Raw genomic sequence first — 112,701 nt, forward strand, 5'->3', positions numbered from 1 at the left:
GCAAGGCCGGTATCGGCGCTGCCTTTCGCGGTTCCTCGCGCCGCGCGACTCTGGTGATCGGTGCGGCGATCCTGCTCAACTGGGCAGCCATTCAGGTGTTCAGTGTGCTGGGCACGACGGTGATCGTCAGCGTCCACCACATCTCGTTCGAGAACTCGCTGATCATTCTGGTGCTGTCCAACCTGGTGGGCTATTGCGGCTACCTGTGTCACGGCTGGATGGGTGACCGGATCGGTCGCCGCAATGTTATCGGCCTTGGCTGGATGCTCGGCGGCCTGGCGTTTGCCGGCATGCTTTACGGGCCGAGCAACATGGTGACGGTGGTCGGCTTGTACAGCCTGGGGCTGTTCTTCCTGATCGGCCCGTACTCGGCGGCATTGTTCTTCATCAGCGAAAGCTTCCCGACCAGCATTCGTGCCACGGGCGGCGCAATCATCCATGCCATGGGCCCGCTCGGTGCCGTGGTCGCAGGCTTCGGTGCCACATCGGTACTGAGCGCAGGCGGCGACTGGCAGACCTCGGCGTTGTACTTCGGCGCAGTGCCTTGCTTCCTGTCGGGTGCGCTGATGTTCGCCGCTAAACACGTGCGACCTGAAACGGTGAAATGAGGAGCAGCACATGACGCGTAAAGTTGCAGTGATAACCGGTGCCGCCAGCGGCATCGGTCAGGCCCTGGCAGTGGCTTTTGCCCGCCAGGGGGTGGCGGTGGCAGGCGGGTTCTATCCGGCTGACCCGCATGATCCGGACGAAACCCGCACGCTGGTGGCGGAGGCGGGCGGCGAATGCCTGATGCTGCCACTGGACGTGACCTTCACCGAGTCGGTCAATGACCTTGCCGCGCAGGCGGTCAAGGCGTTCGGCCGCATCGACTACGCGGTCGCCAATGCCGGATTGTTGCGCCGCGCGCCCTTGCTGGAAATGACTGACGAGCGCTGGAACGAGATGCTCGACGTCGACCTGACTGGCGTGATGCGCACCTTCCGCGCCGCCGTCCGGCACATGGGTGAGGGCGGGGCGCTGGTGGCGATTTCCTCGATTGCCGGGGGGGTGTATGGCTGGCAGGACCATTCCCATTACGCAGCGGCCAAGGCCGGCGTACCAGGGCTGTGTCGGTCACTGGCGGTGGAGCTCGCCCCGAAGGGCATCCGTTGCAACGCGGTGATTCCCGGCCTGATCGAGACGCCGCAATCGCTGGACAGCAAGAACTCGCTGGGACCGGAAGGTCTGGCGCAGGCGGCCAAAGCCATCCCCCTGGGCCGGGTCGGCCGAGCGGATGAAGTCGCTGCGCTGGTGCGTTTTCTGTGCAGCGATGAAGCCAGTTACCTGACCGGGCAAAGCATCGTGATCGACGGCGGCCTGACCGTGCGCTGGCCCGAGTAGATCGATTCGGATCGGCAGCGAGCTTGCTCGTGAAGCGTTCAGTACAGACGCGTGCCAGTAACTGAGCGTTCGCGAGCCATACGCCGTCATCCCCCAATCAACCAAGGAATCCGACCCATGCAGCAACTCAAACAAAAGCGCGCAGTGATCACCGGAGCAGGCAGCGGCATCGGCGCAGCCATCGCCCGCGCCTATGCGGCTGAAGGCGCGCGTCTGGTGCTGGGCGACCGAGACGCCGACAGCCTGGCGAAGATCGCTGCAGAGTGCCGCCAACTGGGCGCGCAGGTTCAGGAGTGCGTGGCCGATGTCGGCAGTGTCGACGGCGCGCAAGCCAGCGTCGATGCCTGTGTCGAGCAGTTCGGAGGTATCGACATTCTGGTCAACAACGCAGGCATGCTGACCCAGGCACGTTGCGTCGACCTGACCCTCGATATGTGGAACGACATGCTGCGCATTGATCTGACCAGCGTGTTCGTGGCCAGTCAGCGGGCATTGCCGCACATGATTGCCCAGCGCTGGGGGCGCATCATCAATGTCGCTTCGCAACTGGGTATCAAGGGCGGTGCCGAACTGACCCATTACGCCGCCGCCAAGGCCGGGGTGATCGGTTTCAGCAAGTCTCTGGCGCTGGAAGTCGCCAAGGACAACGTGCTGGTCAACGCCATTGCGCCCGGTCCTATCGAAACCCCATTGGTCGCCGGGATCAGCAGCGCCTGGAAAACCGCCAAGGCCGCCGAGTTGCCACTGGGCCGCTTCGGTCTGGCCGAGGAGGTTGCCCCGGTGGCGGTGCTACTGGCCAGCGAGCCGGGTGGCAACCTGTTCGTCGGTCAGACACTGGGCCCCAATTCCGGCGACGTCATGCCATGAGCAAACAGCTGGAGAACGCCTGATGTGTGGATTGTGCGGGCTGCTGGGAGAAGACGTGCACTGGAGCGATCCGCTGGCTGCAGAACTGCCCCGGAGGCGTGAGCGCTTGCGGCGTATTGCTGCAATCAACAAGGTGGTCGCGCCGTTTCGTCTGAAGGTCGAAGATTTTCAAGGCGTGTCTTATCTCCTGCTCGGGGCCACCGGCAAGCAGGAGCTGGCGACCGGGCTGGAGCAGCTCTGGCAGAAAGCCGAGTTGCTGATCGGCCGGCCGCTGGACCCGCTTGATTCAGGTCTGCTCGATCATCTGCAGAGGTCATCATGAGTATTGCCCTGAACGTTATTACCGGCTTCCTCGGCAGCGGCAAGACCACGCTGCTCAAACGCCTGCTGGCCGATGAAAACATGGGCGACACCGCGCTGCTGATCAACGAATTCGGCGACGTAGGTATCGATCATCTGCTGGTTGAAGAGGTCGCACCGGATACCGTGCTGCTGCCCAGCGGTTGTGTCTGTTGCACCGTCCGCGGTGAATTGAAAGACGCGCTGCTCGGCCTTCTGGAGCGGCGTAATCGAGGTGAAATTCCTGCGTTTCGGCGGGTCATTCTGGAGACCACCGGCCTGGCCGATCCGGCACCGATTCTCACCACGCTGAGCAATGACCCGCAACTTCGTGGGCGTTTTCATATCGGTCTGATCGTCACGCTGGTGGATGCCTGTCACGCGACGCTGCAGGAGCGTCTGCATCCGGAGTGGCTGGCACAGGTCGCGGCGGCGGACCGGCTGCTGTTGAGCAAGACCGATCTGTTCGACGAGCCGGTGCTGGATGGCCTGCGCGAGCATCTGCAAGCGCTGAATTTTTCTGCGCCACTGCTGGATACGGCGGATGTCCACAGCGGCGATCAGTTGCTGCTGGGCGAGGGCATGCGCAGCGACGAACCGGCCGCTGAAGTAACGCGCTGGCAACTGCATCGGGTGCTGTCGACTTCCGCGCGGCATGGTGATGCGCAGGTCTGTTGCCTGACGTTCGAGCGGCCTCTGGACTGGGTCGGCTTCGGGGTGTGGCTGTCGATGCTGTTAAGATGCCACGGTGAACGAATCCTCCGCGTCAAAGGGCTGCTCAACGTGAACGACAATCAGGCTCCCATCGTGATTCATGGTGTGCAGCATTGCCTGCATGCGCCGGTGCACCTTGCCGCCTGGCCGGGCGAGGATCGCACCTCGCGGCTGGTGTTCATCCTGCGCGGTCTCGATCCCGATCTGCTGCGTCGTTCGTTCGAAGTCTTCTCCAGCAGTTTCGCGCCGCCGCTCAACGAGTCGGCAGCATGACCATCACCTTGCGCGTGCTGGGTACCTCGGTGACCCTGCTGGAGTCTTTGCGTGAGCGGGCCGAGCAAGAACTGGGGATCAAACTGGTCTATCAGATTCACGACCTGCAAACCGCGCAACGTATCGCGGTCATGCAACCAGACAGCTACGACCTCTACGACCAATGGTTTCATAACGTCGATTTCGTCTGGCCAGCCCGGGCGATTCAACCCATCGACACGCGGCGCATTGCGCTGTGGCACGAAATCAACGACTTGCCCAAGCAGGGCCGGCTGCGGCCTACCGACCAGCTTGGCAGCGGCAGTGTGCCCAGCGAGCGTTTGTTCGTGCAACACGACGGCAGCCTGGGCAGCGCGGTGACCGAGCGCATCAGCATGCTGCCGCTGACCCATAACGCCGACAGCTTCGCCTATCGCCCCGAGCGCTTGCCGGAGGGCTTGAGCTCTGCGGACGAAAGCTGGGGCTGGTTGCTCGACCCTGTGTGGGGCGGGCGCATCGCCTTGCAGAGCGACGCGGCCATCGGCGCACTGGATGCCGCGCTTGCGGTGCAGGGGGCAGGGCTGGCGAGCTTCAAGGACATCGGCAACATGAGCATCGAAGAGATCGATCGGCTCGCTGATGTGCTGGTGCGCAAACAGCAGCAGGGGCATTTTGCTGCGTTCTGGTCAGGCGACGAAGAAGCCGCCGAACTGATGCTCAGCCCGAACATCGACATTCAGAGCCTCTGGTCACCGACCCTGGTCAGGCTGCACCGTGCCGGTGTGAAGTACCGCGTCGCGGTGCCCAAAGAGGGGTATCGGGGCTGGTTTGGCGGGCTGTCCTTGTCACGTCACGCCAAGGGGCCGGTGCTGGATGCCGCCTATGCGTACCTGAACTGGTGGCTGTCGGGCTGGCCCGGCGCAGTGATGGCACGGCAGGGCTATTACATCGGTAACCCGGCACGCAGCCGCGATCACCTCAGCGCTGCCGAATGGGATTACTGGTACGCCGGCCTGCCTGCCCGCGAACAACTGCTCGGCAGCGACGGCTTGCCGCTGATCGACGCCGGAGAAGTCCGCGATGGCGGCTCCTACGAAGAACGCATGGGCCATATCGCCGTGTGGAACTCGGTCATGAACGAGCACAACTACCTGGTCCGCCGCTGGAACGACATCCTGCGCGCCAGTGACAAAAGCAGCGCCAAGGCGCGCTAGTCAGTCGCACTGATAGAAGCCCTCAAGAGAGGACGCAGAGCGTCCAGAACGGCATTCCCACGCTGGAGCGTGCGGAACGATAATTGTGTGAACACTATCGTGCCAATGCTCCGCGTTGGCATGCATTTCGTGACGCTCCGCGTCACAGATCCGCAGCCCTGCCCGGTAGCTGGCGCCACTGAAATCAAGTTTCAGCGGCGACAAAAAAAGCGGCTACCTCTCGGTAGCCGCTTTTCATTGACCTCAGCAACGCATTACTTCGGCAGTTTGAACGCCATCACGTAGTCACCCTGTTTGGTGCCCAGTGAGCCGTGACCGCCTGCAACGACCAGCACGTATTGCTGACCGTCCTTGCCGGTGTAGGTCATCGGGGTGGTTTGCGCGCCTGCTGGCAGGCGGGCTTCCCACAACTGCTTGCCGTTACGCACGTCATAGGCACGCAGGTACTGGTCAAGCGTAGCGCTCATGAACGCCAGGCCGCTGGCGGTGGTGAACGTACCACCCAGGCTTGGAACACCCATGGTCAGCGGGAGCGGGATCGGCGAGCTGTCGCGCACGGTGCCGTTCTTGTGCATCCAGATGGTTTTTTGCGTGGTCAGGTCGACCGCCGCCACGTAACCCCATGCTGGCGCCTGGCAAGGCAGGCCCATCGGCGACAGCAGTGCTTCCAGGATCACACCATAAGGCGCGCCCTTGTTCGGCTGTACGCCTTCGGTTTCACTCTTGCGACCCGGGCCGCCTTCAACTTCGGCAGACGGTACCAGCTTCGAACGGAAAGCCATGTAGTTAGGATTGACGAAGGCGATCTGACGCACCGGGTCGACGGAAATACCGCCCCAGTCGAACACACCGAAGTTACCCGGATAAACGATCGAACCTTGCAGCGAGGGTGGCGTGAACGGACCATCGTAGCGCAGCGACTTGAAGTCGATCCGGCACATCATCTGGTCAAACGGCGTCACGCCCCACATGTCGCGCTCCTTGAGCGGCGGCGGCATGAAGTTCAGGTCGGACTTGGGCTGGGTTGGCGAGGTGTGATCACCAGCGACAGCACCTTGCGGAACCGGTACTTCATTGATCGGCACGATCGGTTTGCCGGTGCTACGGTCCAGCACGTAGATGCTGCCCTGCTTGGTCGATGCCAATACCGCAGGCTTGACGCCGTCAGCGGTTTTCATGTCCAGCAGGGTCGGCTGACCACCGACGTCCATGTCCCACAGGTCATGGTGAGTGAACTGGTAGTCCCAGCGCACGCGGCCGGTCGCGATGTCCAGTGCAACCAGGCCCGCGCTGTACTTCTCGGACTCTGGCGTACGGTCGCCGCCCCACTGGTCAGGGGTCTGGTTACCCATCGGCAGGTAGATCATGCCGAGCTTTTCATCGACGCTGAACATGGACCACATGTTCGGCGAGTTGCGCGTGTAGATCTTGCCTTCGGCAATCGGCGCAGTTTCTTCCGGATTGCCGCTGTCCCAGTTCCACACCAGACGGCCGGTGTGCACGTCATAGGCACGGATCACGCCGGACGGCTCGTCCATGGAGACGTTGTCAGTGACGTGGCCACCGATAATCACCAGGTCCTTGGTGACCGCGGGTGGCGACGTGGAGTAGTAGCCGCCCGGAGCGAAGGTGCCCATGTTGGCGGTCAGGTCCACCGAACCCTTGTTGCCGAAATCTTCACACATCTTGCCAGTATCGGCGTTCAGCGCGATCAGACGGGTGTCGGCAGTCGGCAGGAAGATTCTGCGCGGGCAGGCAGCACTGGCAGTGGCCGTGCCGTCAGCAGCCGGGACCGTCGGGCTTTGCGCCGGGGTGCTTGCGGCATAGGCAGCGTCGTCATGATAAGTGACGCCACGGCAGGTCATGTGCGCCCAACCCTTGAAGTTGGCAGCGTTCTGAGTGCTGAGCTTCGGATCGAAGCGCCAGATTTCCTTGCCCGAATCCGGGTCGAGCGCAATCACCTGACTGTGCGGCGTGCACACGTAGAGCATGCCGTTGACCTTGAGCGGGGTGTTCTCGGCAGTGGTTTCACCCGGGTCATTCGGCCCCGGAATGTCACCGGTGCGATAGGTCCAGGCCGGCTCCAGCTTGTTGACGTTTTTCGGTGTGATCTGCGCCAGTGGCGAGTAGCGGTCACCGAAGGCGGTGCGGCCGTAGGACTGCCAGTCGCCGTCAGGCATGGCCGGGGCGGTGTTGGTCGTGCCAGCCGTCTCGCGGTCCAGCTGGCCTTCGATACGACCCGGATTGGTGAACTGGCTTGCCAGCGCGGTCAGGCCGGCCAGCACCACGGCGATGCTCAATGCACCGGTGCCCATGCGTGCCGGACCGTTGCGCAGCAGCGGCTTGCGGAACCATGGCAGCAGCAACACGATACCCAGGGCGAACCACAGCGCCAGGCGTGGCACCAATTGCCACCAGTCGAGGCCGACTTCCCACAACGACCACACGGTGCTCGCGAACAGCAGCAGTGCATAAAGGCCCAGCGCAGCCGCACGACCCGTGATCAGCAGCACGCCAGTCACGGCGAAGCCGATACCGGCCAGCAGGTAATACAACGAGCCATCCAGTTGCAGCAGTCGGGCACCACCGACCAGCAAGGCCAGCCCCATCAACAGGATCACCAGCCCGAGCAGGGTCGGTAACAGGCGATTTCTATTTGAAGCACCGTCAGTGCTCATAATGCGAATCTCCGCGAGAAGTAAGTAATTGACATCTTGTTTTAAGCATCGCCTGCCTTGGCGCCATTCCTTGAAGCTGCTTGTTGAGACGAATCGCCGACGGTGGAATTAAACCGTCGGGCAGAGCGCGGCTGCACGTTTGGTCGGCGCGGTCATTGAGTCGTAGACCATCACCGCCCGAATTCGTGCATAGGCTTTTGTCCGAAGGAACATCTGCAGAAGGGGAAATCTTCAATCCTTAACCCGGCAATGATAGGGCGCTAACGATTTTTCTAAAAGCGAAAAACCTGACATGGATCATTGCGAAGCCGGCAACAGTGCTGCAGGTCGACGGTGTTTTATCAAGGCGTGGCGCTTACAATGGCAGACTTTCGGGAAGCACCTGCGTACTCCAGAGATCCGTTCAGGTTCGTCTCCTCTTCATCGGTTGCAAGGCTCATCATGACAACACCCAACTCCGACCCATTGCACGGCGTCACGCTGGAGCAGATCCTCAGGGCGCTGGTCGAACATTACGAATGGTCCGGCCTTGCCGAGCGCATCGATATTCGCTGCTTCAAAAGCGATCCGAGCATCAAGTCCAGTCTGACCTTCCTGCGCAAGACCCCCTGGGCGCGGGAGAAGGTCGAAGCGCTGTATGTGAAATCGCATCGCAGCAAGGGCTGGTAACAGGCCCGCCAGAATAGCTTGGCACGGAAGCCGGCACTCAAGGATACCGATTGATGCTCAGCGAACATCCACAACCTGCGCAGGGACAGCGCTATTACGCCCTCGTGGCCGCTTGCCTCGGCTGGTCGGGACTGGTGATTCAGCTTTACCTGATCCTGATTGGTCGTTATGCCGATCACGCCAGTCTGCTGGGTGGGCTGGTACGCTTTTCAAGTTTCTTCACCGTACTGACCAACATGCTTGTAGCGGTCGCACTGAGTTGCGCGCTGACGACACAGCAGTCGGCAGGCCACCGGTTCTTCCGCCATCCAGTGGTGTGTGGCGGCATTGCGGTGAGCATTGCGCTGGTGGGCATCGCCTACAACATCCTGTTGCGCCACTTGTGGCACCCGGAAGGCTGGCAGTGGGTGGCCGATGAACTGCTGCACGACATAATGCCGCTGGCGTTCGTGCTCTATTGGTGGCTGTACGTGCCCAAGGGCGCGCTGCGTCTGAGGCATATACCGCTCTGGGCGATCTATCCGCTCGTCTACTTCGCCTACGTCCTGCTGCGTGGCCACATGTTCGGTGATTACCTGTATCCGTTCATCGATGTCGGCACGCTCGGTTTCTCGGCTGCATTCATCAACGCGCTGGGCGTGCTGCTGGGTTTCGTACTGATCGCATTGGTGCTGCTGGGCGTCGATAAACGGGCGTCTCGTCGTACGCGGTGAGTCGCCCGGTCCTGCTCATTCTGCAGTGCTGTCCAGCTTCCAGTAACCGGCGGCCTTGACGAAGTCCTCTTCCAGGCCGAACTCGTCGAGCAGCACACGACGTAGCTTGCGTGACAGCGCGGATTCAGTCGCGACCCAGGCGTACAGCTTGCCCTCGGGCATCTCCAGGCGACGCGTGACGTCCAGCAGATTCTGTTCGCCGCGTACGAGCCAGATCACGTCGACCTGTGCGGCACTGTCGAACACCTGCTGTTCCTGCGGGTTGGCCACTTCGACCACCACCAGCGCAGCGCGGTTGGCGGGCAGCGATTCCAAGCGTCGGGCGATGGCGGGAATGGCTGTTTCGTCACCGATCAGCAGATAGCTGTCGAACATGTCCGGCACCACCATCGAACCCTTTGGCCCTGCGATGTGCAGAAATTGCCCGGGCGCTGCCTGAGCGGCCCAAGTGGTCGCCGGGCCTTCGCCATGCAGCACGAAATCGATATCCAGTTCCCCGGTTTTTTCGTCGTAGCGACGCGGCGTGTAATCGCGCATCGCCGGGCGCGGCGTGTCCTTGTCACCGGCAGGGTTGAGGTTTTCCAGCGCTGCCTGTTCTTCTGCCGTTTGCGGGAAGAACAGTTTGACGTGGTCATCGGTGCCCAGGCTGATGAAGCCCGCCAGCTCCGGCCCCTGCAAGGTAATGCGGCGCATCAGGGGCGTCAGTTCCGTGACCCTCACCACCTGTAGCTTGCGTCGCTTGATTTCATGCATGACGCGATGGATTGACTGGGGCGAATTCATGCCGACTCCTCCGAGGCAGGTTGAGGCCCATCGACGACAGCCTTGGCCGTGCTGTTGAGCAGTTCGCTGACGCGCAGAATCTCTTCCGGGCTCCAGCGGCCATGGTGCATCTGCAGCGCGTGGCGCAGGTTATGCACCGCTTCATGGATTTCCGGCGGACGATCATGGCCGCGCAATGAGCGCTTGCTGACATCGATTCGCATGCGCACACCTTCCAGCGCTACGGCCTGATCTTCCAGGGATTGGCGACCCGCATCGGTGACGGTGTAGAGCTTCTTGCCGGCCTGTGCATCGCCGACCACCATTTCGCTTTCTTCAAGGAACGTCAGGGTGGGGTAAATAACGCCGGGGCTGGGGCAGTACGCGCCCTCGAACAGGCCTTCGATCTTGCGGATCAGGTCGTAACCGTGGGCAGGCTGTTCGGCGATCAACGCCAGCAACAGCAGTTTCAGATCGCCAGGGGCGAAAACCCGAGGGCCACGTCCACCGCGTTCGCGGCCTGGGCGTTTTTCAAAACCGTCGCGATCTTCACCTGCTTCACGAAGATGCGGCGGACGGTGGTGGGGTGGGTGTTTATCTTCACGCATGTTTTTGCTCTCTGGTTACAAGTTAGATATACCTTAAGATATATCTTATTGTAATCACAGAGCTGGCAGACGAGCGGTCATTGCCGGTCAGACACCCTTGGGCGGATCCGCAAGCGGGGCGTTGCACATCGCCTGTCCGTGGTTTTCCAGGTACGGCGTCAGAATCGGCGCCATGCCTTTGAGCACCTGCACCGGCAACGCCGAGGTGAAGCGAAAGCCCTCGGCAGCGCGTCCCGGCACGAACGCCGTCAGCGCGCCAAAGTGGTTGTCGCCGATATAAAACACAAAAGTCGCCGTGCGGTTGATCGCCCTTGAGCTGAGAATTCGCCCGCCCGCACCGACGCTTTCGATCCTGTTGTCGCCGGTGCCGGTCTTGCCGCCCATCGCCAGCACACTGCCGTCCTGCATCTTGAACGTGCCTTGCACGCGTTTGGCCGTGCCGCCGTCCACCACTTGCGACAAGGCCTCGCGCATTGCCGCTGCGACTTCCGATGGCAACACACGCTTGCCCAGCTCCGGGTTGATACTCAGCTGGGTGTCATAAGGCGTATCGGCAGCAAAGTGCAGACTGTCGATGCGCACCGCAGGCAGGCGGATCCCATCGTTCTGGATGATGCCGATCAGCTCGGCAAGCGCCGCCGGACGGTCTCCCGAACTGCCGATAGCCGTCGCCAGCGAAGGCACCAGGTGGTCGAACGGATAACCCACACGCTGCCAGCGTTGCTCGATGTCCAGAAACGCTTCGACCTCCATCATGGTCCGCACCCGGCTGTCGCGAGCGCCTTTGTGGCGACTCTTGAACAGCCAGCCATAGACTTCCTGACGCTCGAAACGACTGGCGGCCACCGCGTCCTTGAACTGTGCTTCCGGGTGCTTGAGCAGGTAGCCCACCAGCCACAGCTCCAGCGGGTGAACGCGGGCGATGTAGCCTTGATCGGGCAGGTCATAAGTGCCCGGACCGTAACTTTGGTACAGATCGGCAAGACGTTTGTCGGTGAGTTTCGAGCTTGCCCTGGGGTCGTCGAGGTGGGCGCGGATGAACGCGTTGAATGTGCCCTGATCAGCGCCCGGCAGCAGATAACGGTGTACCGCAGCCAGGCGAATAGCCGTCGGGTGAATGCCGTCCAGGAAGGTGTCGAGCCGTTCCTGTGTGGTCTTTTCCTTGTAGCGTTTCCAGAAGCGCAGCAGGAATACCATGCCTTCGCGGTCGGCAAACTGCGCCAGGTATTCCTGACGGCGCGGGTTGTCGTCATCCTTGAGCAGCTCGGCGCTGTTGTTGGGCGCCTGATAGGTGCTGTAGCGCACGACATCGCGCATCAGGCGAATGAACGGCAGGTTGATCGACTCACGCAGCGACTCGCGCAGGGTCGGAATCCGCTCGTTGTCTTCGCGCCGGAAATTATTGAAACGGTGCATGCCGCCACCGGTGAAGAACGCTTCTGCTGGGCTGGCCGAGTAGGTGCGGTCGAGTGCGGCCGAGAGCATCTTCGCCAGATCACGGTCCTTGTTCATCAGCAGGTAATCCACCGCCCAGCGGGTCAGCCGATCCGGTTCCTCGACCGGGACTTTGCGCAATTGCGCAGGGCTCAAGCCCGAATAGCGCCCGTGCAGCTCGGCGATGATCTCCAGATACGTCGTCAGCACGCGCATCTTTGCCGTCGAGCCCAGCTCCAGCTTGCTGCCTTCGTTGATGTCGAACGGCTGATCGGTGCTGTCGGTCTGCACCCTGACCCGCGAGCCATCCACGCCGCGTTCGAACAACGTGAAGCTATAGCGTACCTGGGTGGTACTGGCCGGGGTCAGCAGCCGCTCGCCCATCAAGCCGGTTTTTGCGGCAAACTCAGGGTTGGCCAGGTCACGCAGGTACTGGCTGACGCTGCGCTGCAACTCGCCATGCAGGGTGCTGGTGGCGGACAGGTCGAGACGGTCGAGGTCGTAAAGCGGGCGATTGAGCAGATTCGACAGGCGAGTGCGCGCGACACTGATGCCCTTGTTGGTTTCGATGGGCTGCAGGGTCGGTTGCTGTGCCCAGTCGCGGTAGGTGACCTGGGCTGCCAGCGCGGCCTCGGCCAGCGGTCGGTCGATGACGTTGGCCTGGGCCAGCAAGCGAATGTGGCTGTCGGTCAACTCGGCGAGTTCAGAGCGGCCCTTGGCCAGATAGTGCGACGGGCGACGTTGGGCGATTACCAGTGAGAGCACCTCACGCAGCGCCAGCGCCTTGTCGGCCAGCGCCTGTTTATTGCCTGGATTCGACGCCAGTATCTCGTTGGTTTTGCCGAAGTCTGCGCCGAACCATACCCTCAGCCCTTCAGCCAGACCATGCACCTCGCCATGCCCCGGCACCGCAGACAGCGGCACGCTGTTCAGGTAGTCACGCACCACCCGTTGGCGCACGGCAAGTGTCTCGGTCCCCGGCTGATAGGCGCGAACGCTGGCGGAAATCATTTGCCGCAGCTTTTCAGAACCCGACAGCGTCAGCCCGTCTGGGGAGTGACGGTATTTTTCCAACTGAGTGGCCAGCGTGCTGCCCCCAGCCGACTGGCCGGGGAGGGCAAACATCTTCGCCAGTTGCGACCAGGCGGCTTTGACAAAACGTGGCCAGTCCACCGCAGGGTTGGCCATGGGCTGCTGCGGATCGAGCAGGTCGCGGTTTTCGATAAACAGCAGGCTGTTCACCAGCATCGGCGGAATGGCGGCAAAGGTCGGGTAAAACTGCTGTGGGTATCTGAACTCGTACAGTGGCTCGTTCCGGCAATCGGTGATCGACAGCCCGGCCTGGGTTTTTTCCTCGTAAGGCACGAAAAAACCATGCCGGACGTAACGCAGCAGTTCCGGGGAAAACCGGGTCTGGCGCGTAATCACATAATCGCGCTTGAGCAGGCGCGAGAGGAATTCATCCATGGATGAATAGCCCAGGCGCCTGTCGAACGGCCCGTCACCGGGATACACCACGTCATGACTCGGCCCAGGCTGCATCGAATAACCCAGGCTCGCGGCAAAACGGCTGAATTCGCGCGCCTGAAGCCTGGAGGTTCTGCTCTCCACGGCCACCGCCACGCCCAATGCAACCCCGGCCAACACCACCACGACCCAGAACACCCGCCATCCGTATCGCTTGCGACGAGGATATTTGGGCGTACGAGGATCATCCTCACGATCAGCGGATAGCGTCTCTTGCTTGCTATCGGAATGCCGAAATGCGCCCATAGTCGATTGTCCGGTCATCCTGTCAAAGCACCTGACCCAAGCTTAGACGCTGGATGGGATTGTGGGAGGGAATTGTCTGGTGGTTTTTGAGCCGCTCGGAGGCGCTGCTTAGACGAGCCTTGCCTGGGAGTTGCTTCTTCAGGCGCCAAGCCTGATTGAAAGGGGATCGGTCATGGACAGGCGTTCTAGAAGCAGTTTTCAAACTGGCTTTTAGTTTTTAAAGACTGATCAGTTATTTGTAAGACCTTTCCGATAATTGTTTCAAACGCTTGATCTTGGAGGTAACAGTTGATTACGTCCGATTTTGTCAGTGGCAATGATGCCCTGGGTAATCAATCACTACTATCGAGATCAATAAAATGAAATACAAGAAGAGCAAAGCGGGTCGTACGTTTGTTTGCGGGCTACTATTGACAATGTCTTGCCATGCGATGGCGCAAGTAGAGGTGGCACCAGTTGTCACTGAACCGCCCATGCCGTCGGAGCAGACTGCACGAAACCAAAATCATTCGATTCCTGTGGTGCTGTCGGACAAGATTCATCAGATCAGTAATATTCTGGAAAGCACAACGGCGGTCCATCAGTATGGATTCACTGCAGTACGCGGCCAGAATGTTTTGATTACGACGCCGGACAGAGACTATAACCAGAAATGGCGGCTTGAGTATCAGGTGGACGGCGGGGAATGGCAGTCCAAGCGTCACTCATCGGCAGAGAGAATCAAAGCGCTCAACCCTGGTTCGCAAGTCAATATACGTATTGTTGCAACTGACGGTGCCAGGTTTGATACGGCTGACTATAAAGTAGTATTTGGCTCTTTTCCTCATATGCAGTATGACTTGCACCATGAGAAAGGCTTCAGATTGATTCCGTATGGTTTTACCGATCCTCCTTTTTTGGCGACTCAAGCACTTACAAATGCCATGCTGGAAGCTACCTTTACAGACAGCAAAGCTTTTCCATTGGAGGGTGGGGTGCTAGATTTTTTTCTAGGTGTAGAAAGCGACGCTGGTGTGACGTATACCTCGGACAGTTCTGGGAAGATCATGCAGTTGATAACGTTCGGCCGATGTGAAGGCGGAAAGCTTGCTGATAACTTTACTCATTACAGCGAAAACGGAAGAGAAACCTGGAGTACACGCTATCAATCAAAATACTACTGGGCTAAAAATGTGCTGCCGGAACAATTGGCTGACAAGCCGCACAAATATAATTTTGGCCATATTTGCAAGCGGTGGTTAACTAATTGGTCCAGGAATTGATATAAGCTTAAATATTTTGCCTGGAAACATCCAGGCAGAGTGTTTTCTATTTCTGCAAGCAAGGCTGCCGCGCCTAACAAAAAATGCTTTTTCCTGTTGCTGAAAGATTAGGACTCTGTAGAGTCCTAATCTTGTATAAATCAAGCATGAATGTCAATTATGGACCTGTGCTCATCCTCACGCTTCGGCGCATTACGCTCCACTTGATAAAGAATCGTGTTGATGAAATTGCCGATGTGGTTGCGGCTGAATATCTGTCCGTAGTCAACGATCTTGCTGTAGTTCTCCAGGTTAAGCGTGTGGCGGTTGTCGAGTTTTTCTGTGTATTGATCGACGAGTTCCATGACGCTTTTGGCGTTCTTGCGTAGATCGTCTTTCAGTGACTGACGCTCGTTCAACTTCTCGGTCAGATAGCTGAATTCTGCGGGGGTGAGTACGCCATCAGGATCTGTAACCTGAATCTCCTGATTGAAGCCCAGTGTGAAGCCAAAGTGCTTGTTTGACAGCTCCAGATTTAAATAAGGAAGCTGTTGTTTGAATTCGTGGTAATTGTCGAACATGCGGCACATTTCTGCGTTCGATGTTTTGATTAGCTCCTTCAGATATTTGTCTCTAAGGTCATCAAGATCTTCTTTGGGAAGCATCTTGTAGAATGATGCAATTTCACCTCTTGAGTTTTTTGTTAGCCAAGGAGAGTCCTCATAGCGGTAGAACTCTTCATTAGGGTTGCGTTGTTTTATGGCCGGCTTTGCAGTTTCATTATTTGCGTTTTCAGGCGGCGCGGATGTACGACTGCTCAGTGTACCGAGCTGGCTCTGTAACGTTAGGATTGAAGAATTTATGTTCATGCCAAGGACTCGCCGGTAGTAAGTTAAATTGCTAACGGCAGTCCTCAGCAAAACTTGGCCTGACAAACCTGTAGGAAATCTCCGAGAGGGCATGCAAACGTGACGCTGTTCTCAAGTTGGCAATAGGTGCGGCGATGTCCCCAGTCGTTTATTCAACTCCAACCCATTGGCCATCAACATCATCAATCCCAAGCCGACAATCGCCGTGGTCACTTGCATGGGCCATGTATCGCCTGCCAGTGCATTGGCCATGTCTGCCAGTGGCGCGAGCAGGACGCCCAGGCAGAAGACTTCCAGTGAATAACGCCCCATGCGGGAGGTCTGGCGCGCAGGCCAGTTTTCCAGCCACGTGCTTGAGGCTGGCAGCAGTCGGGCGACGACGTACACCAGGGCAAGAAAGTGCAGTAACCGGACGGGCGCAAGGTCGGTCTTGCTGATTGGGTAAAGGCTTTCAAGGTGCAGGCTGGAGACCAGCGCGGCGTGCAGGCCGGGCCATTTTTCGCTGAAGGTCAGGATGCCTGCGACCAGCACGTAGACGGCAGCCACCATGAACAAGGGCTGTTGGCGCAACGGAGGGCGCTCAGTTGTTGTAGCTGTTTCGCTGCGCAACGCGCACGCACCGCCGAGCACGAACAGCAGCTGCCAGGCGACCGGGTTGAAGTACCAGACACCGCCGCCTTCGTAGGCGCGCAGGTTCCAGCCGAATAGCGGCACCATCAGGTACAGGGCAATCGACAGGCCGACGGCCACTTCGAGTTTGCGCAGCATCACTGGCAAGGTCAGCGGCAAGGTCAGCAACAGCACGATATACAGCGGCAACGGGTCGGTGAGGTTCGGTTTGAAGCGCAGCAGCAGTTCATCGGCCAATGCCTGTTGCGGGTTGCCGACGAAGTATTCAAGGCCCATCTGCTGGACCATGTCGCGCGTCTCGACGTGATTGTTGGCGACGAAGACGATGCCCATCAGCAGGGTCAGCAGAAAGATATGCACCACATACAGCACCCAGGTCCGGCGCAGGATACGCACGCCAGCCACCAGCATGCCGTCACGTCGGGCGATGCGCCCGTAGGCCAGGATCGAGGCGTAACCGGCGAGGAAAACGAAGATTTCCGCTGCGTCGCTGAAGCCGAAGTTGCGTATGGTCAGTTGCGCCATGGGATTGTCCGGCACGTGATCCCAGAAGATGAAGATCAGTGCCAGGCCGCGAAAGAAGTCGATTCGATGATCGCGTCCGTTAGTCATAACGGTGGACTCTTGAAAGTGCTAATGAGTAAAGATAGGCCACAGAGGCTCAGGTTCCAGGCCAGCGACCAGTGACGTTCGGCGGCGCGGCAGGGTGCCGCTAATCGAGGGCAATTGCAAAGGCGCGCTATTACAGAATGTCTCCGGCTCAGGCGTTCCGGTGGCTTCACGCCGACAGCGGCGCCGTGTGCGTGTTCGATCAACCTCACCAATGATGGCAATCAACAGCAGTCATTCTCATCTCCCGTTACGTTACTGTATAACTATTTCAGTCAACTCACCGGAGAGATCACGATGAAACCCGATATCCATCCTCAATACCGCACCGTGCTGTTCCACGACACTGCTGCCGATGCTTACTTTCTGATCGGCTCCACTGTAGACACAGACCGCACGCAACAGCACACCGACGGCACTGCCTATCCTTATGTTGCGCTCGATGTTTCCAGTGCTTCGCACCCGATGTACACCGGGCAGCAGCGCAAAACCACCACCGAAGGCCGGATCGCGGGTTTCAACAAGCGTTTCGCCGCCTTTGGCTCCGCTGGCAAGAAAGAAACCGCAGCCGCTCAATGAGCGGTCTGACCTCCCGGTCGTGGGCACTTCGCATGGATTGCCCACGACCGGGATTTTTTTGTCTGAATTTCAGGCCTGCGGCCAATCATCTACTGGACTAACAGCCGACATTGCTTTTATCTTCGCGGCCTGAAAAACAGGAGTAACCGCTTTGAAAAAGTCAGTCGCCATCGTTTTCGGTGGGCAATCCAGCGAGCATGAGGTTTCGTTGCAGTCGGCACGCAACGTGATCAATGCGATTGATCGTGAACGCTATGCGCTGACCCTGATCGGCGTCGACAAGCTGGGCCGCTGGCTGCATTTCGACGAAGCCGATTACCTGCTCAATGCCACTGATCCTGCACGGATCAAACTGAGCGCATCAGGCAAGCCATTGTCCTTGCTGCCGGGCAGCATCGGTGGGCAGTTCGTTGACGTCGAGTCATGCCAGCCTCTGGCAGCTATCGATGTAGTATTCCCGCTGATCCACGGCGCTTTTGGTGAAGACGGTGCGTTGCAGGGTGTGCTGCGCATGCTGGCCGTGCCCTTTGTCGGCGCCGATGTGCTGTCCTCTGCGGCCTGTATGGACAAGGACGTGACCAAGCGTCTGCTGCGCGATGCGGGCATTGCCGTCGCGCCGTTCAGGGTCCTGTCGCGTGGGGAGAGCCTTTCTTTCACGGAGGCTGCCGAACAGTTGGGGCTGCCGATGTTCGTCAAGCCGGCCAACCAGGGTTCATCGGTGGGCGTGAGCAAGGTGTCCGACGAGGCTGGTTTCGCGGCGGCACTGGCGCTGGGTTTCGAGTTCGATCACAAGCTGCTGATCGAGCAGGGCATCGTCGGCCGTGAAGTGGAGTGCGCCGTACTGGGCAACTTCGACGCGCAGGTCAGTGTCTGTGGCGAAGTGATTGCCAACGATGAATTCTATGCCTACGACACCAAGTACCTGAACGGCGATCAGGCACGCATCGCGATTCCCGCCGAGCTGCCGGCCGATCTGAGTGATCAGGTGCGTGACGTCGCGTTGCAAGCGTACAAGGTGCTGGGCTGCGCGGGGCTTTCGCGGGTCGATTTCTTCGTCACCGAAGGGCGCGACATCATCATCAACGAAGTCAACACGCTGCCGGGTTTCACCTCCATCAGTATGTACCCCAAACTCTGGCAGGCCAGCGGTCTGTCGTATGCCGAACTGATCCATCGCCTGATCGTTCTGGCCCTGGAACGGGCTGATCAGGCGCGGCTGCTGAAAACGGAGATCTTCGCATGAAGATCATCCGCATCGCGGCGGCGCTGCTGATCGGCGCAGACGGCCGGACCCTGCTGGTGCGCAAGTGCGGTACTCAGGCTTTCATGCAGCCGGGCGGCAAGATCGAGCCCGGTGAACCGGCACCGCAGGCGCTGGCCAGGGAGCTTGAAGAAGAACTCGGGCTGATCATCGATCCGCAGCAGGCGCTGTTTCTCGGCGAGTTCGCTGCACCGGCTGCCAACGAGCCGGGCTTTGAGGTGTGTTGTCAGCTTTACGAGGTCAGAACTGATGCCCAGGTTCTGCCCGCCGCCGAGATCGAAGAAGTGCTGTGGGTCGGCGCAGACAGTCTTGCGCATATGCATCTGGCTCCGCTGACACGCGACCTGATCCTGCCGTTGTACCGCGAGCGGCAGACTCCAGCGAACTGAACCCGTGTCGTCCTGTGCCTTGGCGCAGGACGATACTGTCAGCGAACCACACTCACTCCGTCCAGCGTCGAAAACGAAGTGTCCTTGGCGGTCAGCAGGAAGTCACGCATGTACGGTGCGTCGAGCATGTCGGCGCGGATACCGGCGTAGAGCGTCGCGAACAGTCCTTTCTCGCCCAGGCGCTTGGCTTTTACATAGCCGCGTGAGCTGTATTCATGCAGCGCCCAGTGCGGCATGCCGCAGACCCCGCGCCCGCTGGCCACCAGCTGCATCATCATCACCGTCAACTCTGATGTTCGTACCTGTGCCGGTTCGATGTCGGCGGGTTCCAGGAAGCGCGTGAAGATATCCAGCCGGTCGCGTTCCACCGGGTAAGTGATCAGCGTTTCAGTCAGCAAGTCTTCCGGGACGATGTAGGGCCTGGTTGCCAATGCATGTTGATTGGCCACCGCCAGCATCGCTTCATAGGTGAACAGCGGCACGTAGGTGATGCCCGGCAATTCCAGCGGGTCGGAGGTCACCACCAGGTCCAGATCGCCACGCGCCAGGGCAGGCAAGGGCGCGAACGAGAAACCGGAAGACAGGTCCAGTTCGACCTCGGGCCAGGCATCGCGGAACTGGTCGATGGTCGGCATCAGCCACTGAAAACAGCTGTGGCACTCGATTGCCATGTGCAGCCGTCCCGCCGTACCTCCCGCCAGTCGGGCGATGTCGCGCTCGGCACTGCGCAGTTGCGGCAGCATGGAGTCGGCCAGTTGCAGCAGGCGCAAACCGGCGCTGGTAAAGCGCACCGGTTTGGTCTTGCGCACAAACAGCGGCATGCCCATGCGCTCTTCCAGCTCCTTGAACTGATGAGACAGCGCCGACTGCGTCAAATGCAGGCGCTCGGCTGCCTCCACAAGGCTGTCAGCCTCGCGCAGGGCATGCAGGGTTTTGAGGTGGCGTATTTCAAGCACGGTCAGTGCTCCATGAGCAGTATTTGTGATCAACACGAAAAAAATGAGTTTGTCTCATGTTGTATCAGCTGTCGACAATAGCCCCATCTTTTATGGAGGACGCATCGTGGCCCTGACTCAACACCCTGACTATTTTCACATTGGCGCGGACCGTGAATTGCAGCACGCTCTGCAGGCTTTCTGGAAACAGGATCAGGGTGTTGCGACCACTGGCGCCGAATTGCGCACCTGGTTGATGGCGCGTTACCCGCAGCAGGTGCCACACCTGAAACGCGACCAGCGTTTTCAGCCCGATTGGGCGCCGCTGCTGGCGAGCGTCGCTGAAACCTGCGAGCAAGGTCGCAAACCTGCGTTGATAGGTCCGCTGACACTGCTCTGGCTAAGTGACGTTCAGGGTGACGAAGTGGATCGCCTCGACCTGCTGGAGCATCTGCTGCCGGTGTATGGCGAGATCTTCGGGCGGCTGGCCGCGCGCGGTGTCGAGTGGATTCAGATCGACGAACCGATCCTCGCGCTTGATCTGCCGCTGGCATGGAGCAACGCCTTCGAGCGTGCCTATCACATTCTTCAATATTCGCCGTTGAAGAAGCTTATCGGCCTCTATCACGGTGACCTGCGGCCCAACCTGGGTGTCGCGGCCCTGCTGCCAGTTGCAGGGTTGCACCTGGACAGCGTGACCGAACCGGAGCTGCTGGCTCCGGTGTTTGATCGTCTCCCGGTTTACAAGGTTCTGTCCCTGGGCGAGTGCGATACGCATTCGAACTGGCATCAGGAATCGTTGCTCGAAGCGCGCGCCCGTTTTGGGGAAAACCTGATGGTGGCGGATCAGGTCGCGGCCTAACGCAACATCCGATTAACGACCGCTCAGCGCCATTCATCAAACTGTCACGCAAGTGTGGCAGCGCGCTTGGAAAAACATCATCAGACTCGCGGCCTACTGGGGTTCTGTTTTTTGGTGTTTTTCATGCGGGTTTTAATTTTTCTGGCCGCGCTTCTGTGCGGCTTGCCGTCTTTTGCGGCCGATCGTTGTGATACCGATGTTCCTGTACAGATGGCTGACCTCAAGGAAGTGCGGATTGCCTACCAGAGTATTGGTAGCGAGTCCGACCCTGCCTTGCTGTTGGTGATGGGGCTGGGTGGGCAGCTGATTCACTGGCCGGACGAGGTCGTGGTTGCGTTGTGTCAGCAGGGCTATCGGGTCATTCGCTATGACAATCGCGATGTGGGTCTGTCTTCGTGGGTGCAGCAGCCAGCGGATGCCAATCTGACATTCGAAGTACTGCGTTACAAACTGGGTCTGCCTGTCTCGGCACCCTATTCGTTGACTGATATGGCCGATGATGCACTGGGGTTGATGGATGCATTGCAGATTCGCCAGTTTCACGTGTTGGGCGCGAGCATGGGCGGCATGATTGCCCAGCACCTGGCCGATCTGGCGCCGTCGCGGGTCGAAAGCCTTACGCTGATCATGACCAGTTCCGGTGCGCAGGGTTTGCCTATGCCCAGTACCGCGCTCATGCAACTGTTGGCGCGTCGCGGCGCGCCCAATCGGGAAGTGGCGATCGAGCAGCAGGCCGATTTGCTTGCGGCGCTGGGCAGCCCGCAGGTCAAGGACGATCGCCAGCAGCTGCTGCATCAGGCGGCTGTTTCCTATGACCGGGCGTTCAATCCCGAAGGTGTGAAACGCCAGATCATGGCGATTCTGGCCGAGCCCAGCCGCGTGGAACTACTGAACCGTCTGCGTCTGCCGGTACTGGTGGTTCATGGCACGGCTGACCCCTTGTTGCCGGTCATGCACGGTGTACATGTGGCCGCGCACATTCAGGGCAGCCAGCTGCGCCTGATTCCGGGGTTGGCGCATCGTTTTCAGGAAGCCTTCAAGGCGCCGTTGCTCGGTGCAGTGTTGCCCTACCTGAAAGCCCAGCATGAAGACGGTCGCAACCTGGCTCAGTTGTAAGCTGGCCTGGTTGTCAGGCATGGACAGAGGTGTATCGTGTGACCTTTGCTTCCAAACTGTGTAAAAACTACTACGCTTGGCAATACTGCGTTAAAAACAGGCGAAAAATGCTCATTTAGAACACCTAGACTCCGCTTTTTCGCCTGTTTTTGCCTTGTCTTGCCTTCGCTCGTGACGTTTTTACACACTCTGTACCGAAAAGGGCCGACATGACAACTGCACTGAAGATCGACTTCATCTCCGATGTTTCCTGCCCCTGGTGCGTCATTGGTCTGCGCGCGCTGGATCAGGCGCTGGAGGCATTGGGTGATGAGGTGCAAGCGCATATTCACTTCCAGCCTTTCGAGCTGAACCCGAACATGCCTGGCGAAGGGCAGGACATCAAGGAGCACATCGCCGAAAAGTACGGCTCCACGCCGGAGCAGATCGAAGGTATTCACCAGACCATCCGTGAACGCGGTGCTGAACTCGGCTTCACCTTTGCCAGCGGCGAGCGGCGTATCTACAACACGTTCGATGCCCATCGCCTGCTGCACTGGGCCGAACAGCAAGGCAAGCAGCACGCGTTGAAGCAGGCGCTGTTCGAGGCGTATTTCAGTGACCTGAAAGACCCGTCCAGTCACCAGACTCTGGCAGATGTGGCGCAGAAGGTCGGCCTGGACCGTCTGCGTGCTCGGGCCATTCTGGAAGGCGACGAGTACACCACCGAGGTTCGCGAGGCCGAGCAGCTCTGGACGTCTCGCGGTATCACGTCCGTGCCGACCATGGTCTTCAACGACCAGTACGCCGTCTCGGGCGGTCAGCCGGTCGAGGTATTCGTCAGCGCAATCCGCCAGATTGTCGCTGAATCGCAGTAACGCACTGCCTGTGCAGGATAGGACGAAGAGCATGGGCACGATAGGTGTCTTGAAGACGCCTATCGTTCCTCACGCTCCAGCGTGGGAATGCAGTGGGTGACGCTCTGCGTCACAGATCTGCGCTACACCGCACGCTCAAGATCGGGCGCAGTGTTCAAAGCCCGTATTTCTTGACCTTGTCAAACAGTGTGGTCTTGGCCATGCCCAGTTCCTGGCTGGCCTGGCTGAGGTTGCCGCCGCTGCGTTGCAAGGCGTCGCCGAGCAATGAGCGTTCAAAGGCTTCAACCGCTTCGGCAAACCCCAGACTCTGGTTTTCACTGACCGTGCCCGACTGCTTGAACGCTGGCAGACCCAGCGCAAAGCGTTCTGCCACGTTGCGCAGTTCGCGTACATTGCCCGGCCAGTCGTGGCTCATCAGGTTCGAGCTGGTCTGTTGATCCAGCGCAGGCGGTTCGCGGTCGAAGCGTAACGACGACAACTGCAGGAAGTGTTCGAACAGCTGCAGAATGTCTTCGCGGCGTTCACGCAGGGGTGGCAGTTCAAGCGTGACGACGTTCAGGCGGTAATACAGGTCGCTGCGAAACTGATTGGTCTTGCCCAAGGCATTCAGGTCGGACTTGGTCGCCGCTATGACCCGGCAATCCACGGCGACGCTCTGGTTGGAACCCAGCCGTTCGAGGGTTCGCTCCTGCAGGACGCGCAGCAGCTTGATCTGCAGATTGACCGGCATGCTTTCCACTTCATCGAGAAACAGCGTGCCGTTGTGCGCGTGTTCGATCTTGCCGATGCGCCGTTTGCCCGCGCCGGTAAAGGCGTTGGCTTCATGGCCGAAAATTTCCGATTCGAACAGGCTTTCCGCCAGCCCGCCACAGTTGAGCGCCACGAACTGGCTGTCCTTGCGCCGACTGAAATCGTGCAGGCAACGCGCGACCAGTTCCTTGCCCGTGCCGGTTTCGCCTTCGATCAGTACGTTGGCCGAGGTGTCGGCGACGTTGGCAATCAACGCACGCAGGTTTTGCATGGCCGGGGAGCGACCGATGATCCGGCCCTCCAGCGAATCGCGCTCGGCCAGTTGCTTGCGCAAGGCCCACACTTCACGGGCCAGGCCGCGTTGCTCCAGTGCGCGCCGGGTGACGTCCACCAGACGCTCTGGAGAAAAGGGTTTCTCCATGAAATCGTAAGCGCCATCGCGCATTGCGTTGACGGCCATGGTGATGTCGCCATGGCCGGTGATGAGCACCACCGGCAGGCTGCTGTCACGTGCCTTGAGACGGCTCAGCAACTCCAGTCCGTCGATACCCGGCAGGCGAATATCGCTGATGACGATACCGGCGAAGTTGTCATCAATGCGCTTCAAGGCCTCTTCGGCGCTGGAAACGCCCTCGCTGGCAATGTCTTCCAGCGCGAGGGCCTGCTGACAGCCGAGCAATACATGCGGATCGTCTTCGACGATCAGGACAGTCAGGTCGCTGTTTATGCTCATGGGTGTCGTCTCATGTCGGGCTGTCCGGGTGGCGGGCATCGGGGATAAACGGCAGGCTCAGGACAAACGTCGTACCGCCGTCCTGCGGATGCTCTGCGCTCAGGCTGCCTCCGGCTGCGGCGGCAAGGCTCGCCGACAGCGTCAGGCCCAGCCCCAGGCCTTGTTCGCCCGGTTTGGTGGTGAAGAAAGGTTCAAACAGATGCTTGCGCGCCTCGGCATCGACGCCGTGCCCGTTATCACGTACCCGCAGACGGTATCGGCCGTCGACAACCGATCCGGTGAGCCATAACTCCGGTTGCAGCAGGTCGAACATGGCGTCCAGGGCGTTGCCGATCAGGTTGACCAGAATCTGTTCCAGGCGGGTCTGGTCGATGGTCAGGGTGGCGTCGACGAAGTCTCGATGCACTATCAGGCCTGACTGCTCCAGACGCACGCCCAGCAACTGCGCCGCCGCATCGACAGCCTTGCTCAGTTGCGCCTGGCCCTGATCGTCGCCGCGTCTGGCGAATGCGCGCAGGCTGGCGGTGATGCGGCCCATGCGGTCGACCAGATCATTGATGGTACGCAGGTTGGTACTCGCGGTGTCCAGCGCGCCTCGTTCCAGAAAACGCACAGTGTTGCCGGACAAGGTGCGCAGTGCGGCCAGAGGCTGGTTCAGCTCATGCGCGATGCTGGTCGACATCTGGCCGATGGCTGCCAGCTTGCCGGCCTGTACCAGCTCGTCCTGGGCTTTGCGCAAGGTGTCTTCGGCCTGCCTTCGTTCACGAATCTGTGCCTTGAGGCGTTCGTTGCTGGCGCGCAGGTGTTCGGTGCGTTCGGTGATCTTGCGTTCCAGCTCGTTGTTGGCCGCCTGCAGCGCTTCCCTGGCAGCAAGCCGGGTCGAGATCACCTTGCGCCGCTCGTTCCAGGCAATCAGCAGAAAGGTCACCAGCGCGCAGGCCACGGCGACCAGCATGCCCTGATTGGCCGCTTCACGGCGCAGATCCTCCAGCGGGGTAAGCAGCGTCAGGTGCCAGGCGGTGTCACTCAGCGGGCGGCTCTGGGCCAGATAGCTGACCTTTTTGTGTTCGCGGTCGACACTGATGTTGGCGGGGAAAACCAGTGTTTCGACGCCTTCAGACAAGGTTTCCCGTTCCAGTGGCACCAGTTCGTTGAGCGGCCACCAGTAATATTGCAGGCTGCGAGCCAGACGTTCCTTGACCTCGGCCGTGAGCGGCCGCACTGATTTCAGCCGCCGGGCCGGGTCGCTGGAGAGGATGATGATGCCATTCTCGTCGCTGACAAATGCCTCCAGCCGTGCCCGCTGCCAGCGTTCTTCAAGTGCTTCGAGGCGTACCTTGATCACCGCAACGCCGATGATGCGGCCTTTGTCTTCCAGCCCATGGGCCAGGTAATAGCCCGACTCACCGGTGGTAGTGCCGATGCCGTAAAAGCGCCCGGGCAGGCCGCGCACGGCGTCCTGAAAGTAGGCACGGAAAGACAGGTCTTCACCCTGATAGCTGTCGGAGTCGCGCCAGTTGCTGGTGGCCAGCACGCGTCCGGTGGTGTCCATCACGTAAATGGCACGGCTGCGGCTGCGTCGATTCAGCCCTTCGAGGTAGCGGTTGACCTGTTGCTGAAGCTCCGGTCCCGGTTCGTTCAGCAACTGCGACACACTGGATTCCAGCTCCAGCACGCTGGGCAGGTAGGTGTATTTGCTGATTTCACTCTCGACCGTGCGCGCGTGCAGCTCGAGCTGGCGTTCGCCGGTTTCGCGCAGGCCCTTGATGGCGCTGTGTTCACTGACCAGATAGGCGACATAGCCCAGCCCGATCATCAGCATGAGGATCAGTGGTGGCAGAAACAGTTGACGGATCAGACGGGGTTTCACGGCGAGTGATGGCGGGGCGGCGCGATAAAGAGTGGGGTCGCATTTCATCACAGTCGTCCTGGACCGAACAGCTGCCCGCTGATAGGCGGACAGCCGTCAAGCTATTGCCTAGTGCTGAAGGATCTTGGCGAGGAATTGCTGGGCGCGTTCCGAGCGTGCGCTGACGTCACCGAAAAACTCTTCCTTGGCGCAATCTTCGACGATCTGTCCCTTGTCCATGAAAATCACCCGGTTGGCGACTTTGCGGGCGAAACCCATTTCGTGGGTCACGCACATCATGGTCATGCCTTCATGGGCCAGTTGCACCATCACATCGAGCACTTCATTGACCATTTCCGGGTCGAGCGCGGACGTGGGTTCATCGAACAGCATGACCACCGGGTCCATCGCCAGCGCGCGCGCGATGGCGACACGCTGTTGCTGCCCACCGGAAAGCTGCCCGGGATGCTTGTGCGCATGCTCGGAAAGCCCGACGCGGTCCAGCAGCTTCAGACCCTTCTCGGTGGCTTCGGCCTTGCTGCGGCCCAGCACCTTGATCTGCGCGATGGTCAGGTTTTCGACAATGCTCAGGTGCGGGAACAGTTCGAAGTGCTGAAACACCATGCCCACCCGCGAGCGCAGCTTGGGCAGGTTGGTCTTCGAATCGGAGATCGATGTGCCGTCGACGACGATATCGCCTTTCTGAAACGGCTCCAGCGCGTTCACGCATTTGATCAGGGTCGATTTGCCGGAGCCGGACGGGCCGCACACCACAACTACTTCGCCCTTGCTGACCTCGGTGCTGCAATCGGTCAGTACCTGGAAGTCCCCATACCACTTGTTGACGTTTTTGATGGAAATCATACGGCAAACCTTTTTTGCAGACGCTTCACCAGCAGCGAGGCGGCAAAGCTGATCGTGAAATACACCAGACCGGCAATGATCAGGAACTCGTTGGCGCGCCCGATGATGTCGCCACTGGCGCGCGATGCGTTGAGAAAATCGACGAGGCCGACGGTGTACACCAGAGAGGTGTCCTGAAACAGAATGATGCTCTGTTGCAGCAGCAACGGGGTCATCTTGCGAAACGCCTGGGGCAGGATGATCAGTCGCATCATCTGCGAGTAATTCATACCCAGCGCCTGAGCGGCGCCCATTTGTCCCTTGGAGATCGACTGCACGCCGGCACGGACGATTTCGCAGAAGTACGCGGCTTCGAACATCATGAAGGCCACGACGCAGGAGGCGAACGCACCGATGGGCGTGTCTTCACCGGTAATCCAGCGCAGCACGAACGGTACGGCCAGATAGAACCAGGTGATCACCAGCAGCAGCGGGATCGAACGAAAGTAGTTCACGTAGGCACCGGCCACATTGGCCAGCAGTTTGTTCGATGACAGGCGCATCAATGCCAGCAGCGTACCAAGCACCAGGCCGCCGCCGACACCCATCGCCATCAGCTTGAGGGTCATGACCATGCCGTTCCACAGGCCGGGAATGGCCGGAACGATTCCAGTGAAGTCCATTTATTTGCCCCCCAGTGAGATGAGTCCCGGTACGGCGACTTTCTTCTCGATCGCACGCATCAGCAGCATCAGGCTCATGTTCAGCGTGAAGTAGATGAGCGTCGCGAGGGTGAAGGCCTCGAACAGGTTGGCGGAGAACTCGGCGGTTTGTTTGGTCTGCGCGAGCAGCTCCATCAGGCCGATCAGCGACGCGACCGACGAGTTCTTGAACACGTTCAGGAATTCGGAGGTGAGCGGCGGAATGATGATCCGGTAAGCCTGCGGCAACAGCACGTTCCAGTAGATCTGTGGCAGCTTGAAGCCCATGGCGCGTGCGGCCGATTCCTGGCCCTTGGGCAGTGCTTCAATGCCGGTACGCACCTGTTCGCAGACCCGTGCAGCGGTGAACAGGCCAAGGCAGACCACGACGCTGAGGAACGCGGAGGTGGTCGGGTTCAGGTCTTGCTTGTACCACTCCTGCAGGTTTTCCGGCAGCAGGTCGGGCACCAGGAAGTACCAGATGAACAGCTGCACCAGCAGTGGCACGTTACGGAAGATTTCCACGTATACCGTGGCGATGCCCGACACCAGACGGTTTGGCACGGTGCGCATGACGCCCAGCACCGAACCCAGTATCAGGGCAATGATCCAGGCAATGACAGCAATGGCGATGGTCCAGCCCAGACCGGAGATGAACCAGTCCAGATAGGTCTCGCTGCCGACGCCGGTGGACTTGAAGAATACGCCCCAGTCCCAGTTGTAATTCATCAGGGTCTCCCCCTCTTTTTATTGCTATCGAAATGCACGCACTGTCGTCAGTCAGGAGTGACGAGGCTATCCCGGGCAGGCAGTGCTCGCCCGGGATACCGTCAGTTCGGACTGGCTGAACCGGTATCTCAGGCTTTCTTGTCGTCAGCCGCTTTGTCGGTCGGGTTCTGAATCAGCTCCTTGAGCTTGTCGCTCATCGGGAAATTCAGATTCAGACCTTTCGGAGGAACAGGGGACATGAACCACTTGCTGTAGATAGCGTTGATGTCGCCCGACTTGTAGGTAGCGACAATGGCGTCATCGACAGCCTTCTTGAACGGGGCATCGCCCTTGCGAACCATGCAGCCGTAGATCTCGTAGGATTGTGCAGTCCCGGTCACTGCCCAGTCGTCCGGCTTCTTGGCCTTGGCCATTTCGCCTGCCAGCAGCGCGTCGTCCATCATGAAGGCGACTGCACGGCCGGACTCGAGCATCTGGAAGGATTCACCGTGGTCTTTGGCGGAGATCACGTTCATGCCCATCTGCTTGTCAGCGTTCATCGCCTTGAGGATGCGCTCGGAAGTGGTGCCAGCCGTGGTGACGACGTTTTTGCCTTTCAGGTCGTCGAAATCCTTGTAGCTGGAATCCTTTTTCGACAGCAGGCGCGTGCCGACTTCAAAGATGCCGATGGAGAAATCGACCTGCTGCTGGCGCTCGGCGTTGTTGGTGGTCGAGCCACATTCCACATCGACGGTGCCGTTCTGAACCAGCGGGATACGGGTCTGCGAAGTCACCAGGTTGTACTTGACCTTGAGGTCAGGCATGTCGAGGTCTTTCTTGATGGCTTCGACGATTTTCAGCTGGATATCGTGGGAGTAGCCCATCGGCACGCCAGAGGCATCAGCGATGTAGGAAAACGGGATAGAGGCGTCACGATGGCCCAGCGTGATGGTGCCGGATTCCTTGATCTTCTTCAGAGTGCCAGTGAGTTCGGCGGCGAAAACCGGCGTGCTGATCAGAGCGGCAGCGATAGCTGCGCCCAACAGGTGGGGAACGATGCGCATGGTTGAGTCCTTGATTTCATTTTTATTGATGGGGCCGTAATCAGAGTCGGCCCGCTTCTTGGCGAATGCTTCAACGGCGTCCACATCCAGACACACGCTCTTGTCGAAACGCTCGGTTCAGAATATAGAGCATGAGTCGTGCCAAGCAGTTTTAAGAATTCAACATGCTGATTTAAAAGGGATTTTTTGAGGTTGGCTGTAGTGCCGCGGACCAAGGCGTCCGGGAAGCCGAATAAGGCGGGGCCGATTGTTCGGAAAACCGAATGGAATGGGTTGTGCAGGAGTACGGCTGCAAGGAGGGAGACCTGTTCACCGCACGATGGGTGAACAGGTTGCAGGCGTATTATCAGGCAGCTTCGAAAGAAGCTTTATTGCGCACGACTGTTTCCAGGTAGCTGCTCACGGCGGCCTGTTCCTCAGGCGTCGTGAACAGGCCGAGCTTGGTGCGGCGCCACAGGATGTCTTCGATGCTGGTCGCCCATTCCTGGTCGCACAGGTAGTCGACCTCGCGGGTATACAGGCCTGCACCCAAATGCTGACCAAGGTCTTCCAGGCTTTGCGCGCCCTCCAGCAAGCGCCAACTGCGGCTGCCGTAGGTAATCGACCAGCGCTTGGCGATAGGCGCGGGCAGCCAGCTGCAGCGACGGGTCATTTCTGTTGCCAGCGCTTCGGCGGTGGTCATGTCTTCGCCACCCGGCAGGGCAGCCTTGGCCGTCCAGCTTGGCTTCATCTGTTTGAAGAACGGTGCCAACTGCGCCATCGCCGACTCGGCCAGTTTGCGGTAGGTGGTCAACTTGCCGCCGAACACCGACAGAATCGGCGCTTCGTCTGCACCGCCTGACAACGAAAGCGTGTAGTCACGGGTGATGGCAGACGGATTATCGGACTCGTCGTTGCACAGTGGGCGCACGCCCGAGAACGTGTGGAGCACGTCTGCGCGACTCAACTGTTTCTTGAAGTGGTCGTTGGCCACTTTCAGCACGTAATCCATCTCGCCTTCAGTGATATCCACCTTGTTCGGATCGCCCTGATACTCACGGTCGGTGGTGCCGACGATGGTGAAGTGCTCCAGGTACGGAATCGTGAACACGATGCGCTTGTCTTCGTTCTGCAGAATGAACGCGTGCTCACCCTCGTACAGTTTCGGCACGATCAGGTGGCTGCCTTGAATCAGGCGGATGCCGTAAGCCGAGTCGAGCTTGAGGTCTTCACGAATGAACTTGGCCACCCATGGGCCTGCCGCATTGACCAATGCCTTGGCATGGATCGAGAACAGGCTGCCGTCGCTGCGCTCCAGATGCAGATGCCACATGCCCTTGATACGACGGGCGCTGACACAGCGGGTCTGAGTATGAATGTGCGCACCGTTTTCACGAGCGGACATGGCGTTGAGCACGACCAGACGCGCGTCGTCGACCCAGCAGTCGGAATATTCGAAACCGCGGGTGATGCTCGAGTTGAGCGGGCTGTCTGCACCGAAATGGATGGTTCGGGATGCGGGAAGTTTTTCGCGCTTGCCGAGGTTGTCATAAAGGAACATCCCGGCACGAATCATCCAGGCCGGACGCAGGTGCGGACGATGAGGCAGCACAAAGCGCATTGGCTTGACGATGTGCGGCGCTTTGGCAAGCAGCACTTCGCGTTCTGCCAGGGCTTCACGCACCAGACGGAACTCGTAGTGCTCCAGATAGCGCAGGCCACCATGGATCAGCTTGCTGCTGGCCGAGGACGTGTGGCTGGCCAGATCGTCCTTTTCGCACAGAAAAACCGAAAGGCCGCGACCGGAGGCATCCGCTGCGATACCGACACCGTTGATGCCACCGCCAATAACGGCAATGTCGTAGACCTCTGAGAGGGGCGGGGTTGGCACGTTGGTGTGGGGCATTGGTGGCCTCCTGGACAATTCGTGAGCAGTGCTCGAAAGGCGAATCTGAACATTAATGTTCACTTTCGAAAATAATAGCTCAATAAAATGACCCTTGCTAGCGCGTATCGATTGAAAATACTGATGACTGGGTCAGGAAAAGAACAAATATGAACATTGTAGGGCGGGAATTGTTACCGGGAGGATGGATGCACAGCCTGCCCGGAATTGCTCTGGCTCACAGGTCTGCGCTGCATCGCAGAAGCAGGAGAGGACGCAGAGCGTCCAGAACGGCATACCCACGCGGAGCATGGGTACGATGGTGTTCTTGCGTACACCTAGCGTTTCTCACGCTCCAGCGTGGGAATGCCCTGGGTGACGCTCTGCGTCACAGATGCATGCCGCGCCATACATCCACGAGTCTTGTGGGAGCGAGCTTGCTCGCGAAGAGGCCGGTACAGACTCCAGAAAATAGGGCGCTCGATGCACCGTCTTCATGAGCAATGCGGACCGCCGCGCGAACACAACCCGCGCCTGACAATCACACCACTTCCAGACGAATCTTGTGCTGGTTCAGCAACTGCTGCAGGGCGGGGACGGGGGGCTGGTCGGTGACCAGGCAATCGATGAGGGTGATCGGCCCCAGGCGGACCATGGCGTTGCGTCCGAACTTGCTGGAGTCAGCTGCCAGCAGCACTTTGCGTGCGTTGGCGATGATCGCCTGGGACACCCGCACTTCCTGGTAATCGAAGTCCAGCAGGCTGCCGTCTTCGTCGATGCCACTGATGCCCACCAGGGCAAAGTCCACTTTGAACTGGGTGATGAAGTCGATGCTGCCCTGGCCCACAACGCCACCGTCACGTCGCACATTACCGCCTGCTATCAGCACCTCGAAATCATCCTTGGTGCTCAGGATCGACGCCACATGCAGGTTATTGGTAATGATCTTCAGGTTGTTGTGGTTGAGCAACGCACGTGCGATGGATTCGGTGGTGGTACCGATATTGATGAACAACGAGGCGTTGTCCGGGATCTGCGCGGCGATGGCCTCGGCGATCCGTTGTTTTTCGTCGCGCATCTGGTCCGCACGCATGGCGTAGGCGGTATTTTCGATGCTGGAGTCATAGGCCGCGCCGCCGTGGTAGCGGCGCAACAGGTTCATTTCCGCCAATTGATTGATATCACGGCGAATGGTTTGTGGGGTCACGACGAACAGCGTCGCCATCTCCTCGATGCTGACATAACCACGGTCACGGACCAGTTCGAGGATCTGTTGTTGGCGGGGAGGCAGGTTCATTGTTTTTCCTTGGGCGCCCTCTACAAATGGCGCCCATCATGCCGCAGGAAAGTGCAACCTGTCAGCCGGAATCCTGCTCCCCTCCTTACAACAGCACTGTCACTCTTCGTTTTCGTGCGGTTCCCAGTCACGAGTGCGCGCGACTGCTTTCTGCCAGCCTGCGTAAAGTTTTTCACGATGCGCTTCTTCACAGGACGGCTCGAACACACGCTCTATCACGGCCTTGTTACGCAACTCGTCCAGGCTGCTCCAGAAACCAATCGCCAGACCGGCCAGGAAGGCTGCACCCAGTGCCGTGGTTTCACGCATTTGCGGGCGCTCAACGTGGGTGCCGAGAATGTCTGCCTGGAACTGCATCAGGAAGTTGTTGGCCACTGCACCACCGTCCACACGAAGCGACTTGAGGCGTTCGCCGGAGTCCTGTTGCATGGCGTCGAGCACGTCGCGGGTCTGATAGGCGATGGATTCCAGCGCTGCACGAATGATGTGATCGACTTTCACGCCACGGGTCAGGCCGAACAATGCGCCTCGTGCGTAGGGGTCCCAGTAAGGTGCGCCCAGGCCCGTGAACGCCGGCACCAGATACACGCCGTTGCTGTCCTTGACCTTGCCGGCGAAGTATTCGGTGTCCAGCGCGTCGTTGATGAGCTTGAGTTCGTCGCGCAGCCACTGCACGGTCGAGCCACCGTTGAAGACCGCGCCTTCCAGCGCATAGGCCACTTCACCGCGCGGGCCGCAACCGATGGTGGTGAGCATGCCGTGCGCCGATTTCACGGCTTTCTTGCCGGTGTTCATCAGCAGGAAGCAGCCAGTGCCATAGGTGTTCTTGGCCTGGCCGGGTTCGACGCACATCTGGCCGAACAACGCTGCCTGCTGGTCGCCTGCGATACCGGCGATCGGGATGCCGCTCTTGCTGTGGCCGTAAACTTCGGAGGAGGCTTTGACCTCTGGGAGCATCTCGCGCGGGATGTCCAGCACGTCGAGCATGCGCTGATCCCATTCCAGCGTATGGATGTTGAACAGCATGGTCCGCGAGGCGTTGGTGTAGTCGGTGACGTGAACCTTGCCGCCGGTGAATTTCCAGATCAGCCAGGTATCGATGGTGCCGAACATCAGCTCGCCTTTGCGTGCGCGCTCGCGGCTGCCCTCAACGTTGTCCAGGATCCACTTGACCTTGGAGCCGGAGAAGTACGGGTCAATCACCAGCCCTGTGGTGTCCTTGATGTACTCCTCAAGACCGTCGCGCTTGAGTTGCTGGCAGATCTCGGTGCTGCGGCGGCACTGCCAGACGATTGCGTTGTAGATCGGGCGGCCGGTGTCGCGTTCCCAGATGACCGTCGTTTCACGCTGGTTGGTGATACCGATGGCGGCGATCTGGTTGTGGTGCAGATCGGCTTGTGCCAGTGCCTTGGTCATGCACGCCGTCTGGGTAGCGAAGATTTCCATCGGGTCGTGTTCGACCCAGCCTGCCTGCGGGTAATGCTGGACGAATTCGCTTTGGGCAGTGCTCACCACGTTGGCGTCGCGGTCGAAGATGATGGCGCGCGAGCTGGTGGTGCCCTGGTCAAGAGCAATGATGTAGTTCTTGTTCTGTGTGTCAGTCATGTCGATTGCCTTGCATTATTGGGTGGGATTCAGTTGTGTGAGATTCAAATTGAGTGACATTCAAGATGAAACCTGAACTTTGCCGCGAACCACAGGAGCCTCTTTTTCATTTTCAACAGGAGCGGCGCTGGGCAGATGACGCGCAATCAATGCGCGGTAGCCAGCAGCACCAAGGCAGGCACCCAGAATGGGCGCAAAAATCGGAACCAGGAAATAAGGAATGTCGCGACCGCCGGTGAAGGCCATTTCACCCCAGCCAGCGAAGAACGTCATCAGCTTCGGACCGAAGTCGCGCGCCGGGTTCATGGCGAAACCGGTCAGCGGGCCCATCGAACTGCCGATCACGGCTACCAGCAGGCCGATCAGCAAGGGTGCCAGCGGGCCGCGCGGCAAACCATTGCTGTCATCGCCCAAGGCCATGATCACACCCATCAGAATGGTGGTGATGACCACTTCGACCAGAAAGGCCTGACCGACCGAAATGGCCGGGTTGGGATACGTCGAGAACACCGACGCCAGCTCAAGACTCTGCTCGCTGCCGCGAATGATGTGGTGAGCATGTTCGAAGTCGAAAAAAAGGCTGATGTACAGTAGGTACACCAGACCCGCTCCGCAGAACGCGCCTGCGATTTGCGCCGAGATGTAAAAGGGCAATTTACGTTTTTCAAAACCGGCGAACAGACTCAGCGCGATGCTGACGGCCGGGTTGAGGTGGGCACCCGAAATGCCGGCGCTGAGGTAGATCCCCATGCTGACGGCAATGCCCCAGATGATGCTGATTTCCCAAAGGCCGAAGGTGGCTCCCGCGACCTTGAGCGCTGCAACGCATCCAGTGCCGAAAAAAATCATCAGGGCGGTGCCAAGAAATTCAGCCACACATTGCCCGGTGAGCGTCGGTTGTTTTAGTGCGATGGACATGGATACCTCATTTTTTGTTTTTGTCTCGGCACCCTGAGACAGGTGTGGGTGCTCGTTATTCGTGCGTCTCAGAAAAAACCCCATTTCTGATCGCCGTTGCGAGTTATACCGAAAAATCGCTTTCGATAATATTCGTAAACGAAAAAATATAGACAAGAAACAACGCTGTCAAAGGTCGGAACCGAACGGTCAGTAAATCGCCAGGACCCCGCAAGGACCCGGCAAGACCGCTTTATACCGGGGAATTCAGGCTGTTGCCAAAAGGCCATCAGTGTCGCAGGTGGCGTGAATCAAGGCATGTTCACTTTACTTCGCTTAAAGTGACGGGCATTCGGAACCTTTTGGAGCGCTGCATGACACCCGCACTGGATTTGCTGAAAAAAAATCGCGCCGAGCATCGCATTCACAGTTATGAACATGATCCGAAAGCGCCGTCATATGGACTGGAAGCAGCGGAAAAGCTGGGTCTGGAGCCTGCACAGGTTTTCAAGACGCTGCTCGCCAGTACCGAAAAAGGTGAGTTACTGGTCGCCGTCGTGCCGGTCGTCGGAACACTCGATCTAAAGGCGCTGGCGCAGGCTGCCGGGGCGAAAAAAACCGAAATGGCTGACCCTGCGGCGGCGCAACGTTCGACGGGTTACCTGTTGGGTGGCATCAGTCCCTTGGGCCAGAAAAAGCGTCTGCGCACCTTTATCGACGAAACTGCCCAGCGCTTTGACAGCATTTATGTCAGTGCCGGGAGGAGGGGGCTTGAGGTCGAGCTGTCGCCAGCGGTGCTGGCTGAACATACCCAGGCCAGGTTCGCCCCGATCGGCAGGGAATGACCTGCGTCTCAGTGGTTGAGCGTATGCACGGCCACGCTGCCGGGTGCCGGGAACAGCACCAGATGGTCTGCTGCCACACGAATACCGACTTCCTCACCCTGGCCGTGGTCGGCGTGGCTGGGGAAAATGGCTTCCAGCTGACTGCCGGTCGACAATTGCAGACGATACAGCGTCGAGGCGCCCTGAAAGGTTCGACCGATGACCCGTGCTTTCAGGTCGCTGTGCGGCGCGTAGACGATATCGTCAGGACGTAGCAAGACATCCACAGCGGAGCCACTGACGCCCGGGTATGCCCGGTTGCCGCGCAGTACGCCGAGTTCGGTATGCACCGATTGCGGGTCCATCATCTGCCCGCGAATGAAATAGCCCTGGCCGATGAAGCTGGCAACGAATGGCGTGCGCGGCTCGTGGTAGAGATTGTAAGGGGTGTCCCACTGTTCCAGGCGTCCCTCCTTGAATACGCCTACTTGATCGCTGACGGCAAAAGCCTCTTCCTGATCATGAGTCACCAGAATCGCGCTGGTGCCACGCGCCTTGAGAATATCGCGCACCTCATGGCTCAGGCGCCGACGCAACTCGCCGTCCAGGTTGGAGAAAGGCTCGTCGAGCAGCAGGAGTTGCGGCTCGGGCGCCAGTGCTCTGGCCAGCGCCACTCGCTGTTGCTGCCCACCGGACAGCTCGTGAGGATAGCGCTTGCCCAGCGCGCCGAGGTTGACCAGTTCAAGCAACTCGGCGATCACCTGATCCAGGCGCGGGTGGTTGCGAATGCCGAATGCGATGTTTTCAGCGACACTCAGGTGCGGGAACAGCGCGTAATCCTGAAACACCATGCCGATGCGGCGTTTCTCTGGAGGCAGGGTCCAGCCCGGACGGGAGATCACTTCGCCCGCCAGGGTGATCTCGCCCGCATGGATCGGTTCGAAGCCGGCAATGGCGCGCAGTGTGGTGGTCTTGCCGCAGCCCGACGAGCCCAGCAGGCAGCCGATATCACCCGCGTTGAGGTGCAGGTTCAAATCCTGCACCACGCGCTGGTTCTGATAGCCGCAACCGAGGTTGCGCAGGTTCAGCAGCAACGGGTTCATGCGGGCTTGCAGGCCGGCGCGACGAGAAACTCCAGCAACGCTTTCTGCGCGTGCAGGCGATTTTCTGCCTGATCCCAGGCGACCGAGCGTGAATCATCCAGCAGGTCGACACTGATTTCTTCGCCGCGATGAGCAGGCAGGCAGTGCATGAACAGCACGTCCTTGTCAGCCAGGTCGAGCAGGGCGCGCGTGACCTGAAAGGGCGCGAACAACTTCTTGCGCCGGGCGGTTTCCTCTTCCTGTCCCATGGAAGTCCACACATCGGTGCTGACCAGATGGGCGCCGGCAACTGCGGCTTTCGGATCGCGGACCACAGTGACACGCTCGCCAGCCAATGCCAGAAACTCGGCGTTCGGCTCGTAGCCGGCAGGGCAGGCCACACGCAACTGGAAGTCGAATTGAATCGCCGCTTCTATATAGCTGTTGCACATATTGTTGCCATCGCCGATCCAGGCGACGGTCTTGCCCTTGATCGAGCCGCGATGCTCCAGGAAGGTCTGCATGTCGGCGAGCAACTGGCACGGGTGCAGATCATCGGACAGGCCGTTGATGACCGGCACGCGTGAATTGGCGGCGAATTCGGTCAGATTGCTGTGCGCATAAGTACGGATCATGACCGCATCCAGCATGCGCGACATCACTTTTGCACTGTCGGCAATCGGCTCTCCACGTCCCAACTGGGTGTCTCGATGCGACAAAAAGATGGCCTGGCCACCGAGCTGAATCATCCCTGCTTCAAAAGAAAGACGGGTACGTGTCGAGGATTTCTCGAAAATCATCCCCAATACCCGGTTCTTCAGCGGTTCAAAAAGTACACCGCGATTTCGCAGGTCTTTAAGCTCTACGCCACGACGGATCAAGCCCAAGAGTTCATCCGGGGTGTAATCCATCATCGAGAGAAAGTGCCTGGCGTTCATGATTAACTACCTTTTCTGCAACAGACCGCAGGTTATCAAAGCCGGTTTTTATCGATAAAACGGGCGAGACCTGCGGCGGAAGCCGCACGGGGCGACGAATAAGAAAGGCGCGATAGTATAAAAAAATGTCGCGTCTTACCAATAGCATGCGTTTTTCTGAAACATGAGTACGACTGCGTCCCGGATAGAGGGGACGCCGTTATTCTGTGTTGACGGGGCAAAAACTGGCTACGCTGAGAAGGTTGATAGCCATCTGCACGTTTTCCGAAGGCAGCATTTGTACACTGCCCAAATAGCGCTTGGCAATTAGTACCAATCCTGTAACAGTCCACGTTTGCGCGGGCGTTGCCTGATGGGATGCGCTTCACGGGCTTGAAACAAGGACCGTTTCTTTAATCCCGGACGTGGGTTATAAATCGTTGCCGATACATTACTGATCGAGGGGTGGGGGAATGGACTCAAAAGAGCATCAATTAACGGAGTTGCTCGGGCTCACCGCCCGCACGCTTACCCATCTGACAGCTTCGATGACCTCGATGTCTTTCGAGCTGCTGCGCAGCGAGGACGAAGTCACGCGTACGGCGGGGCGGCGCATGATCGATCGCATGGCCACCATCAGCTCAGGCCTCGACGAGCACTGGCGCCTGATCGGCGATCTGACCGGCGTCCACTTGGCGCAGGAACAGATCGAAACCGTGGCTGAAATCCAGCAAAAGCGCAAGGTCGTCACGCCTATCGGCGGTTGATTCGGCCAACTCATCCGCGCGCCTGATGCCCCTCGATTCACGGGCCGAACATCAGTGGTGCGGGGCATGGCAAGGCAGCATAGTGAGTGTTCGGCAATCAACCGGATTGCCATGACAAGATCTGAGGCTGTGATGACCCGGACTGAACACTACCGAGCCTGCCACCTGTGCGAGGCCATTTGTGGTCTTGTGATCGAGACCGTCGTGGAGGCGGATTCTGCGCCGCGCATTGCCTCGATCAAGGGCGACCCGCTGGACACGTTCAGCCGCGGCCATATCTGCCCCAAGGCGGTTGCGCTGCAGGACATCCAGAACGACCCTGATCGTTTGCGCCAGCCGATGCTGCGCAGCGGTGATCAGTGGCAGCCGATTGCCTGGCAGCAGGCGTTCGATCTGGTGGCGGAGCGACTTTACGCCATTCAGCAGCGCCATGGGCAAAACGCGGTAGCGGTCTATCAGGGCAACCCCAGCGTGCATAACTACGGGTTGATGACGCACAGCAATTACTTTCTCGGCCTGCTCAAGACCCGCAATCGTTTTTCGGCCACGTCGGTCGATCAGTTGCCGCACCACCTCAGCAGTTTCCTGATGTATGGCCACGGCATGCTGTTGCCGATTCCGGATATCGATCACACCGATTTCATGCTGATTCTCGGCGGTAATCCGTTGGCCTCCAATGGCAGCATCATGACGGTACCGGATGTCGAAAAACGTCTGAAAGCAATCCAGCAGCGCGGCGGCAAACTGGTGGTCATCGACCCGCGCCGCAGTGAGACGGCTGCCATCGCTGACCAGCATCTGTTCGTACGTCCGGGCGGTGATGCGGCGTTGCTGTTCGGGCTGCTCAATACGCTGTTCGAGGAGGGGCTGACCCGCGAGAGCCATTTGCCTGTCGACGGCCTGGAGCAGGTTCGCCACGCCATTGCCGGTTTCACTGCAGAGGCGATAAGCCCGCGCTGCGGTATTGCTGCCGAGCAGATCCGGCAACTGGCGCGGGACTTCGCGGCCGCTGACAAGGCGGTGTGTTATGGGCGAATGGGCGTGTCGACTCAGACCTTCGGCACGCTGTGCCATTGGCTGGCACAACTGATCAATCTGGTGACTGGCAACCTGGACCGTGTGGGTGGCGCACTCTGTACAGAGCCCGCCGTCGACCTCGTCAGCTCGACATCCGGCGGTCATTTCAATCTGTGGCAAAGCAGGGTGTCGGGCCTGCCGGAGTATGGCGGGGAGTTGCCGGTCTCGGCGCTGGCCGAGGAAATGCTCGTGGAGGGGGAGGGGCAGGTTCGCGCGCTGGTGACCGTTGCGGGTAACCCGGTTCTGTCGACGCCCAACGGCCGTCAGCTGGAGCAGGCGCTCGAAGGGCTTGAGTTCATGCTCAGCATCGATCTTTACATCAACGAGACCACTCGCCACGCCGACTTGATCCTGCCGTCCACCTCGGCACTGGAAAATGATCACTACGACACCACCTTCAACACCTTGGCAGTGCGCAACGTCACGCGCTTCAATCGGGCCATTTTCGACAAGCCCGAAGGTGCGCTGCACGACTGGGAGATTTTCGTCGGGCTGGCCAGCGCCTTTGCCGACAAGGCCGAGCGGGCGCTGAAACCCACGTTGCCGCCTGCGCAGATGATCGATCGCGGGCTGCGTGCAGGCCTCTATGGCGACGCATCACCCCATAAGCTGTCACTGGAGACCCTGGACAGTCATCCGCACGGTCTTGATCTTGGGGCGTTGAAGGCCAACCTTGCAGAGCGCCTCAAGACCGCCAATGGTCGCATTCAGGCCGCGCCTGAGGTGATCATGGCCGACCTGGCGCGCTTTGCAGCCGAGCCAGCTCCCCAGGCCGGTGAGTTGCTGCTGATTGGCCGTCGGCATGTGCGCAGTAACAATTCCTGGATGCACAACTACCATCGGCTGGTGAAGGGCAAACCCCGGCATCAACTGTTGATGCATCCTGACGATCTCGCGTGCCGTGGTCTGAGTGACGGCCAGCAGGTTCGGGTCAGCTCCCGGGTCGGGATGATCGAGGTTCAGGTGCTGGGCAGTCTGGACATGATGCCCGGGGTGGTCAGCCTGCCGCACGGTTGGGGGCATTCACGTGCGGGGGTAAAGATGGCGATCGCGCAGAGCCTGCCTGGCGTCAGTGCCAATGACCTGACCGACGAACGGCAACTCGACGCGCTGTCCGGCAACGCGGCGTTGAACGGCGTACCGGTGCAGGTCGTGGCGTGTTAAGCCTCAAGACAGAGCGTCATGCTCGGGATTTCGTTACAATGCGCCACCGTGCCGACAACTGAGTCGGATATTTCAGCCGAGGTGCTCCATGGATATCATCGAAACGATCAAAGAGCAGATTGCCAACAACACCATTCTGCTTTACATGAAAGGCGCTCCGAATGCTCCGCAATGCGGCTTTTCGGCCAAGGCTTCCCAGGCATTGATGGCGTGTGGCGAAAAGTTTGCCTACGTCGACATTCTGCAAAACCCTGAAATCCGCGCCAACCTGCCAAAGTACGCCAACTGGCCGACTTTCCCGCAACTGTGGGTTGCCGGTGAGCTGGTCGGTGGTAGCGACATCATCACCGAGATGATGGCTGACGGTTCGTTGCAGACGTTGGTCAAGGAAGCATCCGCCGCTAAGGCCGAGTAAAGCCTCGCGCAGAGCGTCGCACGATAGTCGCGATTATCGCCTCCTACGCTCCAGCAAGGTTTTACGCACAAGAAAAAGCCCGCTCTCGATTGAGGCGGGCTTTTTCATTGCGGCGCGATGGGGAATCAGTCACCCATCTGCGACTGCAGGTAGTTCTCGATACCGACTTTGACGATCAGACCCAACTGAGTCTCCAGCCAGTCGATTTGCTCTTCCTTGGGCTCAAGGATGTCTTCCAGCAGCTCACGGCTGCCGAAGTCACCGACTGTCTCAAAGTGAGCGATCGCGGCTTTCAGATCGGCCAGACCTTTTTGCTCGATCTTCAGGTCGCACTCCAGCATTTCCTTGGTGTGCTCACCGATGAGGATCTTGCCCAGGTCCTGCAGGTTGGGCAGCCCTTCCAGAAACAGCGTGCGCTTGATCAGCTTGTCAGCGTACTTCATCGCATGGATGGACTCTTTATATTCGTGGCCACCCAGCTTTTTCAGACCCCAGTCTTCGTACATGCGCGCATGCAGGAAATACTGATTGATAGCGACCAGCTCGTTCCCGAGGATCTTGTTGAGATGCTGGATGACGGTAATGTCGCCTTTCATGTTCGAGGTCCTGCCAGTGGCTTGTGTATATAAGTGCCGAGTGTGAGCTGCGCTTAAACGCCTGTCAAACCTAAGTTGTTGAATAATAAGTGAAATTAAATAGGAATAAGAATGTTTGAGTTCCGCATCTTGACGCTAAGCGCTTGAATTACAGGCATAAAAAAACCGGACGTGGTGTCCGGTTCTTTAAAAAAGGGGGTTCAGGCAGCTGAAAATTTTGCCGGATAGGCCAGCAAGGCATGGCTGGTTTGTAGCTCGGTCAGCGTATCACGCACCACTTCCTTAGCAAGGCAGGCGCATTTTCCACATTTACTCGCAACACCCAGTGTTTCACGGACTTCACGATAACTGCAGCAGCCTTCCAGAATTGCATCCCGGATTTGACCGTCGGTGACACCTTGGCAGAGGCAAACATACATAAGCTATGGACCGTCGCTGGTTTATTGCTTGGTGCCGAGGAGCTTAATGTTAATGAGAATGCTTGTCAAAACTGTTTTGGGTTGTATTCAGGTCGAGCGATGAGCGGTTGTTTTCGCAGGAATCGCATCATGGGTCGGCCCTCTGAATGGTCGAGTTCCAGGCATGAAAAAACCGGCACAAGGCCGGTCCATTCACAGACGTAACGACCTCAGTCGTCGAAATCTTGCCAACCGCCCATTTCTTTCCAGCGATTGACGATGCCGCAGAACAGCTCGGCCGTCTTCTCGGTGTCGTAACGGGCCGAGTGTGCCTCGCGTCCGTCGAAGTCGATGCCGGCAGCCTGACAGGCCTTGGCCAGCACGGTCTGACCATAGGCCAGCCCGGCGAGGGTGGCGGTGTCGAAGCTGGAGAACGGGTGGAACGGGTTGCGCTTCATGTCCATCCGCGCGACGGCGGCATTTACGAAGCCGAGGTCGAAGCTGGCGTTGTGGCCGACCAGCACCGCGCGTTTGCAGCCATTGGCCTTGAGGGCCTTGCGCACTCCGCGGAAGATGTCGTTCATCGCGGTTTCTTCGCTGACGGCCATGCGCAGCGGGTGATCGAGCTTGATGCCGGTGAACTCCAGCGCCGCCGCTTCGATGTTGGCACCCTCGAACGGTTCTACGCGGAAGAAATAGGTGTGTTCCGGGAACACGAAGCCTTTTTCATCCATGCCGATAGTCACCGCAGCGATTTCCAGCAAGGCATCGGTGGCTGAATTGAAACCGCCGGTTTCTACGTCGACGACTACTGGCAGGTAGCCGCGAAAGCGCGCCGCCATCGGGTGACGGGAACCGCCGCCACCGCCGTGGCCTTCGTGTTCGTCGTCAAAATGATCTTCACTCACGCGTGTTCCTCCAGACGCCAGCGCAGCTTTTCACCAGCGCGCAGCGGGATAACAGTCAACTCGCCAAATGGCAGGCTGGCAGGGGCGGTCCACTCGTCACGCACCAGCGTGATGGTGTCCTGATTGGCGGGCAAGCCGTAGAACGCCGGACCGTGAAGGCTGGCGAAGCCTTCCAGCTTGTCCAGAGCGTTACGCTGCTCGAAAGCTTCGGCATACAGCTCGATGGCTGCGTAGGCGGTGTAGCACCCGGCGCAACCGCAAGCGTTTTCCTTGGCATGCTGGGCATGCGGCGCCGAGTCGGTGCCCAGGAAGAACTTGCCGCTGCCGCTGGTGGCTGCGTCGAGCAGGGCCGTCTGATGCGTATTGCGCTTGAGGATCGGCAGGCAGTAGAAGTGCGGACGAATCCCGCCGACCAGCATGTGGTTACGGTTGTACAGCAGGTGATGCGCGGTGATGGTCGCCGCGACATTGGCTGACGCTTCATTGACGAACTGCACCGCTTCACCGGTGGTGATGTGTTCGAACACCACCTTCAGGGCCGGGAAGCGCTCGACTACACGACGCAGGTGCTCATCGATGAAGACCTTTTCGCGATCGAATACGTCGATTTCGCCACGTGTCACTTCCCCGTGCACCAGCAACAGCATGCCGACTTCGGCCATGGCTTCGAGGGCAGGGAAGATCTTGTCGATGCTGGTGACACCGGAATCGGAGTTGGTGGTCGCGCCGGCCGGATACAGCTTGGCCGCGTACACGAAGCCACTGGCCTTGGCGGTGCGGATGTCGTCGGGCGTGGTCTGGTCGGTGAGGTACAGCACCATCAACGGCTCGAAGCGGCTGCTGGCCGGGCGTGCAGCCAGAATGCGCTGGCGATAGGCATCGGCTTGCTGCGCGTTGCGTACCGGAGGCACGAGGTTGGGCATGATGATTGCGCGGCCAAAAGTTCGCGCTACGTCAGCAACGGTATGAGGCAAGACAGCTCCGTCACGGAGGTGAATATGCCAGTCGTCGGGACGCAGGAGGGTCAGGCGGTCAGACATTGGGGATTCCAGGCGGGTCAAACTCGCTGGGAATGCTACCGGAAAAGACTCTCTCAGGCATCCGCTATCAAGTTTTGCATGAAGTTACCGATAGCTCCCTTGTCAGTCGGTAATTTTCTGTTTCGCGTTCATTTCCAGTGGAGCCTCCCGTGCGCCAGCGATATTTAGCCCTGCTCAGCATGTTTGCCAGCCTCCCGGCGATGGCTATCAGTTTCCAGACGCGTCTGGAGAGCATTGAGTGGAAGGTCGAAGGCGATCAGTTCGAGTGCCGCCTGACTCAGCCGATCACCGACTTCGGTGCCGGTGAGTTCGTGCGCCGCGCGGGCGAGCAGGCGACGTTTCGCCTCAAGGCTTCATACAACATGCTCGGTAATGGCTCTGCGACGCTGCTGGCCGCTGCGGCGCCCTGGCAGCCGGGACGTGGCGATATCAACCTGGGATCGGTGCGCGTCAGCAATGGCGATATTCCTTTCAATACCTCTCAGGCTCAGGCCGGACGTCTGATCAGTGGTCTGATGGACGGGCGCAGTCCGCTGATCCGCCACTACACCCGCGACGGCGGCCAGATGGAAGTGCGTTTGCTGCCGGTCAAGTTCAGCAAGGCATTCAGCGATTACCAGGCATGCACTGCCAAGCTGCTGCCGATGAACTTCGATCAGATCAAACAGGCTGAAGTGGGTTTCCCTGGCGGCGGTATCGAGCTGGATGCGCGTGCCAAGGCGCGTCTGGACAATATGGTCGCCTATTTGAAGGCCGACCCGACCGTGAACCGTATCGAGCTGGACGGTCATTCGGATAACAGCGGCAATCGCCTGACCAACCGTGACCTGTCCCGCCGTCGCGCGCTGGCGGTCATGGATTATTTCAAGGCTCAAGGCATACCCGAGCAGCAAATCACCCTGCGCTTTCATGGCGAGCGCTACCCGCTGGCGCCTAACACCAATGAAGCGAACCGTGCGCGCAACCGTCGGGTGAACGTGCACCTCGAGCGCGTTGCGCCCGATGAGCGCCCGGTACCGGTTGCGTCTGCCAGCGCAGCACACACCTCTTAAAGCCTGTAAAAAGCATCTGTCAGACGTCGCCTTGTCGTCACAAGCTGTCGCGCCCCTGTAAATTTGCTGGTTTGAACGGTAGAATCAGCGGTTTTCCGTACAACCCGGTGGAGTGATGGCATGGCGGACGTAAACAAGGTAGTGCTCGCGTATTCCGGTGGCCTGGATACTTCGGTAATCCTCAAGTGGCTGCAAGATACGTACAACTGCGAAGTGGTGACCTTTACCGCTGACCTGGGTCAGGGTGAAGAAGTCGAGCCGGCACGCGCCAAGGCGCAGGCCATGGGCGTGAAAGAAATCTACATCGATGACCTGCGCGAAGAGTTCGTGCGCGATTTCGTCTTCCCGATGTTCCGTGCCAACACCGTCTATGAAGGCGAGTACCTGCTGGGCACCTCCATCGCCCGTCCGTTGATCGCCAAGCGTCTGATCGAGATCGCCAACGAAACCGGCGCTGACGCCATTTCCCACGGAGCAACCGGCAAGGGTAACGACCAGGTGCGTTTCGAGCTGGGTGCCTACGCGCTCAAGCCAGGCGTCAAGGTCATCGCTCCGTGGCGCGAATGGGATCTGCTGTCGCGTGAAAAACTGATGGACTACGCCGAGAAGCACAACATTCCGATCGAGCGCCACGGCAAGAAGAAATCCCCGTACTCCATGGACGCCAACCTGCTGCACATCTCTTATGAAGGCGGCGTGCTGGAAGACACCTGGACCGAGCACGAAGAAGACATGTGGCGCTGGACCAAGTCCCCTGAGGACGCGCCAAACGTTGCGACTTACCTTGAGCTGACCTATCGCAATGGCGACATCGTTGCGCTGGATGGCGTCGAAATGACCCCGGCCACTGTGCTGGCGACGCTGAACCGCATCGGCGGCGAAAACGGTATCGGCCGTCTGGATATCGTTGAAAACCGTTATGTGGGCATGAAGTCCCGTGGCTGCTACGAGACGCCGGGTGGCACCATCATGCTGCGCGCTCACCGCGCCATCGAATCGATCACTCTGGACCGCGAAGTCGCCCACCTCAAGGACGAACTCATGGCCAAATATGCCAGCCTGATCTACACCGGTTACTGGTGGAGCCCTGAGCGTCTGATGCTGCAGCAGATGATCGACGCGTCCCAGGCTCACGTGAACGGCGTTGTGCGCCTGAAGTTGTACAAGGGCAATGTGATCGTCACCGGTCGCAAGTCGGATGATTCGCTGTTCGACGCCAACATTGCCACGTTCGAAGATGACGCAGGTGCCTACGATCAGGCCGATGCAGCGGGCTTCATCAAGCTCAACGCATTGCGCATGCGGATTGCAGCCAACAAGGGCCGCAAGCTGTTCTGATACCGCAAGTTGTTCGACAAGTGCAGCCCATTCAGGGCTGCACTTCAAATACGATCGACAGAGTCATTCCTTCCAGGCGTCATGTAAAAAGACGTTGAACCAGTGAAGTCAGTGGTTGATAGATGGGGTACATGTGCTATGCAAGATAGCAGCGTGTAGCCGACGGCAGAAATATCATGTGTCACAGGTATTCAGCCGTTGAGTATCTTCTTACCGTTAGCGTCGAAAAAGTGCTTATTTGTTTTAGTGTTTTCCTACAACAGCTGTAGAAGTTCAGGGCAGGGAATAACAGAGTTTCCCGTCGGCTCCCTGAAACGTATCGCGCTGTTTGTTTTTTGCGTCGTTATTCAGAGCGTGTCGCTCTCCTGTCGTTGCCTGAACTCAAACCGGTACGCCTTGCCAATGCCGAGTACCTGGCGAAGGCTCAGATCGAGTATCCGGGCAATCTCGGACGCGGTGTAACCCAATGCCGAGTAATGCATGGCGTGACCTGCAACCACGTCATCGATGTCCGTAACGTCATCAAGGGCCTCCCTGCTGGGGGTACGCAGGGGCTGGCTGAGGTTAATGGTCACGCCATTTTCTGTGGCCAGCCGGCGAACATCCCTTTTATTCATCCGCAATGAATACTGTAGCGCGGTGAAACCGGCGCCCTTGGCCGCCAGGTACTTCAGTTGCTGTACTTTGCCCGCGAGTTCAAGTCTGTGTTCCTCGGCAGGTTGTGTACGCACTGATGAAGGGGTGGCTAATCCTGCGGTCTCTCCTTCGGGTATGACTGCAATAACACCACCGCTGGCAACAAAGGCTTCCACTGCGGTGGTGAGATCAGACGCGGTGGGCGTTGATGACCGCGTACGAGCGTATTTAGTGTTCATGGTACATCCCTTTTTGAACATGGTTATACACAGCGCCCAACTCAAAAGAGTTGCCAGGCGCCCTGAAAGTTTCCAGAAAACAGCGATGCCGGATCGGCTATATACCCAGTGCCCGAATTCATAAGCCGCGCACTACATGAAGCCTGCTTGAACGCAGCGCTGATGAAGTGCGCAGGTGCAGTACACAGCGAAAGGAATTCATATAGCTGCGCGTGTTCAAGGGCGGTAAGTAATAAGATTGCTGTTAAAAAAGTAACGACTGGTAATAAATTTTGCAAGGGGAAAATGGCGGGTTACAGGAATTGATTGAGCGGTTTTTATAGTGTCTTACGAGTTGTAAAGTTGCGTCCACTAATCGTGTAGTCCGTTTCCTATTCGAAAGAACGTGTCTGGCTTTGAAATGAAAAATGGTATTTGCTACTTGTCGAAAGAGCTACTTATGGTCTTGAATGATGTAGGTTTATGCTAGGGTGTCTGTAAGATTTTGCGACACTAAGGCGGTGGAGCTTGCTGGATAACGCCATGTCAATGAGCGGTTCGTAGAGGTGTGGAACTTTGAGTCTTTGCGCTTGTTTGTAGGATTTTTCTTGATGTCTTGTGAGGTTTTTCCTTAAATAAATATTTGTACGAATTTCTGTAAATAATGTGTAATTTTTAAACCTTGTTTACGTATGTAGCGTGTGGGATGTATCCAATGGTTTTCGATCATCGGTGTACAGGGTAGGGCATCCGCATGCAGAGACTTTTTCAGTCGCTCTGCCATAGGGGCGTTATGTGCAGGTATCGCTTTCCATGCGGCAGACCGATAGCCATGGGCTGTGACAGCGGGCGTGCGCTACCCGGATGCGCAAGGGGCAACCTGTTTTTAAATGATTCAGCTAAAGGGAATTGGTTTTAAGTTGCTGGCGATAAGCCATGTATTGGGTCGGTTTGTGACACTGATGCAGGAATGCGCTGGCAATACTGTTAACAGGTGCAGCAGGGTCTCGTTTTGAATGCAAGTGTTCGGCGGTCGCCTGTTGTACGCATTTATCCACTGATGCTGCGATGCTTGTGCTGCGGCGATCAACAACAATATTCACCAGGTTCCGAAAAGGAAGGCTCTGTGAGAATTAATAAAAAATGTACGTTTCTGCCAAGTATTGTAGGAAGTTTCTGCTGTAATTGTAGGAATGGTCTTTGGCTGTCAGTCCACAAGGGTGAGCGCCATGCAAAGCAGTAAACGACTAAGTTATTGTGCTGGCTCTGAAAATTCGAATAGCGAAAAATGGACTGCCCATGAATAAAGTGCTGATCGTGGATGATCACCCCGTCATTCGCCTTGCTGTACGCATGCTGATGGAGCGTCATGGCTATGAGGTCATCGCGGAGACTGACAACGGTGTGGATGCGCTGCAACTGGCGCGTGAGCACCTCCCGGATATCGTCATTCTTGATATCGGTATCCCCAAGCTCGACGGGCTGGAGGTAATCGCCCGTCTGTCAGCCATGACGTTGCCATTCAAGGTTCTGATCCTCACCTCCCAGGCGCCGGGCCACTTCTCCATGCGCTGCATGCAGGCCGGAGCCGCCGGCTACGTCTGCAAGCAGCAGGATCTGACCGAGCTTCTCAGTGCCATCAAGGCGGTGCTGTCAGGGTACAGCTACTTTCCCAACCAGGCGTTGCACACTGTTCGCTCCAGTATGGGCAACGCGAGTGAGTCGGACATGGTTGACCGACTTTCCGGCAGGGAGATGATGGTTCTGCAGCAGTTGGCCCGAGGCAAGACCAACAAGGAAATTGCAGACGGCATGTTTCTGAGCAACAAGACCGTCAGCACGTATAAAACGCGTTTATTGCTCAAGCTCAACGCGCATTCGCTGGTCGATCTGATCGAGCTCGCGCAGCGTAACGGGCTTGTCTGAGTAAGGGATTGTCTGGAAAGAGTCGTGGCTGATGCCCGGTCGTGCAGGTCAGCTATCGAGCCTTCATTTTCCGTATTGATCACGTATTGAAGCCTCTTTTGCGAGAGGCTTCAGAGGCCTTGATCGAGCAAGTCAGTGCGAGGTTTCAGGGCTGCCTAGAAATCGAAGTCGTAATCAGCCAACTGCTTCTGCAAACGCCGCTCTTCAAGCAGGTTGTCGATGGTGCGTCGTTTGCTCAGGTTGGTCTTCGCCGGCTCGACAGTCACTGGTTCTGTGTCGTCCGTGTCGACGGAGACGAGGTCGTCGTCCACGTCCAGTTGTTCGTTGTCAGTGCTCATGAAGTCGACTCCAGGGCTGGGGCTCTCTGGCGCTTCTTATATCGACAATCCACAAGTCGGTAAAAAAGATTTTTTCAATCGACAAGACAGCAATGAGCTGTCTGGCTCAATCGTCGGACGTTTTTGTCTTGTAATCGCACAGATCTTCTATACGGCAACTGCCGCACCGCGGTTTACGGGCCTGGCAAACGTAGCGCCCGTGCAGAATCAGCCAGTGATGAGCGTCGAGCAGGTAGTTTTTAGGCACAAATTTCATCAGTTGCCTTTCCACCTCCACCACATTTTTTCCTGGCGCGATGCCTGTGCGGTTGCTGACGCGGAAGATATGCGTGTCTACCGCCATCGCGATCTGGCGGAAAGCGGTGTTGAGCACCACGTTAGCGGTTTTGCGTCCGACGCCCGGCAGCGCCTCGAGTGCTTCTCGGGTTTGCGGTACTTCACCGTTGTGTAAATCCACCAGCATGCGGCAGGTTTCGATCACGTTTTTGGCTTTGCTGTTGTAAAGGCCGATTGTCTTGATGTACCCGGAAAGCCCCTCTACCCCCAGTTCGTGGATGGCCTGTGGCGTATTGGCTACCGGGTAAAGCCTGGCAGTTGCCTTGTTGACGCTTACGTCGGTGGCCTGGGCGGAAAGGATGACGGCTATCAACAGTTCAAAAGGCGTGGTGTAGGCCAATTCGGTTTTTGGGTCCGGATTGTCCTCATGCAGCCTGCGAAAGATTTCCTGGCGTTTTGCGGCATTCATGGGCGGCGCTTTTCCTCGGAGTTAGCCTGTTCGGGAGGCGGCAGAAGTGCTGCGAGTGTCTGCTCGGCAGCTTCGTATTCGCGCTGCAATTCCACAAGCCTGGCGGCCTGCTCCGCAATGGGAGGATGACCAAACGCCTTGAGCGACTTGTTGAGTTGCGCGCGGCTCATGGCCAGCGCAATTCGGGCTTTTTTCAAGGCTTCATCCGGTCCGGCAGGCTTGTCGTTCCGGGCGAGTGCCACAGCGGATCGAGGCAGCACGTCACGAGCGGATTCAACGCGCTGCGACCGCGCCAGGCGCTCTGCCAGGCGCTTTTGCTGTTCACGGTGCAAGCGTGCATTTCGTGCTTCGAAACGCATCCGGGCATGGCTACGCTTGCGCTGCCGCGCCTCCTGCAGCTCGGGGGTAGGGGCCAGACCGCCGACGATGGGCGTGACCGTTGCCAGTGGCAGCGGGTGCATTTCAATGCAATCCACCGGGCACGGCGCAACGCACAGATCACAGCCTGTGCATTCATCGATGATCACGGTGTGCATCAGCTTGGCTGCGCCGAGAATGGCATCCACGGGGCAGGCCTGAATGCATTTGGTACAACCGATGCACTCTGCTTCGCGAATGAAGGCAACCTGTGCAGGTGCAGTGCCGCGTTGCATATCCAGTGTCAGCACCGGAACAGACAGCAGTTCGGCCAGCTGGACTATCGTTTCGTCGCCGCCCGGTGGGCATTTGTTGATGGCTTCACCGCCAGCGATACCTTCGGCGTAAGGCTTGCAGCCGGGATGGCCGCACTTGCCGCACTGAGTCTGCGGCAGAAGGGCGTCGATACTGCGGATGAGGTCCACGTCGGGAAGCAGGCGAATCAATTCAGTCATGGTCTTGCCAGGTGACCAACAGGTGTCTGTCTATCCGGAGAGCAGCATTATCGGACAGATCAGGGGGCTTGCGAATGCGCAAGGCCCGGTATCCGCCTGATGGCAGGATACCGGGCCTCGCGTCGTTTACTTGATGCGCTGGCCTGGCTTGGCGCCGCTGTCGGGGCTGAGCAGATAGATCTCCTCGCCGCCGGGGCCTGCTGCCATCACCATGCCTTGCGAAGTGCCGAAGCGCATTTTTCGCGGCTTGAGGTTGGCGATCATCATGGTCAGACGGCCTTCGAGTTCGGACGGGTTCGGGTAGGCGCTCTTGATGCCGGAAAAGACAATACGCTGCTCGTCGCCGATGTCCAGGGTCAGACGCAGCAGCTTGTCGGCACCCTCTACCTGTTCGGCCTTGAGAATCAGCGCGACGCGCAGGTCGATGGCGGCAAAGGCGTCAAAGTCGATTTCCGCTGACAGCGGGTCTTTGGCGAGTTCGCCATTACCGGCAGGCGCGGTGTCCGCCGACGAGTCGGTAGCGGTCAGGTCTTCTTTGGAGGCAGTGGCCATGGCCTCGACCTTGACCGGGTCGATACGGGTCATCAGTGCCGAGAACGGATTGAGCTGATGATTGGCCAGCAAGGTCTTGTGGTCTTCCCAGGTCAGTGGTTCGACGTTGAGGAACTTTTCTGCATCGGCGGCCAGATTCGGCAGGACCGGCTTGAGGAAAATCACCAGCTGGCGGAACAGGTTGATGCCCAGCGCGCATACGGCCTGGACTTCATCCTGCTTGCCTTCCTGTTTGGCCAGCGCCCATGGCGCCTTTTCCGCGATGTAGGCATTGGCACGGTCCGCCAGGGCCATGGTCTCGCGCATGGCGCGGGCGAAGTCGCGGGCTTCGTAGGCGTCGGCAATGCTGGGTGCAGCCGCCAGAAACGCGTCGGTCAGCTCGGGCGCGGCATTGGCTTCGACCATCACACCGGCGTTGCCCTTGTGAATGAACCCGGCGCAACGGCTGGCAATGTTAACAACCTTGCCGATCAGGTCGGAGTTGACCTTTTGCACGAAGTCTTCGAGGTTCAGGTCCAGGTCGTCGACGCCACGGCCCAGCTTCGACGCGTAGTAATAGCGCAGGTACTCGGGCGGCAGGTGGTCGAGGTAGGTGCGCGCCTTGATAAAGGTGCCACGCGATTTCGACATCTTCTGGCCATTGACGGTCAGGTAGCCGTGGACGTTGATGCCGGTCGGTGTGCGCAAGTCAGCGCCTTCCAGCATGGCAGGCCAGAACAGCGCATGGAAGTTGACGATGTCCTTGCCGATGAAGTGATAGAGCTCGGTGGTCGCTCCCTTTCCCCAGTACGCATCGAAGTCCAGGTCCGGACGACGCGCACACAGGTTCTTGAAGCTGGCCATGTAACCGATCGGCGCATCGAGCCACACGTAGAAGTACTTGCCGGGCTCGTCGGGAATTTCAAAGCCGAAATAGGGCGCATCGCGGGAGATGTCCCACTGCTGCAGGCCGCTGTCCAGCCATTCGGCGATCTTGTTGGCAACCGCATCCTGCAGGGTGCCGCTGCGTGTCCAGCGCTTGAGCATGGCGTCGAATGCAGGAAGGTCGAAGAAGAAGTGCTTCGAGTCCTTGAGCACCGGCGTGGCACCGGAAATCGCCGACTTGGGGTCTTTCAGGTCTGTCGGGGCATAGGTGGCGCCGCACTTTTCACAGTTGTCGCCGTACTGGTCCTCGGCCGCGCATTTCGGGCAGGTGCCCTTGATGAAGCGGTCGGCCAGGAACATTTTCTTTTCCGGGTCGAAGTACTGGGTAACCGAGCGCGTCGCGATATGACCTGCATCGCGAAGGCGCTTGTAGATCATGCTCGACAGCTCGCGGTTCTCGTCCGAGTGCGTCGAGTGGAAATTATCGAAATCCACCAGGAAGTCGGCAAAGTCGGCGCTGTGTTCGGCCTTGACGTTGGCGATCAGTTGCTCTGGCGTAATGCCTTCCTTTTCGGCACGCAGCATGATTGCCGAGCCATGGGCGTCGTCCGCGCAGACATAGATGCATTGATTGCCGCGGTGCTTCTGAAAACGCACCCACATGTCGGTCTGGATGTACTCGAGCATGTGGCCAAGGTGGATGGAACCATTGGCATAGGGCAGGGCGCTGGTAACGAGAATCTTGCGTGGCTCGGACATGGGGCTCGGCTACTTGAAGTGAAACGGAGACCGGCCACTATAAAGGTCTGAACGATTTTTTTCACCCGTGCGGTTGTGGGAATGCTCCTGAAAGGTTGGGCGCGGTTCAGTGAAATCATGTGGGCTGCTGGCAGAACAGGTACGATAGTCGGCTGTTCCAGTCAGTCTTTTTACGGAGTAAGCCCATGAGCGCAGTCAATCGCGCAGCGGTGGAGACGATTCTTCGCCAGTACACCGACCCCTATCTGAATCAGGATCCGGTCACTGCCGGTTGCATCCGGTCCATCGATATTCAGGGGGCACAGGTCAGCGTGCAACTCGAATTGGGCTATGCCGCCGACCTGTTCAGGAACGGCTGGGCGCAAGTGTTGAAAACGGCCATCGAGAATCTGGACGGCGTCAGTTCGGCCACCGTTGCCATCAGCAGCGTGATCAGCGCGCACAAGGCCCAGAGCCAGATTCCGGGGCTTGCCAATGTGAAAAACATTGTCGCCGTCGCGTCCGGCAAGGGCGGTGTCGGCAAGTCCACGACCGCCGCCAACCTGGCCTTGGCGCTGTCCCGCGAGGGCGCTCGCGTCGGTATCCTCGATGCCGATATCTATGGGCCGAGCCAAGGGGTGATGTTCGGTATTCCCGAAGGCACGCGGCCGAAAATCAAGGACCAGAAGTGGTTCGTGCCGGTCGAGGCGCATGGTATCGAGGTGATGTCGATGGCCTTTTTGACCGACGACAACACGCCGATGGTCTGGCGCGGACCGATGGTGTCGGGGGCGTTGCTGCAGCTGGTCACGCAGACTGCCTGGAATGATCTGGATTATCTGGTTATCGACATGCCGCCCGGCACCGGCGATATCCAGTTGACGCTCGCGCAGAAAGTCCCGGTGGCGGGTGCCGTGATTGTCACCACGCCACAGGATCTGGCTTTGCTGGATGCGAAAAAGGGTGTCGAGATGTTCCGCAAGGTCAACATTCCGGTGCTGGGTGTGGTGGAAAACATGGCGGTGCACATCTGCTCCAACTGCGGCCATGCCGAGCATCTGTTCGGTGAGGGTGGCGGCGAGAAGCTGGCGACGCAGTACGATGTCGAGCTGCTGGCGTCACTGCCGCTGTCGATGCTGATTCGCGAGCAGGCAGATGGCGGCAAGCCTACGGCGATTGCCGAGCCGGAGAGTCAGATTGCTATGGTGTATCAGGAACTGGCACGTCACGTCGGTGCGCGGATCGTATTGCAGGAAGCTGCAAGTCCAGCCATGCCGACGATTTCGGTAAGCGACGACTGATTGCATAGCGATGATCGGGCGGGGGAGGTGCTTTGCTTCTCTCGTTCTGGTCAGGTGTTCAGTCAGTGAGAGGTCAAAAGGCGGGCAATAAAAAACCCCGCTTTTGAGGGCGGGGTTTTTAAGCGAATCAGTACAAGTTAGATAACTTGAACTTCTTCAGCTTGCATGCCTTTCTGACCGCGGGTAGCGATGAAAGAAACCTGTTGGCCTTCTTTCAGGCTTTTGAAGCCGTCGGATTGGATAGCTTTGAAGTGCACGAACAGGTCGTCACCGGATTGTGGAGTGATGAAGCCGAAGCCTTTTTCATCGTTGAACCACTTAACGGTACCAGTTTGGCGATTGGACATAGTATATCTCCTTGGACAAAGTTAACTGCGGCGTAGGAAGAGCCCTGGCCGAGACTGAGTGCAAAGAGCTGGAAAATTCATGGAGATGGTTGGATCGAAATTCAACATCGTGTAGAGATTCTCAGTGACACAAGCAACACAGTGACGCCACCTTAACCCTTTTTTCCGAACGTGCCAATGGTCTGTTGATGATTATTTCCATTCACAGCGAAACAGCCCGGCCGGTCACGCAAACTCGCGATCTGTTGCCTTTGAACCCTCGGCCTCAGCCCGGTAAGATGCCGGATATCTTTTTCACCTCGCTATTCAGGACACCGCCATGAGCATCAAATCGGACAAGTGGATTCGCCGCATGGCGCAGGAACACGGGATGATCGAGCCCTTCGTAGAGCGCCAGGTACGTGGCGAAGGCGCTGATCGGGTGATCTCTTTCGGGGTGTCCAGTTATGGCTACGACGTGCGTTGTGCCGACGAATTCAAGGTCTTCACCAACATCAATTCGGCCACGGTTGACCCGAAAAACTTTGATGAAAAAAGCTTCGTCGATATCAAGAGCGACGTGTGCATCATCCCGCCCAACTCGTTTGCACTGGCGCGCACCGTCGAATATTTCCGCATTCCGCGTAACGTTCTGACTATCTGCCTGGGCAAGAGCACTTACGCGCGCTGCGGCATCATCGTCAATGTCACGCCGCTCGAGCCTGAGTGGGAAGGCCATGTAACGCTGGAGTTTTCCAACACCACGACACTGCCGGCCAAGATCTACGCCAACGAAGGTGTGGCGCAGATGCTGTTCCTGGAGTCCGATGAGGAGTGTGAAGTGTCCTACAAGGATCGGGGTGGCAAGTACCAGGGCCAGCGTGGCGTCACCCTGCCACGCACCTGATTTGCGCTTCAGGTGACTAGTGGAATTGAATTAATACTCTATTTCGCACTCTATCTGCTCACATGCTTTCGCATAATTCATTACGTGCGAAGGCCTTTGATCTGGAGTGCCCTATGAAGACTACTTTCAAAATCTCTGAACAGGTTCAATCTCCGCTTAATGAGATCGGGCTGCTCGCCTGGTCATTGATGGCTCATTCCGATCTCAGCCCGGAGCTGAACATGGTCGGTGGCGGGATCCCGGGTGATCCAGGCCCCGATACTCCGTTTCAGCCTACCGAGCCAGGCGGGCCTACTGTTCCTGACGAGCCGCCACCTGCACCTGTGGCCTGAATATTACAAGACTGCCTGCTGCTCTCGCGAGCAGCGGGCAGTTTTGTATAGGGCGACCGGCGACGCTATGTCACTCGCCACACCGCATCACCGCCGGTCACGTAGATCGTACTGTCTGGTGCGGGGCGAATCTGAAAACCGCCCGTGAATTCGCCGAACGCTGGCAGCAGACTGACTTGCCGGCCGAGGTAAAAGCACGCCAGCCGCAAGCTTTGCCGGCCGCGCCCGTGTAGTCGATACACAGGATGAACGTGCCCGGCCAGTACGTGCAGTTCAGGGTGCGGATCGGGCTCGTGCTGCAGGGCAAACGGCCCGAGTGCCAAGGGCTCGGGGACCACATCGATGCCCAGATAGGCGGGCGGATCGCCAGCCCGTTTGTCGTGGTTGCCGCGGATCAGCGTGATGCGCAGCGTCGAGTGCTCTGCCCGCCACTGCTCCAGCGCCGCCAGCGTGCCGACCGCGTGAGATTCCGGTGCGTGCAGGAAATCGCCCAGAAAGATCAGATGATCGCAGGGATAGGCATTCAAAAGGCTGTCCAGGCGGCGCAGATTCGCCTGTGTAGTGCCGTGTGGCACCGGCTGGCCGAGCTTGCGATAGGCGGCCGCCTTGCCAAAGTGCGCATCGGCAATTAGCAAGGATCGTTCGGCGGGGTAGTAAATGGCCTTGTCGGCCAGCAGCCACAGCTCTTCTCCTGCCAGCGTGACAGCCAGATACGGGTTCATTGTTCAGGCTCCGGGCCAGCGGCTTTCTCCAGGTCGCGGACCATGCGCGCGATGCGGTCGGCAAGTTTCTCCGAACTGAGGCTTTCGCGAAAGCGCTCGACCAGCAACGGAAAGGCCAGCGGGGTCGCGCGCTTTATCGCGTGCAGGTCCAGCGTGCGGCTGTTGATCTGGCGCAACGTCAGTTCCAGACGCTGCAGGTCCAGTTCCTGACGCAGGACTTCCTGTTCGGCCTGGGTCAGCAGCATGTTGTCAGCGTCATACTGCTTGAACACCTCGAAGAACAGCCCGCTGGATGCCTGAAGCTGACGATTGCTCTTGGCCGCGCCAGGGTAGCCGGAAAAGACCAGACCAGAGATACGCGCGATTTCCCTAAAGCGCCGCAGGGCCAGTTCGCCAGCGTTCAGGCTGGCAATAATATCGGGTAAAAGATCCGTTTCGCTGAACAGGTCAGCCTGCAACGTCTGCGCCCAGTCAATCTCGCTGGCGCTGAGCAGCTCCAGCCCGTAGTCGTTGACGGCGATGGAAAAGGTCAGCGGCTGATGCCGGCTCAGGCGCCAGGCCAGCAGGCTGCCCAGCCCCAGGTGCACATGACGACCGGCGAACGGGTAGAGGAACAGATGCCAGCCTTCGCGGGATTTGAGTGTCTCAGCCAATAATGTGTCGCGTCGTGGCAGCCCTGACCAGTGCTGCTGCACTTCCAGCAGGGGTTTGATGGCGCGCATTTCCGGGCTGTTGAATTCGCCCCGCGCAGCAGCATCGAACTTCTCCACCACGGCATCCGCCAGTTCGCTGGACAGGGGCATTCGACCACCATTCCAGCGTGGTACGGCGGCTTTCTTGCCGGTCGCGCGCTTGACGTAGGCCGTCATGTTTTCCACTCGAACCAACTCCAATAAGCGTCCGCCGAACAGAAAACCATCACCGGGTTTGAGTCTGGCGATGAAGCCTTCTTCGACGCTGCCCAGCGAGCCACCGCCGCCGCCTTTTTTCCAGTATTTCAGGTTGACGGTGGCCTCGCTGACGATGGTCCCCACGCTCATGCGGTGGCGTCTGGCAAGACGCGCATCGGGGACCCGCCAGACGCCGTCTTCGTCAGGTTCGGCGCGGCGGTAATCGGGATAGGCGGTCAGCGAGTGGCCACCGTTGCGAACAAACGCCAGCGCCCATTGCCATTGCTCGTCGCTGAGGTCGTGGTAAGCCCAGGCGCTGCGTACTTCGTCCAGCAGTTCATCGGGCAGGAAGCCACCACCCAAGGCGATGCTGACCAAGTGCTGGACCAGCACGTCCAGCGGCTGGTGTGGGGATTCGCGGGGCTCGATCAGCCGAGCTTCGACGGCGTCATGGGCAGCAGCGGCTTCGACCAGCTCCAGGCTGTGGGTCGGCACCAGTGTCACGCGCGAAGGACGACCCGGCGCGTGGCCCGAGCGCCCGGCGCGCTGCATCAGGCGCGCGACACCTTTGGGCGAGCCGATTTGTAACACGCGCTCGACCGGCAGAAAGTCCACGCCCAGGTCCAGGCTGGAGGTACACACCACGGCCTTGAGTGCGCCTTCTTTCAACGCGCGCTCGACCCAGTCGCGGACCTCTCGGGCCAGCGACCCATGGTGCAGGGCAATCAACCCGGCCCAGTCGGGGCGGGCTTCCAGTAACGCCTGATACCAGATTTCCGACTGCGCCCGGGTGTTGGTGAACACCAGACAGCTCGCGCTGCTTTCCACCTCGGCGACGACCTGCGGCAACATGCGCAAGCCCATGTGCCCGGCCCACGGAAAGCGTTCGATGGACGGCGGCAACAGCGTATCGACCTGCAAGTCCTTGACGATTTTGCCTTGCACGGTCACGCCGCCGTCGCCGATCAGTACCTGCTGCGCGTGTTGCTGATTACCCAGCGTCGCGGAAATGCCCCACACGATCAGTTGCGGATTCCAGCGCCTCAGGCGGGCAAGGGCCAGTTGCAACTGCACGCCGCGCTTGTTGCCGATCAGCTCGTGCCATTCGTCCACCACCACCATCTTCAGTGTCGACAAGGCGACCTGAGCGTCGGCACGGGTCAGCAGCAGCGTCAGGCTTTCAGGGGTGGTGATCAAGGCCGAGGGCAGCCGCCGACTCTGCCGGGCGCGCTCGCTGCCGCTGGTATCGCCGGTGCGCAAGCCGACCGACCACGGAATGTCCAGTTCTGCCAGTGGCGCCTCAAGGGCCCGGGCGGTATCGGCGGCCAGGGCGCGCATGGGCGTGATCCACAGCACACTCAGCGGTTCGGCAGGCGGTTTGCGTTTGCGGGGTTTGTTGTCAGCGGTGAGCGTATTGGCTTTGGCGAAGCGGTTGAGCGCGGCGAACCATACGGCGTAGGTCTTGCCCGAGCCGGTGCTGGCATGCAGCAAACCGGACTCGCCATTCTTCACTGCCGCCCAGACCTCTTTCTGAAACGCAAAGGGCTTCCAGCCCCGGGCGAGAAACCATCGTCGAGCGAAATCGGTGGGTCTGCTCATCCGTTTGAGTGTGCTCTGAGTGGCGTTAAGTCAGAGACAGCAGAGAAAGGGTAATAGTTTTAAATGGTTATGTGACTGATCGTTCCTGGATTGCCTATCGTGCCGATACCAGGGATACCACCATGACTATAGTGCCGATGCTCCGCGTCGGCATGCCGTTCTGGACGCTCTGCGTCCTCTTGATGACGCGCAGCGTCTCCCACGCTGGAGCGTGGGAACGAGATTTGAGGGGGATCGAGACGTGTGTACGCAGCAATCCGTGCTACTTCAGATTGCCGCTCAAGAACTGCTGCAAACGCTCGCTTTTCGGGTTGTTGAGGACTTCGTCCGGGTGGCCGGATTCTTCGATCTGGCCCTGGTGCAGGAACACCACCTGGCTCGCCACCTTGCGCGCGAAACCCATTTCGTGGGTGACCAGAATCATCGTCCGGCCTTCTTCAGCCAGGCCTTGAATGACCTTCAGCACTTCACCGACCAGCTCCGGGTCCAGCGCGGATGTCGGTTCGTCGAAGAGCATGATTTCCGGCTCCATCGCCAGCGCACGGGCGATGGCCACGCGCTGCTGCTGACCGCCGGAAAGAAACGCGGGGTACTGATCGGCGACACGCTCCGGCAGACCGACCTTTTCCAGGTATTTGCGCGCGCGCGCCTCGGCTTCGGCCTTGGGCACGCCCAATACCCGGCGCGGCGCCATGGTGATGTTTTCCAGCACGGTCATGTGCGCCCACAGGTTGAAGTGCTGAAACACCATCGCCAGCCGCGTGCGGATACGCTGCAGCTCATCCGGGTCGGCAACGCGCATGCCGTCCTTGTCGCTGACCATGCGCACTTGCTTGCCATCCAGGCTCATCGCCCCGTCACTGGGCTGTTCGAGAAAGTTGATGCAGCGTAAAAAGGTGCTCTTGCCGGAGCCACTGGCGCCGATCAGACAGATGACGTCACCGCTGCTGGCCTTGAGCGATACGCCTTTGAGCACGTGGTTGTCGCCATAGCTTTTGTGCAGGCCATCGATGGTCAGTTTGTACATGACAGGTCCTCAAGGAGAAAGTAGATAGCCGCTGCGATAGGCGTGGGTGCCGGCGATATGCGCAATGACCATGCCGGCAGTCGCCATGCGGCGCAGGGAACGCGCATACAGCAGGCCTGCGTTGAGGGCATGGATGCAGGTCACGGTGTCGCTGATCGGGTCGATGACCTCGGCAATCAGTTGGCCGGCCTCGACGTGTTCGCCGGGCATCGCGCAGAACACCAGCAGGCCGCCGACCGGCGTAGCCACCGGTTCGACCGCTGCCAGTGGCGTAGCGGGGTAGAGCAGTTCGGGCAGTGGCTGCAGATCGCCGTCAATGATGCCGGCATCGATCAGGTAATGAATGATCGCCTGACAGTCGCGACTGGCCAGCGCATGGTTGACATCGCCTTGCCCGCGAAGCTCCAGGGTCACCGAAAAGCTGCCCATGGGAATCGGAAAGCGCTCGCCAAAGCGTTGCTGCAATTGCCACCAGACCAGCGTGAAGCACTCATCGAACGACTGCCCGCCTGAGTCGGTCGCCAGCAGGCTGGCTTGCGCGCCCAGGTAGCGGGATAACGGTTCGACTTTCGGCCAGGCCTCGGGCGTGGTGTACAGGTGCTCGACCGACTCGAAATCACAGTGCAGGTCCAGCACCATGTCGGCATCGCAGGCCAGGCGCTGCAGGGTCAGGCGCAACGAATGCAGCTGGGTGGTCGCCGGTACGGCATTCAGCGCCGCCAGCAGGCTGTCCCTGACCAGCGCGCAGTTGTGCTCTGCGTCGTTAGTCAGTCGGGCTTCGATGTCATCACCAACCTGAGTGCAGAGGTCGCTGAACCCGCGATTGAAGTTCTGGCCGCTTTCCAGCTCGTAGCGGCCCAGCGGGGTGTCCATCAGCACCTGTTCCAGACCGATCGGGTTGGCGACGGGCACCACAACGATTTCGCCCAACAGACGACCGGCGTTTTCCAGTTCGGCCAGACGCTGCTTCAGGTACCAGGCCACCAGCATGCCCGGTAGCTCGTCGGCATGCAGCGACGCCTGAATATAGACTTTGCCGGCGCCGTTTTGCGGCCCGTAATGGAAGCTGTGGATTTGCCGACCAGTGCCGGGCACTGGCGACAGCAAGTCATGGGTATGATGGCGCATGTTCAGTCCTGATTAATGGGCTGGGCCGAGAAAGGCCAGCCAGCGGCGTTCGGCAAGGCGGAACAGCCCGACCAGAATGAACGTCACGGTCAGGTACATGACGGCGGCGATACCGAAGGACTGGAACGTCATGAAAGTGGCAGAGTTGGCATCCCGCGCCACTTTCAGGATGTCCGGCACCGTGGCGGTAAAGGCCACGGTGGTCGAGTGCAGCATCAGGATCACTTCGTTGCTGTAATACGGCAGAGAGCGGCGCAGCACCGACGGCATGATCACGTAGGCATAAAGCTTCCAGCCGGTCAGGCCGTAGGCCTTGGCCGCTTCGACTTCGCCGTGGGCCATGCTGCGGATCGCCCCGGCAAAGATCTCGGTGGTGTAGGCGCAGGTGTTCAGGGTGAAAGCCAGGATCGTGCAGTTCATCGCATCGCGAAAGAATGCATCGAGCATCGGCTGTTCACGCACCGCGGCAAGGCTGTAAATGCCGGTGTAGCAGATCAGCAGCTGTATATAGAGGGGCGTACCGCGAAACAGGTAGGTGTAGAACTGCACCGGCCAGCGCACCCAGCGGTTTCTCGACACCCGCGCAATGGACAGCGGGATCGACACGCAAAAGCCGATGACGATGGAGGCGCTGAGCAGCCACATGGTCATCGCCAGGCCGGTCACGTTGACGCCATCCGTATAAAGGAAGGGTTTCCAGTATTCCTGCAGCAATTCGATCATCGCTGTGCCTCCCGGCTGCCTGCGGCGTAATACCGCTCAGCCCAACGCAGGGCGAAGTTCGAGGCACTGGTGATCAGCAGGTAAATCAATGCTGCCAGCACCAGAAAGTAGAACAACTGATAGGTGCTCTTGCCCGCATCCTGTGACGCCTTGACCAGATCGGCCAGGCCGATGATCGATACCAGCGCAGTCGCCTTGAGCAGCACCTGCCAGTTGTTACCAATCCCCGGCAGCGCGTAACGCATCATCTGCGGGAACACGACGTAACGAAAGCGCTGGCCGCGTTTCAGTCCATAGGCCGTCGCTGCCTCCACCTGACCGCGAGGCACGGACAGAATCGCGCCGCGAAAGGTCTCGGTGAAGTACGCACCATAGATGAAGCCCAGGGTGATGACGCCTGCGCCGAACGGGTTGATCTCGATGTATTCCCATTCCATCGCGTCGGTCAGCATGGTGAGCCAGGTTTGCAGGCTGTAGAAAATCAGCAGCATCAACACCAGGTCCGGAACACCACGGATCAGTGTCGTGTAAATTTGCGCCGGCACGCGCAGCAGCGCGGAACTCGACAGTTTGGCGCTGGCCCCGATCAGTCCGAGCAGAATGCTCAGAGCAAGCGACAGCACAGCCAGTTTGACGGTCATCCAGGTGCCTTCCAGCAACAGCGGGCCAAAGCCCTTCAGGCTGAATGCCGAGAGTCCCAGGTTTTGCATGAGTGCATCGAGCATGGATAGGCCTTGTTACCAACAAAAACGCCCACCGATCGGGCGACGAATGATCGCCGAAATCGATGGGCGTCGGGGTGTTATTTACCGCTGTAGAGGTTCAGGTCGCCAAAGTGTTTTTTCTGGATTTCAGCGTAGGTGCCGTCTTTATGCATCGCCTCGATGCCTTTATCCAGCAGCGCCTTGAGTTCCTTGTTGCCCTGGGCAATGCCGATGGCGGTTTTGGCTGGCAGCAGTTCGCTGTCGATAGGCTTGCTGACTTCGTAGTCAGCACCGGCTGGCGATTTCAGGAAGCCCAGTTCGGCCTGCAGCATGTCCTGGATCGAGGCGTCGAGACGACCCGAAGTCAGGTCGGAGTAAACCTGATCCTGGTTGGCATAGGCCTTGGTGGAAATACCTGCCTTGTCCAGTACGGCCTTGGCGTAGGCTTCCTGGATGGTGCCTTGCTCATAACCCACGGTCTTGCCTTTCAGGCTGGCCGGGTCGGCGGTAAAGCCTGCACCCTTCTTGAACACCAGCGAGGTCGGGCCGGAGAACAGTTCGTTGGAGAAATCGATGACTTTTTCGCGAGCAGGGGTCACGGTCATCGAGGAAATGACGCCGTCGAATTTGCGTGCCTTGAGACCGGGGATCATGCCGTCGAAGTCGCTTTCGACCCATTTGCATTTGACTTTCAGCTCTTTGCAGATCGCGTTGCCCAGATCGATATCGAAGCCGACCAGGCTGCCGTCGGCCGCTTTGGATTCGAACGGTGCGTAAGATGGATCGACGCCAAAGCGCAGTTCCTTGTATTCCTTGGCCATGGTGTTACCGGCGGCGATGCACAGAGCCAGTGCAGAAAGAGTCAGCCATGCTTTTTTCATTGTTCAGTCCTTAAAACCTTAAATGGGGCGTTGGGAATACGCGAAGCGTGCTACCGGCAAGTGCCAGACAGGCATTGGTTAGCAATTTCCGAACCAGAGGAACGAACGTGCGTTTGAAATGTAAGGGGTTGTCGCTATTTCATATAAACGGCTGGCAATTGGCCGCCCATGCGCGCTTACAGGGCTGGTGTTCATCGCCCGGTCCTACGCACGATGCTTTTCCAAGTAAGAAAGAGCGGAAGATTGGTAACGAATCAGGAAGTTTCCTACAAGCGAGCGGGATGATTTGTCTGGTGGTGTTTCAAAAAGGTGCACGCTATTTGGCGTGCGCCTTTTTGGTGCCCTAGTTCAGCAGGTCCTGCAGCGTCGCCAGACTGTCGGCTTCGGCGACCGGCTTGTCCTGCCGCCAGCGCAGCATGCGCGGGAAACGCACCGCGATGCCGCTCTTGTGGCGCTTCGACAGGGCGATCCCTTCAAAGCCCAGCTCGAACACCAGCGTCGGCGTTACGCTGCTGACCGGCCCGAACTTCTCCACTGTCGTCTTGCGAACGATGGCGTCGACCTTGCGCATTTCTTCATCGGTCAGCCCCGAGTAAGCCTTGGCGAACGGCACCAGTGTGCGCTCAGTGGCGTCGGGCGGGCCGTCCCAGACTGCAAAGGTGTAGTCGCTGTACAGGCTGGCACGTCGTCCGTGACCGCGTTGCGCGTAAATCAGCACGGCATCGACACTGAACGGGTCGATTTTCCATTTCCACCACACCCCCATGTCCTTGGTGCGGCCGACGCCATACAGCGAGTCGCGAGCCTTGAGCATCATGCCCTCGACGCCCAGGCTGCGCGAGGCTTCGCGCTGGGTGGCCAGGTCCAGCCAATCCTTGCCGGTGAGCACCGGGGAGGGCATCAGCACCTCGCTCTGGCAGGTTTCGATCAGGGCTTCCAGTCGCGAGCGGCGCTCATGTTGCGGGCGACTGCGCCAGTCATCGCCTTGCCACTCCAGCAGGTCATAGGCGAGCACCACGACCGGAACGTCGGCAAGAATCTTTTTGCCCAGCGTCTTTCGGCCTATGCGCTGTTGCAGCAGGGCGAACGGTTGAACCGAGGGCGCAGCCGCAGGCGCATCGCTGTTCAAGGCAAACTCCGCATCGGCATCGGGGTTCGCATCGGGGGCTTTCCAGACCACGATTTCGCCGTCGATCACCGTGCCGTCCGGCAGGCACTGCACCAGGCTATGCAGCTCCGGAAAACGGTCGGTCACCAGTTCCTCGCCACGCGACCAGATCCACAATCGCCCGTCACGTTTGACCAGTTGCGCGCGAATACCGTCCCACTTCCATTCCACCTGCCAGTTCTGCGCCGGACCAAGCAACGCCTCGAACTGATCGGCGGGCTGTTGCAGCGAGTGGGCGAGAAAAAACGGGTAGGGCTGGCCGCCGCGTTGGGCGTGCTCGTCTTCGGATTCAGGCGCGATCAGCTTCAAATAGCGTTCGGCGCTGGGCCGGTGCGACAGGTCGGTGTAGCCCACCAATCGTTGTGCGACACGTTTGCTGTCGATGTCTGCCAGCGCCGCCAGCGCACGGGTGACCAGCAGCTTGGACACGCCGACGCGGAAGCTGCCGGTGATCAGCTTGATGCAGACCATCAGGCTGCTGCGGTCCAGCTGCGACCAGAACAGCGGCAGCCGCTCGGCGAGTTCTTCAGGCGGCAGACCGCGCAATGGCAACAGCTTGTCTTCCATCCAGGTGGCCAGACCTTCGTCATTACTGTGGTCGGCCTGGGGCAGCAACAGCGACAGGGTTTCCGCCAGGTCGCCGACTGCCTGATAGCTTTCTTCGAACAGCCATTCCGGCAGATTTCCCAGGGTCATCGCCTGTTCGCGCAGCACCCGGGTAGGCACCAGTTGCCGTGGGCGGCCGCCTGACAGGAAGTAAACCGCCCAGGCGGCGTCCTCTGCTGCCGCCTTTTCGAAGTAGTCGCGCATTGCGGCGAGTTTGGCGTTGCTTGACGTGGTCGCGTCCAGCTGTGCGTAGAGTTCAGCGAAGGCTTTCATGACTGAGCCTCACCCGTGCCCGCAGCCTCGGGTTCGCCGGCTGCCGGGTTGCTGTCTTCCTCATCGCCGTATTCGGTGCTGAAGCCCTGTGCATCCAGGCCCAGTTCACGCAGGTAGCGCACCAGTATGCCGACCGAACCGTGGGTCACCATGACGCGTTCAGCGCCGGTCTGTTCCACAGCCCACAGCAGGCCTGGCCAGTCGGCGTGATCGGACAGCACAAAACCGCGATCCACACCGCGCCGGCGTCGTGTGCCGCGCAGCATCATCCAGCCGCTGGCAAACGCATCGCTGTATTCGCCAAAGCGCTTCATCCAGCTGCTGCCACCTGCCGAAGGCGGTGCCAGAATCAACGCCTGACGCAGCGCGGGATCGGTCTTTTTGAAATCGCCGGCGTATTGGGTTTCCGGGATGTAGATGCCGCCTTCACGATACACGCGGTTCAGCGGCTCGACGGCACCGTGGACCAGAATCGGTCCGATCTGCGCGTCGATGCCGTGCAAAATGCGCTGGGCTTTGCCGAACGAGTAAGCGAACAACACGCTGGCCTTGCCCTGGGCTGCATTGGCACGCCACCACTGGTTGATGCCTTCGAAGATCTGCGCCTGCGGCGCCCAGCGATAGATCGGCAGGCCGAAGGTCGATTCGGTGATAAAGGTATGGCAGCGCACCGGCTCGAAGGCCGCACAAGTCCCGTCCGGCTCGACCTTGTAATCGCCGGAAGCAACCCAGACCTCGCCTTGGTACTCCAGCCGCACCTGCGCCGACCCCAACACATGTCCGGCCGGATGCAGGCTCAGTTTCACGCCGTGATGAGTGATGGTTTCGCCGTATTCCAGGGTCTGCAGATTGATGTCCTGCCCCAGGCGCGAACGCAAAATACCCTCGCCACTGGCCGCCGACAGGTAATGCTCATTGCCGGTACGGGCATGGTCGCCATGCGCATGGGTGATGACGGCGCGTTCGACAGGACGCCATGGATCGATATAGAAATCACCAGGTGGGCAGTACAAACCTTCGGGGCGAGCAACGACAAGATCCATGGGGCAACCGTATGGATGGGCTTGTTAGCTATGAGCCGGGAAGGATCTGGAAGTTCGGGGAGTTTGCGTGAGCGCTGCGGAGCGTGAGGCGCGATAAATGTCCAGAAGAACACTATCGTGCATAAAAGCGCTTTTTTGTCGCGATGGCACAGACGACGCCAAGGGGCGGAAAGGTGACCTGAGCCGAACTCCAATCTACCTGACAAAGAAACACTGCCATGTGACGCGGAGCGTCACGAACTGCATTACCACGCTGGAGCGTGGGAACGACAGGCGCCCTGAAGAACGCTATCGTGCCCATGCTCTGCGTGGGTATGCCGTTCTGGACGCTCTGCGTCCGGTTTTCGGTGCTTACTTGCCCGGTGTCAGCGTCAGGCGCTGTTTGCCGTAGCCCTTTTCGTAGTTCTGTTGTTGCACCGGAATCGACTGGTACTGGCCTTTCTGCCACGGCTCGATGCTGTTGGCGTAATACGGGCTGGCCGGGTTGCCGGATTGGCCGGTGCTGATCAGGCCGGTCATCGGCTCGACCAGGCTGAAGTCGACGATCATGCGCAGACCGGGGGCCATGCGGGCGTCGAAGCCCTTGCCCCACTCGAAGCCGGACACGTTCAGCGTCGTGTGATCACCACCTGCTGGTGTGGCGCTACGGTTGAACTCGCCGCCACCCAACTGCTTGGCCAGCGGGCTGGTCGAGGCCCAGTTGTCGCGGTGCAGCTTGCCCCATTGCCAGGCTTTGTGATCGCTGCCCAACAGGCTGTCGCCGCTGGTGATGGCGGCCGCCAGACTGCGCGCGAGGATGGCCGGTTTGTCTTCCTTCTGCGGGGTTTTGACGTCATCCCAATACGGACTGTCATCGCGCCCCAGCAGGTGGTCGGCCTGTGGTGAGTAGGATGAGCTGGCGTTGGCCACCAGTGCCTGCCAGGCAGGGCTGGTTTCCGGACCCAATTCATCAAGGAAAATCTGCTTGGCGCTTTCCTGCAGAAACAGCTCGTACAGCGCCGCATCGGCCGAGGTAGCACTGAGCTTGCCATCGAACGCCATCAGGTGCGTGAACGCTTCGCGGGCTTTGTTGCGTTCGGCTTCAGGCAGCGCATCGATGGCCTGCTTGAGCGGCTTGCTCATGCCGGGCGCCTGGAACATGGTCTTGAGCTTGGCGGCGAACGTGGTGGTCTGGTCGTATTGCATGGCGATGGTGCTGCGCAGGTCCTGCTTGCCACCGTTGGCCAGCTCGGCAATCCGCTCGGCGCGCTCCGGGTAGCCCCACGAGTTGGAGAGCTGCATGCCGTAGCCTTTCGGGATCGTGCGCTGGTTGGCCGCTGCAAGCCAGCCCTGGCGCGGGTCCTGATCATAGGGGTGGAGCATCGAGTCGGCGAAACCGTCCCAGTCGTACTTGCCCTCCCAACCCGGCGAAGGCAGCAGGCCCTGGCCTTCACGCCGGTTCGGGAAGCGACCGGTGACCTGCCAGCCAATGTTCGAGGCGTCGGCAAAGATCATGTTCAGGGTGATCGCCCGAATCTCGCGGCTGGTATCGAAGGCTTTCTCGACGTTGGGCGCACGGGACAGATCGAAGAATGCATCCAGGCTCTTGTCGTCCTTGAAGTTCGGAACTTGCAGCGCCAGGCTCAAACCGTTGCCGGGCGGGGTTGCAGAGGCGTTGAGCAGCGCGCCGTGGCGGGTTTCATACACGGTTTCACGCAGCGGGCTGCCACCCTTGACCAGAAAGGTTTCCTGATGCGCCGCCGCTGGCAGCCATTTGCCGTCAGCCATGTAAGAGACGCGGTTGCCTTCGCGCTTGATCTTCTCCAGAAACAGGTCCTGGTTGTCGCCCTTGACGTTGCTCATGCTCCACGCCAGCTTGCCGTTGAAACCGCTGAGCACCAGCGGCATACCGGCGATGGTGACGCCGGACACCTGGTATTTCGGTGCGCGGATCTGCACGAAGCTCCAGGCAGAATTGAGCCCGGCAGGCAGCTGCATGTCACTGGCCAGCAGACTCTTGCCGTTGCGACTGCGTTGTGGCGCGATGGCCCAGTTGCTGGAGGCCGCGACGCCGAGCATGTTCAGGTCCGAGAGCTGCAGGGCGATCCTGTTCAGATCGCTCAGGCCGGTGACCTGATTGTTCAGGTTCAGGCCCTTGAGCTTGTCGGCTTCGGCAAATGGCAGCTCTTCGTCAGGGTAGGTCGGCAGTAGCCAGGCGAGCTTGTCCGCGCTGACTTTCTGCGCCAGAACCAGCGCCGACAGCTCTTCCTGCAGGTTTACCGACAGGCTGAAGTTGAGCAGGCTGAAGATCAGCGCCGAGTCTTCCGGCTTCCAGTATTCCGGCTTGTAGCCTGAACTGGCGATATCGGCAGGCAGCTTGTCGCGATAACGGAACAGGTAGGCGTTCACGCCGCGCGCATAGACATCGAAGAAACGTTTCAAGCGTGGCGACGCGGCGTTGTACAGGTCGCTGGCGTTCTGCTTGAGGTTCACCGAGCGCATCAGGCGGTCGACGTCCAGCGCATCCGCGCCGGCCATTTCCGACAAACGGCCCTGCGCCAGTAGGCGCATGCCGAGCATCTGACTGATTCGATCACCGGCATGAACGTAGCCCAGCGTGAACAGCGCATCGTGGTAGCTGCTGCTTTCTATCAGCGGCATGCCCATCGTGTTGCGGCGCACCGAAACATTTTGCGCCAGCCCTTTGAGCGGGAACGTCCCGGAAACAGGCAGCACGGTCTCGGGATCGCCGCTGCCCAACTGGCAGCCGGCAAGGCTCAGGAAGCTCGCCGCAGCGGCGGCAGCGCCGAATCGGGGTAGAAAATGACGAAGGGCTGGCGAGGCCATGGGCAAGCTCCTGGAGGGGTAACGTACAAAAGTCGCTACGTTAGAGAGCAGGCAAGCCGCACGCAAGCGGCACGGACTAGTTTATTTCAGGATTTTGCAGAGGCTGGCCAGACGCCTTTAGTTCGCAACGCTCTGCGCTACATTGCAGCCAGTGGCTACATGCCTTAGGTCACTGATTGAAGGCATGCAGCACACTCAAATGAAAACGGCCTGCAATGCAGGCCGTCGTCAGAATGCTCCGCGTCTTACGCGCCGTGGCATTTCTTGAATTTCTTGTCGCTGCCGCACGGGCAGGGATCGTTACGACCGACATCCTTAAGGGTATTACGCACCGGCTCCTGGTGGGCATGACCGCAGTTCGGACCGTGTACATGGCCGTGCTGGTGGTCGTGGTGATCGTGGTCATGGTTGCAATCGGGGCCATGCACATGGTCTTGCTGGTTCATCGGTTTTACTCCGCAATTAAATCTGGCGCGCATTATCCCGCAAATCATGGCCAAGCAGTATCGGCATATTGCGATTCGCACAGCGCCGTTTTTTAAGTATGCTTAGTACCAGTTGAGCGTTTTTCAGTATTCTTTATTACCATGTGCGGAGCCGATTCATGACCCGACAGGAACGTATCGCCAGGGCAATCGCCGCCAGCGGCCTGAAGAAAGGTGAGATTGCCGCCCAGTGCGGTGTGGCCAACTCTGCCGTTACCCAATGGATCAGCGGGGAAAGCAAAAGTCTGCGGCCGGAAAATCTTTACGCACTGGCCCGGGCCACAGGCTTTCGTGCTGAATGGCTGGCGATTGGCGAAGGGCCGGAAAAGGCGCCTGCCTTCGACGCCAACGTTGCGCTGATCGATCAGCCGAAAATGTCCTTCCGCTATCCGGTGATCAGCTGGGTGTCGGCAGGCTCCTGGGAAGAGGCGGTTCAGCCTTATCCCGACGGCTTTTCCGACCGCTATGAAATCTCCGACTACGACTCCAAGGGGCCGGCGTTCTGGCTGGAGGTCAAGGGCGATTCGATGACCGCGCCCACCGGCGTCAGCGTGCCGGAAGGAATGATGATTCTGGTGGATACGGAGGCCGATGTGCAGCCCGGCAAGCTGGTGATCGCCAAGCTGCCCGCCAGCAACGAGGCGACGTTCAAGAAGCTGGTCGAGGACGGTGGCACACGCTACCTGAAGCCTCTGAACCCGGCGTACAAAATGATCGAATGCGGTGCCGACTGTCGCATTATCGGCGTAGCGGTGAGGATGACTGGCAAGCTGTAAGCCTCGCGTGAAAAGGCTTGCAGGCTTTTTCGCCAAAGATGCTCGGCAGGAAACGTCCTACGAAATGCTTGCGACGTTCATACAGCTGGAATACTGTATTTATATACAGTTATGCCTCGGAGGCTATCATGGCTGGCAATGATACTGGATCGACAGGCAGGTCTTCCTACGAACAGATCGGCAAGCGCATTCAACGGCTGGTCTCCGCGCCGAATGTTCAAAAGACCCAGTGGGTCATCGTCGCCCGTCGTGATGATGAGCCCGTGGACAGCTGGAACGTGGTGCTGCAGGAAATCGAAGAAACCGAAGGCATCGAGATTGACCGTCAGCCAGACGGTTCGGTAAGGATTGGCTGGCAGCGCTACATCGATAACTGACCTTAAGCCTCTGATGCTCGCCCGGTGGCGCGGCGGGTTGGTGGCATACGTTTGCTTGTGGTTTTAAGCATGCTTAATTTTTCCGGTTTTCTAACGGTGCCGACGCCGCAGCAGTCCGCGGCACGCCCCCCAGTGTCTGAATTTTTCTGTGTTCGTGAACGGCTGTATTTCTTGAACGGAGTCAGAACCGATGGATATCTTGAATGGTTTGGCAGACCGAGGCGAATGGCTGGTAGCCGGTCTGGTGGGTGCGATCATTTCTGGCTGGTGGTATAAGGCAGGTCTGCTGGACTGGCGTGCCTGGCTGGTTTTTCTGGTGACCGGCGTGGCCTGTGCAGTGTTCCTCACCGGCATCGCCAGTGATTACCTTGGCGTCGCAGATCCGCGCAACACCACGGGCGTGGGGTTTTTGCTGGGATCGTTCGGTGGTGCGCTGATCAGTGCCGTCAACCGGGCATTGTGGGCTGCGGACATCTGGAAGTTTCTTCTGGAACTGATCAAGGGCAAGCTGGGCGGATAGCCGGAATGATCATCGGCGCTGGATCAGGTCTTCCGGCAGCACATCTCCTGATGTGCCGATGCGCACGTTGTGCCTGAACACGATGCCGGTCTTGAGCTTGCCCTCCAGCTGATAATGAACCAGCTCATCAGGCTTTTTCAGCAGTTGAGCGATGTACCGCGCGTAGCGCCAGAGGTTGGTGCGAATCGGCACCACGAAGGTTTTGCGGCTATTACCGTCGACGACAAACCAGTCACTGAACGTATCATCGACAAGGATCATGTCATTGAGGGTGATCTTGTACTTCAGGCCACGCACCAGCAAGCTGTCTTCGTTGGGGTTATCGACTTCGAAGTACAGCTTGAAATCCTGCTGTGTCAGCCTCGCCTTGACCACCTGGACCTTCAGCAAATGCACTTCCGGCTCCTGAGCGCGGTCAAAACTCAGGAGCGAGCATCCGCTGAGCCCGAACAGGATCAACGCAAGGCTTATGATTCTTGTAATGTGCGCCTGAAAAAACATGGATGTGCTCCCTTTGACGCCTGAGTCTACCAACTCGACGTTCAACGGCAACGCGCTTATTGCGCTGTCTGACGCTTCGCCATACTTTTACTGACGTGCATATCGGTGTCTTCTTCCATGAATCTCTACGAAATTGTCTTCAGCGCCGAACTGGTCGCCGGAGCACAACCCGAGAAGGTAAGGGCTAACCTTGGCAAGCTGTTCAATGCAGATGCCGAACGTCTGGACCTCCTGTTCTCGGGACGCCGGCTGGTTCTGAAAAACAATCTCGACGCCGCAACGGCAGAGAAATATCGCGCCACCCTCGAGCGTGCGGGTGCTCTGGTGCGTGTGCTGGAAATGAACACGCCATTGCCCATGGAAGAGGTCGAACTGGCGCCGCCGCCCGACGCACCGAACTGGTTGCGCAAGACCCCGATCAGTCCGGGGCGTTTGCAGATCAAACCGCGCGACGCCTACATGGCAGCTTTTGTGGACGTCGATGCGCCGGATTACTCAGTCGCAGAAGCGGGCGTCGAATTGCTGCCTGGCAAGCCCCAGCCGGTTGCGCCGCTGCTGGATCTCTCGCGTTTGAGCTTGGCCCCGGTGGGCAGCGACATGGGACAGGTCGAAAAACCCGAGTCGCAGGAGGCGCCCGATACGTCGCACCTGAAGATCATCCCGGAGTGACGCTACGAGTCTGCTGAATCCTGAAACGGAATTATTTTCAATCAGCCCTGTTACTTTCGCGCGCTCGTCCGGCTAACAGGCATTGAGAAGTATTCCATCAGGAGTTGCCCGATGTCCCGTTCGTTAGACACCCTTCTGCGTCCCAGTCTGTTGGCCGTGGCGATCGCCCTGTGCACGCCTCTGACCAGCCCGCTGTCGATGGCGGCGCAGCAGGCCAGCGTGGTTGCCTATGATCTGCCCGCAGGCCCGATGGCGAGCACGCTGAATCGGATCTCCAGCCAGGGTGGTCTGGCACTGAGTCTTGACCCGGCGCTGGTTGCCGGCAAAACCAGCTCGGCGGTGAAAGGCAATTTCGACGCGGCGAAGGCATTGCGCGAGGCCCTGCGTGGCAGCGGCCTGCAACTGGTGCAGAGCAGCGCCGGGACCTATACGCTGATGGTCATGGAACAGAACGCCTTGAACCTGTCGGACGTGAACATCAACGCCAACAGCACGCCCCTCGAAGGTTCGGAAGCAGCAGGTTATCGCAGCGAGAACGTCAGCAGCGTCGGCGCGCTGGGTGGCATGCGGCTGCAGGATGCGCCTTATTCCATCAGCGTTACGCCTCAGGCATTGCTGAAAAACATCCAGGCCACTTCGCTTGACGATGTCATCAAGCACAACCCGTTCACCCAGATGTACTCGCCGACCAGCGCCGGTTACGCCAGTGCCGTCAATATTCGTGGTTTCAGCAGCGCGGGCAGCCTGAACATCGCCAATGATGGCCTGCGTTTCACCAACGGTGCCGACGGCAGCAACTACATGGAGGAGATGGAGCAGCTGGAAGTCATCACCGGTCTGACCGGCTTCCTGTACGGCCCCGCTTCGCCGGGCGGGCTGGTCAACTACGTGCTCAAGCGCCCGACCTATCAACGCTACAACAGCGTCACCCTGGGCAATGCCGGGGGGGAGAATTACTACCTGCATGGAGACTTCGGCGGGCCGATCGACAGCGAGGGCAAGTTCGCCTATCGCCTCAATGTGCTGACCCAGGATGGTGAAACGGCCGTCGATCTGAACAAGCGCCGTCGCGAGATGATTTCTCTGGCGCTGGACTGGAACGTGTCCGACGACCTGCTGGTGCAGTTCGACGCTTCGCACAAGAAGACCGAAATTCGCGGCCTGACCAGTTACTGGTATTTCGGTGACCAGTCCCTGCGCCCCAGCGCGGCATCGCTGGACAACGACAAGCTCTACAGCCAGAAGTGGTCGTTTTCCGACTACGAGTCCGACAAGGCCGGCGTGCGCGCCAAATGGCGTTTGAACGACACCTTCACCTTGCGCGCGGCCTTCGCGGCCCAGCAGTACACCTCGGAGAACACCTACACCGGGCCAACGGTCTACAGCGCGGGCCTTTACTCGCAGCCGCTGTATGCCTTCGCCCCGATTGAAACCGAGGAAAAGACCGGCTCGCTGTTTCTCGATGCGGCGTTCGATACCGGCTTCATCGGTCACAAGGTCACCGTGGGCTATCAGGGCAATACCTCGCGCCAGAAGCAGTACGAGGATCACATTCCCTACACGCCCGATCAGCCAGGCCCGCAATACACCTCGCCGGTGGGCACGATACCGCTGGACCAGACGCCTCAGATTGGCAAGCCTGCGTACTCCATCGGGCATGGCGACCAGCGCCTGGCCAACAGCTCGGAAAGCAATAACGTCCTGATCGGTGACGTCATTACTTTCAATGAGCAGTGGTCGGCGATCCTGGGTGTGACCAACACCCAGATCAAAACCTACGCCAACGAGTTCGTCTACGCCAAGGCGTTCGGTTCCGCGGAAACCGAGACCACCTACAACGAGAGCAAGACCTCGCCGAACATCTCGCTTGTCTATAAACCGCTGCCGTGGCTGACCACCTACGCCACGTATATAGAAGGCCTGCAATCGGGCGGCGTCGCGCCTAGCGGGACCGCCAACGCCGGCCAGGCGTTTGCGCCGGAAATCAGCGAGCAGTACGAAATCGGTGCCAAGGCGACGCTGGGCGAAACCCTGCTGACCCTGGCGCTGTTCAACATCGAGAAGCCCAACGTTTACACCACTGCCTCGAACATCTACGTCGTGGACGGACGTCAGGAGAACAACGGCCTGGAATTCAGCGTCACCGGCAAGGTCATCCCGGAACTGACCGTGGTTGGCGGCTTTACCTTGCTCGACCCGAAAATCAAGAAAACCGGCGTCGCAGCGGATGAAGGCAACGTACCCACCAACGTCGCCAAGCAACTGGCCAAGGTCTATGCCGAATACGACATCAACCCTGTACCAGGCCTGGCCATGACCGGCGGGGCGTTCTACACCGGCAAGCAATACACCGACCAAAGCAACGAAAACGACCTGCCGTCCTTCACCACCTTCGACGCCGGAGCCCGCTACCGCCTGCGCCTTGCAGAAAACGACCTGACCCTGCGCGTCAACGTCAGCAACCTGACCAACAAAGAATACTGGCTCAACAGCAGCTACCTGGGCGACCCACGCACCGTCGCGTTCTCGGCGCAATTGGAGTTTTAAGGCGAACGAGACCGCTGTGTGACGCAGAGCGTCACGAACTGTATTCCCACGCAGAGCGTGAGGAACGATAGTCAGGGCTGACGCACAGCGCCAAGAGTAAAAGTGCTTTTCTACCCCGATGGCACAGACGACGCAGAGTGCGACGTAAGTGACGGCTGAGTCCTGGCGCTGATCCGGGGGTAGCCTGGCAGTACGCCAGGCTAGCCGCACCGGACCATGGATGGTCCGTTGCGGCGACCCCCGGATCAGTGACAGGGCGAAGGAACCCGACGAAGTCGGGCCGGAAACGGAGCTAAGGGGTTTGCTTACTTTGGCCCCATCAAAGTAAGTCGCCGAGGGGCGAAAAGGTGACCTGAGATCGAACCCAAATCTACCTGACAAAGAAAAACCGCCGTGTGACGCAGAGCGTCACGAACTGCATTCCCACGCGGAGCATGGGAATGATAGTCAACCGCGGAGTTCTCGACGCTCAGGCAAAGAGCCGCAACTCAGTCCACATAAGCCGAACAGCATTTCTTGAACTTCTGCTCACTGCCACACGGACACGCATCATTACGCCCAGCCTTCAACGGCACGGTTGAATCGATAAAATACCAGCGCGCCTGATTCTGCACGAACGACGAACGCTCCTTATGACTGTGCTCACCATTGCCATCATGCCAGCGAGCGGTAAAAGTCACGAACGCATGCTCCGGCTTGCCGCCGAACACCTCCGAGCTTTCCACCTCCAGCCCCAGCCAGGTGCTCTGCGCACTCCACTGAGCGATAGCCTCACGGTCCAGCCCGCCTTGCTGCACCGGCAGAGTGGTCTGGACCAGATAATCAGTCAGCCCCAGCACATAGGCGCTGTAACGCGAGCGCATCAGCGTTTCCGCGCCGGGGGCAGGCTGACCTGCGTGATAGCGACCGCAGCAGGCCAGCAACAGATCGCCGCTGCCGCAGGGGCAAATGGCACTACTCATAGGTCACCACCAATACTTTCCAAAATTCTCCGGGTTGGCCCAGTACTTCGCGTTCAGCCAGTCGGGCACCTGTTTGTACTCACGCAAGTCGTACGTAAACAGGTTCAGCACCTGCTCGTCGCGGGCGAAGCGTTCGCTGGACTGTAGCGCCAGCGAGAAAAAATCCGTCTCCTGCCAACCGCAGGCCTGCAAGTCGGCGAGCACCGCGATGCGGCTGGCGTTGAGGTTGCGGATGCCACCCAACAATTCCAGGCCGGTGCGCTTGGGGATGTGTTCCAGACAATCGACCACCAGCGCCAGATCGAAACGTTGTGCGGCCAGATGAGCAGGCAGCGCACCGGGTTCGGCCAGCGCGACCTCGGTCTGCGGGTGGGCCTCCTGAAAGGCTTGCAACGCCGGAAACGCCTGAGCGCCGATCAACAGCAGGCGCTGCGGCGCGTAGCGATCGAGCAGGGCAGCCAGCGCTTGTTGGGGCGTACGGTTCGAGTAGCCGACGGTCATTGAAAGTCCTCTGGTTAGCTGACAAGACTAGCCTGCCCGGCGAGGTCTGGAAAGCGTCGTTCACGGGCTTTCAGCTGCAACGACCGGGTTATTAAGCCATTTGGCAGATACTTAGATTATAAAGTTACTTGCAAGCTGTTTTCAGACGCATTAGGATCCGCAACACAAATTGGATCCCAAGAGTGACTGCATGGACGCGACGTATAAACACCTACTATGTAACTCAATTGTAATCTCTGCGATGCCTTGATAAAGGCGTGGTAGGTGCTGTGTGTCCGGCGGGCACGCAGAATATTCTGGCCATGGGCTATTAGACGTGCAACGTTCATTATTATGGACCGTCTTTCTGTGCGCCTTGAATACGTAAAGCGATGATATTGCCCGGGCCATTCGGGGGCGTGTCAGTGACGGCTGTTAAAAAACACCGGTTGTTTAGCTGCCGCCTCTGGCAATAGGCAAGGGCACTGGTTTGACGTCATTTTTTTATTTTACGCAATCGTTGTTTGACCTATCGATCAGCTTTCGCTCGCGGTTCTGGCCGTCGGTCATTTGTTTTGTTGTGCTACGGATAACACGATTCAGCAGGGCGCTGAATATTAAATATCATTAAGCCATTAATGATTAACATGGAGAGAAGCAACCGATGATATCCACCGCTGAGATGCTAAAGACGCTTGAAAGCACCGTTGATGCCTGCCTGGAAGCAGAATTCAAAAAAGACACCGTCATGGGCGAGTTCCATAAAGGCGACTGGTTCAATGAGTCTTACTACAAGCGTCATATCCTGGAGTGCGTGATCCGCATTCACATGAACAACGAACTGGACGCACGTGCTGTACAGGTTGCGGCAGTCGACAACATTTCCGCCGCCAAACAATTGTCTTACTACTTGTATGATGAGTTCGGTCACGACGAAATGTTCGGTCAGGACCTCATCACGTACGGCTATTCTCCTTCCGATGTTCAGGCGCAGTTCGCCTTTCCGGAAACCTGGAAACTCATGGGTTACCTGAACTTCTGCGTCAGCAAGTTCGGGCCTTTGTCCTCGATTACCTGGGACTGGTTCCTCGAATACTACGGCGACAAGTACAGCTCGTTCATCACCCAGAAGGCCAGTGCCAGCATGGGCCAGCCAGCGGTCAGCGGGGCGGCTTCGCACGTGGCTTTCGACGAAGCCGAGGACCACAGCGGCATGATGAACAACATGCTGGCGTCGGTTATCAAGGACGAGAAGGATCTGCAAAAGGCTGTCGTTCATATCAAGGCATTCATACCGATGGTCGGTGAGTACTTCCAGGCCCTGCGTGCAGCAACGCTTTAATACACCTTACTCAAGGTCGGTGTAATGGCAATCTACAGTGTGCGTATTGGAGACCAGACTTACACCGCCGAGAGTCAGCAACCCCTTACCGATGCCCTTCCTCATGAAGCGTTGGTAAGGGGGTGTCTCAAAGGGGTGTGCAGAGTGTGCAAGTGCACACTGGTTTCGGGGCGCGTTCTGGAACAGGGAAAGGTCGTTGCCTTGAATGAAGCCTTTCTGCCATGCGTCAGTCGTGCTGAAACGGATATTGATATTCGTGTTGCGATCAGCACCTTTCATAAGGCCAGGCTGAAAAGCAAACGGATGCTGTCCGGGCAAATAATGGAAGTCGTGCTTGAGGTCAAAAAGGTTTTCTATAACGCCAAGTCGGTCATCAGCTTGAAATACCCCGAGGGTTCAGCGGTGCGCAGTTATTCTGTGGTGACCTTGGGTGGCAAGGATTACGACAGCCTGACCTGCCATGTGAAATTGCGTGAGGGTGGCCTGTTCTCGGGGTTATTGTTGCAGTGGCCAGTGGGCGAACCGCTGGAATATTCAATTGCAAGTCCTGCCTTACCGGTCTATGAACAGTCCCTGAGTCGTTTGAATGTCGTGAGTGGTGGAAGTGGAATGGGCGCGGCATTGAGTCGTGCGCAGGAACTGGTGGCGAAGTACGGTATTCGTGAAGTTGCCATTTATGCCGTCAACCGTGCAGACCTCAGCGATTATCACGCAGGGTGTATAGAGGTCTTCCGCAAGACGGTTGAATGCGACGTTCATGTGACCAACTTTCCCTTTTCCGAATGGACCCACCCTGACTTCGCCATTAGCGAACATTTGATGCACGACACGCTCACCATCGGCGTCGGGTCGGATGGGGTGATTGGCAAGTTAAAGAACCTTCCCTTGTGTGAACTTGAAAGTTTTGGATAGTCGGAGACTGAGCCATGTCCATCGTTGTCATTGATCCTGTTTCATCCGGCATTAACTATATCAATGCGGCGCAGCAACTGGGCGTCGGTGTCTATGTGTTTTCCTGTGACGGTGGCGAGCAGGAGCTCAACGCTGAGTTGCGGGCCAAGGTACGTCAGGTCATCAAAATCGACACCGGTGATTTTGATACACAGCTGAAGAAAATCAATGAGTTGGGAGACATCCGCGCCGTTCTTCCCGGTGTGGAGTACGCCGTGCCCATGGCCGCGCGCCTGGGGGCTGCGTCAGGCACAACGCATCTGCACGACAGTGCAGTAGAGAAAGTGCGCAACAAATTCAATTTCCGCAGCCGGCTGACTGAGGCGGGGCTGAGCACGATCGGCTTTTTCCTTCTGGATGCCCACGCGCCGGTAGCTGTACCGGAGGGTTTCAGCTTTCCGGCGGTGGTCAAGCCGATCGATATGGCGGGCAGCATCGGTGTGCGCAAGCTCTACAGCCATGAAGAATTGATCGAAGCGGTGGAGACGTTTCGTCAATCACTGCCCGACGACATCGGCTTTACTGCCAGTGGCCAGCTGATTGTCGAAGCGTACATTCCCGGCACTGAATACAGTGTCGAAGGCATCGTGCGCAGCGATGGCAGCGTCACCCTTGCGTCGATAACGGAAAAACTGCTCGGCTCGGAGCCGTACTTCGTCGAAGTCGGTCACATCGTGGGCCAGGGCTATGACGAAGGGTTTCGCAGGGTGCTGACCGACTATTCGCTGGCGGTGCTTGAGGCCATAAAGCTGAACGTCGGGCCCTTCCATCTGGAGTTGCGCGTCACGCCACAAGGCCATCCGGTAGCGGTTGAACTGGCGGCTCGTCTTCCAGGCGACAATATCGTCGAGTTGATCAGGCGTGCCAGCGGCATTGACCTTGCCAAAGAGACACTGTGTGAGTACCTGGACATCGACAGTCGGGCCGTGCCATGTGCGAACGGCGTCAGTGCCATCGCCTTCATCCCCCGAGGCGACAAGAGCGAATTTACCGAGCTGCAGGGGCTCTCCGACATTTTCGACAGTCCTTATTACCTTTCGCACCAAGTCTATTACCGATCCGGCGACGCTCTGGGCTCCGATCAGGACTGGACCTCAAGAATCGGCTACGTCATGTTCGGTGGTACCGACGAGGCGCTTGTAAGAAGCCTCGTCGGGCGAGTACACGCAGAGGTTGGAATCGTATGAAGCATGTCCTGATCATCAACCGCTATGACGACGAGCTTTCGGACTACCGCAACTACATCGATCACTCGCAGGTCGATGTCTCCTACATATCACTGGCAGAGCACTCGCGGCTGATTGATCCGCAGGTCAGCGCCAACGTGGTCGAAGTCAGCGCACTGGACGCCGATCTGATACTTCAGGAAGCGCGGGCCATTCATCGTCGTCAGCCTGTCGATTTCGTGATCGCCTTTTCGGAATACGATCTGGACGCCGCTGCGCTGGTGCGTACCGAATTCAACATACCCGGTGCCAAGGTCGCCGATAACCTGCTGTGCCGTAACAAGGCGAGCATGAAGGAAGCATTGACCGGTTCTTCGGTTCGCTATCCTCAGTACCGGAATGTAGCGTCGCGTGGCGGCGTCGAAGCCTTCTGTCACGAGCACGGCTTTCCGGTCATCCTCAAGCCTCAGGTTGGCGCGGCCTCGGACGGCGTGGTGAAGATCGAGCGCCTGGAAGACATACCCGACCTGCCGGATTTCAATGGCTACGAAGTCGAAGAGTACATAGAAGGCGATATCTATCATGTCGACGCGATACTGGCGGCCGACAGCATGCCGTACTTCAAGGTGTCGAAGTACCTGAACACCTGCCTGGACTTTCGCAACGGCCTGCCGCTCGGCTCGGTCACAGTCGATGACCGGGCGTTCATCGCGCGAGTGCGCGCGTTCACCGAAGAAGTCTGCCTGCGTCTCAACCTGCACAACCAGGCCATTCACCTGGAAATCATCGAACGTCGTGGCGAGCTGGTGTTTCTGGAGATCGGCGGTCGAGTCGGTGGCGGCGAGATTCCGTTTGTCGCGTTGCGCAGCGAGGGGATCGACCTGTATGAGCTCTGGACCCGCGCCGCGCTGGAAGTGGCTATCGCTCCGGTAGACACCCGAATCACCGGTTTTCTGATGATGCCCAATCCGTTCCCCGGCGGGTTCACCTTCGATCCGCAGATGGAGCTCTCCCATCCGCTGCTGACCTATAGCAGCGTGCAGTCCCGGGGCGATTCGAATGCGTTCAGCTACGAGGATATCCCCGCCAGACTGCACTTCGCCGCCGACAGTCAGGCAGCGATAGAGCAGGCCATTGTGCAGTGCATGAATATTTTGCAGACGTCGATTCGCGCAACCTGATTTCTGGAACCCTGAATGAAAGTGCTCCTGCAGCTTCCCTCTGTCGTGCAGCCTGTTTCCATGTCGGTCTTCATGGAATCGCAGCAGCCGTATTCGCTTCGGCAGGCAGATGCCGATGTCATGGCTCTGGCCAGCTCTTTCAATGCAGCGGGTTTCCCGACCGTTTTCCTCTCCGATGCGCTGTTCAGCGAAGACGGTCCGCATGTGGGCATCGAGGATATGCGGCGCTTGGCAAGGCGGGCGTTGCGCTTTGCCGACAATGTCGAACACGGGCGCCAGCAGCTTGCTCACCAGCAATTGCTCCGCTGCAGTCGGCAGGAGTTGGCCGAGATCATCATCAACCAGCCCGAGCTACGGCTGCATTACGATGACGAGTTGGGCCGGATCAGTCCGGACGCTACCTACGAGAGCTACCGCATTGAACCGCTGTACGGGCTTCTGTTTCCGCGGGACCACTTCATGAACGTCGGCGGGCAGCCGGTTTTCGGGCGCCTGAAGCGTCAGGACAGGGCGCGCGAGGTGGACGTGGTGAAGCAGGTGGTCGCTGCTCATGGTCACGTTCCTGTCGAACTCGATCAAGTGCTCGAGGGCGGTGATTATCTGGAAAACGAACACGTATCCGTGATCAACACCGGCTTTCGTACCGAGGCCCCGGTGCTCGAGTTCTTGCTGGCTTCAAACCTGCTCAAGGGCGAGGTTGTGCTGGCGGTGCAGGACATATGGCGTAATCCCGAACAGTTTCACCTGGATCACTACGCCTGCCTGCTGCGCGACGCCCTGCTGATCGACGCGACAAGAGCGGACGCAGCCGACCGCTCCCTGGTCAGCGTTTATCGGCGCATGTCATCGGGCTGGCAACTGACTGGCAAGGACCTGACGTTTCGCCAGGCAGCACAGGTAGCGGGTATCGGGCTGATACCGCTGGACGACGAAATGATGGCGGCATGGTGCGCGAATGCATTTTCATTGGGCAATCATGTCTGGATCGATCAAAACGCACCGGTACGCCTGCTTGATCAGCTGGCTGAGCTTGACTGTCATGTTCATCTGATCGCCTGCACAGAACATCAAAAGCAGTTCGGCGGCATTCATTGCGCCACTCAACTCCTATAATTTCGAGGGATCGTCATGAAAGTGGGCAATAAGGCGTTTCTGCCTGTTCTGGCACTGGTCATAAGTACCATCGGTGTGGCCTCCGCCATTGCGTTCGTCAAGCTCAGTGAAGTGGATGCCACGTCTACCCTGATGCTGCGAATGTTCATGGCGGGCGGCATGGCCTCTGCGCTGGCCGCCTGGCCAGCAGGTAAAAACACTGAGACCGGGACTGTCGGTACGGCGCGCAGCCGGCGGGCGATGCTCTGGCTGCTGGTATTGTCGGGCGTGGTGTCGTGTGTGGATCTGCTGTCCAATCACTGGGCGGTCAAGCTGACCAGCATGGCCAACACCTCGGTCCTGATGAACCTGTCCCCGGTGTTCGTGGCGCTGCTGTCCTATCTGTTCATGAAAGAAAAAATCGGTGTCTATCAAGTGTTGGCGCTGGCCCTGAGTATCGGCGGGGCGTGTCTGCTGGTGTTTGACGGCAGTGCCAGCGTGGCGTTTTCCAGCCAGAGCGTGACTGGCGACCTGCTGGCCCTGAACTCCGCGCTTTTCTATGCGATCTACCTGATCCTGATCAAGTCGCTGCGCGACTGCTTCACATCTCGCAAGATCATTATCTGGAACAGCTTTACCTGTGCAGTGCTGTTACTGCCCATCGCTTTGCTCACCAGTCCGAAGATTCTCCCGGACACCATGCAGGGCTGGGTGGTCATTGCGTTGCTCGCGCTGATCAGCCAGCTTCTGGGCCATGGCCTGATGGCGTATGCACTCAGGCACGTCGATGTGGTGCTGGCCTCTGTTTCGGCACTGGCCCGTCCGGTGGTGGCGATTCTGATCGGGTTCTTCTTTTTCGATGAGCAGCTCACGTTCGTGCAGTGGGTTGGCGTTGCTGCGGTATTGGTAGGTGTCTGGTGGTACAAGCGTCCGGTGCCGGTGGTGCGTCCAGTCGTCCAGGCCAAGACTCCCAGCGAGGCCTGACAGGCTCGATACACCAGAGGTCCTGCAAAAAGCCCTGCATCCTTTGTGACAGGGCTTTTTGGTGTCCGCTATCCTTGATTGCGGTACTGCCGCACACAAACATTGCCTTGCGTCGAGATCATTCCGGATCTTTTTCAACACACCGCTGGCATATTCGGCGTACAGCACGTCTACTGTGCGGCGACGAAAAGCATGCGAAGACTGCAATTTCGTAACGGATCATGACAAGGGGTGGGCGGGCAATGAAGGTGTTTTGGGGGCTGGGAAAGATATTGATGCTGGGCTTCTGGCTGGTGGTGCTGGTCAACGCGGCGATCGAGGCGCCCAGCCCGTTTGGCGTGATGATCGATATGGCCGGCGCGGTGCTGCTGTTGACGCATTTGCTGGAGCTGATTCTGTTCAACGGCAGCCTGCGCGGTCGCCGGCATCCGTGGCGCGACCGGGGCAAAATCATCCTGTTCGGCATCTTTCACGTTCAATCCATCGGCCGTCCGGTCAGGGGGCACACTCATGCGTAAGCTCGTTCTGTTGGCAGCATTGTTCAGCCCTCTGGCCATGGCCCAGGCAATTATCGTTGCTCCGCACTCGCTGATGCGTCTGCCTGGTAACAGCAGCGTTCTGCAGGTCGAGCGCCTTGAAGTGGCCGACTACGGCACTCTGCTGATTCCGGCCGGTATCGATGATGTGAAGATTGGCGAGCTGGTGCTGGGGCATGAAGCGCGAATTGCCATCGTCCCTGGTGTGCAGGCGTTCAACATGGTCGTGCTGCACGGTGAGTTCGGCACCGGCAGCCAGATCACCGCACGCGGCGCACCGGGTACTTTCGAGAAACCGGCACGGCCAGGGCGCAACCTGACCCTGCGCCTGCAGAGCCTGAATGCCGAAGAACTGTCGATTGACGCCCGCGGTGGTGCAGGCAGCCCAGGCTATGCCGGGCTGGACGGCGGCACGGGCGAAGACCCTGGTTGCACCTGGGGCCAGGCCGGGCGTGGTTATAACGGCGACAGCGGCGGTAATGGGCATGACGGCGCTGCGGGCGCGCAGGTTCGTCTTGAACTGCCACAGAGCTATCCGGCCGAACGCATCAAGGTGAATGTCGCAGGTGGCGCAGCGGGCAAGGCTGGCGAAGGCGGCAAGGCAGGCAAGGGCGGTGCGTCCAAAGGCTGCATCGTCTACCGCGCTGAGGGCGGCAAGGCTGGCAGACAGGGTGAGCCCGGTCTGCCAGGTGCTCCGGGACCGGCAGGCGCGTTGATCCTGCAACGTCTGTAATCTGCGAGATGTCCGGATCAGGCGTAAGGCCATGATCTGGACAGTCGCGAATCGCTTCACATCACGTTATTGCGGTACGCCTTTTTCCCAATTCTTCCAGTCGCCGACAATTGCCTGCACCAGCGGGTTACCGGTGCGGTAGAGGTTTTCCAGCGCCGGGACGAAGGCACCCTGATCGGCGTACTTGAGCAGGTTGTCCACTTCGCTGTAACCCGGATACGGACGATCGAAGTCGGAGCCCGCGCGCACGACAGCCAGGCGATTGACATCGACCTTGCCGGCCTTGCTCGCTCGCAACAGAGCCTCGTAGGTGGAGTTATCCTCCTGCTGGGTGGTGCAATACTCGCCTTTACCGTCGGTCAGGAGCTTGGTCCAGACTTCCGCACGCTCGCTCAGACGCGTCCCGGAGAACCAGGTATTGCCTGCCAGCGTGTCGCACTGCGTGACCTGCGGCGGCTGGTTGGCAGGCGCATAAGGGTATTTGACGCGCCAGGCGGCTGATTCCTTGCTCTCGCTGAGCGTCACCTTGTGCGACAGGGCAAACGCCTTGGCCTGCAGCTTGGGGTTGAGCTCGAAGACTTCGGTCTTGTAGTCCAGCGGCGGTTTCTCGTTCGGGCCTTTGGTGTTGATGCCCAGATAACCGGTCGGCCAGTCCTTGGGCACATCGCGGGAATCGATTTCCCACTGCGTGCCGAACTCCACCAGATAATGCGCCCAGGCAGTGGTGCCGAGTGTGCCGCGGTGCGGGTTGATGCCGGCAATGCCCGCGACAATGAAGTAAGTCTTGCGCAGGTCGAATTGCGGCGACAGGGCCAGCGCCAGGGTCGATGCCGCAGCGTTGGTCTGGCCCATGCCGGTGACCAGCAGGCAGACGTCCTGATCATTACAGCGGATGGCCGGGTACTCGGCGGCAAGACCGGGCACCTGGATTTCCTTGGTCAAGTGCAGCCGGTCGATCCAGTTCTGTGCTTCGGGCGCAAACATGGCGACCAGCATGACCTTGGGCGTGACCGGTGCCACCGGTGCGGTAGCCGCCCAGACAGCCGGGCTGAGCAGTGCCAGCGTGGCGCAGAGCGTGTTGCGAGTGGTGTGTTTCATGAAAACTCCTGTCGTCATAATAAGGTTCAGAACTGGTAACCCACGCCTGCGTAGTAGCCCCAGCCATCAGAGCGCGCGCGGAAGTTGCCATCGCCGAAGTTCAGCTCGCTGCCGTCCTGCCAGTTGCCGCCATTGTGGAAGTAGCGGCCAACCAGGGTGAAGCGCAGATGCGTGAAGGCGTAAAGCAGCACATTGGTAGCGACCGTGGAGTTGCCGGTGCGTGCCAGATCGTTCTTGAGGTCCGAGCCGAAATCGAAGTTGGTGAAGCCGATGTAGGTCAGCGAGGCGCCGTTGTCGAACGTGCTGATCGGTACGATGTATTTGAGCTGGGCGCGATAGCCGTCCCACGAATACTCGTTGCTGGCGCCGTAGTTCTCCCACTGGTAGCGGCCATAGAAGTTGGCCGACAGATTGACCCGCGAGTGGGTATCGATGTCGGTGCCCAGGCCGCTGTACAAGGTGTTGGCCCGGTTGGCCGTATTGCTGCCGTGGTCATAGATCCAGTCGAAGGCGACGTACCATTCTTTGAATGGGCCGATGGCCAGGCTGCGTCCGGCGAGGTAGTCGATCGAGACGCGTGGCTCGTGCTCCATGAACAGCGGCGAGCCATGGTCCCAGACGCCTTTGTCATTATCATTGCCGATGCCGAGTATCTTCGGTACGTCGACATAGCCATACAGCTCGAACGGCCCTTTGCGGCCGAAGTATTCGTACTCCAGGTAGATGTCATCGTTGGGCTTGGGGCCGAAGCTGATGTCCTTGCTGCCGATCAGCGTCAGGTCCTGGTTGAACCAGTCTGAAAAATACGCGCCTTTACCTTCCTTGGGCGAGGCGGGCGGGCTGAGTGCTTCGCCCTGCGCCGAGTCTTCGGCAGCGGCGGGCGCTGCCAGGACGCTGGTACAGGGCAGCGCCGCGGCGGCGGCGAACAGCAGGGGCATAAAGAATCTTGAGGGCGTTGCGGGTGGAGTGAACGGCGGCTGTGGCATTGAAGCTCCTTTTCGTGGGCGCGTACTGCTGATCGCAAGCGTTTGCACAGCCCATGCCAAACTGTTTCAAGATGTTGAATGCCTTGGATATCAGGCACAGAAGATGACCGATCGGGCAGGAAAACGCCCGCAAGCTGTGCGCGGTGTCACCGCCAGTGCCCCGCGATGTTCCGTTTTGCCTCAAAGGCCCGGACGCGCCGCCGCCAGCATGACCACGGCCAGACCGATAATCAGATTGATGCCGACCAGGCGGCGGATATTGCCCAATACCGCCGCGCCCTCGGCCCACTGCTCGGCTTCCACGGCACGACGCAGCTCCGGCAGTTGCAATGACTGGATACGCAAGAACAGCGCAACCATGACGACGTACAGGCCCATCATGATCTGCACATAACGCGGCGCGGTTTCAAAGCCGGTGAAGTTGAGCTGAATCATGCCGATGCCGGTTATCGGCAGCAGCACCACCGCAGCCCAGACCCAAGCGAAGAAGCGCGGAAACACCTGGACCCACACTTTCAGGCGAGAAGGGCCTTCAAGTGCTGCAATGACTGCTGGGCGCAACACCATCCAGGCGAAAAACATGCCGCCAACCCACACCAGGGCAGCCAGCAGATGCAATGTATAGACAGTAGAAAAAGCGGTCATCGGACACTCCGTTCTGCGCGGATGGATTTAGCGCGCTATGATAGCGCCCACTCAGAACTACTGAAAATTTATCCAGCCTTTTTAGCCGTGCCCCCGAACCGAAGCCAATGATCAGTACCGAACTCAAAACCCAGATCCAGGGCGCTTACTCGCGTTTCCTCGAAGCCAAGAGCCTCAAGCCACGCTATGGCCAGCGATTGATGATCGCTGAAGTCGCCAAGGTGCTGGGGGACATTGACACCGATGAAGAGGGCCGTCGTTCGGGCGATCCTGCGGTAGTGGCGGTCGAGGCCGGAACGGGTACCGGCAAGACCGTGGCCTACGCCATCGCCTCGATTCCCACCGCCAAGGCGGCCGGCAAGCGGCTGGTGATCGCCACCGCGACCGTCGCCCTGCAGGAGCAGATCGTCTACAAGGACCTGCCGGACCTGATGCGCAACAGCGGTCTGAATTTTACCTTCGCCCTGGCCAAGGGGCGCGGGCGTTACATGTGCCTGTCCAAGCTCGACGCATTGCTGCAGGAAAGTGACGCGACCAACGCGACCGCGCAGCTGTTCGAAGAAGAAGGCTTCAAGATCGAGGTCGATGAGGCCAGTCAGAAGCTTTTCACCAGCATGTTGCAGAAGCTGGCGGGCAACAAGTGGGACGGCGATCGCGACAGCTGGCCGCAGGAACTCGCCGATCAGGACTGGGCGCGTCTGACCACCGATCACAGCCAGTGCACCAACCGGCACTGCCCCAACTTTCAGCAGTGCGCCTTCTATAAGGCGCGTGAAGGCATGGGCAAGGTCGATGTGATCGTCACCAACCACGACATGGTGCTGGCCGACCTGGCACTGGGCGGCGGTGCGGTGCTGCCGGACCCGCGTGACACCCTGTATGTATTCGACGAGGGTCATCACCTGCCGGACAAGGCCATCGGCCACTTTGCCCATTACACCCGTTTGAAATCGACCGCCGACTGGCTGGAACAGACCGCCAAGAACCTCGCCAAGCTGCTGGCCCAGCATCCGCTGCCCGGCGATCTGGGCAAGCTGATCGAGCAGGTGCCGGAGCTGGCCCGCGAGATCAAGGGCCATCAGCAGTTCATGTTCGGTGCCTGCGAGCAACTGGCGGATTTCCGCGCCGGTGAAGACATGCAGGGCCGCGAGCGTCCACGTCACCGCTTTGTCGGCGGCGTGATTCCCGAGCACATCCGCGAGATGGGTATCGAGCTCAAGAAGGGCTTCGCGCGCCTCGACGACCTGTTCACGCGCCTGACCGAGCTGCTCAAGGAAGGCATGGACGGTGAAGTCAACATCGGCATCGCCAGCCATCAGGCCGAAGAATGGTATCCGCTGTTCGGCAGCCTGCTGGCCCGCGCGCATGGCAACTGGGAGTTATGGACAGCCTTCACCGCCGAAGACCCGGAAGACAGCCCGCCAATGGCGCGCTGGCTGACCCTGGCCGACAGCGGTGCAATGTTCGATATCGAGGTCAATGCCAGCCCGATCCTGGCGGCGGAAATGCTGCGTCGCAACTTGTGGAACATCGCCTACGGGGCGCTGGTCACTTCTGCGACGCTGACCGCGCTGGGCAAGTTCGACCGCTATCGCATGCGTGCCGGCCTGCCCAAGGGGGCGGTGACCGCCGTGGTGCCAAGCCCGTTCCATCACGCCGATGCCGGGGTGCTGCGCGTGCCGGACCTCAAGGCCGATCCGCGTGACTCGGTGGCGCATACCGCAGCGATCATTCGCGACCTGCCCGGTCTGGTGGAGGGTTCGCGAGGTACGCTGGTGCTGTATTCGTCGCGCAAGCAGATGCAGGATGTCTTCGACGGCCTGGACCGTGACTGGCGCAAGCAGGTGTTCATTCAGGGCAACCTGTCCAAACAGGAAACCCTCAACAAGCACAAGGCACGCGTCGACAGCGGCGAGTCCAGCGTACTGTTCGGGCTGGCCAGCTTCGCCGAGGGTGTGGATTTGCCCGGCGCCTACTGCGAACACGTGGTCATCGCCAAGATCCCGTTCGCGGTGCCGGATGACCCGGTCGAGGCTGCGCTGGCCGAGTGGATCGAAGCGCGTGGCGGCAACCCGTTCATGGAGATCGCCGTGCCGGATGCCTCGTTGCGTCTGGTGCAGGCCTGTGGTCGCTTGCTGCGTACCGAAGAGGACCGCGGCACCATCACGCTGCTGGACCGCCGCGTGGTCACCCAGCGCTATGGCAAGGCGATTCTCAATGCGCTGCCACCGTTCCGTCGGGAAATAACCTGAGCCAAAGATGAAGAGCGTTTCACATCTGTTCCCAAAGCGCTCGATCGCTGAAACAATACGCGCCATTTAGCCTGTCGTCGGGCTCATGTTGCCAGTCAGGAGTCAGCCGTTGCAGATCCAGGGTCATTACGAACTTCAATTCGAAGCAGTACGTGAAGCCTTTGCGGCGCTCTTTGACGACCCTCAGGAGCGCGGCGCTGCCTTGTGCATTCAGGTTGGTGGCCAGACCGTCATCGATCTGTGGGCGGGCACTGCCGACAAGGACGGTGCCGAGGCGTGGCACACCGACACTATTCTCAACCTGTTCTCCTGCACCAAGACCTTCACCAGCGTGGCGGTTCTGCAACTGGTCGAAGAGGGCAAGTTGAAGCTGGACGAACCCGTGGCCAGGCTTTGGCCCGAATTCGCCGCTGCGGGCAAGGCCTCCATCACGCTTCGCCAATTGCTCTGCCATCAGGCCGGGCTGCCCGCGTTGCGTGAGCCATTGCCTGCCGAAGCGCTTTACCAGTGGGACACCATGACCGCCGCCCTGGCAGCCGAAGAACCCTGGTGGACACCGGGTCAGGGGCATGGTTATGCGGCGATCACCTATGGCTGGCTGGTGGGCGAGATGCTGCGCCGCGCCGATGGTCGAGGCCCGGGGGAATCCATTGCTGCGCGTATCGCCCGCCCGCTGGGGCTGGATTTTCATGTGGGCCTGGCGGATGACCAGTTTCATCGCGTGGCCCACATCGCACGCGGCAAAGGCAATGCCGGTGACGACGCTGCCCAGCGCGTGCTGCAGGCGACGATGCGTGAGCCGGCTTCGATTACTGCCAAGGCGTTCACCAACCCGCCGTCGATCATGACCAGCACCAACAAGCCGGAGTGGCGCCGCATGCAGCAACCGGCGGCCAACGGCCACGGCAATGCGCGCAGTCTTGCCGGTTTCTATAACGGTCTGCTCGATGGCAGCCTGCTTGAAGCAGACATGCTCAATGAGCTGACCCGTGAACACAGCCTCGGTCAGGACAAGACATTACTGACCTCGACCCGTCTGGGACTGGGCTGCATGCTCGATCAGCCGGGCGTCGCCAACGCGACCTACGGCCTGGGGCCCAAAGCCTTTGGCCATCCGGGGGCGGGCGGTTCGGTAGGTTTTGCCGATCCTGATCACGAGGTTGCCTTTGGCTTCGTTACCAATACGTTGGGGCCCTACATTCTGATGGACCCACGTGCTCAGAAACTGGTCGGGGTTCTGCGTGAGTGTTTGCAGTAAGTATCGGCTATAAGTGCTTGTTTCATACCGACTGTCAGTTAAATGGCTGTAACAGGAACCGTACGACGGTTTCTTTTTCCAACTGCATCTTTATGCATGTTATACCGGCGTAGTTACGTCCTTCTGTCTGATCAAAACCGTTGCGGGTTACCCATGTCGTCTAATAAAAGCCTCGTTCTCGCCCTGTGCATCGCCGTGACCGGCTGTGCCCAAACCCCACAATCCGACTCTGCTGCAACCGGAGGCCATTGGTGGCAGTTCGGTTCCGGCAGCGAGTCCGCTGACGCAGGCACCGCTGCCAAGGCTCCGGCACCGAGCCCGGCACCCGCTCCGGTTGCCAAGGCTGCTGCAACGCCGGCACCTGCGGCAGGTGCGGCAGGTGCGGAAAACAGCGCGCCGTGGTACTGGCCGTTCGGTTCGAACGATAATGCGCAGGCCAAACCTGATGCCGTGGCCGACAAGCCGGCAGCCAAGCCCGCTGCGCCGGCGATGGTTGCCAAATCGGAGACCGACACCAAGTGGTGGTGGCCGTTTGGCAACGATTCCGCCAAGGACGAGCCGAAAGCGCTGCCGATGCCTGATCCGAAAGTGACCCAGGCCTGGCTGGACGAGTACGAGCCGCGCCTGCGCGCTGCAATCAAGGACAGCCCGTTCCAGCTGGAGCGTCGCGAAGACCTGCTGGCAATCACCGCGCCAGTCGACAGCTCGTTCAACCCTGACCGTCCGGCCATGCTGCTGCCGAACACGCTGGGTCCGATCACCCGTCTGGCCAAGGTGGTCGAAGGCGATCAGAAAACTGCCGTGCTGATCCTCGGTCATGCCGACACTTCGGGTCCTATCGAAGCCAACCAGAAGATCAGCCAGGAGCGCGCCCAATCGGTTGCCGCGATTTTCCGTCTCAGTGGCCTGGAGCGTAACCGCCTGAGCCAGCGTGGCATGGGTGCGGTGATGCCGCGTGCCGCCAACGACAGCCTGCAGGGCCGTGCGCTCAACCGTCGGGTCGAGATCCTCATGACGCCGCAGGACACCATGCGCGCGCTGATGGCCCGTTATGCGCTGCCGCCGGTTGCTCCGGTCATGGTTGCCACCCAGGACGTCAAGCCAGTAGCGCCAGCACCTGCTGCCGCGCCTGCCAAGAAAGCCGCCGTGGCGAAGAAAGATACTGCCAAGAAAGCGCCGGCCAAGGCCAGCACTGCCAAAAAGGCAGCGCCTGCCAAGAGCACCGCAGCGGCCAAGAAACCGGCAGCGACCAAGGCCAAGGCGCCCGCCAAGAAAGATGACAGCCAGGCCAGTAACTGAGGCCTGGTTACCTCACGACTTTCGTCTCCACGCTCCGCGCTTTGCGTTGTGCACAAGTCCTGAATAGCCTGAAAAACAAGGCTTTCAGGCTTCTGCCCGGAGGGCGTGGGAGCGAACTTGTTCGCGAAAAGGCCGGTACAGTCTGCGAAACGTATCGTCTGAATCACCGTCTTCGCGAACAAGTTCGCTCCCACGGCCTTCGGCCAGAATCAAAAACGAATGTGTGATAACGGCGAGCGCCGAGCCTCGTAACGAGAGTTAGCTAACGTTCATGATATCTGCGCAGGAATGAAACCATGACTCAGACCCTGGCCGACATGCGCCGTGATTACACGCGCGACGGGTTGACCGAAGCGCAATCACCGGACGAGCCCTTTGCACTCTTTCATGCATGGTTTGCCGACGCGGTGAACACCGAGCAGCCGCCTGTCGAGGCTAACGCCATGACACTGGCGACGGTTGATGAGCAAGGACGTCCACATTGCCGCGTCTTGCTGCTCAAGGGCCTGGACACTCAGGGCTTCACGTTTTTCACTAACTACGAGAGCGCCAAGGGCCAGCAGATCGCTGCACGTCCATTTGCCGCGATGACCTTCTTCTGGCCGACACTGGAGCGCCAGGTGCGTATCGAGGGCCGGGTGGAGAAAGTCTCAGCGCAAGAATCCGACGCTTATTACCAGGTGCGCCCTCTGGGCAGCCGTCTGGGTGCATGGGCCTCGCCACAGAGTCGCGTGATCGCGGATCGCGACGAACTTGAAGGCCTGATCAGACAGACGGAACAACGCTTCGCAGACACCCAGCCACACTGCCCGGAGCACTGGGGGGGCTATCGTCTTTTGCCCGAGCGGATCGAGTTCTGGCAGGGTCGCTCCAGTCGACTTCACGACCGTTTGAACTATCGTTTGATAGACGACAGATGGACACGCGAGCGCCTTGCACCCTGATTGAATTATTCGTTTGGTCAATCGTCTGAGCGTTATACGGGCTGTGGCTGTATGAGGCCTGAATCAATTTAATTTGCAGGCTCGGGGCCGTGACAGCACCTTTGTCGGGTAGTCTAATGGCCACTGATTCCTCTGGAGATTCCTTTTATGCGCAAGTCTGCTCTTCTGGTTGCTTCGTTCACTGCCATGGCCCTGACGCTGGGCGGCTGTACCTCGAATCTGACCGGTGATTCCTATTCCCGTGACGAGGCCAGGACCGTACAGACAGTTCGCATGGGGACGATCGAATCCTTGCGTCCGGTCAAGATCGAGGGCACCAAGACCCCGATCGGCGGCGCGGCGGGTGCAGTCGTTGGTGGTGTGGGCGGCAGCGCTATCGGTGGCGGTCGCGGCAGTATCGTGGCAGCGGTGATCGGTGCAGTGGCCGGTGGTCTGTTGGGTTCGGCGACCGAGGAAGGCCTGACCCGTACGCAAGGTGTCGAAATCACCGTGCGTGAGGATGACGGCAGCATGCGTGCCTACGTGCAGCAGGTTCAGGAAAACGAAATTTTCCGGGTCGGCGAGCGCGTGCGCATCATGAGCGTCAACGGCACCAGCCGCGTTACCCATTGATCTGCAACACCGCACAGCAAAACCCCGAGCCGCAATGCTCGGGGTTTTTTATTGCCAGGCGTGAATGCTCCCACAAGGCTTATGTATAACGACAGTCAGACCGGGGTCAGCCCTCGATACCCAGCATGTCGCGCACCAGCGCTTCGGCCACCCGAATGCCGTCTACGCCAGCCGAGAGAATCCCGCCCGCATAGCCAGCGCCTTCACCGGCCGGGTAAAGGCCTTTGGTGTTCAGGCTTTGCAGAGTCGGCCCGCGGGTAATGCGCAGCGGTGCCGAGGTGCGGGTTTCGATGCCGGTCAGCACAGCGTCGTGCAGCGAGAAGCCTTTGATCTGCTTGTCGAACGCAGGCAACGCTTCACGAATCGCTTCGATGGCAAAGGCGGGCAGGGCCTCGGCAAGGTCCACCAGCTTCACACCCGGCTTGTAGGACGGTTCAACGCTGCCCAGAGCGGTCGAGGCCCGGCCTGCAATGAAGTCGCCGACCAGTTGCGCAGGAGCCTCGTAGTTGCTGCCGCCGAGCAGATAGGCGTGGGATTCCAGACGCTCCTGCAACTCGATACCGGCCAGCGGGCTGCCAGGGTAGTCCTGTTCCGGCGAGATACCGACCACGATGCCCGAGTTGGCATTGCGTTCGTTGCGTGAGTATTGGCTCATGCCGTTGGTGACCACTCGACCGGGCTCTGACGTGGCTGCCACGACCGTGCCGCCAGGGCACATGCAGAAGCTGTAGACCGAGCGACCGTTGCTGGCGTGATGCACCAGCTTGTAATCGGCTGCGCCGAGCTTCGGGTGACCGGCGTACTTGCCCAGTCGCGCGCGGTCGATCAACGATTGCGGGTGTTCGATGCGGAAGCCCACCGAGAACGGCTTGGCTTCCATGAACACGCCACGGCCGTGCAGCATGCGGAAGGTGTCACGGGCACTGTGGCCCAGCGCCAGAATCACGTGCCGGGACTCGAGCTGTTCGCCGCTGTCCAGTTGCACACCCAGCAATTGGCCGTCCTCGATCATCACGTCGGTCACGCGCTGCTGAAAGCGCACTTCGCCGCCCAGCGCTTCGATCTGATGGCGCATGTTCTCGACCACGCCCGTCAGGCGGAACGTGCCGATATGCGGCTTGCTGACATAGAGGATTTCATCCGGCGCGCCGGCCTTCACGAACTCGTGCAGCACCTTGCGGCCGATGAATTTCGGGTCCTTGATCTGGCTGTAAAGCTTGCCGTCGGAAAAGGTCCCGGCACCGCCCTCGCCAAATTGCACGTTGGACTCGGCGTTGAGGACGTTTTTGCGCCACAGCGCCCAGGTGTCCTTGGTGCGCTGACGAACTTCGGTGCCGCGCTCGAGAATGATCGGCTTGAAGCCCATCTGCGCGAGCAGCAGGCCGGCAAAGATACCGCAGGGTCCGAAACCCACGACGATCGGGCGCTCTGTCAGCCCCTCGGGAGCGTGACCGACGACTTTGTAGCTGACATCAGGTGCCGGGCCGACGTGGCGGTCATTGGCCAGCTTGCGCAGCAGTGCTTCTTCATCCTTGACCTGGAAGTCGATGGTGTAGATGAAGCACAGCTCGGAAGACTTTTTGCGCGCGTCGTAGCTGCGCTTGAAGAGGGTAAAGTCCAGCAGTTCGCCGCTGTCGATACCCAGGTGCTTCAAGAGCGCAACGCGCAGGTCTTCTTCCGGATGATCGATCGGCAGCTTGAGTTCGGTGATTCGTAACATTAAGGGGTCCAGTTTTCGGGCCGCAGGTTCAGCCCGACAGCACTACAAGAACCGGCGATTATAAGCGCTGAACCCCTTTGGCGGCGAGCCTGGGCGATCAGTCGTCGCGTGAACCGCCGTAATAACCGCAGCCACGCTGGGCCTGGCCGTTGATGCGCAGCTCTGCGGTGAGGTGTTGCACCGAGCCGTCGACGCTGTCGACGCAGCGCTGTGGCGCGACCCAGATCTCGATGCGTTGGTTGTTGGCTTCGCTGCTGACGCTGAAACTGCCGTCCGGCAGCTTCTCTTCCACGTAGGGCAGCGCCAGTGGCGCAACGCCCTCGCGCTCCAGAACCATGCCCTTGCCGCTGACATTGACGTTCCAGGCGGGCTTGTTGCCATTGACGTGCAATGTCAGGCGTTTGAAATTGAGGTCTTCACAGGCCTGGCCGGGACGTTCGACGCGGTACAACTGATGCAGGTCCAGCTGACCGTCACTGTTGGCTGCCTTGCTTGCGGCAAAGCTGCCGCGCAGATCGGCAAACACCGTGCCCTTGCTGTCTGCCAGCGAGGCCGCTTCCTGCAGAATGCCGGTGTTGCCGCGATCCTTGACCACGTAGCGACGCTGCTCGTTACACGGCTTGAACAGCAACTGGCCGTTTTCCCCGGTCAGGTCGCCCTGCATACGGAGCATGCCCGCGGTGGAAACCTTCGGTTCCTCGGCCTGTTTACCGAGCAACTGACACCCGGCAAACAGCGGTAGAAGAGCAAATACGAGGACGGAACGGGCAGCGAACATGATGTGGTCTCCAGACAAGTGCCGCCACGTTACTCAGACTGGAGGTGCATCACAAGGGTCGGGATGCTTATCGCGCGAGCAGTGGCTTCGACTATCGTGCAGGTTTGACGCTGACCGTAGGAGCGAACCTGTTCGCGAAAGGGCCGTTTTGTTCGACGAAAATACATCGTTTAAACGAACGCCTTCACGAACAAGCGAAGCGTCGCCCGATTCGCTCCTGCAAAACCGTTTCGGCCTCTCGGGACGTGGCGTGCGCTTACCCGCCCAGATACGCGTCCCGCACTTTCGGATCGACCAGCAGTTCTTCACCTGTGCCTTGCATGACCACGCGGCCGTTTTCCAGTACGTAGGCGCGGTCGGCGACTTTCAGGGCCTGGTTGGCGTTCTGTTCGACCAGAAACACCGTCACGCCATCGCGGCGCAGCTGTTCGACGATCTCGAAAATCTGCTGGATGATGATCGGCGCCAGACCCAGTGAAGGCTCGTCCAGCAACAGCAACTTGGGCTTGCTCATCAGTGCGCGACCAATGGCCAGCATCTGCTGTTCGCCGCCGGACATGGTGCCGCCGCGCTGATTGAAGCGTTCCTTGAGGCGGGGAAAGAGGTGCAGAACCTTGTCCATCTGTTCCTGATAATCCTCTTTTTCCGTGAAGAAACCGCCCATCGCCAGGTTCTCTTCAACGGTCAGACGTGCAAATACCCGGCGGCCTTCCGGCACCACGGCAATGCTCTTGCGCATGATGATCGACGACTCCAGCCCGACCAGTTCCTCGCCCATGTAGCGGATACTGCCGCTGTGGGCGCGCGGTGAGCCGCACAGGGTCATCAGCAGGGTGGACTTGCCCGCGCCGTTGGCGCCGATCAGGGTGACAATTTCACCCTGGCGTACTTCCACGTTGACGCTGTGCAGCGCCTGGATCTTGCCGTAGAAGGTGGAAACGTTTTCGAACTGCAGCATTTACGCTTCCCCCAGGTAGGCTTTGATCACATCGGGATTGTCACGAATCTGTTCCGGCGTGCCATCGGCCAGAGGCGTGCCCTGATTGATCACCACGATGTGGTCGGAAATGCTCATCACCAGTTTCATGTCGTGCTCGATCAACAGGACCGTCGCGTTGTGCTCGCTGCGCAACACGCCGATCAGCGCTTTCAGATCATCGGTTTCTCTGGGGTTCAGACCCGCTGCCGGTTCGTCGAGCATCAGAATGCGCGGACGCGTCATCATGCAGCGGGCGATTTCCAGGCGGCGTTGCTGACCGTAGGCCAGCGTCCCGGCAGGGCGGTTGGCGAATTCCCTGAGGTTGACCGCCTCAAGCCAGTGCTCGGCGTAGTCCATGGCTTCACGTTCGCTGCGGCGGAACGCGGGCGTCTTGAACAGGCCGGACAGGAAGTTGGTGTTCAAATGCCGGTGCTGGGCAACCAGCAGGTTCTCCACGGCGGTCATTTCCTTGAACAGGCGCACGTTCTGGAACGTACGCACCACGCCCTTGCGCGCGATCTGATGGCCAGCCAGGCCCTGGATCGGCTCACCGTCGAGCAGAATCGTGCCCGCGCTCGGCCGGTAGAAACCGGTCAGGCAGTTGAAAACTGTCGTCTTGCCGGCGCCATTGGGGCCGATCATCGACACGACCTGCCCCTGATTGACGCTCAGGGCAACGCCATTGACCGCCAGCAGGCCGCCAAAACGCATGCTCAAGCCAGTGGCTTGCAGTAATGGGCGGCTCATTTCGGCAGCTCCGCTTTCAATTTCATTTCGGGCCGCTGCATCGGCAGGAAGCCTTGTGGACGCCAGATCATCATCAGCACCATCAACGCGCCGAACATCAGCATGCGGTAGTCACTGAATTCACGCATCAGCTCAGGCAACAGGATCATCACGATCGCCGCCAGGATCACGCCCAGTTGCGAGCCCATGCCACCCAGCACCACGATGGCCAGGATGATTGCCGACTCGATGAAAGTGAACGACTCCGGAGTGATCAGACCCTGACGTGCAGCAAAGAAGCTGCCCGCGAAGCCTGCGAATGCAGCGCCAAGGGTGAAGGCCGAGAGCTTGATCACGGTCGGGTTCAGACCCAGTGCGCGGCAGGCGATTTCATCTTCGCGCAGGGCTTCCCAGGCCCGGCCGATCGGCATGCGCAGCAGGCGATTGATGACGAACAACGCCGCCAGTGCCAGCAGCAGGGCGATCAGGTAGAGGAAGATGACCTTGTTGATCGAGTTGTACGGCAGACCGAAGAACTCGTGGAAGGTCTGCATGCCCTCAGCGGCCTTGCGCTCGAAGGTCAGACCGAAGAGGGTCGGCTTTTCGATGTTGCTGATGCCGTTCGGACCGCCAGTGATATCGGTCAGGTTACGCAGGAAGATGCGGATGATCTCGCCGAACCCCAGCGTCACGATGGCCAGATAGTCGCCGCGCAGGCGCAACACCGGAAAGCCCAGCAGGAATCCGAACAGCGCCGCCATCAACCCCGCGATCGGCAGGCAGATCCAGAAACCGAGCCCGTAATAGTGCGACAGCAGGGCATAGCTGTAGGCGCCGACCGCATAGAAACCGACATAGCCCAGGTCAAGCAGACCTGCCAGGCCGACCACGATATTCAGGCCGAGGCCGAGCATCACGTAGATCAGGATCAGCGTGGCAATGTCCACCGCACCGCGCGACCCGAAGAATGGCCAGATGAAGGCCAGTACGATGAGCGCCGCGAGGCCCCAGCGCTGGGTTTTCGGCTGGGTCAGGAAGTCGCTGGTCTTTTGCGGGATCAGCGGTTTGTCGGAGCCGCGACGCAGGCCGCTGATCTGCTCGGCAAACAATACGCGCAGAAACAGCAGGACCGAACATACGGCAATGATGGTCAGGGTCATCGGGCTGGCGTTCTGCACTTGCAGGGTGACGCCGGAAAAGGCCAGTTTCAGGCCGAACACCGGGTAGGCCACAGCCCAGACCAGTGCGGCGCTGAACAGCGCCTGTTTGAAAGACTTGCTCATACTTTCTCAACCTCCGGACGACCCAGAATGCCGGTCGGTCGGAACAGCAGCACCAGGACCAGCAGGCCGAAAGCCACGACGTCCTTGTACTGATCACCAAAAATGTCGGCACCGAAGGCTTCGGCGACGCCCAGCACCAGGCCACCGAGCACGGCACCCGGGATCGAACCGATGCCGCCCAGTACCGCAGCCGTGAAGGCTTTCAGGCCGACGAGGAAACCGGCGTTGGGGTTGATCACGCCGTATTGCATGCTCAGCAGCATGGCGGCGACGGCGGCCAGTGCAGCACCTACCACGAAGGTCAGGGCGATGATGTTGTTGGTATTGATCCCCAGCAGATTGGCCATCTTCATGTCCTCGGCGCAGGCGCGGCAGGCGCGGCCCATTCGCGAGCGGGAGATGAACAGGGTCAGGCCGGTCATGGCCACCAGGGTGACGACGAACACCACGATCTGCATGTAGGAAATCAGCACTTCCTCTGCGCCACCGGGCCCGAACGAGAGGCTGCCGGGCAGCAGGTTGGGGATGGCGAAGTTGCCGGAGCCCTGGGAAAGCTGGACCGAGTTCTGCAGAAAGATCGACATGCCGATGGCAGAAATCAGTGGAATCAGACGGTTGCTGTTGCGCAACGGACGGTAGGCTACGCGCTCGATGCTGTATCCGTAGGCACTGGTCACGATGATCGCAGCGGCAAAACCGGCAATCATCAGCAACGGCAGGCTGTGAATCCCCAGCATCGCCAGACCGGCGAGTGCCATGAAAGCTACATAGGAACCGATCATGTACACCTCGCCATGGGCGAAGTTGATCATTCCGATGATGCCGTACACCATCGTGTAACCGATGGCGATCAATGCATACGTACTGCCAATGGTCAGGCCATTGACCAGCTGCTGCATGTAGTGGAATAACTCGGGCATTTACCGCGCTCCTAAAAACCTGATCTGCATTTCTCTGACCTGCGCCGGGGTGGCATTCTGTCGATGCGTAGCCTGTTGCGCTGCCAAGGAACCGCTATTGACGGTTTTAAGATTTTCAGGGGGCCTCGTGCATGCCGTTCGGGTCGCCGAAACGTGCGTACGGGCCTGGATTCGTAAAACAAAGCCCACTGCGCTGGCAGTGGGCTTTGAGGGTTGACGCAAGCAGCTTATTTGGCGGCTTCGGTCTTGGGTTTGCCGAAGTGCCACTCGTAGACCACGAACTGGAAGTTCTTCAGGTCACCTTTTTCGTCGTAGCTCAGCTCGCCCATTGGCGTCTTGAAGGTACCGGCATGGATGGCAGCAGCCACCTTGGTGGTGTCTTCGGACTTGGCGGCCGCGATGCCGTCAGCAATGACCTGCACGGCGGAGTAGGACGGGTACACGAACGGGCCGCTCGGGTCCTGGCTCTTGGCCTTGAAGGCTTCGGTCAGTGCCTTGTTGGCCGGGTCCTGGTCGAAGGATTTTGGCAGGGTGACCAGCAGGCCTTCGGAAGCTTCGCCAGCAATTTGCGAGATCGACTCGTTGCCGACGCCTTCAGGGCCCATGAATTTGGCGTTCAGGCCTTTTTCCTTGGACTGTCGCAGGATCTGGCCCAGCTCAGGGTGGTAGCCGCCGTAGTAAACGAAGTCGACGTTGGCCTGCTTGAGCTTGGCGATCAGCGACGAGAAGTCCTTGTCGCCAGCGTTGATGCCTTCGAACAGCGCAACCTTGACGCCTTTTTTCTCCAGCGTCTGCTTGACGGCTGTCGCGATACCTTCGCCGTACTGCTGCTTGTCGTGGATGACTGCAACGATTTTCGGCTTGGCGACGTCGGCAATGTAGTTGCCAGCGGCCGGACCCTGGGCGCTGTCCAAACCGATGGTGCGGAACACCAGTTTGTAGCCGCGCGCGGTGATTTCCGGGCTGGTGGCAGCCGGAGTCACCATGATGATGCCTTCGTCTTCGTAAACGTCGGAGGCTGGCTGAGCGGAGCTGGAGCAGAGGTGGCCGACCACGTATTTCACGCCGTCATTGACCACTTTGTTGGCGACCGCAACGGCCTGTTTCGGATCGCAGGCGTCATCGTATTCGACGGCTTCAAGCTTTTTGCCATCCACGCCGCCTTTGGCGTTGATCTGCTCGATGGCCATCTTGGCGCCATTGAACTGCATGGTGCCGTATTCGGCGACAGGGCCGGTCTTGGGGCCGGCGATGCCGATCTTGATGGTGTCAGCTGCGAACGAATGGCTGGCAACCCCCGCCATAACCAGTGCGGCAAACAGCCTTGAAAGCTTATTGGTACCCTTAGTCATGATGCTCCACTCTTGCGTTGTAGTTTTTATAATCCTGATGGCCAAGGCTCCAGGACCGATTCGATCACCGGTTGTCCCACGCCGCCAACTGTACCGGAACAGTTTAGAGCGCGGTTCGCTGGCTTGGAAAGCCGGGCGTCTGGGGACAAACCTGTGGGTGTCGCTTAATCGAAAGAAAGTTACAGAATCGAACCGCTTGAGCGTCTGAAATCACTTCAGATCCATAAGGTTATCTGCACTTCCCTGCGATAAATCGCCTGCTTCTGGGCTTGCCGGTGGGAAAGTCAGCGCTATCATTGCGCCGATTTTCTTTTTGGTGAAACCCATGACGCAAGAACCTAGCACCCTCTATGCCAAACTGCTTGGCGAAACCGCCTCAATTACCTGGACTGAATTGCAACCATTCTTTGCCAAGGGTGCCCTGTTGTGGGTCGAGTTGCCTCTGGATTTGATCGAAGTCGCCGAGGCAGTGGCCGAAAATGATGCAGCCAGGGTGTCTGCATGGCTGGCTGAGGGGCGGGTTGGCAAGGTGTCTGAAACCAAGGCGCTTGAGCTGGTGGAGTCAGATCCGCTGCTCTGGGCTGTGGTAGTGGCACCTTGGGTTTTGATTCAAAACAGGGCGCAGGACTGATTTGCGCACCAGTCAGGTGCCTTGCGGCTTTCCGGAGTGAGTTGGAAGGTAACTCTTCGGCAGCCCGCGTAGCGTAAAACCACACCGTGGAGGTCGCGGTTTTCGCGGGCTGCACTGTTTCTTTCGACGATGGCGCCGTGCGCTGCGCCTTCAGGTACGAACAGGTCTGGGGCTGGCGAAATCGTCATTCTCAGACAGTTCGGCAAACACATCCGGAATGTCCGGTGTTTCGCTGTCCGGCTCCTGGCTATGCTGTTGTGGCAGGGCAGACCAGCGGGTCGTGGGTTCGCGCTGGTTCATCTGTCTGGCAAGGGGCAGGATGCGCTCCAGCGGCTGGGGCCTGCTGAACAGATAACCTTGTACGTAATCACTGCCAAACTGCCTGAGAAACTCCAGCTGATCCTGGGTTTCGACGCCTTCGGTCACGACTTTCAAGCGCAGCGTATGCGCCATGACGAGGATTGCCTGAACGATTTCCATGTCCTGCGGGGACTGGGGGATGTCGATAATGAACGAACGGTCGATCTTCAGCGTGTCCAGTGGCAGCCGCTTGAGATAGGCGAGTGACGAGTAACCCGTGCCGAAGTCGTCGATCGACAGGGAAACACCCAGGCTGCGAATGTGCTTGAGCATCAGGATGGTGTTGCTGATGTTGCCCATCAAGGCATTTTCGGTCACCTCCAGTTCCAGCCTTCCAGGCGCTGCGTCGGCATCGGCCAGCGCCCGCTCAACCTCCTCGACCAGTTCGTTGCGGCCCAGCGTCAGCGCTGAGCAGTTGACGGAGATGATCAGCGGTTCCAGCCCTTCCTGATGCAAAGTGCGCAGGTCGTGACAGGCGCGGCGCAGCACCCAGTTGTCCAGTTCGGCAATCAGGCCGTTGGCCTCGGCAATGCCGATGAAGCGTGCGGGTACCAGCAGGCCGTGGTGCGGGTGATTCCAGCGTACCAGCGCCTCGAGCTTGGCAACGTGGCCGGTGCGCATGTCGACGATAGGCTGGTAATACACCTGCAGCCCCGTGCCCTCGCGCAGGGCATTGCGCAGCTCTTCTTCCAGTTGCAGCTCCAGACTGGCCTTGGTCTTGAGCGCCGGGTTGAAGAAGTTGACGCCGTTGCGCCCTTTGTCCTTTGACTGGTAAAGCGCGAGGTCCGCGTGCTTGAGCAGCTCATCGCAGGTCGAGCCGTCACGCGGGAACACGGCAATGCCGATACTGGTGGTCATGACCATGCGCCTGCCTGCCAGCGCGATGGTCTCCTTCATTTTGTGCATGACCCGATGAGCCAGATGCCGTGCCTCTTCGTAGTCCGGAATGCTCAGCAGGATGCAGAATTCGTCGCCGCCGAAACGGGCTACCACGTCCTGGGCGCGGGTAGCACTGCGGATGCGCTCGGCGATCACCTTGAGCAACTCGTCACCCGCGTCATGGCCCAGGCTGTCGTTGATGCGCTTGAAGTGGTCGATGTCCAGAAACATCACTGCGAGCATGCCTTTGGTGTAAGTGTGCTCCTGCAGCTTCTCGGCGAAGATCTGATTGAAACCGCGGCGGTTGATCAGATTGGTCAGCGGGTCGTAATGCGCAACCTGCTGAAGCGAGACGCGTGCCTGATCCAGCTGGGTAAGCAGTGCATTGACCCGCTGCAGATCATGCTCCTTGCCTTGCAGTTTCTTGTCGGCCATTGCCGCGCTGATGCTGCCGGCGATGATCAGCAGGGCGATGGCCGCGATGGTAAGCCCCAGCTGTAGGCTGTTTTCGGTGGTGGGGCCGTGCAGCTCAGTGCCTTCGGGTACCACCAGCCGCAGCGCCTTCATGCCCATCAGGTGCATGGTCAACAGGCCTGCGCCCAGCAGAAGGCTAACCGCGTAACGGAACATCTGATGAAACATGCCGCTGTACTGGCGCAAGTGCCGGGACAGGGTCAGGAGCGCGATGCTGGAAAGGACCGCCACCACAATCGACAGGGCAAACATCCGCGGCTCGTAGTACTGCGTGGCGCTGGAGCGCATGGCCGACATGCCCAGGTAGTGCATGACGCTGATGCCGATCCCCATTACCACAGCGCTGATCAGGCAGCGCCTCAGGGTCAGTTCCGGGACGGTCAGTGCTCGCATGGCCACCAGTGCGGTAATCAATACGATCAGCAGGGAAGTCAGCGTGATGGAGAGGTCATAGGCGATTTTGAGCGGTGCCTGGAAGGCCAGCATGCTGATGAAGTGCATCGCCCATACGCCACCGGCCAGGCAAAGCGCGCCCAGCGCTTTCCAGAGGCGACGGCTTTTGAGGGCGTCGACCTGGATGACACGGTCCGCAATGTCCAGCGTGGCAAAGCACGCAGCACAGGCCACGCCGTAAGCCAGCGCGACCAGAAACAAGTTGTGACTACAGTCGATCAACAATTGCACGTCCGCTGGTGGGTCAGCGAATACGTTCAAACCCAGCCAATCCATAGCTTGCCCTATTCTCACTGCAAGGGCGCCAGGGCTGAAAGCCTGGCGTTGTAAGCTGAGTATAGAAGCTGTTTACAACCTGCCAATACATGAGGTGCCAATTTGGCATCAAAGTGATGGCTGGCGCGTCTGGACTCCATGATTGGGAGGACGCAGAGCGTCCGGAAGGGCATGCCCACGCGGAGCATGGGCACGATAGGGGGTGTTGCGAATATCGGGAACAGGTGCACGGTAGGGGGTGTTGCGGATATCTAGGCGCTACGGGACACATCGTTCCTCACGCTCCAGCGTGGGAACGCCTTTCATGACGCTCTGCGTCATAGCGTGAGCAGGAGCGCCATGCCCATGCGGCGCATGGGCATGGCAGGTGGGTGTGTAACCGGCCCTCAGCCGGCGACCAGTACCCGGATCGCTTCCAGACGCAGGGCCGCTTTTTCAAGCATGGCCAGACCCTGTTCACGTTGCGCGCGCAGAGCTACCAGTTCACTGTCGCGCACGGTCGAATTGACCGCTTGCAATGCCGTCAGGCGGGCCAGCTCTTCTTCGGTGTCGGCTGCCAGGCGGCGCTGGGCTTCGGCGACGCGCTCTGCGTGTTTCGGCGTGATTTTCTCTTCGCCCGCGTTGATCCTCGGGGTCAGTTGGTCACGTTGTGCCTGGATGAACTTGTTGGCGCTGGCACGGGGCACACTTTCGAGCTGATCATTGAGCGTGTTGAACGACACACGGCTGGCCAGATCGTTGCCATTCGGGTCAAGCAGGCAGCGCAGCGCGGCAGGCGGCAGATAACGTCCCAGCTGCAGCGAGCGCGGCGCAACCACTTCGCTGACGTAGATCAGTTCCAGCAGAACGGTGCCCGGCTTGAGCGCCTTGTTCTTGATCAGCGCCACGGCGGTGTTGCCCATCGAACCGGACAGCACCAGATCCATGCCGCCTTGCACCATCGGGTGCTCCCAGGTGATGAACTGCATGTCCTCGCGGGACAGCGCCTGATTGCGATCGTAGGTGATGGTCACGCCTTCGTCGTCGCCAAGCGGGAAGCTGGCGTCGAGCATCTTTTCACTCGGTTTGAGGATCAGGGCGTTTTCCGAATGGTCCTCGCTGTCGATGCCAAACGCGTCGAACAGGGTTTCCATGTAGATCGGCAGGCTGAACTGATCGTCCTGATCGAGGATCGCTTCGACCAGCGCTTCGCCTTCGCCAGCGCCGCCGGAATTGAGTTCCAGCAAACGGTCGCGACCGGTATGCAGTTCGCTCTCCAGGCGCTCGCGTTCGCTGCGGGCTTCATCGATCAGGGTTTGCCACTCGTCGTCGTCACCGCTTTCCAGCAGCGGCAGCAGGCGCGGGCCGAACTGATGCTGCAGGGCGTTGCCGGTCGGGCAGGTATTGAGGAACGCATTGAGCGCTTCGTGATACCACTGGAACAGACGGGCCTGCGGACTGGTTTCCAGGAAAGGGACGTGCAGCTCGATGGTGTGCTTCTGGCCGATCCGGTCAAGACGCCCGATACGCTGCTCCAGCAAGTCCGGGTGCGACGGCAGATCGAACAGGACCAGATGGTGGGCGAACTGGAAGTTGCGGCCTTCGCTGCCGATTTCCGAACAGATCAGCACCTGGGCGCCGAACTCTTCGTCTGCAAAGTAGGCCGCCGCACGGTCGCGCTCAAGGATGTTCATGCCTTCGTGGAACACCGTCGCGGGGATACCGGAACGCACACGCAGCGCATCTTCCAGGTCCATGGCGGTTTCGGCGTGGGCGCAGATGACCAGCACCTTGACGCGTTTGAGCATTTTCAGGGTATCGATCAGCCAGTCGACGCGTGGATCGAAGCGCCACCAGCGCTCTTCTTCACTGACTTCCGATTGCGACTGGAAGCTGACTTCCGGGTAAAGATCGGCGTGCTCGCCGACCGGCAATTCGAGGTATTCGACGGGGCAGGGCAGCGGGTATTGATGCAGCTTGCGCTCCGGGAAGCCCTGCACCGCGGCGCGGGTGTTGCGGAACAGCACGCGGCCGGTGCCATGACGGTCGAGCAGTTCGCGAATCAGACGCGATTTGGCTTCTTCGTCGCCGGTATTCACTGCGGCCAGCAGCGAATCGCCTTCGGCACCCAGGAAGCCGTGAATGGTCTCCTGCGCTGCTGCGGACAGCTTGCCCTTGTCGAGCAACTCCTGAACGGCCTGAGCCACCGGGCGATAGTTCTCGCTCTCGGCACGGAAGGCCTTGAGGTCGTGGAAACGGTTCGGGTCCAGCAGGCGCAGACGGGCAAAGTGGCTGTCCTGGCCTAGTTGTTCCGGCGTCGCGGTCAGCAGCAGTACGCCAGCAATGACTTCGGCCAGCTGTTCGACCAGCGAATATTCGCGGCTGGCCTTGTCTTCGTGCCAGACCAGGTGATGCGCTTCGTCAACCACCATCAAGTCCCAGCCCGCCGCAAACAGGGCGTCCTGGGCTTTTTCGTCTTCGACCAGCCATTCCAGGGCAACCAGCGCGAGCTGGGTGTCTTCGAACGGGTTGCCGGCATCGCTTTCCATGAAACGCTCGGCGTCGAACAGCGCAACCTGCAGGTTGAAGCGGCGACGCATTTCCACCAGCCACTGGTGCTGCAGATTTTCCGGAACCAGGATCAGTACGCGGTTGGCGCGGCCCGACAGCAGTTGGCGATGGATCACCAGACCGGCTTCGATGGTTTTACCCAGGCCCACTTCGTCGGCCAGCAGAACGCGTGGCGCGATGCGGTCCGCGACTTCGCGAGCGATGTGCAACTGGTGGGCGATAGGCTGTGCGCGCACGCCACCCAGGCCCCAGAGCGAGGACTGCAATTGACGGCTGGTGTGCTCGAGCGTGTTGTAGCGCAGCGAAAACCATGACAGCTGGTCGATCTGGCCGGCGAACAGACGATCGGTCGCCAGGCGGAACTGGATGAAGTTCGACAACTGGGTTTCCGGCAGCGTGACCACTTCGTTCTGCGCGTTCAGGCCGTGGTAGACCAGCAGGCCATCGACATCGTCGACTTCGCGAACGGTCATTTTCCAGTTTTCGAAGTGCGTGATCACGTCGCCAGGGGAGAAGCGCACGCGGGTCAGCGGCGCGTTACGCAGTGCGTACTGACGTGTTTCGCCAGTGGCCGGATAGAGCACGGTCAACAAGCGGCCGTCCTGTGCCAGAACGGTGCCCAAACCCAGCTCGGCTTCGCTGTCACTAATCCAGCGTTGCCCCGGTTGATACTGCTGCGCCATGCTGCCTGTCTCCCGCTTGAAAAAGCTGAGTATGTTAACGGAACGCGCCCCGAAGGCCAAAGGCAGCGTGAAAAAACTCATGGTCAGCGCCGGAACCTATCGAATTTTTGGTTCCATGACACTTATTTCACTGAGAGGGGTCAAAAAAGATCTTATAAACCACCACTGGCTATTTCAGCCCGGTTCAAGTTGCCTCGTGCACGGCCGAAACCCCGGTAAGAGGAGATAAAACCATGCTGCAACCTATGCTTCCGTTAAGTGTGGTACCTGTGACATCACAGCTGGATCCGGCCAAACGCATGCCGGACATCCCACCTGTAGCGCCGGTGCAGCAGAGCTCCAGCGAGACCTCCATCGACCTGCACAATGAAGATACTGAGCGCAGCGCGTTGCTGTTGCGTGAAGAGCAACAGCGCCAGCAGCAACAGCAGCAGGCTCATGGCGGCGGAGAAGCCGAGGAATACGTGGGGCTGGTGGTCCCGGGTGATTCGCTGAACGCCGACAATACCGTACCCGTCGTACCGCTCATCGACGACGAGCCGCGCCAGGGGCTCTGGGTGGATATTCAGATCTGATCGCTGCACCGCCCTTGTCTGTACGGGTCACGGGACTGGCCAGGGCCGCTGCGATTGAGCATTATTGGCCCTGATTCCCCGTGTTCGAGAACCGCAAGCCATGAGCGACGATGCACAACTGATCGATCTGGGCGCCGAGCGCGCCAAGCGTATCCACGATCTGAATGACAAGCGCCTCAATGAAGTACGCAATGCCTTCGAGCAGGCCATGCCGCTGGGCAAGCAGAAAAAGTCCGGCAAAAAGCCTAAAAAGCGCTGATCCCGCCTTCACACCCTTGATCTGATCAGTCTGGTTCAGCAACAGCTGATCTGGATCAACTCGTCTTTATGCACGCTGCCTTAATCTCGTTCCATCGAATGCGCTGTGGGCGGACACGCGCCTACACGCATTCAATGAGCACGCAAGGCACTTGGGGCGACTTCGGTCGCCCTTTTTTTCGTCTGCATGCCACGCCCTGTATCGAGCGTCGGGCGTTATCAGTTCACGGTGTTGGCGCCGGCATGGGCCAGGTCATAGGCTCTGGCGGCTTCGGCGGTCTTGATGTCGCGCTGATAGCTCGGCGTCCAGGCGGTCACCGGTGACTTCTGGGTGAAGCTGACATTGCTGCCGATGTCCTTGAAGTGCGCATCGCCATAGTCATCCAGTACGCCGGAGTTGCTGGCCTTGTTGGAAACATCCACGCCTTTTGCGAAATAGTTGGCCTGCGAAAGGATCGTCGCATCCCCCGTCGCAGTGAAGCCGAGGTGGAAGTCGTCGATCGAGTTGTTGAACACATCAAATTGCCCATGACGCATCAGGCCAGGTGCCCGAACATCAAGGTTGCTGAACACGTTGTTGGCGATGGTCATGCGCGGGTAGCCCTTGTACTCGGCCTTGGCTTGAGCGGAGTCGTCCGGCTGACCGAGAATCACGCCATATTCGTTGTTCTGGAATTTCGAGTTGGTCAGGCTGACGTTGTCTGCCGTCCCGCCGACATAGAGCAGCTTGTCCAGACCTTTGGGGTTCTGATCCTTGGTGCCTGAATAGGTATTGTGGTCGATCCAGTATTTCTGACCGCTGCTGATGAACATCTGCATGTCGCCGTTTTCGCGATAGCGGCTGTCGTGGTCGAAGTTCAGGTTCTGGAAGATGTCATTGCTGGCGGTCTTGCCGCTGGCCAGGTAGATGTTGTGCAGACTGTTGCCCTTGTCGGTGCCGAGCAGGGTCTTGTTGGCGCCAAAGTTGATGGTCACCTTGCTGTCGGCAGACAGGTTGGCCCCCAGTTTGACGGTACGGGCTTTGTCGTCCTCCATGTACTTCTTGAGGTCCGCCACGGTATTGACTGTAACGACTTCGCCACCGTTACCGCCGGTGGTGTTGGCCTCTTTGGCGAAACCCACAATGCCGGACATGTCCGCGCCCTGGCCATGCGCGGCCGGGGTCGCGGTTTTGGCTGCGTTAACCGGGTTATCGGTTTTGGCGGTGGTGTCCGTCGAAGTTTTCGGCAACGCAGGATCATGGACCACTGCCGGTTTTGCCGCATCGGGTCTGGCGGGTGTCTTGTCTGGGGTGGCACTGCTTGGCTCGGCCGTCCGGGGTGCTGTTTGTGACGGCGCAGCGGGCGTCGGCTCTGTATTTTTTTGCAGTGATACAGGTTGTTCTGAAGGGTGATCGCTCTGCACCACAAAGGGTTTTTCTGCGTTGCCCTGAGGTGTTGAAGGCGTCGACGAGGAAGGGGAAGAGGGCGATTGAGCGAGCGTCGGCGTCTGTTCGCTTTGAGGCTGTGCAGGCCCAGAGCCGCTGTGTAGATTGCCTTCCAGCAGCGAGAGCAGGTTGTTGAGGATGTTGCGGATCGCTTGCACAAGTTTGTTCAGTACCTGCTCACCGTTGCTCCCCATCGCGTTTGAAGACGTGCTCGTGTCAGTCGGCTGGACTCTGGAGCCTAGTGTATTCAGCGAGGAGTGCGGGCCATTGGCCTGCTGTGTCAGGCCGAAGTCGATCAGGTTGCTATTGTGGCCCGGCTTGATGCCCTGGCCTTGAGGCTGCAGTTGATCGGTCTGTGCCGGGGCATCCTGCGCAGGAATCCCGGAGACGGGGTAATAGTTTCTGTTGATCGTATTCATGGCTGATTTCCCCGCCTGTGAAATGAACAATTCGTGACCCGGATAGGGAGCGCTACTGGTTCCCTGAGTGGAAAGCGCAGGAAAGCAGTTCCGGTTGCATCATGAATTTTTTGTTCAGGCCACTGGCGAGTCTGGCGTGCGCGGTGCGTGGCACACGCCCGTGCGCGGTATCAGCCGAAAGTGATCTCGGGCAATACGGTCAGGTCGACGGTCTGCTGTTTGCGCGGTGCGAGAATCTCGGCTTCGCCGTCTACAACCAGCTCATCGTTCTGATTGAAAACGCGGGTGGCGATGCGCACGCGGAACTTCGGCAGTTTTTCCAGGATTTCCAGGCGCACAGTCAGGGTATCGCCCAGTTTTACCGGCTTGAGGAAGGTCATCTGCTGACCGATATAAATGGTGCCGGGGCCAGGCAACTCGCAGGCAACCGCTGCACTGATCAGTGCGCCGCTGAACATGCCGTGGGCAATACGCTCCTTGAACATGGTCTTGGAGGCGTATTCGGCGTCCAGGTGGACCGGGTTGTGGTCTCCGGACATGGCGGCGAACAGTTGAATGTCACGCTCTTCCACTGTCTTGCTGTAGCTGGCGGTCTGACCGACTTCAAGGGCTTCGTAAGGCGTGTTGGTGACTTGAGTCATGTGGCTGTCCTGACAATAAAAATGAATTGAAGCGCGCCGGTTCGTGCAACCCGACCTGGCCTTGATTTGTAACACTTGATGACCTGTCGCCGCCAATGCGCGGAGAAGATCATTCAGACGCTTGCTGGCGCTCCCCGGATCACATTCAAGGCAAATAATAAGCAAACGTCGTGTGAATACTGCTACTGCGCTATCGGGCAAGTATCTTTACCAGCCCGATTGCCGTGCGCAGTGTATCGCCGGCGACAGATTTCAGTCTGAACAGAGACAAGATTCATGCTGCTGATGAGGCCCGGACGATTATTTGCCTGAGGCACTTTAACTGCTAACGTCCGCCCAGACCTATGCAGGGAAAAAGGATAAAAATAATGCAAGCTGACTTCTGGGATGACAAGCGTCCGGCGGGTGTCGATGCCGAGGTAGATCTGCAGACCTACCAATCGGTCGTCGAGGTGTTCGAGCGCTGCTGCAGGAAATTCGCCGACCGGCCTGCGTTCAGCAACATGGGCGTGACGCTGACCTACGCGGAGCTCGAGCGTCACTCCGCCGCCTTCGCCGCGTATTTGCAGCAGCACACGCAACTGGTGCCGGGTGACCGCATTGCCGTACAGATGCCCAATATCCTGCAGTACCCGATCGCCGTATTCGGTGCGATGCGTGCCGGTCTGACGGTGGTCAACACCAATCCGTTGTACACCGCGCGCGAGATGCGCCATCAATTCAAGGACTCCGGTGCGCGGGCGCTGGTCTACCTCAATCTGTTCGGCAAGCTGGTGCAGGAAGTGCTGCCGGACACGGCCATCGAATACCTGATCGAAGTGAAAATGGGCGACATGCAATCGGCTGCCAAGGGCTGGCTGGTCAATACCATTGTCGACAAGGTCAAGAAGATGGTCCCTGAATTCCATCTGCCTCAGGCCGTCGGCTTCAAGCGAAC

Annotated in this window: 104 protein-coding genes and 1 pseudogene (2 of these 105 cut by a window edge); 47 read left to right on the forward strand and 58 right to left on the reverse strand. The window is 59.2% G+C overall.

Annotated features, from left to right (window positions below; all coding sequences use genetic code 11):
- The 6 genes from LIX91_RS00980 to LIX91_RS01005 form a co-directional block, all read left to right on the forward strand.
- On the forward strand, positions 1-608 hold the 3' portion of the coding sequence (locus tag LIX91_RS00980) for an MFS transporter (protein WP_003412976.1). The gene continues 733 nt to the left of window position 1, outside the view; 608 of the gene's 1,341 nt are visible here — the last part of the coding sequence; the start codon falls outside the window, past its left edge; its stop codon occupies positions 606-608.
- Between the two features lie 10 nt (positions 609-618).
- Entirely contained in the window at positions 619-1,380 is a 762-nt protein-coding gene (locus LIX91_RS00985) for an SDR family NAD(P)-dependent oxidoreductase (protein WP_103696372.1), read from the forward strand.
- Positions 1,381-1,497: 117 nt separating this feature from the next.
- Positions 1,498-2,247 carry an SDR family NAD(P)-dependent oxidoreductase gene (locus LIX91_RS00990; protein ID WP_003412971.1) on the forward strand — a complete coding sequence of 250 codons (750 nt, stop codon included), beginning with the start codon at positions 1,498-1,500 and terminating at the stop codon, positions 2,245-2,247.
- A 22-nt stretch (positions 2,248-2,269) separates the two neighbouring features.
- Positions 2,270-2,569, forward strand: coding sequence for a hypothetical protein (locus LIX91_RS00995; protein WP_003405362.1), 300 nt, complete (start codon positions 2,270-2,272; stop codon positions 2,567-2,569).
- Positions 2,566-3,573, forward strand: coding sequence for a CobW family GTP-binding protein (locus tag LIX91_RS01000; protein WP_226487838.1), 1,008 nt, complete (start codon positions 2,566-2,568; stop codon positions 3,571-3,573). Before LIX91_RS00995 ends, LIX91_RS01000 begins: the two co-directional genes overlap by 4 nt.
- Complete coding sequence (locus LIX91_RS01005) at positions 3,570-4,766, forward strand: PotD/PotF family extracellular solute-binding protein (RefSeq protein ID WP_226487839.1); 1,197 nt, start codon at positions 3,570-3,572, stop codon at positions 4,764-4,766. The genes LIX91_RS01000 and LIX91_RS01005 overlap by 4 nt, the downstream gene beginning before the upstream one ends.
- A gap of 254 nt (positions 4,767-5,020) precedes the next feature.
- On the opposite strand, the gene LIX91_RS01010 is transcribed toward LIX91_RS01005, so the two are convergent.
- Positions 5,021-7,444 (reverse strand): glucose/quinate/shikimate family membrane-bound PQQ-dependent dehydrogenase, encoded by a 2,424-nt coding sequence (locus LIX91_RS01010; RefSeq protein ID WP_226487840.1) that lies wholly within the window; start codon positions 7,442-7,444, stop codon positions 5,021-5,023.
- Between the two features lie 441 nt (positions 7,445-7,885).
- On the opposite strand from LIX91_RS01010, the gene LIX91_RS01015 reads away from it, so the two are divergent.
- Together LIX91_RS01015 and LIX91_RS01020 are read left to right on the forward strand one after the other, a co-directional pair.
- Entirely contained in the window at positions 7,886-8,113 is a 228-nt protein-coding gene (locus LIX91_RS01015; RefSeq protein WP_226487841.1) for a VF530 family DNA-binding protein, read from the forward strand.
- A 53-nt stretch (positions 8,114-8,166) separates the two neighbouring features.
- Positions 8,167-8,826, forward strand: coding sequence for a Pr6Pr family membrane protein (locus LIX91_RS01020; protein WP_153221965.1), 660 nt, complete (start codon positions 8,167-8,169; stop codon positions 8,824-8,826).
- Positions 8,827-8,841: 15 nt separating this feature from the next.
- Here LIX91_RS01020 and LIX91_RS01025 read toward each other — a convergent pair whose 3' ends face one another.
- The 3 genes from LIX91_RS01025 to LIX91_RS01035 all read right to left on the reverse strand — a co-directional run bounded on the left by LIX91_RS01025 (position 8,842) and on the right by LIX91_RS01035 (position 13,403).
- Positions 8,842-9,609: a siderophore-interacting protein gene (locus LIX91_RS01025; protein WP_003418551.1), complete on the reverse strand. Its 768-nt coding sequence runs from the start codon at positions 9,607-9,609 to the stop codon at positions 8,842-8,844.
- Positions 9,606-10,196, reverse strand: coding sequence for a PadR family transcriptional regulator (locus tag LIX91_RS01030; protein WP_003418550.1), 591 nt, complete (start codon positions 10,194-10,196; stop codon positions 9,606-9,608). The genes LIX91_RS01025 and LIX91_RS01030 overlap by 4 nt, the downstream gene beginning before the upstream one ends.
- Before the next feature lie 87 nt (positions 10,197-10,283).
- Positions 10,284-13,403 carry a transglycosylase domain-containing protein gene (locus tag LIX91_RS01035; protein ID WP_226487943.1) on the reverse strand — a complete coding sequence of 1,040 codons (3,120 nt, stop codon included), beginning with the start codon at positions 13,401-13,403 and terminating at the stop codon, positions 10,284-10,286.
- 359 nt (positions 13,404-13,762) lie between these two features.
- On the opposite strand from LIX91_RS01035, the gene LIX91_RS01040 reads away from it, so the two are divergent.
- On the forward strand, positions 13,763-14,665 hold the full coding sequence (locus LIX91_RS01040) for a hypothetical protein (RefSeq protein ID WP_226487842.1): 903 nt from the start codon (positions 13,763-13,765) through the stop codon (positions 14,663-14,665).
- A 140-nt stretch (positions 14,666-14,805) separates the two neighbouring features.
- Here the strand turns inward: LIX91_RS01040 and LIX91_RS01045 are convergent, their stop codons facing one another.
- The gene (locus LIX91_RS01045; RefSeq protein ID WP_226487843.1) at positions 14,806-15,513 is read right to left on the reverse strand and encodes a hypothetical protein; all 708 of its coding nucleotides are present in this window, start codon (positions 15,511-15,513) and stop codon (positions 14,806-14,808) included.
- A 111-nt stretch (positions 15,514-15,624) separates the two neighbouring features.
- Positions 15,625-16,755: an OpgC domain-containing protein gene (locus tag LIX91_RS01050; RefSeq protein ID WP_226487844.1), complete on the reverse strand. Its 1,131-nt coding sequence runs from the start codon at positions 16,753-16,755 to the stop codon at positions 15,625-15,627.
- Between the two features lie 294 nt (positions 16,756-17,049).
- On the opposite strand from LIX91_RS01050, the gene LIX91_RS01055 reads away from it, so the two are divergent.
- From LIX91_RS01055 to LIX91_RS01065, 3 genes are all read left to right on the forward strand, one after another.
- On the forward strand, positions 17,050-17,331 hold the full coding sequence (locus LIX91_RS01055; protein WP_003418539.1) for a type B 50S ribosomal protein L31: 282 nt from the start codon (positions 17,050-17,052) through the stop codon (positions 17,329-17,331).
- Positions 17,332-17,482: 151 nt separating this feature from the next.
- Positions 17,483-18,574 carry a D-alanine--D-alanine ligase gene (gene ddlA / locus LIX91_RS01060; RefSeq protein WP_226487845.1) on the forward strand — a complete coding sequence of 364 codons (1,092 nt, stop codon included), beginning with the start codon at positions 17,483-17,485 and terminating at the stop codon, positions 18,572-18,574.
- Entirely contained in the window at positions 18,571-18,981 is a 411-nt protein-coding gene (locus tag LIX91_RS01065; protein WP_226487846.1) for an NUDIX hydrolase, read from the forward strand. The genes ddlA and LIX91_RS01065 overlap by 4 nt, the downstream gene beginning before the upstream one ends.
- Positions 18,982-19,019: 38 nt before the next feature.
- On the opposite strand, the gene metR is transcribed toward LIX91_RS01065, so the two are convergent.
- Positions 19,020-19,937 (reverse strand): transcriptional regulator MetR, encoded by a 918-nt coding sequence (gene metR, locus LIX91_RS01070; RefSeq protein WP_003412948.1) that lies wholly within the window; start codon positions 19,935-19,937, stop codon positions 19,020-19,022.
- A 106-nt stretch (positions 19,938-20,043) separates the two neighbouring features.
- Here metR and LIX91_RS01075 point away from each other — a divergent pair, with 106 nt between their 5' ends.
- From LIX91_RS01075 to LIX91_RS01085, 3 genes are all read left to right on the forward strand, one after another.
- Positions 20,044-20,778 carry a 5-methyltetrahydropteroyltriglutamate--homocysteine methyltransferase gene (locus LIX91_RS01075; RefSeq protein WP_003418532.1) on the forward strand — a complete coding sequence of 245 codons (735 nt, stop codon included), beginning with the start codon at positions 20,044-20,046 and terminating at the stop codon, positions 20,776-20,778.
- Between the two features lie 123 nt (positions 20,779-20,901).
- Positions 20,902-21,894 carry an alpha/beta fold hydrolase gene (locus LIX91_RS01080; protein WP_003412945.1) on the forward strand — a complete coding sequence of 331 codons (993 nt, stop codon included), beginning with the start codon at positions 20,902-20,904 and terminating at the stop codon, positions 21,892-21,894.
- Positions 21,895-22,103: 209 nt separating this feature from the next.
- Positions 22,104-22,751, forward strand: coding sequence for a DsbA family oxidoreductase (locus tag LIX91_RS01085; protein ID WP_226487847.1), 648 nt, complete (start codon positions 22,104-22,106; stop codon positions 22,749-22,751).
- Positions 22,752-22,905: 154 nt separating this feature from the next.
- Here the strand turns inward: LIX91_RS01085 and LIX91_RS01090 are convergent, their stop codons facing one another.
- From LIX91_RS01090 to LIX91_RS01135, 10 genes are all read right to left on the reverse strand, one after another.
- Positions 22,906-24,234: a sigma-54-dependent transcriptional regulator gene (locus tag LIX91_RS01090; RefSeq protein WP_046234966.1), complete on the reverse strand. Its 1,329-nt coding sequence runs from the start codon at positions 24,232-24,234 to the stop codon at positions 22,906-22,908.
- Positions 24,235-24,244: 10 nt separating this feature from the next.
- Positions 24,245-26,152, reverse strand: a complete 1,908-nt coding sequence (locus LIX91_RS01095; protein ID WP_100072435.1) for an ATP-binding protein — start codon at positions 26,150-26,152, stop codon at positions 24,245-24,247.
- A gap of 60 nt (positions 26,153-26,212) precedes the next feature.
- Positions 26,213-26,947: an amino acid ABC transporter ATP-binding protein gene (locus LIX91_RS01100; RefSeq protein ID WP_003412939.1), complete on the reverse strand. Its 735-nt coding sequence runs from the start codon at positions 26,945-26,947 to the stop codon at positions 26,213-26,215.
- Positions 26,944-27,609, reverse strand: coding sequence for an ABC transporter permease subunit (locus tag LIX91_RS01105; RefSeq protein ID WP_226487848.1), 666 nt, complete (start codon positions 27,607-27,609; stop codon positions 26,944-26,946). The genes LIX91_RS01100 and LIX91_RS01105 overlap by 4 nt, the downstream gene beginning before the upstream one ends.
- Complete coding sequence (locus tag LIX91_RS01110) at positions 27,610-28,356, reverse strand: amino acid ABC transporter permease (protein ID WP_003418523.1); 747 nt, start codon at positions 28,354-28,356, stop codon at positions 27,610-27,612.
- 128 nt (positions 28,357-28,484) lie between these two features.
- Positions 28,485-29,399, reverse strand: a complete 915-nt coding sequence (locus LIX91_RS01115) for a glutamate/aspartate ABC transporter substrate-binding protein (RefSeq protein ID WP_003428827.1) — start codon at positions 29,397-29,399, stop codon at positions 28,485-28,487.
- 346 nt (positions 29,400-29,745) lie between these two features.
- Positions 29,746-31,284 (reverse strand): glycerol-3-phosphate dehydrogenase, encoded by a 1,539-nt coding sequence (gene glpD / locus LIX91_RS01120; protein ID WP_003412931.1) that lies wholly within the window; start codon positions 31,282-31,284, stop codon positions 29,746-29,748.
- A 520-nt stretch (positions 31,285-31,804) separates the two neighbouring features.
- Positions 31,805-32,560, reverse strand: a complete 756-nt coding sequence (locus tag LIX91_RS01125) for a DeoR/GlpR family transcriptional regulator (protein ID WP_003363617.1) — start codon at positions 32,558-32,560, stop codon at positions 31,805-31,807.
- 99 nt (positions 32,561-32,659) lie between these two features.
- Positions 32,660-34,165 carry a glycerol kinase GlpK gene (glpK, locus tag LIX91_RS01130; protein ID WP_003405430.1) on the reverse strand — a complete coding sequence of 502 codons (1,506 nt, stop codon included), beginning with the start codon at positions 34,163-34,165 and terminating at the stop codon, positions 32,660-32,662.
- A 60-nt stretch (positions 34,166-34,225) separates the two neighbouring features.
- Positions 34,226-35,083, reverse strand: coding sequence for an MIP/aquaporin family protein (locus LIX91_RS01135; protein WP_046270073.1), 858 nt, complete (start codon positions 35,081-35,083; stop codon positions 34,226-34,228).
- Between the two features lie 353 nt (positions 35,084-35,436).
- Between LIX91_RS01135 and ybaK the strand changes: the two genes are divergently transcribed.
- Positions 35,437-35,907 carry a Cys-tRNA(Pro) deacylase gene (ybaK, locus tag LIX91_RS01140; RefSeq protein WP_003412925.1) on the forward strand — a complete coding sequence of 157 codons (471 nt, stop codon included), beginning with the start codon at positions 35,437-35,439 and terminating at the stop codon, positions 35,905-35,907.
- Positions 35,908-35,915: 8 nt separating this feature from the next.
- Here the strand turns inward: ybaK and LIX91_RS01145 are convergent, their stop codons facing one another.
- Positions 35,916-36,989 (reverse strand): ABC transporter ATP-binding protein, encoded by a 1,074-nt coding sequence (locus LIX91_RS01145; protein WP_226487849.1) that lies wholly within the window; start codon positions 36,987-36,989, stop codon positions 35,916-35,918.
- Entirely contained in the window at positions 36,986-37,906 is a 921-nt protein-coding gene (gene argF, locus LIX91_RS01150; protein WP_003418510.1) for an ornithine carbamoyltransferase, read from the reverse strand. The genes LIX91_RS01145 and argF overlap by 4 nt, the downstream gene beginning before the upstream one ends.
- A gap of 452 nt (positions 37,907-38,358) precedes the next feature.
- On the opposite strand from argF, the gene LIX91_RS01155 reads away from it, so the two are divergent.
- The 3 genes from LIX91_RS01155 to grxD all read left to right on the forward strand — a co-directional run bounded on the left by LIX91_RS01155 (position 38,359) and on the right by grxD (position 41,308).
- Positions 38,359-38,652 carry a hypothetical protein gene (locus LIX91_RS01155; RefSeq protein WP_100072432.1) on the forward strand — a complete coding sequence of 98 codons (294 nt, stop codon included), beginning with the start codon at positions 38,359-38,361 and terminating at the stop codon, positions 38,650-38,652.
- Between the two features lie 132 nt (positions 38,653-38,784).
- A complete protein-coding gene (locus tag LIX91_RS01160) occupies positions 38,785-40,893 on the forward strand; it encodes a molybdopterin oxidoreductase family protein (protein ID WP_226487850.1) in 2,109 nt (702 codons plus the stop codon).
- Positions 40,894-40,981: 88 nt separating this feature from the next.
- Positions 40,982-41,308, forward strand: coding sequence for a Grx4 family monothiol glutaredoxin (gene grxD, locus LIX91_RS01165; protein WP_002554852.1), 327 nt, complete (start codon positions 40,982-40,984; stop codon positions 41,306-41,308).
- 125 nt (positions 41,309-41,433) lie between these two features.
- On the opposite strand, the gene bfr is transcribed toward grxD, so the two are convergent.
- The 4 genes from bfr to pyrC all read right to left on the reverse strand — a co-directional run bounded on the left by bfr (position 41,434) and on the right by pyrC (position 44,250).
- The gene (bfr, locus tag LIX91_RS01170) at positions 41,434-41,904 is read right to left on the reverse strand and encodes a bacterioferritin (protein ID WP_002554851.1); all 471 of its coding nucleotides are present in this window, start codon (positions 41,902-41,904) and stop codon (positions 41,434-41,436) included.
- Between the two features lie 200 nt (positions 41,905-42,104).
- Positions 42,105-42,323 carry a bacterioferritin-associated ferredoxin gene (locus tag LIX91_RS01175; RefSeq protein WP_003350768.1) on the reverse strand — a complete coding sequence of 73 codons (219 nt, stop codon included), beginning with the start codon at positions 42,321-42,323 and terminating at the stop codon, positions 42,105-42,107.
- Between the two features lie 209 nt (positions 42,324-42,532).
- Complete coding sequence (rnt, locus tag LIX91_RS01180; RefSeq protein ID WP_003412908.1) at positions 42,533-43,210, reverse strand: ribonuclease T; 678 nt, start codon at positions 43,208-43,210, stop codon at positions 42,533-42,535.
- Positions 43,207-44,250: a dihydroorotase gene (gene pyrC / locus LIX91_RS01185; protein ID WP_153222598.1), complete on the reverse strand. Its 1,044-nt coding sequence runs from the start codon at positions 44,248-44,250 to the stop codon at positions 43,207-43,209. The genes rnt and pyrC overlap by 4 nt, the downstream gene beginning before the upstream one ends.
- A gap of 149 nt (positions 44,251-44,399) precedes the next feature.
- Here pyrC and LIX91_RS01190 point away from each other — a divergent pair, with 149 nt between their 5' ends.
- Together LIX91_RS01190 and LIX91_RS01195 are read left to right on the forward strand one after the other, a co-directional pair.
- Complete coding sequence (locus tag LIX91_RS01190) at positions 44,400-45,302, forward strand: flagellar protein MotY (protein WP_003412907.1); 903 nt, start codon at positions 44,400-44,402, stop codon at positions 45,300-45,302.
- Between the two features lie 120 nt (positions 45,303-45,422).
- Positions 45,423-46,640 (forward strand): argininosuccinate synthase, encoded by a 1,218-nt coding sequence (locus tag LIX91_RS01195; protein WP_003412906.1) that lies wholly within the window; start codon positions 45,423-45,425, stop codon positions 46,638-46,640.
- 347 nt (positions 46,641-46,987) lie between these two features.
- Here LIX91_RS01195 and LIX91_RS01200 read toward each other — a convergent pair whose 3' ends face one another.
- A complete protein-coding gene (locus tag LIX91_RS01200) occupies positions 46,988-47,515 on the reverse strand; it encodes a hypothetical protein (RefSeq protein ID WP_226487851.1) in 528 nt (175 codons plus the stop codon).
- Positions 47,516-48,793: 1,278 nt separating this feature from the next.
- Between LIX91_RS01200 and LIX91_RS01205 the strand changes: the two genes are divergently transcribed.
- Positions 48,794-49,420: a response regulator transcription factor gene (locus LIX91_RS01205; protein WP_002554843.1), complete on the forward strand. Its 627-nt coding sequence runs from the start codon at positions 48,794-48,796 to the stop codon at positions 49,418-49,420.
- 155 nt (positions 49,421-49,575) lie between these two features.
- On the opposite strand, the gene LIX91_RS01210 is transcribed toward LIX91_RS01205, so the two are convergent.
- From LIX91_RS01210 to metG, 4 genes are all read right to left on the reverse strand, one after another.
- Complete coding sequence (locus tag LIX91_RS01210; protein WP_003363588.1) at positions 49,576-49,758, reverse strand: PA3496 family putative envelope integrity protein; 183 nt, start codon at positions 49,756-49,758, stop codon at positions 49,576-49,578.
- Positions 49,759-49,864: 106 nt separating this feature from the next.
- Positions 49,865-50,503 carry an endonuclease III gene (nth, locus tag LIX91_RS01215; protein WP_226487852.1) on the reverse strand — a complete coding sequence of 213 codons (639 nt, stop codon included), beginning with the start codon at positions 50,501-50,503 and terminating at the stop codon, positions 49,865-49,867.
- Complete coding sequence (gene rsxB, locus LIX91_RS01220; protein WP_046271608.1) at positions 50,500-51,375, reverse strand: electron transport complex subunit RsxB; 876 nt, start codon at positions 51,373-51,375, stop codon at positions 50,500-50,502. Before rsxB ends, nth begins: the two co-directional genes overlap by 4 nt.
- Positions 51,376-51,501: 126 nt before the next feature.
- Positions 51,502-53,550 (reverse strand): methionine--tRNA ligase, encoded by a 2,049-nt coding sequence (metG, locus tag LIX91_RS01225; protein ID WP_226487853.1) that lies wholly within the window; start codon positions 53,548-53,550, stop codon positions 51,502-51,504.
- 185 nt (positions 53,551-53,735) lie between these two features.
- Here metG and apbC point away from each other — a divergent pair, with 185 nt between their 5' ends.
- The gene (gene apbC, locus LIX91_RS01230; RefSeq protein WP_003418497.1) at positions 53,736-54,830 is read left to right on the forward strand and encodes an iron-sulfur cluster carrier protein ApbC; all 1,095 of its coding nucleotides are present in this window, start codon (positions 53,736-53,738) and stop codon (positions 54,828-54,830) included.
- 137 nt (positions 54,831-54,967) lie between these two features.
- Here the strand turns inward: apbC and LIX91_RS01235 are convergent, their stop codons facing one another.
- Positions 54,968-55,177: a cold-shock protein gene (locus LIX91_RS01235; protein WP_002554837.1), complete on the reverse strand. Its 210-nt coding sequence runs from the start codon at positions 55,175-55,177 to the stop codon at positions 54,968-54,970.
- Positions 55,178-55,496: 319 nt separating this feature from the next.
- Here LIX91_RS01235 and dcd point away from each other — a divergent pair, with 319 nt between their 5' ends.
- Positions 55,497-56,063: a dCTP deaminase gene (gene dcd / locus LIX91_RS01240; protein WP_002554836.1), complete on the forward strand. Its 567-nt coding sequence runs from the start codon at positions 55,497-55,499 to the stop codon at positions 56,061-56,063.
- Between the two features lie 113 nt (positions 56,064-56,176).
- The gene (locus LIX91_RS01245; RefSeq protein WP_003363577.1) at positions 56,177-56,395 is read left to right on the forward strand and encodes a hypothetical protein; all 219 of its coding nucleotides are present in this window, start codon (positions 56,177-56,179) and stop codon (positions 56,393-56,395) included.
- Positions 56,396-56,460: 65 nt separating this feature from the next.
- On the opposite strand, the gene pdeM is transcribed toward LIX91_RS01245, so the two are convergent.
- The 11 genes from pdeM to LIX91_RS01300 form a co-directional block, all read right to left on the reverse strand.
- The gene (gene pdeM, locus LIX91_RS01250) at positions 56,461-57,117 is read right to left on the reverse strand and encodes a ligase-associated DNA damage response endonuclease PdeM (protein ID WP_226487854.1); all 657 of its coding nucleotides are present in this window, start codon (positions 57,115-57,117) and stop codon (positions 56,461-56,463) included.
- On the reverse strand, positions 57,114-59,606 hold the full coding sequence (locus LIX91_RS01255) for a ligase-associated DNA damage response DEXH box helicase (protein WP_226487855.1): 2,493 nt from the start codon (positions 59,604-59,606) through the stop codon (positions 57,114-57,116). The genes pdeM and LIX91_RS01255 overlap by 4 nt, the downstream gene beginning before the upstream one ends.
- Positions 59,607-59,868: 262 nt before the next feature.
- Complete coding sequence (locus tag LIX91_RS01260; RefSeq protein WP_003412889.1) at positions 59,869-60,633, reverse strand: ABC transporter ATP-binding protein; 765 nt, start codon at positions 60,631-60,633, stop codon at positions 59,869-59,871.
- A gap of 9 nt (positions 60,634-60,642) precedes the next feature.
- Positions 60,643-61,761, reverse strand: coding sequence for a succinylglutamate desuccinylase/aspartoacylase family protein (locus LIX91_RS01265; RefSeq protein WP_058444410.1), 1,119 nt, complete (start codon positions 61,759-61,761; stop codon positions 60,643-60,645).
- 12 nt (positions 61,762-61,773) lie between these two features.
- Positions 61,774-62,484, reverse strand: a complete 711-nt coding sequence (locus LIX91_RS01270) for an ABC transporter permease (protein WP_003412886.1) — start codon at positions 62,482-62,484, stop codon at positions 61,774-61,776.
- A complete protein-coding gene (locus LIX91_RS01275) occupies positions 62,481-63,209 on the reverse strand; it encodes an ABC transporter permease (RefSeq protein WP_003363567.1) in 729 nt (242 codons plus the stop codon). The genes LIX91_RS01270 and LIX91_RS01275 overlap by 4 nt, the downstream gene beginning before the upstream one ends.
- Before the next feature lie 77 nt (positions 63,210-63,286).
- A complete protein-coding gene (locus LIX91_RS01280; RefSeq protein ID WP_003402298.1) occupies positions 63,287-64,069 on the reverse strand; it encodes a transporter substrate-binding domain-containing protein in 783 nt (260 codons plus the stop codon).
- A gap of 343 nt (positions 64,070-64,412) precedes the next feature.
- Positions 64,413-66,116, reverse strand: coding sequence for an ATP-dependent DNA ligase (locus LIX91_RS01285; RefSeq protein WP_226487856.1), 1,704 nt, complete (start codon positions 66,114-66,116; stop codon positions 64,413-64,415).
- Positions 66,113-67,159, reverse strand: coding sequence for a ligase-associated DNA damage response exonuclease (locus LIX91_RS01290; RefSeq protein WP_003402302.1), 1,047 nt, complete (start codon positions 67,157-67,159; stop codon positions 66,113-66,115). The genes LIX91_RS01285 and LIX91_RS01290 overlap by 4 nt, the downstream gene beginning before the upstream one ends.
- Positions 67,160-67,510: 351 nt before the next feature.
- The gene (locus LIX91_RS01295; protein WP_226487857.1) at positions 67,511-69,985 is read right to left on the reverse strand and encodes a penicillin acylase family protein; all 2,475 of its coding nucleotides are present in this window, start codon (positions 69,983-69,985) and stop codon (positions 67,511-67,513) included.
- 245 nt (positions 69,986-70,230) lie between these two features.
- Positions 70,231-70,431, reverse strand: a complete 201-nt coding sequence (locus LIX91_RS01300; RefSeq protein ID WP_003402305.1) for an SEC-C metal-binding domain-containing protein — start codon at positions 70,429-70,431, stop codon at positions 70,231-70,233.
- Between the two features lie 158 nt (positions 70,432-70,589).
- Here LIX91_RS01300 and LIX91_RS01305 point away from each other — a divergent pair, with 158 nt between their 5' ends.
- The 3 genes from LIX91_RS01305 to LIX91_RS01315 all read left to right on the forward strand — a co-directional run bounded on the left by LIX91_RS01305 (position 70,590) and on the right by LIX91_RS01315 (position 72,143).
- Positions 70,590-71,246 carry a LexA family protein gene (locus LIX91_RS01305; protein WP_003412879.1) on the forward strand — a complete coding sequence of 219 codons (657 nt, stop codon included), beginning with the start codon at positions 70,590-70,592 and terminating at the stop codon, positions 71,244-71,246.
- Between the two features lie 128 nt (positions 71,247-71,374).
- The gene (locus tag LIX91_RS01310) at positions 71,375-71,623 is read left to right on the forward strand and encodes a DUF1654 domain-containing protein (protein WP_003314405.1); all 249 of its coding nucleotides are present in this window, start codon (positions 71,375-71,377) and stop codon (positions 71,621-71,623) included.
- Positions 71,624-71,813: 190 nt separating this feature from the next.
- On the forward strand, positions 71,814-72,143 hold the full coding sequence (locus LIX91_RS01315) for an MFS transporter (RefSeq protein ID WP_226487858.1): 330 nt from the start codon (positions 71,814-71,816) through the stop codon (positions 72,141-72,143).
- Positions 72,144-72,152: 9 nt separating this feature from the next.
- Here the strand turns inward: LIX91_RS01315 and LIX91_RS01320 are convergent, their stop codons facing one another.
- Positions 72,153-72,644, reverse strand: coding sequence for an LEA type 2 family protein (locus LIX91_RS01320; protein ID WP_226487859.1), 492 nt, complete (start codon positions 72,642-72,644; stop codon positions 72,153-72,155).
- A gap of 117 nt (positions 72,645-72,761) precedes the next feature.
- On the opposite strand from LIX91_RS01320, the gene LIX91_RS01325 reads away from it, so the two are divergent.
- Together LIX91_RS01325 and LIX91_RS01330 are read left to right on the forward strand one after the other, a co-directional pair.
- Positions 72,762-73,313: a hypothetical protein gene (locus LIX91_RS01325; RefSeq protein WP_226487860.1), complete on the forward strand. Its 552-nt coding sequence runs from the start codon at positions 72,762-72,764 to the stop codon at positions 73,311-73,313.
- 111 nt (positions 73,314-73,424) lie between these two features.
- Positions 73,425-75,860: a TonB-dependent receptor gene (locus LIX91_RS01330; RefSeq protein WP_226487861.1), complete on the forward strand. Its 2,436-nt coding sequence runs from the start codon at positions 73,425-73,427 to the stop codon at positions 75,858-75,860.
- A gap of 488 nt (positions 75,861-76,348) precedes the next feature.
- Here LIX91_RS01330 and LIX91_RS01335 read toward each other — a convergent pair whose 3' ends face one another.
- On the reverse strand, positions 76,349-76,822 hold the full coding sequence (locus LIX91_RS01335; RefSeq protein WP_226487862.1) for a YchJ family protein: 474 nt from the start codon (positions 76,820-76,822) through the stop codon (positions 76,349-76,351).
- 3 nt (positions 76,823-76,825) lie between these two features.
- A complete protein-coding gene (locus LIX91_RS01340) occupies positions 76,826-77,323 on the reverse strand; it encodes a DUF6231 family protein (protein ID WP_003314411.1) in 498 nt (165 codons plus the stop codon).
- A 643-nt stretch (positions 77,324-77,966) separates the two neighbouring features.
- Here LIX91_RS01340 and LIX91_RS01345 point away from each other — a divergent pair.
- The 8 genes from LIX91_RS01345 to LIX91_RS01380 all read left to right on the forward strand — a co-directional run bounded on the left by LIX91_RS01345 (position 77,967) and on the right by LIX91_RS01380 (position 85,287).
- Entirely contained in the window at positions 77,967-78,644 is a 678-nt protein-coding gene (locus LIX91_RS01345) for a hypothetical protein (protein ID WP_003412868.1), read from the forward strand.
- 24 nt (positions 78,645-78,668) lie between these two features.
- The gene (locus LIX91_RS01350) at positions 78,669-79,556 is read left to right on the forward strand and encodes a 2Fe-2S iron-sulfur cluster-binding protein (RefSeq protein ID WP_143524605.1); all 888 of its coding nucleotides are present in this window, start codon (positions 78,669-78,671) and stop codon (positions 79,554-79,556) included.
- A gap of 14 nt (positions 79,557-79,570) precedes the next feature.
- The gene (locus LIX91_RS01355) at positions 79,571-80,782 is read left to right on the forward strand and encodes an acetyl-CoA carboxylase biotin carboxylase subunit family protein (protein WP_226487863.1); all 1,212 of its coding nucleotides are present in this window, start codon (positions 79,571-79,573) and stop codon (positions 80,780-80,782) included.
- Complete coding sequence (locus LIX91_RS01360; RefSeq protein WP_226487864.1) at positions 80,779-81,942, forward strand: acetyl-CoA carboxylase biotin carboxylase subunit family protein; 1,164 nt, start codon at positions 80,779-80,781, stop codon at positions 81,940-81,942. The genes LIX91_RS01355 and LIX91_RS01360 overlap by 4 nt, the downstream gene beginning before the upstream one ends.
- 15 nt (positions 81,943-81,957) lie before the next feature.
- Positions 81,958-83,055 carry an arginine deiminase family protein gene (locus LIX91_RS01365; RefSeq protein ID WP_226487865.1) on the forward strand — a complete coding sequence of 366 codons (1,098 nt, stop codon included), beginning with the start codon at positions 81,958-81,960 and terminating at the stop codon, positions 83,053-83,055.
- A gap of 15 nt (positions 83,056-83,070) precedes the next feature.
- The gene (locus LIX91_RS01370; RefSeq protein WP_103696344.1) at positions 83,071-84,018 is read left to right on the forward strand and encodes a DMT family transporter; all 948 of its coding nucleotides are present in this window, start codon (positions 83,071-83,073) and stop codon (positions 84,016-84,018) included.
- A gap of 242 nt (positions 84,019-84,260) precedes the next feature.
- Complete coding sequence (locus LIX91_RS01375; RefSeq protein WP_003402324.1) at positions 84,261-84,536, forward strand: DUF1145 domain-containing protein; 276 nt, start codon at positions 84,261-84,263, stop codon at positions 84,534-84,536.
- Entirely contained in the window at positions 84,529-85,287 is a 759-nt protein-coding gene (locus LIX91_RS01380; protein WP_003412857.1) for a hypothetical protein, read from the forward strand. The genes LIX91_RS01375 and LIX91_RS01380 overlap by 8 nt, the downstream gene beginning before the upstream one ends.
- 66 nt (positions 85,288-85,353) lie before the next feature.
- On the opposite strand, the gene LIX91_RS01385 is transcribed toward LIX91_RS01380, so the two are convergent.
- The 3 genes from LIX91_RS01385 to LIX91_RS01395 all read right to left on the reverse strand — a co-directional run bounded on the left by LIX91_RS01385 (position 85,354) and on the right by LIX91_RS01395 (position 88,016).
- Positions 85,354-86,385, reverse strand: coding sequence for a purine-nucleoside phosphorylase (locus tag LIX91_RS01385; protein ID WP_003402328.1), 1,032 nt, complete (start codon positions 86,383-86,385; stop codon positions 85,354-85,356).
- A gap of 26 nt (positions 86,386-86,411) precedes the next feature.
- A complete protein-coding gene (locus LIX91_RS01390; RefSeq protein WP_410524736.1) occupies positions 86,412-87,371 on the reverse strand; it encodes a nucleoside-specific channel-forming protein Tsx in 960 nt (319 codons plus the stop codon).
- 180 nt (positions 87,372-87,551) lie between these two features.
- Entirely contained in the window at positions 87,552-88,016 is a 465-nt protein-coding gene (locus LIX91_RS01395) for a CopD family protein (RefSeq protein WP_003418455.1), read from the reverse strand.
- Between the two features lie 107 nt (positions 88,017-88,123).
- On the opposite strand from LIX91_RS01395, the gene dinG reads away from it, so the two are divergent.
- The 5 genes from dinG (at position 88,124) to LIX91_RS01420 (ending at position 94,381) form a co-directional block, all read left to right on the forward strand.
- Positions 88,124-90,268, forward strand: coding sequence for an ATP-dependent DNA helicase DinG (gene dinG, locus LIX91_RS01400; protein ID WP_003402334.1), 2,145 nt, complete (start codon positions 88,124-88,126; stop codon positions 90,266-90,268).
- Positions 90,269-90,377: 109 nt separating this feature from the next.
- The gene (locus LIX91_RS01405; protein WP_100072415.1) at positions 90,378-91,526 is read left to right on the forward strand and encodes a serine hydrolase domain-containing protein; all 1,149 of its coding nucleotides are present in this window, start codon (positions 90,378-90,380) and stop codon (positions 91,524-91,526) included.
- A gap of 153 nt (positions 91,527-91,679) precedes the next feature.
- Positions 91,680-92,825 (forward strand): OmpA family protein, encoded by a 1,146-nt coding sequence (locus LIX91_RS01410; protein ID WP_226487867.1) that lies wholly within the window; start codon positions 91,680-91,682, stop codon positions 92,823-92,825.
- A gap of 296 nt (positions 92,826-93,121) precedes the next feature.
- Positions 93,122-93,769 carry a pyridoxamine 5'-phosphate oxidase gene (pdxH, locus tag LIX91_RS01415; RefSeq protein ID WP_003363512.1) on the forward strand — a complete coding sequence of 216 codons (648 nt, stop codon included), beginning with the start codon at positions 93,122-93,124 and terminating at the stop codon, positions 93,767-93,769.
- 147 nt (positions 93,770-93,916) lie between these two features.
- Entirely contained in the window at positions 93,917-94,381 is a 465-nt protein-coding gene (locus tag LIX91_RS01420) for a glycine zipper 2TM domain-containing protein (RefSeq protein WP_003314430.1), read from the forward strand.
- Between the two features lie 106 nt (positions 94,382-94,487).
- Here LIX91_RS01420 and LIX91_RS01425 read toward each other — a convergent pair whose 3' ends face one another.
- From LIX91_RS01425 to LIX91_RS01460, 8 genes and pseudogenes are all read right to left on the reverse strand, one after another.
- Positions 94,488-96,101, reverse strand: coding sequence for an NAD(P)/FAD-dependent oxidoreductase (locus LIX91_RS01425; protein WP_103696339.1), 1,614 nt, complete (start codon positions 96,099-96,101; stop codon positions 94,488-94,490).
- 97 nt (positions 96,102-96,198) lie between these two features.
- The gene (locus LIX91_RS01430) at positions 96,199-96,879 is read right to left on the reverse strand and encodes a COG3650 family protein (RefSeq protein WP_003412840.1); all 681 of its coding nucleotides are present in this window, start codon (positions 96,877-96,879) and stop codon (positions 96,199-96,201) included.
- A 256-nt stretch (positions 96,880-97,135) separates the two neighbouring features.
- A complete protein-coding gene (locus LIX91_RS01435) occupies positions 97,136-97,837 on the reverse strand; it encodes an ABC transporter ATP-binding protein (RefSeq protein WP_003393371.1) in 702 nt (233 codons plus the stop codon).
- Complete coding sequence (livG, locus tag LIX91_RS01440; RefSeq protein WP_032614929.1) at positions 97,838-98,605, reverse strand: high-affinity branched-chain amino acid ABC transporter ATP-binding protein LivG; 768 nt, start codon at positions 98,603-98,605, stop codon at positions 97,838-97,840.
- Positions 98,602-99,867 carry a high-affinity branched-chain amino acid ABC transporter permease LivM gene (locus LIX91_RS01445; RefSeq protein ID WP_003418445.1) on the reverse strand — a complete coding sequence of 422 codons (1,266 nt, stop codon included), beginning with the start codon at positions 99,865-99,867 and terminating at the stop codon, positions 98,602-98,604. The genes livG and LIX91_RS01445 overlap by 4 nt, the downstream gene beginning before the upstream one ends.
- Entirely contained in the window at positions 99,864-100,787 is a 924-nt protein-coding gene (gene livH / locus LIX91_RS01450; protein WP_003314436.1) for a high-affinity branched-chain amino acid ABC transporter permease LivH, read from the reverse strand. Before livH ends, LIX91_RS01445 begins: the two co-directional genes overlap by 4 nt.
- Positions 100,788-101,014: 227 nt before the next feature.
- Complete coding sequence (locus LIX91_RS01455; protein WP_003412836.1) at positions 101,015-102,139, reverse strand: branched-chain amino acid ABC transporter substrate-binding protein; 1,125 nt, start codon at positions 102,137-102,139, stop codon at positions 101,015-101,017.
- A 75-nt stretch (positions 102,140-102,214) separates the two neighbouring features.
- A pseudogene (locus LIX91_RS01460) lies at positions 102,215-102,466 on the reverse strand (hypothetical protein); the annotation flags it as partial.
- Between LIX91_RS01460 and LIX91_RS01465 the strand changes: the two are divergent.
- A complete protein-coding gene (locus tag LIX91_RS01465) occupies positions 102,465-102,770 on the forward strand; it encodes a DUF2288 domain-containing protein (protein WP_003418442.1) in 306 nt (101 codons plus the stop codon). The pseudogene LIX91_RS01460 and the gene LIX91_RS01465 overlap by 2 nt on opposite strands.
- A 150-nt stretch (positions 102,771-102,920) precedes the next feature.
- Here the strand turns inward: LIX91_RS01465 and LIX91_RS01470 are convergent, their stop codons facing one another.
- The gene (locus LIX91_RS01470) at positions 102,921-105,212 is read right to left on the reverse strand and encodes a putative bifunctional diguanylate cyclase/phosphodiesterase (RefSeq protein ID WP_226487868.1); all 2,292 of its coding nucleotides are present in this window, start codon (positions 105,210-105,212) and stop codon (positions 102,921-102,923) included.
- 386 nt (positions 105,213-105,598) lie between these two features.
- Positions 105,599-108,445 carry an RNA polymerase-associated protein RapA gene (gene rapA, locus LIX91_RS01475; protein ID WP_226487869.1) on the reverse strand — a complete coding sequence of 949 codons (2,847 nt, stop codon included), beginning with the start codon at positions 108,443-108,445 and terminating at the stop codon, positions 105,599-105,601.
- 233 nt (positions 108,446-108,678) lie between these two features.
- Here rapA and LIX91_RS01480 point away from each other — a divergent pair, with 233 nt between their 5' ends.
- Positions 108,679-109,020 carry a hypothetical protein gene (locus LIX91_RS01480; RefSeq protein ID WP_003418438.1) on the forward strand — a complete coding sequence of 114 codons (342 nt, stop codon included), beginning with the start codon at positions 108,679-108,681 and terminating at the stop codon, positions 109,018-109,020.
- A gap of 100 nt (positions 109,021-109,120) precedes the next feature.
- Complete coding sequence (locus LIX91_RS01485) at positions 109,121-109,279, forward strand: hypothetical protein (protein WP_011268687.1); 159 nt, start codon at positions 109,121-109,123, stop codon at positions 109,277-109,279.
- Between the two features lie 218 nt (positions 109,280-109,497).
- On the opposite strand, the gene LIX91_RS01490 is transcribed toward LIX91_RS01485, so the two are convergent.
- Both LIX91_RS01490 and LIX91_RS01495 read right to left on the reverse strand, forming a co-directional pair.
- Positions 109,498-111,123, reverse strand: a complete 1,626-nt coding sequence (locus LIX91_RS01490) for a type III helper protein HopAK1 (protein WP_226487870.1) — start codon at positions 111,121-111,123, stop codon at positions 109,498-109,500.
- 170 nt (positions 111,124-111,293) lie between these two features.
- A complete protein-coding gene (locus tag LIX91_RS01495) occupies positions 111,294-111,764 on the reverse strand; it encodes a MaoC family dehydratase (protein ID WP_003314447.1) in 471 nt (156 codons plus the stop codon).
- Between the two features lie 368 nt (positions 111,765-112,132).
- Between LIX91_RS01495 and fadD2 the strand changes: the two genes are divergently transcribed.
- A protein-coding gene (gene fadD2, locus LIX91_RS01500; protein WP_100072407.1) for a long-chain-fatty-acid--CoA ligase FadD2 crosses the window boundary here: on the forward strand, positions 112,133-112,701 show its 5' end (the start). Its footprint extends 1,120 nt past the window's final position; only the first 569 of its 1,689 coding nucleotides appear in the window; its start codon is at positions 112,133-112,135; its stop codon lies beyond the right edge, outside the window.

Origin of the sequence: Pseudomonas sp. B20, assembly GCF_020515755.1 — a bacterium.
GTDB lineage: Bacteria > Pseudomonadota > Gammaproteobacteria > Pseudomonadales > Pseudomonadaceae > Aquipseudomonas > Aquipseudomonas syringae.

What these genes read in the sequence shown, in the direction of transcription:
- LIX91_RS00985 (WP_103696372.1), top strand. Translation starts at nt 619, where the DNA reads ATGACGCGTAAAGTTGCAGTGATAACCGGTGCCGCCAGCGGCATCGGT.
- LIX91_RS00990 (WP_003412971.1), top strand. Translation starts at nt 1,498, where the DNA reads ATGCAGCAACTCAAACAAAAGCGCGCAGTGATCACCGGAGCAGGCAGC.
- LIX91_RS00995 (WP_003405362.1), top strand. Translation starts at nt 2,270, where the DNA reads ATGTGTGGATTGTGCGGGCTGCTGGGAGAAGACGTGCACTGGAGCGAT.
- LIX91_RS01000 (WP_226487838.1), top strand. Translation starts at nt 2,566, where the DNA reads ATGAGTATTGCCCTGAACGTTATTACCGGCTTCCTCGGCAGCGGCAAG.
- LIX91_RS01005 (WP_226487839.1), top strand. Translation starts at nt 3,570, where the DNA reads ATGACCATCACCTTGCGCGTGCTGGGTACCTCGGTGACCCTGCTGGAG.
- LIX91_RS01010 (WP_226487840.1), bottom strand. Translation starts at nt 7,444, where the DNA reads ATGAGCACTGACGGTGCTTCAAATAGAAATCGCCTGTTACCGACCCTG.
- LIX91_RS01015 (WP_226487841.1), top strand. Translation starts at nt 7,886, where the DNA reads ATGACAACACCCAACTCCGACCCATTGCACGGCGTCACGCTGGAGCAG.
- LIX91_RS01020 (WP_153221965.1), top strand. Translation starts at nt 8,167, where the DNA reads ATGCTCAGCGAACATCCACAACCTGCGCAGGGACAGCGCTATTACGCC.
- LIX91_RS01025 (WP_003418551.1), bottom strand. Translation starts at nt 9,609, where the DNA reads ATGAATTCGCCCCAGTCAATCCATCGCGTCATGCATGAAATCAAGCGA.
- LIX91_RS01030 (WP_003418550.1), bottom strand. Translation starts at nt 10,196, where the DNA reads ATGCGTGAAGATAAACACCCACCCCACCACCGTCCGCCGCATCTTCGT.
- LIX91_RS01035 (WP_226487943.1), bottom strand. Translation starts at nt 13,403, where the DNA reads ATGGGCGCATTTCGGCATTCCGATAGCAAGCAAGAGACGCTATCCGCT.
- LIX91_RS01040 (WP_226487842.1), top strand. Translation starts at nt 13,763, where the DNA reads ATGAAATACAAGAAGAGCAAAGCGGGTCGTACGTTTGTTTGCGGGCTA.
- LIX91_RS01045 (WP_226487843.1), bottom strand. Translation starts at nt 15,513, where the DNA reads ATGAACATAAATTCTTCAATCCTAACGTTACAGAGCCAGCTCGGTACA.
- LIX91_RS01050 (WP_226487844.1), bottom strand. Translation starts at nt 16,755, where the DNA reads ATGACTAACGGACGCGATCATCGAATCGACTTCTTTCGCGGCCTGGCA.
- LIX91_RS01055 (WP_003418539.1), top strand. Translation starts at nt 17,050, where the DNA reads ATGAAACCCGATATCCATCCTCAATACCGCACCGTGCTGTTCCACGAC.
- LIX91_RS01065 (WP_226487846.1), top strand. Translation starts at nt 18,571, where the DNA reads ATGAAGATCATCCGCATCGCGGCGGCGCTGCTGATCGGCGCAGACGGC.
- LIX91_RS01080 (WP_003412945.1), top strand. Translation starts at nt 20,902, where the DNA reads ATGCGGGTTTTAATTTTTCTGGCCGCGCTTCTGTGCGGCTTGCCGTCT.
- LIX91_RS01085 (WP_226487847.1), top strand. Translation starts at nt 22,104, where the DNA reads ATGACAACTGCACTGAAGATCGACTTCATCTCCGATGTTTCCTGCCCC.
- LIX91_RS01090 (WP_046234966.1), bottom strand. Translation starts at nt 24,234, where the DNA reads ATGAGCATAAACAGCGACCTGACTGTCCTGATCGTCGAAGACGATCCG.
- LIX91_RS01095 (WP_100072435.1), bottom strand. Translation starts at nt 26,152, where the DNA reads ATGAAATGCGACCCCACTCTTTATCGCGCCGCCCCGCCATCACTCGCC.
- LIX91_RS01100 (WP_003412939.1), bottom strand. Translation starts at nt 26,947, where the DNA reads ATGATTTCCATCAAAAACGTCAACAAGTGGTATGGGGACTTCCAGGTA.
- LIX91_RS01105 (WP_226487848.1), bottom strand. Translation starts at nt 27,609, where the DNA reads ATGGACTTCACTGGAATCGTTCCGGCCATTCCCGGCCTGTGGAACGGC.
- LIX91_RS01110 (WP_003418523.1), bottom strand. Translation starts at nt 28,356, where the DNA reads ATGAATTACAACTGGGACTGGGGCGTATTCTTCAAGTCCACCGGCGTC.
- LIX91_RS01115 (WP_003428827.1), bottom strand. Translation starts at nt 29,399, where the DNA reads ATGCGCATCGTTCCCCACCTGTTGGGCGCAGCTATCGCTGCCGCTCTG.
- glpD (WP_003412931.1), bottom strand. Translation starts at nt 31,284, where the DNA reads ATGCCCCACACCAACGTGCCAACCCCGCCCCTCTCAGAGGTCTACGAC.
- LIX91_RS01125 (WP_003363617.1), bottom strand. Translation starts at nt 32,560, where the DNA reads ATGAACCTGCCTCCCCGCCAACAACAGATCCTCGAACTGGTCCGTGAC.
- glpK (WP_003405430.1), bottom strand. Translation starts at nt 34,165, where the DNA reads ATGACTGACACACAGAACAAGAACTACATCATTGCTCTTGACCAGGGC.
- LIX91_RS01135 (WP_046270073.1), bottom strand. Translation starts at nt 35,083, where the DNA reads ATGTCCATCGCACTAAAACAACCGACGCTCACCGGGCAATGTGTGGCT.
- ybaK (WP_003412925.1), top strand. Translation starts at nt 35,437, where the DNA reads ATGACACCCGCACTGGATTTGCTGAAAAAAAATCGCGCCGAGCATCGC.
- LIX91_RS01145 (WP_226487849.1), bottom strand. Translation starts at nt 36,989, where the DNA reads ATGAACCCGTTGCTGCTGAACCTGCGCAACCTCGGTTGCGGCTATCAG.
- argF (WP_003418510.1), bottom strand. Translation starts at nt 37,906, where the DNA reads ATGAACGCCAGGCACTTTCTCTCGATGATGGATTACACCCCGGATGAA.
- LIX91_RS01155 (WP_100072432.1), top strand. Translation starts at nt 38,359, where the DNA reads ATGGACTCAAAAGAGCATCAATTAACGGAGTTGCTCGGGCTCACCGCC.
- LIX91_RS01160 (WP_226487850.1), top strand. Translation starts at nt 38,785, where the DNA reads ATGACCCGGACTGAACACTACCGAGCCTGCCACCTGTGCGAGGCCATT.
- grxD (WP_002554852.1), top strand. Translation starts at nt 40,982, where the DNA reads ATGGATATCATCGAAACGATCAAAGAGCAGATTGCCAACAACACCATT.
- bfr (WP_002554851.1), bottom strand. Translation starts at nt 41,904, where the DNA reads ATGAAAGGCGACATTACCGTCATCCAGCATCTCAACAAGATCCTCGGG.
- LIX91_RS01175 (WP_003350768.1), bottom strand. Translation starts at nt 42,323, where the DNA reads ATGTATGTTTGCCTCTGCCAAGGTGTCACCGACGGTCAAATCCGGGAT.
- pyrC (WP_153222598.1), bottom strand. Translation starts at nt 44,250, where the DNA reads ATGTCTGACCGCCTGACCCTCCTGCGTCCCGACGACTGGCATATTCAC.
- LIX91_RS01195 (WP_003412906.1), top strand. Translation starts at nt 45,423, where the DNA reads ATGGCGGACGTAAACAAGGTAGTGCTCGCGTATTCCGGTGGCCTGGAT.
- LIX91_RS01200 (WP_226487851.1), bottom strand. Translation starts at nt 47,515, where the DNA reads ATGAACACTAAATACGCTCGTACGCGGTCATCAACGCCCACCGCGTCT.
- LIX91_RS01205 (WP_002554843.1), top strand. Translation starts at nt 48,794, where the DNA reads ATGAATAAAGTGCTGATCGTGGATGATCACCCCGTCATTCGCCTTGCT.
- LIX91_RS01210 (WP_003363588.1), bottom strand. Translation starts at nt 49,758, where the DNA reads ATGAGCACTGACAACGAACAACTGGACGTGGACGACGACCTCGTCTCC.
- nth (WP_226487852.1), bottom strand. Translation starts at nt 50,503, where the DNA reads ATGAATGCCGCAAAACGCCAGGAAATCTTTCGCAGGCTGCATGAGGAC.
- rsxB (WP_046271608.1), bottom strand. Translation starts at nt 51,375, where the DNA reads ATGACTGAATTGATTCGCCTGCTTCCCGACGTGGACCTCATCCGCAGT.
- metG (WP_226487853.1), bottom strand. Translation starts at nt 53,550, where the DNA reads ATGTCCGAGCCACGCAAGATTCTCGTTACCAGCGCCCTGCCCTATGCC.
- apbC (WP_003418497.1), top strand. Translation starts at nt 53,736, where the DNA reads ATGAGCGCAGTCAATCGCGCAGCGGTGGAGACGATTCTTCGCCAGTAC.
- LIX91_RS01235 (WP_002554837.1), bottom strand. Translation starts at nt 55,177, where the DNA reads ATGTCCAATCGCCAAACTGGTACCGTTAAGTGGTTCAACGATGAAAAA.
- dcd (WP_002554836.1), top strand. Translation starts at nt 55,497, where the DNA reads ATGAGCATCAAATCGGACAAGTGGATTCGCCGCATGGCGCAGGAACAC.
- LIX91_RS01245 (WP_003363577.1), top strand. Translation starts at nt 56,177, where the DNA reads ATGAAGACTACTTTCAAAATCTCTGAACAGGTTCAATCTCCGCTTAAT.
- pdeM (WP_226487854.1), bottom strand. Translation starts at nt 57,117, where the DNA reads ATGAACCCGTATCTGGCTGTCACGCTGGCAGGAGAAGAGCTGTGGCTG.
- LIX91_RS01255 (WP_226487855.1), bottom strand. Translation starts at nt 59,606, where the DNA reads ATGAGCAGACCCACCGATTTCGCTCGACGATGGTTTCTCGCCCGGGGC.
- LIX91_RS01260 (WP_003412889.1), bottom strand. Translation starts at nt 60,633, where the DNA reads ATGTACAAACTGACCATCGATGGCCTGCACAAAAGCTATGGCGACAAC.
- LIX91_RS01265 (WP_058444410.1), bottom strand. Translation starts at nt 61,761, where the DNA reads ATGCGCCATCATACCCATGACTTGCTGTCGCCAGTGCCCGGCACTGGT.
- LIX91_RS01270 (WP_003412886.1), bottom strand. Translation starts at nt 62,484, where the DNA reads ATGATCGAATTGCTGCAGGAATACTGGAAACCCTTCCTTTATACGGAT.
- LIX91_RS01275 (WP_003363567.1), bottom strand. Translation starts at nt 63,209, where the DNA reads ATGCTCGATGCACTCATGCAAAACCTGGGACTCTCGGCATTCAGCCTG.
- LIX91_RS01280 (WP_003402298.1), bottom strand. Translation starts at nt 64,069, where the DNA reads ATGAAAAAAGCATGGCTGACTCTTTCTGCACTGGCTCTGTGCATCGCC.
- LIX91_RS01285 (WP_226487856.1), bottom strand. Translation starts at nt 66,116, where the DNA reads ATGAAAGCCTTCGCTGAACTCTACGCACAGCTGGACGCGACCACGTCA.
- LIX91_RS01290 (WP_003402302.1), bottom strand. Translation starts at nt 67,159, where the DNA reads ATGGATCTTGTCGTTGCTCGCCCCGAAGGTTTGTACTGCCCACCTGGT.
- LIX91_RS01295 (WP_226487857.1), bottom strand. Translation starts at nt 69,985, where the DNA reads ATGGCCTCGCCAGCCCTTCGTCATTTTCTACCCCGATTCGGCGCTGCC.
- LIX91_RS01300 (WP_003402305.1), bottom strand. Translation starts at nt 70,431, where the DNA reads ATGAACCAGCAAGACCATGTGCATGGCCCCGATTGCAACCATGACCAC.
- LIX91_RS01305 (WP_003412879.1), top strand. Translation starts at nt 70,590, where the DNA reads ATGACCCGACAGGAACGTATCGCCAGGGCAATCGCCGCCAGCGGCCTG.
- LIX91_RS01310 (WP_003314405.1), top strand. Translation starts at nt 71,375, where the DNA reads ATGGCTGGCAATGATACTGGATCGACAGGCAGGTCTTCCTACGAACAG.
- LIX91_RS01315 (WP_226487858.1), top strand. Translation starts at nt 71,814, where the DNA reads ATGGATATCTTGAATGGTTTGGCAGACCGAGGCGAATGGCTGGTAGCC.
- LIX91_RS01320 (WP_226487859.1), bottom strand. Translation starts at nt 72,644, where the DNA reads ATGTTTTTTCAGGCGCACATTACAAGAATCATAAGCCTTGCGTTGATC.
- LIX91_RS01325 (WP_226487860.1), top strand. Translation starts at nt 72,762, where the DNA reads ATGAATCTCTACGAAATTGTCTTCAGCGCCGAACTGGTCGCCGGAGCA.
- LIX91_RS01330 (WP_226487861.1), top strand. Translation starts at nt 73,425, where the DNA reads ATGTCCCGTTCGTTAGACACCCTTCTGCGTCCCAGTCTGTTGGCCGTG.
- LIX91_RS01335 (WP_226487862.1), bottom strand. Translation starts at nt 76,822, where the DNA reads ATGAGTAGTGCCATTTGCCCCTGCGGCAGCGGCGATCTGTTGCTGGCC.
- LIX91_RS01340 (WP_003314411.1), bottom strand. Translation starts at nt 77,323, where the DNA reads ATGACCGTCGGCTACTCGAACCGTACGCCCCAACAAGCGCTGGCTGCC.
- LIX91_RS01345 (WP_003412868.1), top strand. Translation starts at nt 77,967, where the DNA reads ATGATATCCACCGCTGAGATGCTAAAGACGCTTGAAAGCACCGTTGAT.
- LIX91_RS01350 (WP_143524605.1), top strand. Translation starts at nt 78,669, where the DNA reads ATGGCAATCTACAGTGTGCGTATTGGAGACCAGACTTACACCGCCGAG.
- LIX91_RS01355 (WP_226487863.1), top strand. Translation starts at nt 79,571, where the DNA reads ATGTCCATCGTTGTCATTGATCCTGTTTCATCCGGCATTAACTATATC.
- LIX91_RS01360 (WP_226487864.1), top strand. Translation starts at nt 80,779, where the DNA reads ATGAAGCATGTCCTGATCATCAACCGCTATGACGACGAGCTTTCGGAC.
- LIX91_RS01365 (WP_226487865.1), top strand. Translation starts at nt 81,958, where the DNA reads ATGAAAGTGCTCCTGCAGCTTCCCTCTGTCGTGCAGCCTGTTTCCATG.
- LIX91_RS01370 (WP_103696344.1), top strand. Translation starts at nt 83,071, where the DNA reads ATGAAAGTGGGCAATAAGGCGTTTCTGCCTGTTCTGGCACTGGTCATA.
- LIX91_RS01375 (WP_003402324.1), top strand. Translation starts at nt 84,261, where the DNA reads ATGAAGGTGTTTTGGGGGCTGGGAAAGATATTGATGCTGGGCTTCTGG.
- LIX91_RS01380 (WP_003412857.1), top strand. Translation starts at nt 84,529, where the DNA reads ATGCGTAAGCTCGTTCTGTTGGCAGCATTGTTCAGCCCTCTGGCCATG.
- LIX91_RS01385 (WP_003402328.1), bottom strand. Translation starts at nt 86,385, where the DNA reads ATGAAACACACCACTCGCAACACGCTCTGCGCCACGCTGGCACTGCTC.
- LIX91_RS01390 (WP_410524736.1), bottom strand. Translation starts at nt 87,371, where the DNA reads ATGCCACAGCCGCCGTTCACTCCACCCGCAACGCCCTCAAGATTCTTT.
- LIX91_RS01395 (WP_003418455.1), bottom strand. Translation starts at nt 88,016, where the DNA reads ATGACCGCTTTTTCTACTGTCTATACATTGCATCTGCTGGCTGCCCTG.
- dinG (WP_003402334.1), top strand. Translation starts at nt 88,124, where the DNA reads ATGATCAGTACCGAACTCAAAACCCAGATCCAGGGCGCTTACTCGCGT.
- LIX91_RS01410 (WP_226487867.1), top strand. Translation starts at nt 91,680, where the DNA reads ATGTCGTCTAATAAAAGCCTCGTTCTCGCCCTGTGCATCGCCGTGACC.
- pdxH (WP_003363512.1), top strand. Translation starts at nt 93,122, where the DNA reads ATGACTCAGACCCTGGCCGACATGCGCCGTGATTACACGCGCGACGGG.
- LIX91_RS01420 (WP_003314430.1), top strand. Translation starts at nt 93,917, where the DNA reads ATGCGCAAGTCTGCTCTTCTGGTTGCTTCGTTCACTGCCATGGCCCTG.
- LIX91_RS01425 (WP_103696339.1), bottom strand. Translation starts at nt 96,101, where the DNA reads ATGTTACGAATCACCGAACTCAAGCTGCCGATCGATCATCCGGAAGAA.
- LIX91_RS01430 (WP_003412840.1), bottom strand. Translation starts at nt 96,879, where the DNA reads ATGTTCGCTGCCCGTTCCGTCCTCGTATTTGCTCTTCTACCGCTGTTT.
- LIX91_RS01435 (WP_003393371.1), bottom strand. Translation starts at nt 97,837, where the DNA reads ATGCTGCAGTTCGAAAACGTTTCCACCTTCTACGGCAAGATCCAGGCG.
- livG (WP_032614929.1), bottom strand. Translation starts at nt 98,605, where the DNA reads ATGAGCCGCCCATTACTGCAAGCCACTGGCTTGAGCATGCGTTTTGGC.
- LIX91_RS01445 (WP_003418445.1), bottom strand. Translation starts at nt 99,867, where the DNA reads ATGAGCAAGTCTTTCAAACAGGCGCTGTTCAGCGCCGCACTGGTCTGG.
- livH (WP_003314436.1), bottom strand. Translation starts at nt 100,787, where the DNA reads ATGCCCGAGTTATTCCACTACATGCAGCAGCTGGTCAATGGCCTGACC.
- LIX91_RS01455 (WP_003412836.1), bottom strand. Translation starts at nt 102,139, where the DNA reads ATGACTAAGGGTACCAATAAGCTTTCAAGGCTGTTTGCCGCACTGGTT.
- LIX91_RS01465 (WP_003418442.1), top strand. Translation starts at nt 102,465, where the DNA reads ATGACGCAAGAACCTAGCACCCTCTATGCCAAACTGCTTGGCGAAACC.
- LIX91_RS01470 (WP_226487868.1), bottom strand. Translation starts at nt 105,212, where the DNA reads ATGGATTGGCTGGGTTTGAACGTATTCGCTGACCCACCAGCGGACGTG.
- rapA (WP_226487869.1), bottom strand. Translation starts at nt 108,445, where the DNA reads ATGGCGCAGCAGTATCAACCGGGGCAACGCTGGATTAGTGACAGCGAA.
- LIX91_RS01480 (WP_003418438.1), top strand. Translation starts at nt 108,679, where the DNA reads ATGCTGCAACCTATGCTTCCGTTAAGTGTGGTACCTGTGACATCACAG.
- LIX91_RS01485 (WP_011268687.1), top strand. Translation starts at nt 109,121, where the DNA reads ATGAGCGACGATGCACAACTGATCGATCTGGGCGCCGAGCGCGCCAAG.
- LIX91_RS01490 (WP_226487870.1), bottom strand. Translation starts at nt 111,123, where the DNA reads ATGAATACGATCAACAGAAACTATTACCCCGTCTCCGGGATTCCTGCG.
- LIX91_RS01495 (WP_003314447.1), bottom strand. Translation starts at nt 111,764, where the DNA reads ATGACTCAAGTCACCAACACGCCTTACGAAGCCCTTGAAGTCGGTCAG.